Source organism: Kitasatospora sp. NPDC004615 (assembly GCF_042873545.1).
Taxonomy (GTDB): domain Bacteria; phylum Actinomycetota; class Actinomycetes; order Streptomycetales; family Streptomycetaceae; genus Kitasatospora.
Map to the genome: position 1 here is coordinate 112,070 of NZ_JBIALQ010000005.1, position 112,184 is coordinate 224,253.

Consider the following 112,184-nt stretch of genomic DNA (forward strand, 5'->3'; position numbering starts at 1 on the left):
GCGAGTGAGCATCCTGCATCCCCGGCCGCCAGTTCAAGACGGCCCCGCCGCAGATCGGGCCGGGACCTGGCATCCGTTCCCGGACGGCAACCTCCGCTTTCCGCGCAGGTAACCGGCGTGGAGTCTCAGGTCTCGACTCGGCCCGTACTCCGCGTGCGGGACAGGTGGTTGCCGCACAGCAACTGCGCGATCCGGTCGGTGACTTCGACCAGCCAGTCGGGGTCGCCGTGCTCCCTCCCCCAGTGGGCGGCGCTCACCGCGCGGGCCTGGGCCCAGCGGCGGACGCGCCGGTGGTCGAGTTCGGCGGCTTCGGCGTAGATCGCGAGTCGGCGCAGCACGGCCCGCCCCAGGTCGCCTGCGGCGAGCAGGTCGTCAAATCGGCTGCGGAGCAGGGTGATTGCGTCGTAGGCGGGGTCGCCGACGTAGCCCTTGGGGTCGATGGCCAGCCAGGGTTCGCGCTCGGCGGGCAGGATGTTGCCGAGGTGCAGGTCGCCGTGGACGAGGGTGTCGGGCTGGTCGGGCCCGAGTTCGCGGACGGTGGCGATCGCGGTGTCCACCACGTGGCGCGGCAGCGGCCGGGGCAGCCGGTCGGCGTCCCTGCGGAGGTCGGCCGCCCACTGCCGGGTCCGGTCGGCGAGGCGTGGCAGTCCGGGCGGCGCGGGCACCGCCAGCCGGTGGGTGAGGCGTCCGGCGATGGCGACGGCTTCGTCCACGGCGACGGCCGGGTGCTCGGCGAGGGTGCGCCGGCCGGCCCGCTCCAGCAGTATCGCGAACCGGGCGTCGTCGCGCCGGAGCAGCCGCACCGCACCGCGGCCGCCCCAGACGGCGAACGCGTCCCCCTCATGTGCGTTGCCCGGGTGCGGGAACGAGACCTTCAGCACGGCCGGCCCCCCGTCGGCCGTCCGCACCGGCACCACGACCCCGACCTGCCCGTGCCCCACCGCCCCGTCCGGCCGACACCCCCACCGCTCCAGCAGCCCCCCGACCAGCGCAGGCAACCCTGTCACCCACTCCCGCCCCGGTTCACCCTCCCGAGCCACGGTACTCCGCGCGAAGTCCTCCGGAATCCCGGTCACGGTTTCACCTTAACTCGCCACGAAGGACCGGCCGTTGGGAGGTCGAATACGCTGCCCGGATACGGGTCCTCGCCGACCTGGCCGAGGCCGAACCAGATCTCCGGCGGCGCGAGTTCCTGGAGAACTTCCCCTTCGCCGCCCTCCTGGTCGAGGAGCCCTGACGTCGATGGCCCTCCCTGGTCGGGCGCGCCGGGCGCGGTCAGCGCAGCTTCGTCCAGAGGAGCCGCTCGGCGCGGGCCGGGTCGTGGTGGACGCCGGACGCGGTGGCGTTCAGGCGCATGACGGCGCGGCCGGGGAGGTAGGGGGGCCAGGGTGGGAGCTGGTCGGCGGTGGGGTGGCCGTGGTGGGCGAAGGTGGTCCAGGCGCTGCGGAGGTGTTCGGAGAGCAGGGGGTTGTTCAGCAGCGGGTCGTTCAAGTGGCCGAAGACGGGGCCGAGTTCGGCCATGTGGCAGGCGCCGAGGGCGCCGTCGAGGGCCGGGGAGGGTTCGGTGAATTCGTAGAACCAGGTGTCCGCGCCGTGGGCGGCGCGGGCCTCGGCGATGCGGAGGGCGGGCACGCGGTAGCCGTGGTCGGTCATCACGGCCGAGAACAGGTCGGCGGCGGTGGCGTGCGGTCGGGTCTCGGTGTAGGTGGCGCGTGCGGCCACGGGGTCGAGGCCGAGGGCGGCGAGGAAGCCGTGCAGGAAGCCGTCGTTGATGCGGTCGGCCATGCCGAGCGGGACGAGGAACAGTCGGAATTCCTCGGCGGTGACGCCGGTGAGCAGGTCGAGGTGGCGGCCCGCGCCGGCGGCGATGGCGTCGACGGGGCGTTCGGGCAGCGTGGCGGTACCGGCGACCGGCAGGACGGTGGTGCCGCCGCCGGCGGACTCGCCCCACCGGGCGGGTTCGGCGCTGCGGGCGATCTCCTGGGCGAGTCGGCTGTTGGCCGCGGCCAACTCCGCGGGCGGGACGGCGGCGAGGCCTTCGACGGTGCACGCAACCCCGGCGAGTTCGGCCAGGCGTTCGGTGATGCGGCGCCCGGTCTCGGGGGTGTGGGCGTGGTGTCCGGCGCCGCTCTGGGTGATGGCGCGCCGGAACAGGCCGTCGGCCGAGGGCATCGTCATGAGCGCGGTGATGCCGATCGCTCCGGCGGACTGCCCGAAGACGGTGACGTTGCCGGGGTCGCCGCCGAACGCGGCGATGTTGTCGCGCACCCATTCCAGCGCGGCGATCTGGTCCAACAGGCCGAGGTTGGCGGTGCCGTCGGGCAGCAGCAGGAAGCCTTCGGCGCCGAGCCGGTAGTTCAGGGTGACGCAGACGACGCCGTCGCGGGCGAGGACGGTGCCGTCGTAGGTGGGCAGCGAACCGGAGCCGTTACGGAAAGCGCCGCCGTGGATCCACACCATGACGGGCAGTCCTTCGCCGGACGAATGCGGCGACGGCGTCCAGACGTTGAGGTTGAGGCAGTCCTCGCCCTGCGGGCCGGCCTCCACCAGCAGGCCGGCCATCGCGGGGGCGTAGCCGGGCTGCGGGGCGCTGGGGCCGGGGACGAGCGCGTCGCGCACGCCGCTCCACGGCTCGGGGGCCCGGGGCGGCCGCATCCGGTCGGCGCCGAACGGCGGTGCGGCGTAAGGGATTCCCAGGAAGGCCGCGGTGCCGTCGTGGAGGCGGCCGCGAACCTGGCCGTGGCGGGTGCTGACTATGACGCTGCTCATCGGATGTCCAGTTTCGAAGGGGCTCGGGGCAAATGGAGCCTTTCGCCCGATCAGCGCCTCCGCAACCGAATTCCCGCTGCCGGACGCCCAGTTCAGCCGCTGAACGCCAGCCGCAGCGCCAGCACCGCGACCAGCCCGTAGCCCGCCGCGTACGTCGAGCGCCGCACCCGGGGGCCGAGCTTCGCGCCGGCGAAAGCGCCCGCCGCGGCGAGGAGGTGCTGCCAGACCAGGGAGGCCAGGAAGACGCCGGTGACGAAGGCGGTGGCGCCGGCCCGGGCGTCCGCGCCCCGGGCGGTGATCAGGGCGGTGAAGTACAAGGCGGTCAGCGGGTTGACGAGCGTCAGCAGCGCGAAGCGGACGAACGCGCGGGCCGCGCTGCCGACCGACGGGGCCTCGGCGGGTTCGGCGGTACGGCGCAGGCCGAGCAGGCCGTGGACGGCGATCGCGCCGAGCAGCAGGGCGGAGACGGCGCGCACCGCACTCTCGTGGCCGGTGAGCAGGTGGGCGACCCGGGGGCCGGCCAGTACGGCGACCGTGGCGTACGCGCCATCGACCGCCGCGACCGCCGTCGCCCCGCCGGCGGCGGGGGCCCAGCCGCGGCGGCCCTCCTGCAGCAGCAGGACCCCGACCGCGCCGAGTGGCACCGCCACCCCGAGTCCCGCCACTACGCCTTCGATCGCCGCGCTTGTCGCCATCCCCTCACGATGGCGGCCGGACCCGCCCGCCCGCACCTCATTTTCGCCCCACCCGGCAGCCAACGCCCTTGCGAACAACGAGAGTTCATTCGACCTGCGGCGGGCAGCCCGCTCCCCCGCGCCGCTGGTGCGCGGCCTGCCGCGCGAGCACCGAGCGGTAGGAGAGCAGGGACAGCACCGACTCCGCGGACAGCACGGACGCGGCGCTCCGCCAGGAGCCCACCGACAGCACCGAGCACGACGAGCCGACGCTGCCGAGCGACAGCGCCGAGCCCACCGATCCGATCGACAGCACGGAGTACGCCGACCCGATCGACAGGAACGACCCCACCGATCCGATCGAGAATCCCGCTTCCAGCGCCCTGCGCCACGCGTCCCGGCAGTCCACCACGACCAGCCCTCCACACATCCGAAGCGATTAACCGAATGTCAGTCATATCCGACGGGCGGGCCACTCGGCGCCCGGGAGCGCCTGCTTGGATGGGGGCCGGTCGCCCGATGGGCGGAAAGTCGCAGGTCGGAGGAGGTCAGGGATGGGCGCGATGGGCGCCGAGGTGCTGTCGCTGGGGCTGCTGGGCGTCGTGCTGGTGAGTGCGGTGCGGCGGCCGTTCGGGTGGCCGGAGGCGGTGGTGGCGGTGCCGGCGGCGGGCCTGCTGGTGGCGGTCGGCGCGGTGTCCCCGGCCGCGGCATGGGGCGAGCTGGGGCGGCTCGGGCCGGTGGTGGGGTTCCTGGCAGCGGTCCTGGTACTGGCCCAGCTCTGCGACGACGAGGGGCTGTTCGAGGCGTGCGGCCGCTGGATGGCGAGCACCTCGGGCGGCCGTCCGGTGCGGCTGCTGGGCCAGGTGTTCGGGGTGGCGGCGGTGGTGACGGCGGTACTCAGCCTGGACGCGACGGTGGTGCTGCTGACGCCGGTGGTGGCCGCGACGGCGGGCGTCCTCGCCGTCCGGGCCCGGCCGCACGTGTACGCGTGCGGGCACCTGGCCAACACGGCGTCGCTGCTGCTGCCGGTGTCGAACCTGACCAACCTGCTCGCGTTCACCGCCAGCGGCCTGACCTTCGGCCGGTTCACCGCGCTGATGGCACTGCCGTGGCTCGGCGCCGTCGGCGTCGAGTACCTGCTGCTGCGCCGTTTCTTCGCCACCGAACTCGCCGTCCCGGCCGCCCGGCCCGCCCCCGCCGAACGCCCCCGGCTGCCCCGCTTCGCGCTGCTGACGGTGGCGGGCACGCTGGCCGGCTTCGTGGTCGCCTCGGCGTTCGGCGTCTCCCCGGCGTGGGCGGCGGCGCTCGGCGCGACGGTGCTGGCGGTCCGGGCGCTGGCGGCGGGACGAACGGACACCCGCCGGATCGTGCACGCGGCGGCGGTGCCGTTCCTGGCGTTCGTACTGGCGCTGGGCGTGGTGGTGAAGGCGGTGGTGGACAACGGCCTGGCCGGGTGGCTGGCCGCGCTGGTCCCGTCCGGCGATTCGCTGCCGACGCTGTTCGCACTGGCGGGCCTGGCCGCGCTGTTGGCCAACCTGGTCAACAACCTGCCCGCCACGCTGCTGCTCGTCCCGCTCGCCACACCGTCCGGCCCGGGCGCGGTGCTGGCCGTCCTGCTGGGCGTCAACATCGGCCCCAACCTGACGTACGCCGGCTCGCTCGCCACCCTGCTGTGGCGGCGCATCGTCCAGGACCGCTCGATCGACGACGGCGGCCTGCGCACCTTCACCCGCCTCGGCGCACTCACCACCCCGGCCACCCTCGCCACCGCCGTCCTGGCGCTCTGGGCGTCCCTCCGCCTGCTCGGCACCTGAGAGCGCCCACGCACTCGCGTGACGCCGCCGCCCGACGCGCCGGTCAGTGCCGCTTTCGGGCCGCCCGCGCCGCCACCTCGCCGGCGATCAGCAGCGGCAGGGCGTACAGCACCGTGCCCGCCACCGCCATGGCCCACCTCCAGGCCGTGAACTCGTCCGCGCTCCACGTGCCGAGCACGGCGGCGACCAGAGGCAGCACGACGATCCCGCCCCCGAACGCGATGTCCAGCGCCAGCCACTCGCCGTTCCGCCCGAGGTAGCGGCCCAGGCAGGCGGCCGGGACGGTGCCGAGGGCGACCGGCCCCAGCAGCAGCCCGACGAGCCCGGTCATCATCCCGAGAAGCATCCCGGCGAGAAGCCCGACGGGAGCCAGCGCCAACCAGCCGACCACCAGCCCCGACAGACGCGCCCTTCGCCGCCAGTCGTTCACCGCAGCCGGATTCGCCACCGTTCCCCCCTGATTCCGATGGTTCGCGGCCACATCATGGCACAGATCTGAACGCGTTCAATACCGCTCGCGCCGTTCCACCGGCCGGCCGAACGGCCACGCCGCCGACCGGCCGAACGGCCTGGCCGGGCGGGATGAATGTCCCGCCGCCCCCACCGGTCGCGCCTGGCAATGGCCGTACCGCAGGCCATAGGGTCGTTTTCTGCCCGGGCCGGGGAGATTCCCCCGCAGGTCCGGAGAAATCTCCCCGCACTTTTCCGTTATCCGCCGCCCGCCGGTGGATCTCCGATGGTGTGAGGGCACGACGCGAGAACACGAGGACGGGCCGGGCTGTGGACAGTGGGCAGGTGACGACGCTGGTCGGTCGGGCGCAGCACGGCGACCGGCAGGCGGTGGCGGAGCTGGTGGGTGACCACCTGCCGCTGGTGTACAACGTGGTGGGCCGGGCACTGTCGGGGCATCCGGACACCGACGACGTGGTCCAGGAGACCATGCTGCGGGCGGTGGACGGCCTGCCGGGGCTGCGGGATCCGGCCGGGTTCCGCAGCTGGCTGGTGGCGATCGCGCTGAACCAGGTGCGCCGCCGGTTCCGGGACGAGGGCGACGAGGGCGCGTTGCGCGAGGCGCCGGACGCGGCGGCGGTCGCGGATCCGTCCGCCGATTTCGTCGGGCTGACGATCGTCCGGCTGGGGCTGTCGGAGCAGCGGCGGGAGGTCGCGGAGGCGACGCGCTGGCTGGACGAGGGCGACCGGGACCTGTTGGCGCTGTGGTGGCTGGAGGCGGCGGGCGAGCTGTCCCGGGCGGAGCTGGCGGCGGCGCTGGAGGTGTCGCCGCAGCATGCGGCGGTGCGGGTGCAGCGGATGAAGGGTCAGCTGGAGGCGGCCCGGATGGCGGTGCGGGCGCTGGCCGCGGTGCCGGGGTGCGCGTGGCTGGCGGAGCTGACGGCGGGTTGGGACGGTGTGCCGAGCGCGTTGTGGCGCAAGCGGATCGGCCGTCATGTGCGCGAGTGCGCGGTGTGCGGCGAGCACCGGCGCGGGCTGATGCCGGCCGAGGGGCTGCTGGCGGGTCTGGCGATGGTGCCGCTGCCGGACGGCCTTTCGGCGCTGCCGACGGGTTTCGCGGGAGGCGCGTCCTCGCACCGTCGCGCGCCCCGGGACGAGTCGCAGCGCGGCGGTTCGCACCGGGCCGGGTCCCGGCACGGCCGGCGGGCGGCGGCGCGCCGGGGGCCGGGCCGGGTGGGGTTGCTGGTGGGCGGCGGGGTGGCGGCGGTCGCGGCGGGGCTGTTGGTGGCGGTCGTGCTGCCGGGCTCGTCGCCGACCTCGGGTCACCCGGAGGCGCTGCGGCAGCCGGTGGTGGCGGGTGCGGAGCAGGCGGAGGCGCTGGCCGCTCCGGCGGCCGCTTCGGCCCCCGCCTCGCGGTCGGCGTCCGCTTCACCGTCGTCCTCCCCGTCCGCATCGCCCTCGGCGTCGCCGTCCGGCAAGCCGACGGTCTCGGCCCGGCCCTCGTCGCGGGCGCTCGCGCCGTCCACCGGGAAGCGGGCCGGGGATCTCGGGCAGCAGGTGCTGGATCTGGTCAACGCCCAGCGCGCGCAGGCGGGTTGTCCGGCGCTCTCGGCGAACGGGCAGCTGGCGGAGGCGGCGCAGGAGCAGTCGGACGACATGGCGGACCGCGAGTTCTTCGACCACACCAACCCGGACGGCGAAGGCCCGCAGCAGCGGATCGACGCCGCCGGTTACGAGTGGAGCGGCTGGGGCGAGAACATCGCGCGCGGGCAGAAGGACCCGGCGGCGGTGATGGCCAGTTGGATGAACAGCCCGGGCCACCGGGCGAACATCCTGAACTGCGAGTTCACCGAGCTGGGCGTGGGGGTGCACCAGGGCGCGGGTGGGCCCTGGTGGACGCAGGATTTCGGTACTCCGAGCTGATGCCTCGCGGCCGTGGATGCCGCAGCCGTCGCCGTTGACGCTGCGGGCTTGTCCACTGCGGGCGGGTGCTGCCGTCGCCGTTGACGGCCCCCCGCGCCGGGCGGGTCAGTCGGCGGCGGGACCGGTCAGTCGGCGGCGGCGCGGCTGCTCTCGCGGGGGCGCGGCACGGCGTCGGCGGCGTCCGCGGTCAGGGTGCTCTCGGTCATTGCTGCCTCGCGCAGGTCGGCGAGGGCGTCGTCGACCGAGTCGTGGACGTCGAAGATCCGCTGGATGCCGAAGAGTTGGAGGATCTTGCGGGTGTGGGTCTCGGGGCCGGGGAGGACCAGCCGGAGCCGGCCGCCGCGGGAGGACAGCATGCGACGGGTCGCGACCAGGACGGCGAAGCCGGTGGAGTCGCAGAAGTCGACCCGGCTGATGTCCACCACCATGCGCAGACAGCCTTCGGTGACCAGTCGCTGGAGGCGCTCCCGAAGTGCGGAGACTCCACTGATGTCCACCTCGCCGGCGACCTGGACGACCGTCCAGCCGTACCGTTCCCCGTAGCTCACGCTCAGTGCCACTCTGGTGCCTTTCTCCTGGGATCGCTGGGGGTATGCGGCCTCTGCCCGATTCCTGCGGTCCGAACCCTGTTGCAGGTGACGATTTCGCGGTCAGCGGGAGGAATTTCCGCGAAATGTCATGGCGGGGATCCGTTCGACGGGCGAATTCCATGCTCCACCCGACGATCTGCACAGGATTTCCTCCGCTTGGCGGTACCGGGACCGCCGCCCGCCGGTCCGGGCCGGGACGCGCCGGGCGGGGGCCGGTGACACGCTGGGAACGGAGTGCCCGGCGAAGGGAGACCACCATGATCACCACCGATTTCGTGCCCGGTTCACCGTGCTGGCTCGACCTGGGCACGCCGGACGTGTCCACCGCCGGGGACTTCTACGGGGCGGTGCTGGGCTGGGAGTTCGAGCCGATGGAGGACAGCGGCGGCGCCTTCGGGCTGGCCAAATCGGGCGGTCGGACGGCCGCCGGGATCGGGCTGCTCACCGAGCGGGGCGCCCGCTCGGCGTGGATGGTGTACTTCTTCACCCCGGACGTCCACGAGACCGCCGCGTCCGTCATGCGGGCGGGCGGCACGGTGCGGCTGGAGCCGCAGGACGCGGACGGCTGGGCGTCGGTCGCGCAGTTCAGCGACCCGCTGGGCGGCCAGTTCGCGGCCTGGACACCGGGCCGGGCGCGCGGCCTGGAGGCGACGGACGACCCGGGCGCGCTGTGCTGGACGGAGCTGTACACCACGGACGCGTCGGCGGCGCTGGCGTTCTACGAGACGGTGTTCGGCTGGCAGCGCCAGGACATGCCGATGCCGGGCGGCGGGGGCGCGACCTACACCATCGTCACCCCGGCCGGGCAGCCCGCGGAGCGGATGCACGGCGGCGTGCTGCAGGTGCCGCCGGACCAGCTGGCGGTGTCCCAGGGCGTGCCATGCTGGCACCCGGTGTTCACGGTCACCGACTGCGACGCGGCCGCCGCCACCGTGCGCGCCAAGGGCGGCGAGGTGCTGACGGGCCCGGTGGACGCGCCCGGCATCGGACGGATGGCGATGTGCGTGGACGGCGCGAGCGCGGACTTCGTGCTGATGACGCCGGCGCCGCGCGAGTCCTGACGCCTCGTCAGATTCCCCGAGCCGCGCGCAGGCGGTCCCCAGTGCTGCCTGGGGCGATCAGCGGGGCGGGGTAGTCGGCGGGGCGGTGGCCGGCCTGCCAGGGGCGGTGGATCAACCGACCTGGCAGCTCGGCGAGTTCGGGGACCCAGCGGCGGACGTACGCGCCCTCCGGGTCGTAACGGTCGGCCTGGGCGATCGGGTTGAGGACCCGGTTGGGGCGGGTGTCGGTGCCGGTGCCGGCGACCCACTGCCAGTTCAGCTGGTTGTTGGCCACGTCGCCGTCGACCAGGTGGTCGAGGAAGTGCCGGGCACCGAGCCGCCAGTCCAGGTACAGCGACTTGGCCAGGAAGCTCGCGGTGAGCAGCCTGGCCCGGTTGTGCATCCAGCCGGTCTCGGCGAGCTGCCGCATCCCGGCGTCGATGATCGGGTATCCGGTGCGGCCCTGCCGCCAGGCGGCGAGTTCGGCCTCATCGGTGCGCCAACTGTCGTTCCGGGCACGGTAGTCGGCGTGCGCGGCGGCCGGCCGGGCGGCCAGCACCTGGTGGTGGAAGTCGCGCCACACCAGCTGCCGGACGAACGCCTCCGCGCCCGGTCCGCCGCGCCGCTCGGCGAGGTGGACGAGTTCGTTCGCGGACAGGCAGCCGAAGTGCAGGTACGGCGAGAGGTGCGAGGTGCCGTCGGCGGCGAGGTCGTCGTGCAGCTGCGCGTACTGCGCGGTGCGCCAGTGCTGCCAGGCGCGGCGGGCGGCGCTCTCGCCGGGCTCGGGGAGGCTGCGGGCGGTGGGCTTGACCACCTCAACTGCGTTACTTTTCAGCCCTGTTGGAGTGTTGAGGGTGTGCGGCGCGGGCAGCGGTGTGCGGCGGCGAACCTGTTGCCAGGCCCGGTGGTACGGGGTGAACACGGCGTAGTGGTCGCGTCCGGCGGGTGTCACGGCGCCGGGCGGCACGGCCGTCAGCGATCCGTCGTGCACCCGCAGGCGGTCGCCGAGCGCGTGGCGCAGCCGCTCTTCGCGCCGCCGGGCGTAGCCGCTGACCCCGGCGGCGACGTGCACGCTCGCCGCGTCGAGTTCGGTGGCCAGTCGGGCGGTCTGCTCGGCGCTGTCGCCCTCGCGCACCAGCAGCCGGCCGCCGGCGCGGCGCAGCGAGGCGTCCAGGTCGGTGAGGCAACCGGCAAGGAACGCGCGGCGATTGGGCACATCGAAGCCGGCGGCGGCGATCGCCGGATCGGTGACGAACAGCGGCACCACCTGGTCGGCGGCGGCGCGGGCGGCGTGCAGGGCGGGGTTGTCGTGCAGGCGCAGGTCCTGGGTGAACAGGACGACGGCGAGGGTCATTTCGGTGTGCGGCTTCCGTACTCGGGCCCGGTGGTTGGGCGTTGGGGTGCGCGGACCGGGGCGGGCCGCGGGGGACGGTCGTCCCGTCCGGTCATCGGCGCGCGCGCCGTTCCGGATGAGCGTTCCGGGGGCGCGGGAACAACTCGGCGGGCGGTCTCGTTCACCCGAGGTCCCCGCTGCCTCGCCGCCCTGGGAGCGTCGTGCCCGAAACCGCGTCCACCGTCCTTCCGTCCCTCACGATGCAGGCCGAACGCCTGATCGAGTTGGGGGTGCACGAGCTCGCCGGCCTGTCCGCCGCCGAGGTCCGCGCCTTCGCCGAGGCCGCCGAGACCGGCGACGGCGCCCTGCTCGCCGTCCACCCGGACCGCGCACCCGCGTCCGCGCTCACGCCGCTGCTGCGCCGCGACGACCGGCCGGGCTTCGTCGTCGTCGACATGCCGGACGTCGACGACTTCGCCCCGCTCGACACGGTGGCGCTGCCCGACTCTCCCCTCTATCTGCTCACCGGCGTCGACCGGGGCGACCGGATGGCCAACTGGAGCCCGGACGAGGCGCTGCCCGCCCTCACGGACGAGGCCCGTACGCCGCTGCTGCTCACCGAGGGCATCCACTGGGTGCTCCAGCAGCCCGACGCACTGGAACGCAGTCGCTGTTTCATGACCATCGGCTCCCGGCTGCGCAAACCGAACGGCACCCTCGACGCTCGCACCCCGGCGATCTGGATCAGCAACGGCACCGGGCGGGACGGCCGCGAGCGCCGCAACGCCCCGAAGGTCGGCTGGTGTTGGGCGGGCAACCGGCACACCTGGCTGGGCTTCGCCTCCGCCACCGGCCGGGGGCGCCAGGGCGGGTAACGTCGGGTCCGAACGGTTGCGGGCCCCGACCGGCCCGCGCACCCTCGACGCGGCAGGAGCGACAGCGTGCACCAGCTCACGTACGGCGACATCAAGGCCGCGGGCGACCGGATCGCCGGACGGGTCCGGCCCGTCGCGGTGGCCCCGCTCGACGTTCCCGGCGTGGGCGGTGAGGTCTGGGCGGCGCTCGAACTCCTGCAGCACACCGGGTCGTTCAAGGCCCGGGGCGCGCAGAACTTCCTGCAGGCGCACCGCGAGGCCGGCACGCTCCCCGACCCGGGCGTGACCATCGCCTCCGGTGGCAACGCGGGCCTGGCGTGCGCCTGGGCGGCGCAGCAACAGGGCGTCCGAGCCACGGTGTTCGTGCCGGAGAACGCCCCCGCAGTGAAGGTGGCCCGGCTGCGCGGCTACGGCGCCGAGGTGCGACAGGTGGGCCGCGAGTACGCGGAGGCGCTGGCGGCCTGCGAGGAGTACGCGGCGGCCTCCGGCGCGCTGGCCGCGCACGCCTACGACCACCCGCTGATCGCGGCTGGCGCGGGCACTCTGCTGGACGAGATCCGCCGTCAACTCCCTTCGCTGGAAACGGTGGTGGTCTCGGTCGGCGGTGGCGGCCTGTTCGCGGGCGTGGCCACGGCGGCCCGCGAGCACGGGGTGCGCACCGTCGCCGTCGAGCCGGAGGGTTCGCAGGCGCTGCACGCCGCGATGGCGGCGGGCCGTCCGGTGGACGTCCCCGTCGACTCGGTCGCCGCCGACGCGCTCGGCGCCCGGCGGGCCTCCGCGACCGCCCTGTGGGCCGCCGGGCAGGACGGCGCAAGCACCGCGCTCGTCCCCGACAGCGAGATCGTCCGCGCCCGCCAACTCCTGTGGGACGGACACCGGTTGGCCGTCGAGCATGCCGCCTCGACCGCGCTGGCCGCGCTCACCGGCGGCGCGTACCGGCCCGCCGAGGGCGAGCGGGTGTGCGTGGTGCTGTGCGGGGCGAACACCGATCCGAGCACGCTCGGCTGACCCCTTTGTCGTGCTGTCGGACGGCGGCACTACGGTGCCGCCCATGACCTCTCACCACACCCCGGCCGCGGACGACTGGGACCGTCAACTCGCCGACGCCTTCGGGATGATGCTCGGCCGGCCACTGCACGAGTACGACCCGAACGCGGTGTACGTGGCCGGCGTCAGCGGCAATCTGATCCACGAGGTCGAGTTCGACCGGGACGCCGCCTGGGTGCGGCCGCAGGCGCTGAGCGGCGCCGAACCGGTGCACTGGGACTGCTCGTTGTTCGACGACAGCCTCCGCACCCCGGTGTTCGACGCCGCCGGTTCGATCTTCGCGATACCCGCCGACCGCGACTCGCCCGCCCTGCCGGAGCCGTTCGCCTCCGCCGTCGCCGCCGCCTGCTTCGGCGACGGCCTGATCCGGGGCGCCGACCTCGCCCCATTGGTGGCACAGCACGGCGTCAACCTCGCTGAATTTCCCGGCAGTTGGGTGGTGTTCTTCGCCCGGCTGCGCTCCGACGGCACCCTGCTGGACGCGTTCCGCGCCGCGCTCGACACCGGCCGCACCCCCGAGGACCTGGTGCCGTTCGAGGCCGAGCCCGAGGAGAGCTGGGAGGAGGGCCTCGCCACCATCGAGCACCCCGGACTGCGCGCCCACCTCGCCTACTTCCTCACCGACGGTGAGGAGGGCCTGATGCCGATACTCGAGGACGCCTCCGCCCGGGGCCTCGACAAGTACGGCTGCGAGCCGGTGATGGGCTGGGAGGACGGCTTCGGCCAACTCGACCTGACCATCGTCCGCCTGAGCCCCCTGGCCGCCGGCGCCTGACCCCCGCTGTTTCAACCACTGCTTCGGTCACTGCTTCGGCCACTGCTTCGGTTACTGCTTCGGTTACTGCTTCGGTTACTGCTTCGGTCACTGCTTCAGCCGCTGTTTCAGTGCGCGTCCGCCACCTGGCCGTCCGGCGCCGGGTGACGGTCGCGGAAGGTGAACGCCTCCGGGCCGCTGCCGTGTTCGCGTATGTGGGCGATCCGCCCCATCGCCTCGGTGACGCTCGGGTGGTGGCCGGCCGGCACCCACCACAGCGCCTGAAGCGGGCGGTCGGCGGGCTCGAACCACTCCCGGCGGCGGCTCAGCACCCGCAGGTGGTCGCTGCGGAACACGTACTCCCACAGCGCCTCGACCGACTCCCACACCGAGCAGTTGATCAGGACCTGCTCGTCCCTGATCTCCGGGTACGCGGCCTGTGCCCTCGCGTCCGTGGCGTCCACCATCCGCCAGACGAAGCCCGGGCTGCGCTCGGCGAGCGCGTTCATCTCGTCGAGCTGTGCGATGAACTCGGCGACCCGCCGGGAGGTGGGCCGCGCGACGAGGCGGCCGACGTTGATCTGCGCGAGGTGATAGCCAGTCATGGGCCAAGCATGGCGCGGCCCACAATCTAACGTCAACGATTTTTGTTTTTAGACAGGGCGACGCAACATCCGCCCGCGCACGTCTCCATCGCGGGCGTCCACTCCTCCCCCGCCAGACCGTCCAGCAGCGCCAGGTTCATCCCGCACACCAACCCCGGGAACTCCTGCGCCAGCGCGTGGAACGGGCAGTTCCGCAACCGCAGCACCTCGCCGTCCCAGAACGGCGCGTACCCGCGCTCTCGCAGCACCTCCTCCAGGTCCGCCCCCGTCGCGGCTGCCACTCCTTCGGCCTTCGCCGCCGCCTGCAACTCCCGCTCCAGCCCCGCCCGTTCCACCGTCTCCGCGAGCAACCGCCCCGCCGTGTCGTACGAACGCGGCGGCACCGACACCGCGAACTCCCCCTCCACCCGCCGGTACAGCTTCGCCGGCCGCCCCGCACCCGGTCCCGTCCGCCCCGACAGCCGCCGGTACGACACCACCAACAGCCCCGCCTCGACCAGCTTGTCCAGATGGAACGCCGCCAACGACCGCGAGATCCCTGCCGCCTCCGCCGCCGCGTCCCGCCCCACCTCCTCCGGCGCCGCCGCCACCAGCCGGTACAGCCGGCGCCGCACCGGATCACCCAGCGCGCCCAGCGCCGCGTACGAGTCGCCCTCGTCCTCAGAAGCCATCCACCGAGTCTATGACCAACGGTCGTGTTCGAAAGAACCCTTCGTGGCGCGAATCCACTGCCCGCACCGACGACGTTGCGCCATGCTCCGGGATTCCCCGCCACCACTATCTACACCTCTGTAGAGTGATCTCCACCGATCGGACTCGAAGGAGGCCCACCGTGCTCCCTCCGCAGCTTCAGACCGACCCCACCTGGTCCCCGCCGGAACCCGAAGTCCGCCCCGCCTACCAACCCGTCGAAGTCCGCCTCGACGACACCGCCACCTGGACCCTCGGCCGCATCAACGCCTGGTGGCACGCCCCGGACGGCACCCCGTGGTGCCGCCTCCGGTTGATCGGCGCGGCGGCGTACTGGTGCCTGTACGACCCGGAGCGGATCCTCGTCCTGCCGACGAACGGGACCTGACGGGCTCACACGGTGTCGGTGGCCGGTTCCTCGTCGGCGAGCACCAGGTCCACCAGCAGCGGGACGAGTTCGGGGGCGACGGTCGCGAACTCCTCGACCAGCTCATCCCACGGCGCGAGCGCCAACGCTTCGGCGAGCAACAGCCGCCCCTCGGGGGACGGGCCACGGCGGGCCGCGATCATCGCCAACGCCCGTCCCCGGCTGGTGGGGTCCGTCAGCACGTCGGCGAGGGCCCTGGCGGCCGACCACTGGCCCTTGTCAGCCAGGCAAACCGCCAGATGCGGGGTGGTGCGCTCCCTCGACCACGCAGACTCCACCTCGGCCAGCCAGGTTTCCGCCTGCGCGAAGTCGCCTGCGGCTGCTGCACCCCGGGCCAGCTCGGCAACACCTCCTTCGTGTTCCAGCGGAAAAGGTACTACTGCCACCACCAACTCGGCAGCCTCCAGCTCTCCTCTGTCCACCAGCGCCTCGATCACGGAGGGGAGATGCAGAGCCAGGTCCACGTCCTCGGGCCCCTCGATCAGCTCGATGCACCGGTCCACCCGTTCCGCCGCCAAATAGGCGCGCGCCGCCGCGTCCATGAACCAGGACCGCCACACCGAGCTGCTCTCCGCGCTCCCCAGCGCAAACAACTCATCCGCGATCCGCTCCGCGGCCCCGCAGTTTCCGATCCCGGCAAAGGCCTCCGCCGCATTCGCCAGCGCGCTGGTTCGTTCTGCTGGGTGCGGCAGCGCACGAGCATGGTCCATCTCGGCAACGAGCAGACTTTCGGCCTCGTCCGGGCAACCCACCGCGTTCAGGCCCACTGCCAGGCCGAGCCAGCCCCGTTCTTCGGGGAACGGCTCGTTCAAATCGCCGTCATGCCGCTGGACGTACCGAATCAGACGTGCACCACTGCCATGGTGACCCAGCCGCCCCAACTGGGCCGCGATCCGCGCCACGGTCGGCCCACTCGGCGCTGTCCGGGCACCCGACCGGGAAAGGGCAGTTGCGGCCCGCACCATGTCCGAAGCCTCCGAGACGAGGTTGGCCTCCCCCAACACATCGGCCACACCGACCATGAGCATCACCCGTTCAGGCACAGTGGTCATCAACTCCCCGAGAGCAGAGCCGTGCTGTCGGACGACTTGGACGGCCTCCTCGACCCGCCCGTCCTTCACCAGCCTCCGGGCGATCGCCCGCCACACCGTCCACTGGTCCTCACCGGCCGCGATCTCGGACAGGGCAGCCATGGCACCGTCGATGTCACCCGCTTCGGCGCTCGCCTCTCCGATCCGGGCGACCGCATCGGCCCAACACTCCACGCTCACCTTCGCAGTCTCCAGCAGCGCCCACGCTTCCCGCCGGAACCCGCCTCTGGTCAGGTCCCCGACGATGGATGGCAGCGCCCACTCTGCCTGTGCGAGATCCATCGCCCCGGCGGCCGCCACCGCCGCCTGCTGAAGGCTCCGAAGGTGCGGCCGATGTCCGGCCGCGTCCGCCGCAGATCGGACTAGTGAGGCGTACCCCTCCGCCCGCTGTCGGGCGTCCCGGTCGACATCAACGACACGCTCAGCCCTGCGCAGTAACTCGGTCGCTTGCCTCCGGTCGCCGAGCAGGTCGAGCGGCGCAGCCAGCGCGGCCAGCACATCCACGCTCCGGATGTGGAAGTTCATGCCGGCAACCGCCGCCATCGCCTCTCGCACCACGGTTTCGACGAACGCACGACCCTGTGTCCTGGCAGCCTCGCTGTTGGTCGCCAGCGCCTCGAGCAACGCTGTCAAGACCTCCGCCCGTCCGGAAGCAAGAGTGCAAGCCAGCTGCCGGCCTTCCTCGAACCGCCCGGACTCGATGAGCGCCAGGGCGATCCCGGCCCGGCACTTGTCCCGGTCGGCCGCCGAACCCACTTCCTTCACGATCGCCATCGCTCGAGACAACGAGCCCTTGGCCGCCAGTGCTCGGGCCACGGCGATCAACGAGGCGACCCGGTGTCCCGGCGTCCGGTGTGAGCGTGCCAGGCCGAGAGCCCGATCCGCATGGCCCAGCCTCGCCCAGCAGGCGATCAGTCCGGCTGGCGCCGACGAGGTCATGCCACGCATCCCGTCCCGGCACACAGCGATCCGCAAGGCATCGGCCACCGCCAGGTCGCCTCGCGCCCGACCTCGCGTCACCACCGGGCCCATGGCAGTGTCCAGTTCACCGACCGCCTCCAGGTCGGACCCCGCCACCTCCCACATTCGCTCGCGCCTTCCCGCGTCGGTGACCAGGTCCACCAGCCTTTCGACGTCGCCGAGTTCGCTCAGTAGCCGCCCGTACCCCTGGAGCAGGTACTCCGGTGTCTCAGCCGGCCAGCCTGCCACGCGCCAGACATCCGCCCACCGATGGAGTCGCGTCCGGTGGGTCGCGATCTCCTCCTCCGTCATCATCTTCTCCGCGCTGCACCGGATCCCCTCGTGCGCAAAGAGGTAGACCCCCGGGCCGTCCTGGTCCCACTGCCCGGCCCGCCACTGGAAGCTCCGGCCGTTCACCGTCGAGAGCTGGTCCTCCACCAACAGCTTTGCGCTTGCCGACAGTTCAACAAAGTCGCGCTCGCTCAGACCACCACCGGTCGCAACAGTGAGCCCCACCAGCTCCCAGCCCAGTCCGCCCTCGCGCCGGAGCCGCCGCAGGTCAACCTCAGCCTGCTGACGGATCACCTGCGCTGCCGCCGACGGCTCCAGCAGGTGGTCGATGTCCGTCGTCCGCAACGGGTGGCCCGGGGGGACGTCACAGGGCACGGGAGGGTACGGACGGCCGGCGAGAACTACGCGGAGGCCGTGCGGCGGGTTTCGCGGGAGAAGGGCGGCGATGCTGTGGCTGTCGCCCTCTGGACGAACGCCCCGGTCCTCGTCGAGCCCGTCGATCACCAAAAGTAGGCGGCGGCCCTGTTCAGCGCAGTGCTGGGCGGCACGGTCGAGCGCGAGGCGGAACATTTCGTCGCGCGTGTGGGGGGTGGTGGGCGGTTCCGCCTCCCCCAACAGCGCGTAGAGCTGGCGCTGCACCACCGCGCAGAAAGCGGTGGCATCGGCCTGCCCGGCGTACCTGGACGTGATGAAGAACGCCACCACGTCGACCCCGTCCGGAGGATGCAGGACGAGTTCCGCGAGCAACGCCGACTTGCCGGCCCAAGGTTCAGCAAGCCAACGCCAGTACCCGCCAGGTCCCGAGGCCAGACAGAACGCGGCCAGCTGCGCCAACTCCCGCTCCCGGCCCACAAACTCCGCAGCCGCCAGCGCCCGCACCTGGTGCAAGTACCCCGAAACGGCAACCGGCCGTCCCGCGCCGACGTACACGTCGCCGACCTGCACGCCGCTGTTGGCGTAGCCGCCCGAATAGGCACTCGCCGCGCCGCTCCCGCGCACCGTCCCCGCCATTGGTGTGCGGGATCAGGCTTGGCGGTGGCCGGAGTTGGCGTCGCCGCCGCCCTCCGCGCGGGCCTCACCGGTGTCGGCGACCCGGACCTGACCGGCCACCGCAAAAGAACTCCCGCCCTGGTAGCCGGTGTTGACGACACTCCCGGCCCCGGAAGCGACGGCGGCCCCAGTCCCGCTGACCTCGACCACGCCGGCCCTCGACTTCGCCGCGGCGATGAGGCCGCCGACGGCCGCGCCGAGCGCGGCGACCGCGACCAGGGCCGAGACCACACCGGCGACCTTGTTGGCCTGGTCCCAGGTCAGGAACGACAGCACCCCGGCCAGCAGGGCCACCGCCCCTCCGGTCACCACGACCACAGTCTTCTGCATGACGTCCTCCCCCCGAATCCCCCCAATGGTGCCCACACTTCAGCAGATACCGGCCACCGAACGCAAAGGAGAAGTGTCGGCGCCGTCCGCTACGTTCCGGACGTCAAACCGGACCACCCTCGACGGACGGATCCATGAGCTACCACCTGCACCTTCGCGCCGTCCCACCGGCGGACGTCCGCCCGGACGGGGCCTGGCTGGAGGCCTTCATGTGGGCGTCCTGGGCCGACCACCACAACGAGTGCACCGCAGGGATCGCCGACTCGGTCGAGAAGGACTTCGCCGGCCTCAACCAGCTCTACACCGGCACCCCGGACGGCCCGGAGGACGCCGCGGATCCGAGCGGGCTGCCGATCTACGGCGGTGAACTCGTGTTCCACGGGGACGGTCCCCCGTTCGTGATCCTGCGGCCCGACCGGGTGAGGGAAGCCGCCCTGTTCCTGCGCACCGCCGACTTCGACGCGCTCTGGACTGCCTCCGGCACCGCGCTGCAAGACTGCGGCGACCCGGCCCTCGACCGGGAGAACTACCTGAGCCACCACCACGGGCTCGCCACCTTCTACCGAACGGCCGCCCGATCCGGGAACGCAGTCGTCAAGGCGTTCTGGTTCTGAGTGGCGGGGAGTCGTCCGAGCCCGGGCGCGGAAGCCTCGCATTGCCTCTGCCCCGAAGGCCACTCACGCACCTTCCCCGCCACCCCCACTCGATCGGGTGAAGCAAACCGGATCGGCCAGTTCCGGACGACTCTGACGCTCACTCATCTCCCTGTCAGCGCAAAGCGATTGACCATTTTCGAGACGGGGAGACCGAAATGACCACACCGCAGGGCGAACTCGCCGACCAGGCGCTCGCCGCCTTCTCGCTCGCCGCTCCGATCACCGACCAGCCGAGCCGGATCACCGACGTCCCCGAGCCCAACGAGAAGTGGCCGCTGCCCCACGGCGAGGCCTGGGTGTTCCGTGGCGAGGGCAACCAGGAGATCACCCGGCCCGTGCTGATGGCGGACGGCTTCAACGTCGGCAAGAGCGAGCTGCGCCGCCAGCAGCGCGACGTGATCCTGATCGGGTTCGACGAGCGCAGCGCCTCCATCACCGTCAACGCCGATACCGTGATCGCCGCGATTCAGCGCACGCTCGCCCAGCGCATCGGCGGCGCGCGGCTGACCGTCGGCGGCTTCAGTATGGGCGGCCTGGTGACGCGCTACGCGCTGGCCAAGCTCGAGAACGACATGCGCTTCAACCACGAGACGGGCCTGTACTTCTCCTTCGACAGCCCGCACCGCGGCGCCAGCGTCCCGGTGGGCATTCAGGCGTTCGCCCACCTCATCCCGTTCCCGAACAAGTTCGCCAAGCAGATGAACAGCCCGGCCGCCCGTCAGCTGCTCTGGCAGCACTACGACCCGGCGACGAAGACGGTCGGCGTCGCCCCGGAGCGCACCGCGTTCCTGGCGGAGCTGGAGCGGGTCGGCGGCTGGCCGCGCATGCCGCGCCTGGTCGGCGTCGCGAACGGGCGCGGCGACGGCATCGGCCTGCCCGAGGTCAAGCCGGGCGACGTCGGCCTGGAGCTGAAGAAGTCCTACAAGGGCAGCAGCTTCTTCATCACCGCCCAGGGCAACGGCGCCAAGGCCGCCGACCTCTACCGCGCCATCCCGCAGGCGGAGCAGCACGTCACCACGGACGGCTTCCCCGAGCTGGACGGCGCCCCCGGCGGCACCCTGCACACGTACAAGATCCTGGCCGACACGCTGAAGGACACCGAGGCGCTCAAGCACCCGAACATCTGCTTCGTGCCGACCGTCAGCGCCGTGGCCATCCGCGACATCGCCAAGCAGTCGGACCTCTACGCCAAGGTCGACGACATCGACCCGAACGAGAGCGAGCTGGACGACTTCCTGGTCTCCTCCCACACCACCGGGCACACCATCGTCACCGAGGAGCTGGCCACCTTCCTGATGGACCGCCTCACCGACTGATCGCCAACCCCGACCGTCAGGGCCCGGCCGCGCATTCAACGGCCGAGCCCTGACGGCGTGTTGAGGGTCTGCCGAGGCCGGCGAGCAGGCGCAGGGCGGCGGCCGGGGCGGTGCCCTCGTCGGCGGTGGGGAGCGCCAGCCGCCGGCCTGCGTCGTTGGTCAGGTCCGGGCGGCCGGTCAGCGACGCGTGCCGCAGCTCGGGCAGAAGGCCGAGTTGGCGGGCAGCTCCGCGTGGCACGAGGTGCACTGCGGGGGTTGGGCGAGGCGGAACCCGCAGGACGGGCAGAACGGGGTGCCGTGGGTGTCGGCGCTGCACTGCGGGCAGACGAGTTGGCGGGCGGCGGTGACGTCGAACTGCTGGGCCTGGGACTGGCCGTGCCGGTACGCGTTCTCGACCACGGCGTCGTTGAGGCCGCGCTGCTGGGCGGCGACGGCCTCGGCGGCGGTGTCGGGTGCGCAGTCGAGGCACAGGCCCTGGGCGGCGCTCCAGCAGCGTTCGCAGACGTAGTGGGTGCAGCGGGCACAGCGGTTGAAGTGCTGCTGCGCGTTGGTGACGGCGCGTTCGAAGGCGGCGTCGCGGCCGCTGCCCCAGCTGGCGCCGGCCAGGCCGTCGGCGGCGTTGGTGAGGCCGCTGGAGGCGCTACCGCCGAGCAGGCTCCAGGCGGCGCTGACGCCCTTGTTGATCCAGCTCGCGGCCTGCCCGGTGCGGAAGGGCTCGAACGGTGAGCGCCAGGTGTCGTAGCAGCGCGAGCAGGAGAACTCGAACTGGAATCCCGCGCCGGTTCCGTGCTGCTCGCTCAGGTCGCGGTAGTTGTTGCTGAAGTAGATCTCACTCATGGCCGCCGCCGTTCCCCCACACTTCTCACATGTTCGCCTCAGTCACACAGGCTCCCACACGGTTGCGCGGAGCCGGAACCGGTGCCCGGAAAGGACGTTGATGGTGCGTCAACGACCGAACAGGACTGGTCCCAGCACGGAGGGACGGAACAGCGCGCTCGGCGGTTCCACCATCGACACGACGCGGTGGAAGGTGGCGGAGACGGTGGCGTCGGTGGTGGCGCGGATGAGGACGCGGTCGAGGTAGCGGTGCTGGAGCCGGACGACGGGGCCGCGCTCGCCGCCGATGGTGCCGGCGAAGCGGACGTCCTCGTTGCCGGCGATCACCCAGGGGTGTTTGGTGACGGTGCCGATCGCCCGGCGGGCCTCGCGGACGGTGGCGGTGCCGAGTCCGCCGTGCCGGCGGGCGGCTTCGCGCAGCGCGCGGGCGCCGAGCGCGGCGACGCTGATGCCCTGCCCGTAGACCGGGTTGAAGGTGCAGGAGGCGTCGCCGAGGGCGAGGAAGCCGGACGGGTCGGTGCGCTCGTGGCGCCGCCACACGCTGGGGCCGGGCACGAACCCCCGGGCGGGGCCCACGGGTTCGGCGTCGGCGATGGCCTCGGCGATGGCGGGGTCGCGGAGTTCGCCGAGCTGCTTCTCGAACTCCTGGGGCTGGATGGACGGTTCGAAGCCGCGCATGCCTCCGAGGCTGACGATCCAGCGGTTGCCCTCGACGGGCAGCAGGACGGCGAACCGGCCGTGTTCGGGGGCCCGGGTCTGCACGTCGAGGGCGAGCTGGTCCTCGCGCCCGGGCGGGCGGTGGTAGAACCGGCTGGCGTAGGCGACACCGGCGTCGATCCGTTCGACGGGCGTGGTGGGGAATCCGAGGCCGATCAGCCACCGCCCCGACCGGGTGCCGCGCCCGGCGGCGTCGATCACCAGCTCGGCGGACAGGTCGGTGACGGGAGCGCCCTCGCGGCCGCGTTCGCGCACCTGCACGCCGGTGACGCCCCGCCGGCTGCCGAGCAGGCCGACCACCTCGGTGCCTTCCAGGATCTCGATCGACGGCTCGCCGCGGACCCGGTCCAGCACGGTACGGTCGAGCAGTGGCCGACTGCAGCTGAGGATCGTCACCTCGCTGTCGTAGGCGGCGAGGTGGCCCACCGAGGTGAGCACCCGCAGGCCGCTCGGAATGGACACCAACTGGGCTCCGGCGTCGAGCAGTTCGGCGAGCGCACCGGGCATCAGCTCGTCGATGGTGCGGTGCCCGGCCTCCAGCAGCAGGTGCCCGTGCCGGGCCTGCGGGACGCCGGCCCGGAAGGCCGCGCCGTCCGGGTAGCGGTCCCGTTCGACCACCACCACCCGCCGCGCGACGCCGCGCAGCGCCCACGCGGCCAGACACCCGGCCAGCCCCCCGCCGATCACCACCGCCGTGCCGCGGTCCCCGACCGCCCTGTCCGCAGGACTCATGACCCGTACATTAAGCGACCCGGCGCGCACCGTCACCGGGACGCGCACCCCACCGTCAGCACCCGCCCGAAGCGCACCGCCCGAACTTCGCGGTCAGCGCAGCAGGATCGGGTTGGTCAGCGCCGCCATCCGCCCGTCCGGGTGCCGGACTTCGACCCGCACGAAGGACGTCTCGGCCGCCGACGTACTCCGGCCCGCCGCCCAGTCCGCCTTGCCGCGCTCGGTGTGCACGCGCACCCGCGGGTCGGGGACGCCGGACAGCCGCAGGCGCAGCTCGACGGGGCGGCCGGCGGTGGCCAGGTGTTCGCCGATGCCCGCCCGGCGGCCGTCCGCCTCGGCGGTCAACTCTAGTGCCGCGTCAGGCAGCCTTTGCCCGTCAAGGAGCGGCGTCCGGTGCGTGCTATCGGCGTGCCGGACGGAAGCCCTCGTACTGGATGTACTTGGGTTTTCGACCGGTGCGGCGAGAGTGCGTGCCGGGCGTCGCGACGGGGCGAAGGCTGCCTGACGCGGCACTGGTTCCACGGTGGCGGATTCGGCGATCCAGCTGCGTCCGGCGCGGAGCGCGGCAAGGATCGCCGGGGCGCTGAGCTGCTCGGCGAACACCACGCTCTGCGGGGTGCCGAGTTGGCCCGCCAGGTGGGTGTCGCTGTTGCCCAGGGCGGGCTGCCAGTGCCCGGCGTGCACGCCGGCGGCCAGGCGGCGGCCCCATTCGGCGTGCGCGGCTTCGTTGTCCGCGTTCCATGGCCGGTCGGAGGTCCACTCGCCGTTCCACACCTCGACCGCGTCGAAGCTCTCCAGCGGGAACATCAAGTCCCCACCGGGGTACGGCGCGTGGGGGTGCGCGGCGACGCACAGCCCGCCTGCCGCCCGCACTTCGCGCAGCGCCCGGCGGAACGCCGGTTCGCCCACCCGGTGCTGCCAGTCGACGAGTTGGCCGGGGCGCAGTCCGAGCGCCAGCCAGTGGCCGGTGCGGGTGGTGACTTCCTGGCCGGGCAGGATCAGCAGGTCGTCGCCGTCGAGTCCGTCCCAAGTGCCGGGCGGGGCGGGGCAGTTGTGTTCGGTGACGATCAGGAAGTCCAGCCCGGCGGCGCGGGCCGCCGCGGCCAGTTCGGCGGGGGTGAGCTCCCCGTCCGAGTGCACCGTGTGCACGTGGCAGTCGCCCCGGTACCAGCCCGCGCCCCGCACCCGTCCACCTCCCCGTGGCCGTACCGTCAACGGCGCTGCGCGGCACGGGAGTTCCACCGACGGATCAGCCCAGGGCGAACCACGAAAAAGGGGCGTCGTCCAGCGCCTTGCCGAGCAGAAAGGCGTCGTTCGCGGACAGCGGCGGCAGCGCGTCCAGCGGGAACCACTCCACGGCGAGGGATTCGTCGTCGTTGACGTGCGCGATGCCGGTCAGGAACCGGCAACGGAAGGCAACGTTGAGGAACTGGACCTGGTCGCCGTTGGCGCAGACGGACGCGGGGAGGGTGTGGACGCTGGTGATCCGCTCGGGGCGGACGGTGACGCCGGTCTCCTCCAGGACCTCCCGCACCACCGCGTCGGCGGGCTGCTCGCCGGGTTCCATGATGCCGTGCAGCAGTGCCCAACGTCCGCTGTCAGAGCGGCGGTTGAGCAGGATCCGCCCGTCCTCCACCACCACCGCGGTCACGCCGGACAGCCACAGCGGAGCGTGCCCGATGTGCTCACGCAGGTCGAGGATGAACTTCGGGGTCGCCATGCCCCGCACCCTACGCGCGAGAGACAGAACGCGCAGACACGGCACGCCGCCGCCGGTCCCCGTGAGGGGGCCGACGGCGGCGCGACCGGTCAGCAACTGCCGTGGCGTCAGGCCAGCGTGGCGAGCGCGTCGTTGAAGGTCTTCGACGGGCGCATCACGGCGGCGGCCTTGGCCGGGTCGGGCTGGTAGTAGCCACCGAGCTCGACGGGCTGGCCCTGGACGGCGATCAGCTCGTCGACGATGGTCTGCTCCTGCTCGGCGAGGGACTGCGCGAGCGGGCCGAACGCGGCGGCGAGCGCGGCGTCCTCGGTCTGGGCGGCCAGCTCCTGGGCCCAGTACAGGGCCAGGTAGAAGTGGCTGCCGCGGTTGTCGATGCCGCCGAGGCGACGCGACGGCGACTTGTCCTCGTTGAGGAAGGTGCCGGTGGCGCGGTCCAGGGTGTCGGCGAGGACCTTGGCGCCGGCGTTGCCGGTGGTGGTGGCCAGGTGCTCGAAGGAGGCGGCCAGCGCGAAGAACTCGCCGAGCGAGTCCCAGCGCAGGTAGTTCTCCTTGACCAGCTGCTGGACGTGCTTCGGGGCGGAGCCGCCGGCGCCGGTCTCGAACAGGCCACCGCCCGCCATCAGCGGGACGACCGACAGCATCTTGGCGCTGGTGCCCAGCTCCAGGATCGGGAACAGGTCGGTCAGGTAGTCGCGCAGCACGTTGCCGGTGACCGAGATGGTGTTCTCGCCGCGGCGGATGCGCTCCAGGGAGTACTTGGTGGCCTCGACCGGAGACATGATCTCGATGGTCAGGCCCTCGGTGTCGTGCTCCGGCAGGTACTTCTTGACCTTCTCGATCAGCACGGCGTCGTGCGCACGGTTCGAGTCCAGCCAGAACACGGCCGGGTCGCCGGTGGCGCGGGCGCGGGTGACGGCCAGCTTGACCCAGTCCTGGATCGGCAGGTCCTTGGCCTGGCAGGCACGGAAGATGTCGCCGGGCTGGACGGCCTGCTCCAGGACGGTCTCGCCATCGGCGTCGACCAGGCGGACGGTGCCGGCGGCGCCGATCTCGAAGGTCTTGTCGTGGCTGCCGTACTCCTCGGCGGCCTGGGCCATCAGGCCGACGTTCGGCACCGAGCCCATGGTGGCCGGGTCGAACGCGCCGTGGGCGCGGCAGTCGTCGATGGTGGCCTGGTAGACGCCCGCGTAGCTGCTGTCGGGCAGAACGGCGAGGGTGTCGGCCTCCTTGCCGTCCGGGCCCCACATGTGGCCGGAGGTGCGGATCATGGCCGGCATCGAGGCGTCCACGATGACGTCGCTGGGGACGTGCAGGTTGGTGATGCCCTTGTCGGAGTCGACCATGGCGAGGGCCGGGCCGTCGGCGAGCTCGGCGTCGAAGGAGGCCTTGATCTCGGCGCCGTTGGCGAGCTTGTCCAGGCCGGCCAGGATGCCGCCGAGGCCGTTGTTCGGGTTCAGACCGGCGGCAACCAGCTCGGGGCCGAACGCGGCGAAGGTCTTCGGGAAGAAGGCGCGCACCACGTGGCCGAACAGGATCGGGTCGGAGACCTTCATCATGGTGGCCTTGAGGTGCACCGAGAACAGCACGCCCTCGGCCTTGGCGCGGGCGACCTGCGCGGCCAGGAACTCGTTCAGCGCGGCGGCGCGCATCACGGCCGCGTCGACGACCTCGCCGGCCAGCACCGGGACGTTCTCGCGCAGCACGGTGACGGCGCCGTCCTCGGTGACCAGCTCGATGCGCAGCGCGCCGTCCGCGGCGATCACGGCGGACTTCTCGGTGGACGCGAAGTCGTTGGCGCCCATGGTGGCGACGTTGGTCTTGGAGTCGGCCGACCAGGCACCCATGCGGTGCGGGTGGGTCTTGGCGTAGTTCTTCACCGACAGCGGGGCGCGGCGGTCGGAGTTGCCCTCGCGCAGCACTGGGTTGACGGCGGAGCCCTTGACCTTGTCGTACCGGGCGCGGATGTCGCGCTCCTCGTCGGTCTTCGGCTCGTCCGGGTAGTCCGGCAGGGCGTAGCCCTGGGCCTGCAGCTCGGCGATGGCGGCCTTCAGCTGCGGCATGGACGCCGACACGTTCGGCAGCTTGATGATGTTCGCGCCGGGGGTCTTGGCGAGCGCGCCCAGCTCGGCAAGGGCGTCCGCGATGCGCTGGTCCTCCTGGAGGAACTCCGGGAAGACGGCGATGATCCGACCGGCCAGCGAGATGTCACGGGTCTCCACGCTCACACCTGCGGTGGCGGCGTAGGCCTGGACAACCGGCAGGAAGGAGTACGTGGCGAGGGCGGGGGCCTCGTCCGTGTGGGTGTAGATGATGGTCGAGTCAGTCACCGTAGCTCCAGCTTCCACGTCTGCAACGTCTTGACGTCAAGATATCTCGACTCGGGGGCATCTCCGCAACCAACCCCCCACTCGGCGTCCGTCCACCGGTCTCAGTGCGCCTTCGCGCGGGCGGCGATACCGGTCTCAGTGCGCCTTCGCGCGGGCGGCGATGTTGCGTGCCATTCCACCGAACACCACCGCGTGGAACGGCGCGACCGACCACCAGTACGCCTGGCCGGCCAGGCCGTGCGGGTGGAACAGGGCGCGCTGCCGGTAGCGCGCGCCGTCGCCCTCGGGGGTGACGGTCAGCTCCAGCCAGGCCAGGCCGGGCAGCCGCATCTCGGCGCGCAGCCGCAGCAGCCGGCCGGGTTCGATCTCCTCGACCCGCCAGAAGTCCAGCGAATCGCCGACCCGCAGCCGCCCGGGCGAACGGCGTCCGCGCCGCAGCCCGACGCCGCCCGCCAGCCGGTCCAGCGCCCCGCGCACCCACCAGGCCAGCGGGAACGAGTACCAGCCGTGCTCGCCGCCGATCCCCTCCACCACCTGCCACAACGCCTGCGGCGACGCGTCCACGTGCCGCTCCCGGACGTCCTGGTACAGGCTGCCGCCCGCCCAGTCCGGGTCGGTGGGCAGCGGGTCGCTGGGCGCGCCCGGCAGCGAGGCCGAGGACCAGCGGGTGGTGACCTCGTCGTCGCGGATCCGGCGCAGCGCGAGGGTGACGGCCCGGTCGAAGCCGATCGCACCCCCGGGCGGGTCCGGGATCCACCGGGCGAGATCGTGCTCGCCGCACACCACCTCGTGCCGCAGCGATTCGACCAGCGGCCGGGCCAGCCCACCGGGGACGGGCGTCACCAGGCCGACCCAGAGCGCCGACAGTCCGGGCGTGAGCACCGGCACCGCGACGACGAGCCGGCGCCGCAGGCCCGCCAGCCGGGCGTAGCGCTGCATCATCGCGCGGTACGTGAGCACCTCCGGCCCGCCGATGTCGAACGCCCGGTCGGTGTCCGGCCCGTCCGGCAGCCCGGCCGCGCCGACCAGGTGTCGCAGCACGTCACGCACGGCGATCGGCTGGATCCGGGTGTCCACCCAGCGCGGCGCGACCATCACCGGCAGCCGCTCGGTCAGGTGCCGCAGCATCTCGAACGACGCCGACCCGGAGCCGATCACCACCGCCGCCCGCAGCTCCGTGACGGCCACCCCGCCCTCGCGCAGCGCCCGGCCGGTCGCCGCCCGGGAGCGCAGGTGCGGCGAGAGCTGTCCCTCCGGCACGTCCGGGGGCACCAGTCCGCCCAGGTAGACGATCCGCCGCACCCCGGCCCGCGCCGCCGCGCGCCCGAACGCGCGGGCGGCCGCCCGGTCCCTGGCCTCGAAGTCCGGCCCCGTGCCGAGCGAATGCACCAGGTAGTACGCGACCTCGATGCCGTCCAGCGGCCCGTCGAGCGTCTCGGGCCGGGTGACGTCCCCCGCGACGGCCTCCACCGCGCCGCGCCACGGGTGGTCCCGCAGCCGTGAGGGCTCCCGCACCAGGCAGCGCACCTGGTGGCCGTCCGCCAGCAGTTCGGGCACCAGCCGCCCACCGAGGTACCCCGTCGCCCCCGTCACCAGGCACCGCACCTGCCACCGCCTCCTCGCTCGACCGGGCCGATCCCGGCCCCGGCCCGGTCAGTTCAGCCGATCATCCTCGTCCCGGCCATCGCGGGTCGCCGCGATCCGGGCGCGGCGGTGCGCGGCGACGCGTTCGCGGGTGGCGCAGCGGCGGGAGCAGTAGCGGCGTTCGAGGCCGCTGCCCTGGGTGAGGTACACGTTCCGGCAGCGTGCCGCGGCGCAGCTCCCGCCGGGCGGGCGGCCGCGTTCCCACAGCAGGACGGCGAGGGCCAGGCAGGACGAGGCGATCAGCCAGTCGTCCCACGGGGCGTCGTCGTCGTGGTCGAGGTGGGGGTGCCAGCCGGTGGCGCCGCCGTGGGTGGTGAGCCGCAGCGGGCCGGTGCGTTCGCGCAGCAGGCGGTTGAGGGCGGCGGCCGCGCGGTCGGTGTCGGGCGCGTCGAACACCTCCCGCAGGCGGGCGGCGGCGGTGCGCAGCGCGTCGGCGTCCTCGGCGGTGAGGTGGACGGGCTCGGGTTCGCCGTGGGCGCGGAGGATCGCGGCGAGGGCGGCCGGTTCGGGGGCGTGGTCGGCGGCGAAGGCGTTGATGACGGCGGTGGCGCGGGCCGCCGAGGTGAGGACGGACGGTTTCGGCGGCGGTTCGGTGGCGGGGGTGGTCGGCACGTCGGCAATGTAACGCATCTTGTCGAGTTTTCCGTTACCGACGTAGCGTCCGGCGGGTGATCAGGAGTTCTTTCCCCGGACGGTGTCTGGCGGGGGCCGCGTTGGCCCGAACGGGTGACGAGATGTCGGGGCCCGCCCTGCTGCTGGCCGGTTTCGCCGCGGCGGGCTCGGCGGGCGAGGCCTCGGCCCTGCTGGCGGCCCTGACCGCCGCCTCGGCCATCGGCGGCCCCCTGCTCGGCGTCCACCTGGACCGGGCCCGCCACCCCGGCCGCCTGCTCGCCCGGGCCCTCGCGCTGTACGCCGCCGGCCTGCTCGCCGTCCTCGCCGCCCTGGGCCGGCTCCCGCTGCCCGCGATCCTTGCGCTGGCCGCCGCCACCGGCCTGCTCGGCCCGGCCCTCTCCGGCGGCTGGACGGCCCAACTCCCCCGGGTGACCCCGCCCGACCGGCTCCCCCGCGCCACCGCCCTGGACGCCATGACCTACGACGCGGCCGCCCTGGCCGGCCCCGCCCTGGCCGGGCTGCTCGCGGTCGCCCTCGACGCGAACGCGGCGGTCCTGCTCGCGGCGGCCCTGATCGCCGCAGCCCTGCCGGCGGCCTGGACGCTCCCCGCCCGCAACGCCGCCGCCCGGGCAACGGAATCGGTGCGCTCCGACCTCGCCTCCGGCCTACGGGTGTTGACGTCCCGTCCGACGCTGGCCCGGGCGACACTCGTCTCGGTCGGCGCCTGCGCGGGCCAGGGCATGCTGGCCGCCTGCCTGCCGCTGCTCGGCGAACGCGCGCTCGGCGGCGCGAGCCGCGGACCGCTGCTGCTGACCTGCACGGCGGTGGCCGCCCTGCTGGCGAACGCGGCACTCGCCCGACGCCCCCACCTGCTCCCGCCGGACACGGCCGTCCGCATCGGCGCGCTGCTGCAGGCAGCCGCACTGGCCCTGGCCGCGACCGGCGCGAACGGCCACCCATGGGTACTGCTCGCGGCAGCCACCCTGGCGGGCCTCGGCGACGGCCCACTGCTGACCGGCCTGTTCGCCGTCCGCCACCGCGAGTCCCCCGCCCACCTGCGCGGCCAGATCTTCACCACCGGCGCCAGCCTCAAAATCACCGCCTTCGCCCTCGGCACCGCCCTGGCCGGCCCGCTCGTCACCCACTCCGTACCCGCCGCCCTCACCCTCGCCGCCACCCTGACAGCCGCCCCGGCGCTGCGCCACCGTCCCAGCCGCAGCCCGGCCTGACACCCCCCGTCACGCTCGGTGCGGCGCCCGTCACCCCATGTACCTTTTGCGGCTATTGTGCGGTCTGCCATCCCCCGGTTCGCACTCAAACCAGAGGTGTCCACATGACGTCCGCACCCGACCGTTACCAGGACCTGGCGGCACTGCCGTTCGTCGGCGGCTATCCGACCGAGGAGTCTGCGCAGGCCCTGGAGGACGAACTGTTCTTCCAGCGCGCCGCCCAGGTCTACCTGTGGGCGCTGCCGACGGTGAGCGCGTGCGCGATGCGGGACGGGCTCGGTGCGGTGGTCGGGCGCGGGTACCAGGTGATGGCGGTGTTCGAGAAGCGGCTGAAGCCCCGGACGCTGATCACCACCCCGAACTGCGACGTCATCTACGGCATGGCCTTCGCGGACCTGGGCGTGACCGGCCCGCTCGTCGTCGAGGCCGCGCCCGGTGTTCAGGGGCTGGTGGACGACTTCTGGCACCGCCCGCTCACCGGGCCGGTCATCGACGGGCGGCAGTTCCTCGGCGACATCGGCCTGCCCGGCCCGGACCGGGGCGAGGGCGGCCGCTACCTGATCGTCCCGGACGGTGCCGAGCCGGAGAGCGCGGGCGAGTGGGACGACTTCTTCGTCTACCGCAGCCGCACCGACAACATCTACTTCCTGCTGCGCGGCTTCTTCAGCTCCGTCGACGACCTGTCACCGGGCATCGCGGCCATCGAGGGCATCCGCTTGCGCCCGCTGCACGGCGACGCGGAGCCGATGCACTTCGCCCATGCCTCCGACACCCCGGCCGACGCGCTCTTCCCCCGGGACGGCACGTTCTTCGACGTGCTCGACGCCTTCGTCCAGGCCGACCGGGTCGACCAGGTCGACCCCTACATGCACGGCGTCCTGGCCTCGCTGGGCATCCGCAAGGGCGGGCTGTTCGCCCCGACGCGGCGTCAGCGCGAACTGCTGGACCTGGCGGCGTGGACGGGCTGGAAGACGGCCAAGACCCTGGCCTCGCGCTACGACCGTGAGCCGGGCGCCCGGTGGTGGGCCGACCGCCAGTGGATCGCCCACGCCAAGACCGCCCAGGACGACTTCTTCCACACCCTGCTGGACGAGGAGTTCCGCGACCGCGCCACCGGGCACACCGACGTGAACGCCAAGGCGCACATGTTCGTCAACCACTACTCGATGAGCACCGGCATGATCACCTCGGTCGTCGGTCTCGGCGCCAAGTACGCGGGCACCTACCGCGACCACGACGGCGACCTGCTCACCGGCGAGCACACCTACCGCATCGACCTGCCCGCCGACCCGCCGGCCCGGCTCTTCTGGTCCCTCACCCTGTACGACGCGGAGACCGCCGCCCAGATCGACGTCCGCGGCCAGACCTTCTCGTCCCTCAACGGCATGGACGACATCGCCCCCAACCCGGACGGGTCGGTCACCCTCCGCATCGGCCCTGAACGCCACCCGGCGGGCGCCCCGAACTGGATCCGCACCGTCCCCGGCCGCGGCTGGTTCGCCGTCATCCGCTGGTACGGCCCGGAACAGGCCTTCTTCGACCGCCGGTACAAGCCCGGCGACTTCGTCAAAGACGCCGGCGACCACAGCAACGCCTGAGCCCCGTCAGCGAGTTACGCGCCCGAGGCGGTCCGGATCGTCCGCCCGGTGACGGTGTCGGGCGTCAGGCGGACCCAGCGGCCGTGCGCGGGGGGCTGGGGGAGCTCGGCGAGCAGGGCGGGGTCGGTGACGTACTCGAGGGGGCCGGTGAGCAGGACGCTCCAGCCCTCGTGGAGGTCGGCACCGGCGCGGTCCACCTCGAACGCGGCCTCGCCGCCCGTCGCGGCCTCGCCGCCCGTCGCGGCCCCGCCGACCGCGCCGGGGGCGAGGGCGCCGTCGGGGTTGGTGCGGTAGAGGATCGTCCGGTCGTGCACCAGGTAGCCGACCGGTCGGACCACGGGGCCGTCGGGGCCGGTGCGGGCGAGGCGGCCGAGGCCGCCGGTGCCGAGGCGGCTCCAGCATTCGGGGACGGTGAGTTCACCCAGGACGGGGGGTCCGACCAGCGGCGGGCCGTCCGGACGGGGCTCGGTGGCATGGACGCGTTCCGCGGGGCGGCCGGAGACGAGTTCCTGGTAGTCCAGGCCGAGGACCGCGGCCAGCCGGAGCAGTGCGGGCCGGTCGAAGTCGCATCCGAGTTCGAGCACCCGGCGCAGGTAGGCGATCGACATGCCGGCCCTGGTCGCGGCCTGCGCCTCGGTGAGTCCGAGGTCGGCGAGGCGGTCGGCGAAGCGCCGGGCGAGCGGTGCGGCAGGTACGTGTTCGTCGGTCACTTCGGTCACCTCCCTGATGGTGGTGGTACCTCCATGGTGCGCGCCCGCGCCCGGCTCCGTCAGAGGCCTTGGGCCCGTTTGGGCCCACCGCGGCACCCGCCTCCGCCGAAGGGACCAACGGCCCACCCGGGCGGGCCCGGCGACCCATGGCGGCCCCCGGGGGGTGGGGGAAGAGTGGTCAACGACTCCCGAGGCGGGCGGCAGGGCCCGCCGGGACTCAAACAGCGAAAGGCATCGCCATGACTCGTCCCGTTCTCGCCGCCGTAGACGCGTCCGTCCGCAGCCGGGCCGCCGCGCACTGGGCCGCCCAGGAGGCCGGCCGACGAGGGGCGCCGCTGCGCCTGCTGCACGCCTGGCCCTACATGGGCCGGAAGGTCAACGACCTGGTCAAGATGGACGAAGTGGAGATGGGCGCGCAGAACATGCTGGGCGACCTCGTCCAGGAGCTGGCCTCCGCCTACCCGGGGGTGGCGGTCTCCTCGGAGCTGGTGCCGGACTCGGCGATCGACGGCCTGACGGCCGCCGCCGAGCAGGGGCAGCTGCTGGTGATCGGCACCCGGGGCCTGGGCGGGTTCCGCGGCCTGCTGGTCGGCTCGGTGAGCCTGGGCGTGGCCGGCCGGTCGAAGACGCCGGTGGTGATGGTCCGCGAGGGCGGCCCGGCGCCGGAGTCGGACGAGCCGGAGGTGACGGTCGGCTTCGACGCGCTCGAACCGGCGGACGCCGTCCTGGAGTTCGCGTTCGAGGAGGCGCAGCTGCGCGGCGCCCGGGTGCGGGTGGTGCACGGCTGGGAGCTGCCGCCGACCTACGGTTACGCGGGCTGGGTCCCGGTGGAGAGCGAGCGCCAGGAGCTCGGTGCGCTGGCCGTCGGCATGGTCTCCGACGCGGTCGCGCCGTGGCGGGAGAAGTACCCGCGCACCCTGGTGCTGGAGGACGTCCGGACCGGTGGCGGCGCGGCCGCGCTGGTGGAGGCGTCGGCGCAGTCGGACCTGGTGGTGGTGGGCCGCCGCACCCGCGCCCTCAACATCGGCCCGAAGCTCGGTTCGGTCGCGCACGCGGTGATCCACCACGCGCAGGCCCCGGTGGCGGTCGTCCCGCACGACTGACACCTCCTCAAGCCCCCGGTCCCTCCCCCGGGCCGGGTCGCCAGGCCGCCCCGTCACCACCCACCGCCTCCGGGTGGCGACGGGGCGGCCGCATGGTTGCGGGCAGTGTCGTACCCGGCGGGCAGGCTGGCCGCCATGGACAACGACGAGTTCTGGCAGCTGATCGACTCCGCCCGGGCGGCGACCACACCGGCCGTGCCGTTCGAGCGGGCGCTGGTGGACGTGCTGGCCGCCCGCCCGGAGGCGGAGATCCTGCGCTTCAAGGTCTGCTTCGTCCGCCTGCGCGACGCCCTGTACCGGCGGGACATCTGGGCGGCGGCCTACCTGATCGGCGGCGGCTGCTCGGACGACTCCTTCATGGACTTCCGGGCCGGCGTGATCGCCGAGGGCCGCGCCTGGTACGAGAAGGTGCTCGCCGGGCCGGACGTGATCGCCGAGCACCCGGCGGCGGCCGGCGAGAACCGCTTCGACGCGGAGGACGTGTTCTTCAACGAGGACGTCAACTACGCGGCGTCGCACGCCTTCGAGCGCCGCACCGGCGACCGGGACGCCTTCCACCGGGCCTACGAACTCCACCTCGCCGAGCAGGGCATCGACCGCATCAAGGAATTCGCCGAGCGAAACGCGGGCATGGGCGAGTCCTTCGACTTCGACGACGACGCCGAGATGCACCGCCGCCTGCCCCGCCTGGCCGCGCTCTACCTCGTGGATTGACCGGCACTGCAATACAGTTGACGATGCGTCAGCGGTCGAAGCGGAACGCCAGCAGCGTCGCGTCGTCCTCCGAGAGCGGGCCGGACATGTCGCGGACCACGGCGTCCACCAGGTCCTGGAGCTCGGGTTCCGCGGCGTGCGCCTCGACGGCCGCGCAGAGGGCGGCGAGGCGGACGTCGATGTCCTGGTCGCGTCGTTCGATCAGGCCGTCGGTGTAGAGCAGCACGGTGTCGCCGGGCCGGACGAGCGTCTCGACGGCCCGGTAGCCGACGGCCGGCAGCACGCCGAACGGCGGGCCGACCTCGGCGGGCAGCAGGGTGGCGCGGCCGCCGCGCAGCAGGACCGGTGGCGGGTGGCCGGCGCAGATCCAGCGCAGCAGGTGCCGGTCGGGGTAGTAGCGGGAGACGATCGCCGTGGCGGTGGACTCGTCGCTGTCGTCGCTGGCGATCCGGTTGAGCCAGCCGCCGAGCGACTCCACCAGCGCGCCGGTGAACGCCAGCCCGGCCAGCGCGTGCCGCAGCATGGACATCAGCGCGACCGCGTCCAGCCCGTGACCCCGGGCGTCGCCGACGGCCAACAGGGCGCGGCCGTCCGGGAGTTGACGGACCTTGAACCAGTCGCCGCCGACCGGTCCCTCGGCCGGGCGGTAGGCGACGGCGGTGGTGACGCCGAGGCCGACCAGGGTCGCGGAGCGCGGCTGCAGCGCGTCCTGCAGGCGCTTGACGACGGTGTGCTCGGCGTCGGCGCGGCGGGCCTGGCGCTCGGTCTCCTCCTGCTGCTCGCGCAGCCGGCGCTGGCTCTCGTACAGCTCGGTGACGTCCTGCAGGACGGCCCGCAGGCCCTCGATCGGGCCGTCCTCGTCGCGGACCACCTCGGCCACCAGCCGGATCCGGCGGGGGCGGCCGATGCCGTACAGCTCGGTGAGCACGTCGATGTCCGCGCCGGTGGTGAGCAGCTTGTCCAAGGCGCGGTACAGCGCCGGGCGGGCGGTCTCGGTGACCCGGGCCAGCACCTCGGGGACGCTCAGCGTCGCGGTGTCCGGGGTGCGGCCGAGCAGCACGGCCAGGCCGGGCGAGATGTCGAGCCGCCCGTCGCGCAGGCTCCACTCGGCCCAGCCGACCCGGGCGATCCGCTGCGCGGCCCGGGCCGCCTGCTCGGTCCGGTCGTCGGTCCACAGCAGCAGCAGGCGGCGGCCGAGGCGGTGCACGGTGAGCCGCTCCCGGCGGCTGCGGGCGGTGCCGTCCGGGCCCGCGCCGTCCCAGCGCACCGGCAGGGCGCGGGCGGCGTGCCCGGTGCGCAGCACCTCCTCGACGGCGTCCGCGACCTGCTCCGTCCACAGCCCCGGGTACGCCTCCCGCAGCGACACGCCGTGCCCAGCGGCAAAGGGCCCTGACAGTTGCTCGGGGTGGTGCGGGTGCCGGACGACGGCCTCGTTGGCGATCACCACGGCCAGGTCCAGCACCGCGCCGTCGCCGTCCCGGACGGGTTCGGCGAGCACGGCCGCCTGCGGGACGGCGTCCAGCAGGCGGTACAGGTCCTGCTCCGGCGGGCGGGCCAGGTCCGGGTCGAGCGCGGCGTCGGGGACGAGCGGCGGCGGGCCGGGCGCGAGCTCCGGCGAGCGGCCCGGGTGCTCCTCGCGCAGCCGGCGGACGGTGCGGCGCAGCGCCTCGCCCCAGTCGGCCTGCCCGGCTCGCCCGTCCAACCCCCGCCCCTCTCCGCTCGGCGTTCCCTGTCACTGTTCCGGCCCGCCCCGCCGCCCGGCGACCGCACCGGCCCGGACGGGTGAGCCCCGCCGGCTGCCGGATCGACACTACGTCACCACCCTTCCGCGGGCCCGGGAACCCCCAGCTCAGGCGGGGCGTTGTCGGCACGGAACGATCTTCGGTTCGAGTGGAGGACCCGCATGTCAACGGCCTTGGCCAAGGGCGCAAACGTTCCCGTGCTCCGGGACGGCAAGGGCCCGACGACCGTCCTGGTCGGCCTCGGGTGGGAGGCCGCCGCCGCGTACGACCTGGACGCGAACGCGCTGCTGTGCGACGCCGACGGGAAGGCGCTCTCCGACCAGCACTTCGTCTTCTTCAACAATCTCACCAGCCCCGACGGCGCCGTCACGCACCTCGGCGACCCCGGCGACGGCACCGACCGCGAACGCCTGAGCATCGACCTGACCTCGGTCGAGGAACGGGTGCAGCGGATCGTCTTCACGGTGGCGATCTACGACGCCGACGAGCGCCGGCAGGCGTTCGGCTCGGTGCGCGGCGCGTACGTCCGCGTGGCGGACGCGGCGGGCACCGAACTGGCCCGCTACGAGCTCGGCCCCGAGGTGACCACCGAGACCGCCGTCGTCTTCGGCGAGCTCTACCGGAACGGCGGCGGCTGGAAGTTCCGCGCCATCGGCCAGGGTTACGCCTCCGGCCTGGCCGGCATCGCCACCGACTTCGGCGTCGCGGTCCTCGCCCCGGCGGCTCCGGCGGCTCCCGCGGTTCCCGCTGCTCCCGCGGCTCCGCCGATGCCTGCCGCCGCGCCCGCGCCGGTTCCGACGCCCACCGTGGCGGTGGCGGTTCCCGCGTTTCCCGAGACCTCCGGAGGCTCCCCGGTGACGTGCTTCTTCGACCCCGCGCACGGCCCCGGCAGCACGGCCGTCCTGTGGTCCCCGCAGTGGGGCGTCCCGCGTCAGATCCAGTCCTGCGGCGCCTGCGCCCAGCGCGTCCAGACCACCCCGCCGCCGTACTACACCGCCCCCGCCGCCGCCGGATACCCGCAGCAGGGCTACCCCGCCGCCACCCAGCCCGCGCTCCCCCAGCAGGGCGGCTACCCGCCCGAGCAGCCCCAGGGCCGCCGCTTCGGCACCGGCGCCCTGATCGGTGCGGGCGCGGCCGGCGTGGTCGGCGGCGTCCTGCTGGCCGAGGCGTTCGACGACGACGGCCCCGACGTCGTGGTGAACAACTACTACGAGGACTGACCCCGCCCTCTTCCCGCTGCGCCCCGGCCACCGTCCCCCGGCCGGGGCGCAGTCGCGTCTGCGCCACCCGGCGTCGACAAATCGCTTGCCGGACCGAACAGTTCAGGGTGTATGAATCGTGCGCCCAGGTAAATCGCGAGCCTACGAACAATGGGGGGTTCCGCACCCATGCGGAAGACCGTCTTCAAGCGCGCCACCGCGGCCCTGCTCGGCGCCACCGTCATCACCTTCGCGGCTCCCGCCGTCACCGCCACGGCGACAACACCACCGGCCACCCAGGCCACAAACCTGCCGAGCGGTCACACGCTCATGCCGGGGCAGAGCATCATCAGTGGCGAGACCGAGCTGCTGATGCAGTCGGACGGCAACCTGGTGCTCTGTCTGAACAACGACTCCGGCCACCACGGCCCGGCGCTGTGGGCCAGTGGCACCTACGGCAACCCCGGCGCGTACGCCTACATGCAGCCCGACGGCAACTTCGTGGTCTACCGCCAGGACGGCGGCCCGGACTCCGGCGGCGCCCTGTGGAGCACCGGGACGTGGGGGCACCCGGACGCGGTCATCTCCCTACTGAACGGCGAGCTGGGGCTCGGCGGTCCGGGCGGCTACTGGCAGACCCTCCTCAGATTCGGCCCGGAGGCCGGTGGCGCGAACGACAGGTTCGGCCCGCTGCCCTCGACTCTGGACGGCCACCGCTGGATCGAATCGAACTCGGTCTGGCTGGTCATGCAGGCCGACGGAAACCTGGTGCTCTACCGCAAGCGCGACGGCGCCGCGCTGTGGTCCACCGGAACCTACGGCCATTTGGGCAAGTACACATACGCGACCGCCAGCGGTTCGGCAGACGAGAATGCGCTGCAGGTCTTCGAACTCGACACCGGGTCCTCGCGGCTCTGGTCGATCCCGCTCAAGGGCCGGCCCGGCGACTACGCGAAGGTGCAGGACGACGGCAACTTCGTGCTCTACGGCAGCGACGGCACCGCCCGGTGGAGCACCGGCACCTGGGGCAACTGGTAGCCGGTCGACCTTCCCCGCATAAAATCGACAAATCGCTTGCCGGGACGCGCAGTTCAGGTTGTATGAATCGTGCGCCCACAGAATCGTGGGCCCACGGACAAGGGGGGTTCCGCACCTATGCGGAAGAACGTCTTCAAGCGCGCCACCGCGGCCCTGCTCGGCGCCGCTGTCATCGCCCTCGCGGCGCCCGCCGTCACCGCCACGGCGACGACGCCGCCGGCCACCCGGAGCACGGACCTGCTGAGCGGCCAGAAGCTCGCGACGGGTCAGAGCATGATCAGCGGCGCGTCCGAGCTGGTGATGCAGTCGGACGGCAACCTGGTGCTCTACCTGGACAGCGACACCGGCCACCGCGGCCCGGTGCTGTGGGCCAGCGGCACCTACGGCAACCCGGGCGCGTACGCCTACATGCAGCCCGACGGCAACTTCGTCGTCTACCGCCAGAACGGCGGCCCGGACACCGGCGGCGCCCTGTGGAGCACCGGGTCCTGGGGCCACCCGGACGCGACCGCCCATCTGCTGAACGGCTGGCTGGCGGTCTCCGGTCAGCAGGTGTACTGGCAGACCCACACCGGATACTCCCCGGCCCCCGGCACCGCGAACGACACGCTCGACGCACAGCGCCCTGCTCTGCCGTCCGGCACCTGGATCGAGTCGAACTCGGTCTGGCTGATCATGCAGCTCGACGGAAACGTGGTGCTCTACCGCAAGCGCGACGGCGCCGTGCTGTGGGCCTCCGGGACCAGCGGCCGTCCGGGCACGTTCCTGAGGCTCGCGGGCGCGCCGGACGCCGGTGCGCTGGGGATCATCGACCCCAGCGTCGGCACCATCTGGTCCCTCCCGATCGCGAACCGGCCCGGTGACCGCGCGAAGGTGCAGGACGACGGCAACTTCGTGCTCTACGGCAGCGACGGCACCGCCCGCTGGAGCACCGGCACCTGGGGCAACTGGTAGCCCGCCGTCCCGCCCCGGGGTGGCGCCGCGCAAGATCGATAAATTGCGTGGCGGGCCGCGGAGTTCACGGTGTATGAATCTTGCGCCCACGTGAATCGTGGGCGCAAGGAACAAGGGGGGTTCCGCACCCATGCGGAAGAACGTCTTCAAGCGCGCCACCGCGGCCCTGCTCGGCGCCACCGTCATCACCTTCGCGGCGCCCGCCGTCACCGCCACGGCGACGACGCCGCCGGCTTCGGAGAGCACGAGGCTCCTGAGCGGCCAGAAGCTCATGCCGGGGCAGAGCATGATCAATGGCCAGTCCGAGCTGGTCATGCAGTCGGACGGCAACCTGGTGCTCTACCTGGACAGCGACACCGGCCACCGCGGCCCGGTGCTGTGGGCCAGCGGCACCTACGGCAACCCGAACGCGTACGCCCACATGCAGCCCGACGGAAACTTCGTCGTCTACCGCCAGGGCGGCCCGGACGCCGGCGGTGGCCTGTGGAGCAGCGGGACCTGGGGCCACCCGGGCTCGGAGGCCTATCTGTGGAACGGCTGGCTGGCAGTCTCCGGTCAGGGGTTGCGGTGGGACACCCATACCGGACTCACCCAGACACCCGGCGGCGCCCCGGGCGACACGCTCGACTCAAGCCGCACCACGCTGTGGTCCGGCAGCTGGCTCGAGTCGAACTCGGTCTGGCTGATCATGCAGCTCGACGGGAACCTGGTGCTCTACCGCAAGCGCGACGGCGCCGTACTGTGGGCCAGCGGTTCCCAGGGCCACCCGGACAACTACGCGCACGTCTGGGGATCGACGAGCAACCCGGCCCTGTTCCTCTCCAGCGTCCAGGCCGGCAAGACGTGGGAGCTCCCGATCCAGGGCCGGTCCGGTGACCGCGCGAAGGTGCAGGACGACGGCAACTTCGTGCTCTACGGCAGCGACGGCACCGTCCGCTGGAGCACCGGCACCTGGGGCAACTGGTAGCCGGAGCCGTCCGGCCCGGCGTCCCCGGCCGCCCCGGCGTCACAGACCTCGCTCCGTGGCGCCGGGGCAGGCCATGGGCAATTGCCCCGAAGTGACGGGGAGGGAGTTGGCCTGCGCGAGCCGCACCGGGCCCGGGGTTCGGCCACCTCCTCCGCCGGCCCCGGCGTCGATGCTGCGCAGGCTCTTGACGGTGCACCGACCAGCACCTACGGTGCGGACACCGGCGGCCCCGGGCGGGTGGCCACGGCATACCCCGTTCCGTGCCAGGAAGGGCGGCCGCGTTGCCACTTCACCCGCTCCCCCACTCCGGCGGCATTGGACCGCTCCCGACTCCAGGTCGGCCTGATCCGTGCGGTCCGCCGCCCGGGCCGACGCTCGCTCAGGTCGCGGCGCACGCGGGGGTGTCCAGCGCCACCGCGTCCCGGGTGCTGAACCGGTCCGCGCCGGTCTCGGCGCAGGTCGCCGCCCGGGTCGAGTCCGCCGCCCTCGAGCTGCGGTACGTCCGCCACCGGGCGCCCACCGCGAGCGCGCGGGGCACGGGTGCGATCGCCGTGGTCGCGTTCGCGGACGTGCTGCGGTTCCATGCCGATCCGTTCCCGGTGCGGCTCCTCGCGGGGGCTCAACGCGTCGTGCCCGAGCGGGAGTTGGCCGTGCTCATGGCGGGCCCGGGGCCGGCCAGGCCGTCGCTGGTGCGGTACCTGTGCGGCGGGCATGTGGACGGGGTGCTGCTGGTCGGGCGGTGGGGCGATCCCGCGCTGCCGGGGCTGTTGCAGGCGGCGGGCGTGCCGGTGGTCGCGCTGGGGCGGCCGCCGCAGTCGCAGCGCCTGGCGCACGTGGACGCCGACAACCTGCGCGGCGCCCGCGCCGCCGTCCGCCTGCTGCACCGGGCCGGTCGCCGCCGGATCGCCACCATCGCCGGGCCACCCGACACCGCGGCGGGCGCGGACCGCCTGGCCGGCTACCGCCGCGCCCTGCTCGACCACGACGACCAGGCCCGCTGCGCCGTCGCGTACGGCGACTTCGGATCCCGGTCCGGCGAGCACGCGATGCTCCGGCTGCTCGGTCAATTCCCGGACGTGGACGCCGTGTTCGCCGCCTCCGACGCGATGGCCGTGGGCGCCCTGCGCGCACTGCGCCGGCTGGGCCGCCGCGTCCCGGACGACGTCGCCGTGGTCGGCTTCGACGACTCCCCCGCCGCCGCCACCGCCCGCCCCGGACTCACCACCGTCCGCCAGCCCGTCGAGGACCTCGGCGCCCGGGCCGTCGAACTCCTCCGCGACCCGTCCCCGTCCCGCTCCGTCGTCCTGCCCACCCACCTGGTGGTCCGCCAGTCCTGCTGAGCCCGCCGCGAACCTGCGATCATGGGCGGCCGAGGCCAATACGCGTGCGGAGGTGGGACGGTGACGAGCGAGACGTGGCGGGGGTTGCAGCCGTTGCGGGTGGCGCCCGGCTGGGTGATCGACATGAACAGCCTCTACGCCGTGGACCCTTCACCGGAGACCATGGAGTGGCTCTACGGGTCGGTGCTGGTGAGTGGTCACCTGGTTCGCGGCGGGCTGTGCTTCGACGCACGCTGGGAGCCGGAGGGGGATCCGGAGGGGCGCTACGAGGTCGACTTCCTCGTCCTGGCCGGGTTCAAGCAGAAGGGCGTTCCGGCCGGTGTGCACACCTACCTCGGCAGCTGGAGCACCCGGAGTCGGCGCGAACTCGTGGCGGTCCTGGAGGAGTTCATGTTCACCAGGAAGCCGCCGGCCGACCTCACGCCGCCCCCTCCGGACACCGCAGGCAACAACTGACCGGCCCGCGACGGAATGGGCAGCTGCTGGAAGGCGGATCCGCCAGCAGCACCACCCGGTCCGCCGCCGGGTCGAAGCCCAACACCGGGTGCCCGTAGTCGCCTTCGGCGGCCAGCTGCACCGGTTTGCCGAGTCGGCGGCCGATCGTGCGCAGCAGGTGGCACAGGTGGTCGACTCCGGTCTGGCCCTGCAACTCGCGCAGGTCGACGTCGAAGTCGATCTCCTCGTCGGACAGCAGCCGGAAGATCGCCAGCACGCCGGGGACCGGCCGCACCCGCAGCTCGACCGCCTCCGCATCGGCGGGCCGCGCCAATACCTCGGCGGCGCGCGGCAGTTGCTCGGCGACGCCGCCCACCATGTACTCCCACGTCCATCCCGCCGTTCCGACCAGGTCGAACAGCGCCTGCCAGTCCGCCACCGAGGCGCCCGGCACGGACACGTCGGGCAGCGCACCCATCAGGTCGGCGTCGAAGAACTCCCTGACGTCGTCCCACAGCAGATCCGGCATCCCGCCATGCTGCCCGACGGCGGCGGATGTGACGAACTCCCTTCCACTCATACTGTCCTGACTGTCTATAGTGTCCATGAACAGTATGAGACGAGGCGAAGGGGGCGCCACCGTGCGCGTGGTGTTGTCGAACAGTTCCGGGGTCCCGCTGTATCAGCAGATCAAGGACCAGATCGGGCTCGCCATCCTCTCGGGGGAACTCACCGAGGGCACCGCACTGCCGTCCGTCCGGGCGCTGGCACGCGACTTGCGGATAAGCATCATCACCACCGGCCGGGCCTACGCGGAGCTGTCGGCGGACGGGTTCATCACCACCGTCCCCGGCAAGGGCGCGTTCGTGCTGCCGCTGGATTCGGCGCTGGTACGGGAGCAGTTGCTGCGGCAGGTGGAGGACGGGTTGCAGGCGGCGCTGGACGCGGCGGGGCGGGCGGGGCTCGAACGGGAGGACGTGATCCGGATGCTCGACGGACTGATCGAGGCCGAGCCGGAGCACGCGCACGAAGGGTCGAGGCACGTGCACGAAGGGTCGAGGCACGTGCACGAAGGGTCGAGGGACGCGCACGAAGGGTCGAGGGAGGTGGCCGATGCCAAGTGACCTCGCTTTCGCCCTGCGCGGAGTGCACGCCACCGCTGGCCCCGAATTCGCGCTGCGCGACGTGAGTTTCGAGCTGCCGACCGGGTACGTGATGGGGCTGATCGGCGCGAACGGCGCCGGCAAGACCACCACCATCCGCTGCCTGCTGGGCATGCGCGGGATCGACGGCGGCGAGATCGAGCTGCTCGGCCACCGGGCGCCGGGGCCGGTCGAGTTGCGGCAGGACGTCGGGGTGGTGCTCGACCACTCCTACCTGGTGGGCGAGTGGCGGCTCGCCGAGGTCGAGCGCACGCTGCGCCCGTTCTACCAGCGCTGGGACGGCGACCGCTGGCGGCACTTACTGGACGAGTTCGGCCTCGACCCGCGGGCGAAGGTCAAGGACCTGTCGCGCGGCATGTCGATGAAGCTGATGATCGCCGTCGCGCTGTCGCACCGGGCGCGGCTGTTGGTGCTGGACGAGCCGACCAGCGGGCTGGACCCGGTCGCCCGGGACGAACTCGTCGGCATCATCGGAGAGTTTCTGCTCGACGAAGGACACAGTGTGCTCTTCTCCACGCACATCACGACCGATCTTGACCGGATCGGCGATCATTTGACGATCATTCACGGCGGCCAGATCATCCGTGCAGGGACTAAAGACGAGATCCTGGACGCGTACCGGGTGGTACGCGGCGGGCCGGACGACCTGACCGGCCTGATCGGCGTCGAACTGATCGGCCCCCGCCGGACGGCGACCGGCGCCGAGGCGCTGGTGCACACCGAGGAGGCCGACCTGCTCGGCCGCGACGTGCTGGTGGAGGCGCCCACCCTGGAGCAGATCGCCGTCCACATCGGCGCCCCGGCGCGGACCGGCGGGGTGACGCGATGACCGCCCTGGCCCGGGTGACCGTGCTGCACCTGCGCACGGTCGCGCCGTACCGCACCCAGGGGCTGCTGGTGTTCGGCGTGATGGTCCTGGTGCTGGCCCACCAGCCGGCCCGGCTGCTGCCGGTGCTGGCCGTCCTGCTGGCCCCGCTGATCGCCGTCCACCCGTTCGTGGTGGCCGACCGGTCGGGGCTGGCGACGCTGTACGCGGTGCTGCCGGTGCCGCGCCGCACCGTGCTGCTGGGGCACTACGTCTGGGCGCTGGCCGGGTTCGTCGCCACCGTCGGCGCGGGCACGGCGGCGGCCGTCCTGATCGCCCGCGCCGGGGGCACGCCGCTCGGCACGCACGACGTGCTGATGGTGCTGACGCTGTGCTGGGCGCTGTTCGCCGTCAACATCGCGATCCAGTTCCCGCTGCTGATCCGCTTCGGCTACGCGCGGGTGAGCGTGCTGGCCACCACCCTCCCGCTGGTGCTGGTGATGACGGCCGTGGTCCGGCTGCACCTGACGCTCGAATCCGTCCGCCCCTGGCTGCCCCTGCTCTGGCCGGCCGGCCTCGCCACCGTGGCGCTCTCCGCGCTACTGGCCATCCGCCTGCCCGAACCCCGGCCCCGGACTCGGCCCCGGCGCCTGTCGCCGCAGCCGCAGCTATAGCCGTGTGGAACGGACTGGCGGGCGGCCGACGCGCCGTTCTGCGCGTCGGGTTCGCTAGCGTGCGGGCGTGATCTCGATCCTGGCGACCAGTCCGCCGGGGTCGAGGTGCAGGCGGATCAGCGCGTAGGGCCGGCCACCGGGGGCGATCACCGCGCCCGGGCGGCCGGCCAGCAGCAGCGGGGTGGCCAACGCGATGCGGGCCGCGAAGGCGCGGGTCTCGGTGGCGATGGCCTCCGCGCCGCGCACCTCGGTGGGGGCGCCGGGCGGCAGCAGGCGGGGGTCGGCGAGCCGGACGGCGTCGGGGGCCAGCAGGGTGACCAGCTGGGCCAGGTCGCCGCCCCGGGCGGCAGCCAGGAAGGCGTCCACGACCCGGAGCTGGGAAGCGGCGGGGGTGCCGGGTTCGGGGTGGCCGGCGCGCAGCGCGGCGCGGGCCCGGCTGGCGAGTTTCTTCGCCGCGTCGGTGCGGATCTCCAGCACCTCGGCCACCCGGTCGAACGGGACGGCGAACAGGTCGTGCAGGACGTACGCCACGCGCTGCCGGGGCGGGAGCGCGTCGAGCAGCACCAGCAGCGCCCGGGAGACCTCCTCACGGCGCAGGAACGCCTCCTCGGCGGCGAGCTCCTCGGACTGGAAGTCCTGTCCCAGCAGCGGAATTTCGGGGCGCCGGACGCGGGCTCGCAGTTGGTCGACGCAGAGCCGGGCGGTGACGGTGGTGAACCAGGCACCAGGGTTGTCGAGGGCGGCGGGGTCGACGGTGTGCGCCCTGGTCCAGACGGTCTGCACGGCGTCCTCGGCGTCCTGGCGGGAACCGAGGATGCGGTGGGCCAACGAGAGCAGCCTGGGCCGGGCCGCCTGGAATTCGTCGATCAGTTCCACGGGGAGGGTCACCTTTCGGGTGCGGGGGTCGTCGGGAGGGGCGAGAGAGAACGACCGACCGCAGTTCGGGCCTGCTTCCCGAACGAAAATCGTGGAGACGTGATGAGTCTACTGTTCGCCGATCGAGGGCTCTGGCAACCGGGTCCGGTTGATGCTTCGGTTGATGCGAGGTGGCGGTGATGGGCGAGGTAGCGCTGGTGGCCGTCACGGTGTGCTGCGCGCTGGCGAACGCCGTCGAGGTGGGGGCGAAGGCGGTGCGGGCCGGGTTCGTGGTGCGGAACGCGACGGCGGTGGGTCTCGCGCCGCGCTGGATCCCGCACTTGGCCTGGCTGGAGGGCGCGGGCGTGGTGGGTCTGCTGGCCGGGCTGTGCGGCCTGCGGCCGCTGGGGTTGGCGGCATCCGTCGGGCTGGTGCTGTTCTTCGTCGGCGCGGTGCTGGCGCACCTGCGGGCGCGGGTGCTGCACAACCTGGCGTTCCCGCTGGTGTTCCTGTTCCTGGCGATCGGATCGACGGCCTACTTCCTGTGAACTCGCTGGCCCGGCCGGTCAGTTGGCGGTGGGCTTCCAGCCGAGCAGCGGGCCGAGGCGGGTGGCGAGGTCGGTGAGGATCTGCGTGTAGTCCTCGGGCTCGAAGGTGAACGGCAGCGCGAACGCCACCTCGTCCACCTCGCGGAACGCGGCGTGCGCGTACAGCAGTTCGGCGAGCTGTTCGGAGCCGCCGACCAGGTCGGGGGCGAACAGCAGCCCGCCGGGACCCTGCGGAGCGAGGGTGCGGGCGTGCCGGGAGGCCGCGTACGCGCGGTACTTGGCGCGCTGGGCGGGCGTGGCGCTGTCGGTGGGGATCACCACCAGGCCCTGCGAGACCCGGGCCCGTTCGCCGTCGGGGTGTTCGGCCCGAAAGGCGCGGATCTGGGCGAGCTGGTTGGCGGTGAAATCCGCGCTCTCCTCGGCCTTCACCACGCTGCTGGTGAGCAGGTTCAGTCCCTGCTGCCCGGCCCAGCGGGCGGAGCGCAGGCTGCCGCCGCCGTACCAGACCCGCCCGGCCAGTCCGGGGACGTGCGGCTGGACGCGTTCCGAGTACGACTCGATGCCCTCGGTGCCGCGGAAAGCGCTTGCCGCGTCGCCGCGCAGCAGGCCGAGCAGCCGTTCGACCCGGCCGTAGCCGAAGTCCTCCCGCTCGGCGGAGTCGGGGTACAGCGCGTCCTTCACGTCCTCGTAGTGCGCGGGGATGCCGACGCTGACACCGGGGTTGAGCCGTCCCCCGGACAGCACGTCGACGGTCGCCAGGTCCTCGGCGTACCGCAGCGGGTTCTCCCAGCCGAGCGGGGTGACGGCGGTGCCGAGGGCGATCCGGCGGGTGCGCTGGGTGGCGGCGGCGAGCACGGTGAGCGGCGAGGAGATGCCGTACTGGAGGTGCCGGTGGCGCAACCAGGCGCTGTCGAAGCCGAGTTGTTCGCCGAGTTCGATCAGCCGCAGGGTGGCTTCGTGGCCCTCGGCGGGCCGGTGTTCGTCGAACAGTCCGATGGTCAGGAAACCCAGCGAACGCAGTGGCCGGTCGGGGGTGGGCACCGGGTTCCTCCTGGGGTTCCTCCGCGCGCGGCGACGGCCCCGCACGGCCGCCCGTCCCGCTCCCGCCACCACGCTCACACACCAAGGGCGGCGCGATCAACGGGGCGGCGGGCGATTGTGACGGGACGTCGCGCCACCGCAATGGCGCGAAATCCTCCCGTCACCTCGCCCGCCGCGTCCGACCGTTCCGGCCTCAGCCTCGGTACGTCCCGCCCCTGAGGCCCAGCCCCGGTTCGTTCCGCCCCTGAGGCTCAGCCCCGGTACGTCTCCAGCAGGCGCAGCCACACCTCGCTGATCGTCGGGTAGGCGGGGACGGCGTGCCAGAGCCGGGCGAGCGGGACTTCGCCGGCGATGGCGATGGTCGCGGAGTGCAGGAGTTCGGCGACGCCGGGGCCGACGAAGGTGATGCCGACCAGGGTTTCCTTGTCGAGGTCGACGACGGCGCGGGCGCGGCCCCGGTAGCCGTCGGCGTACAGCGAGGCGCCGGCCACGTTGCCGAGTTCGTAGTCGACGGCGCGTACCCGCAGGCCCGCGTCCTCGGCCTGGCGCCAGGACAGTCCGACGGCGGCGACCTCGGGGTCGGTGAAGACGACCTGCGGGACGGCGGTGTGGTCGGCGGTGGCGACGCTGCGGCCCCAGGGCGCGAGGTCGAGGGGGCGGTCGGCAGCGCGGTCGGCGATCACCTGGCCGAAGATCCGGCCCTGGTACTTGCCCTGGTGGGTGAGCAGGGCGCGGTGGTTGACGTCGCCGGCGGCGTACAGCCAGCCGCCGGGGACGTCGGTGGCCAGGCCGGTGTCGTCGGTGGTGATCCAGTGGCCGGGGGTGAGGCCGACGGTGTCCAGGCCGAGGTCGCCGGTGTTGGGGACGCGTCCGGTGGCGAACAGGGCTTCGTCGGCGGAGAGTCGGGTGCCGTCGGAGAGGTCGAGGGTGAGCGTGCCGTCCTCGGCGCGGTGCACGGCGGTGGTGGAGACGCCGAGCCGGACGTCCACCCCGGCCTCCCGCAGCCCGTCGGAGACCAGCTGTCCGGCGAAGTCCTCGGTCCGGTCGAGCAGCCTGCTGCCGCGCACCAGCAGCGTGACCTCGCTGCCCAACGCCCGCCAGGCGGTGGCCATTTCGACCGCGACGACACCGCCGCCGACCACCGCGAGCCGTCCGGGCACGCTGCTCGCGGAGGTGGCCTCCCGGCTGGTCCACACCTTGGCCTCGGCCAGCCCGGGAAGCTTCGGCAGCGCGGCCCTCGTCCCGGTGCAGACGGCGACGGCATGGCGCGCGGTGAGGGTGCGCGAACCGCCCTCGGGGGTCTCGACGGTGACGCGCCGCTCGCCGTCCAGCCGGCCGTGTCCGCGGACCAGGTCGATGCCGACGGAGGTCAACCAGGCGACCTGCCCGTCGTCGTGCCAGTGCGAGGCGAAGTCGTCGCGCCGCTTCAGCACCGCCCCCGCGTCGAGCTCCCCGCCGACGGCCTCCCGCGTCCCGGCCAGCCGTCGGGCGTCCGCGAGCGCGGCGGCCGGGCGCAGCAGCGCCTTGCTGGGCATGCACGCCCAGTACGAGCATTCCCCGCCGACGAGTTCACTCTCGACGATCGCCACGCTCAGCCCACCGGCCCGCGCCCGATCCGCCAGGTTCTCGCCCGTCGGCCCCGCTCCGAGCACCACCAGGTCGTAGCTGTCGCCGTCCGTACCCATCAGCAGCCGCCCTCCCGCCTTCGTCGTCCGTGTCTCATGGTCCGGGGCGTCCGACGACGCACCGTAAGCCCATTCGTACACCACGAGCTTTGCGCGACGGCGCCAACGTGGCCAACGTGGCCAACGTGGCCAAGTGAACTACCGCTTCGTTGTTACCGGCTCGCCCGGCCGACCGCTGACGGGGTCCAGGGTGAAGACCGCGATCTCCTTCTCCGACGTCACCGTGATCCGGTTCGGCCCGGACCACTCGGCGCCCTTGAACCAGCCGCGCCCGTCGCGTTCGTCCCACACCCCGAGATCCCAGTGGCGGGCGGACCAGCCGCTGCCGGTCAGCACCTGCACCTTGTAGATCGGGTCGATCGAGGCAGCGATGTTGGTGACCGCCAGCACCTGGTCCGGGTGCTCCGGGCCGGTCTCCCGGGTGACGTCCAGCCCGTCCCCGCCGAAGATGAACACCAGCCAGGCGAACGGCAGTCCGACGAAGAGGAGCGCCACCAACCCGACCGCGCAGCCGACTTGCGACACCCAGGTGCGGAACTCCAGCTCGACCACCAGCGAGACCACGAACAGCGCGACCGCGATCCCACCCAGCAGCATCGGGTGGTTGAGCCAGCGCTCGACCTCCACCAGCCCACCCGAGTACGAGGCGTGGAGTCCCGGCAGGTACACCAGGCCCGACACCAGCGCCAAGCCCCTCAGCCACCACGCGATCCGCCTGCGCCGCGCCTTTGCCATAAGTCCCCCCATGGTGATCGTTTCGGCGGACTGTACTACGGGTCGCCCCACGGCTTCAGGTCACGCCGGTACGGCTACCTGGCCCGGCGGGAGTTGGCACGCAGACCCACTGGACCGGGGCGCCGGGTGATCAAGTCCGGAAGTGCCAGCCGTTGAGCAGGGCGCTGCCGAGCGGGGTGAGAGCGTGCAGGACGGCGCTGCCGCGTCTGGTGGTGGTGATCAGGTCCGCCTTGCGGAGGACGGAGGCATGCTCGCTCGCGGTGGGCAGCGACGCGCGGATGCGCTCGGCTAGCTTGCCGGTGGTGCACGGGCCGTCGCCGATGGCGTGCAGGACCTGGGCCCGGGTGCGGCCCAGGAGTGCGGACAAGGCGCTGTCGATCCCGTGCCGGGCCGTCGTCAGCAGCGCGGCAGCATCGGAGACACCGCGCATGATCGGGAGGAACAGCAGGACAGGCGCCTGTTCGTCACGCACGTCCGCGTAGCTGATCGGCCTGGTCTGGCAGAACGCGGACGGGACCAGCAGCAGGCCCCGCCCCTTCAGGTCGACGGTGCCCGTGACCGCTCCTCTGCCGATCTCCAGCGTCGGCGGCTTCCAGCGGAACTCCGGCGGCAGGCCGGCGAACATCGCCTCGGGCCCGTCCTGCGCGAGCCTGAGCGCGTGGGTGGTCTGCTCGGCCCGCAGGCGGGACAGGATTCGCTGCCAGTGGGGGGCCACGGCGATGCGGTGCACGTCACGGAGGAACACCAGTAGCTCCTCACGGTCCCCCCGGTCGTACGCGATGTCGCCCCACGTCACACCCGCCCAGGGGCCCTTGCAGCGCGAGAAACGGGCCCGGGCCTCGTCGGCCCCTTCGAGTTCGTCACGCAGGAGCTCCGCCGGAGCCGCCCGCAGCGCCTCGATCCCCTCCTCGACGGACGATGCGGCGCCGGTGACGGTGAACAGGTCCAGGACGGTTTCCCGGAAGAGGGACGAGGCCGGATGGACGAGGGAGGGGGAACGGGCGTGGACCTCCTGTCGCCATGCGCCGAACATCGCCGTGCCGTGCGGCTGGTGCAAAGTCGTCAGCGCGAGGAACGTCTCGCCGAGCGGGCCCCATGTCGTCGCTATCCGGGTCCGGGCGAGGTCCTGCGGGGTGAAGTGGATGCGCAGCACGTGAGGCCCTCCCAGGTTTCTGTTCGGACGCCCACCTTCCCGGCTTCCATCGTCTCCGGTCACCCGCGAATGCTTCAAGTAGGCCTCCCCCAGGGCATTTCGGCGAGGACCGAAAGGGGTGGGCCCGCACTCACCGAGACCGCCAGGATGGATCCCGAGGGCGGCGGGCCGGGGGGCGCGAGAAACCGGCGGGTCCCCCGGGCCGAAGGGCCGCCTGACTCGAGAAACCACCTATGGAGGCAATCATGCGTATTCGTCGTGCTCTCGCTGCCACCGCTGTCGGCGCCGCGCTCGCCCTGGGTGCCGCGGCCGGGCCGGCCATGGCAGCCACGCCCGCCCCCGCCTCGTCGGGGTCCGCCGTCCAGGCCGTGTACACCTGGCAGCACACCGGCGAGTACTACTCGGCCTGGTCGACCTGCGACAACCGCCGCGCGTTCTTCATGAAGGCGTCCAACGTGAAGGCCTACAAGTGCGTCCCCGAGGGCGGCCTTTGGGCCGGCATGGTCTACGCCAGCTGATCGAACGCAGGACGCGCCCGAGGCCGGCACGGGGCGGCCTCGGGCGTGCGTGACGTAGAGACGTCGGCGATCCGCGACGCCTCTACGTCGAGCACGACAGTTTGTCAATTTCGCTCGGCTGCACGGCAGTTCGGCCCTCCGACCTGCCAGGTCGGCGCCGGTTCCGGGCCCGCCGGGGCTCGGCCGAGGCGGCCGGTGCGGGCGAGGTGGTGGACGGCGAGGCCGCAGAGCAGGCCGGTGGCGGTGAGGGTGAGCCAGGGGACGAAGAGGGTGCCGTGCTGGGCGGAGTGGTCCCAGAGGGCGCCGGTGGCGAGGTTGCCGAGGGTGATGCCGAGCCCCGACACGGTGTTGTAGAGGCCGTAGTGGGTGGCGACGAGGCGGTTGCCGGAGAGCGTGACGACCGTGTCCATTTCGAAGGGGTAGACGACGGCGCCGGCCGCCGCGAGCACCGCCACCGCGGCGGTGAGCGTGGCGAGTTGAAGGGCCGTGCCCGCCCAGCCGGCGTGCCGGGGCAGCAGGGCGAGCGGGACGAACGCCAGCCCCATCGCGGCGAGTCCGCGGACCAGGGCCTGCGACGGCGTCCAGGTGCGTTTGGCCCAGCCGGTCAGGCGCAGTTGTCCGGCGACCGCGACGGCGGCGGAGACGATGAACAGTCCGGTGGTGGCCTTGGTGCCGTCGCTGCCGAGCATCAGGTCGGCGGCGAGGGGCAGGGCGAGGTAGACCTGGAAGGTCAGCACGTACGAGCCGATCATCGCGGCGGAGAACAGCAGGAAGGGCCGGTTGGAGACGACGGTTCGCCACTGCGCCAACACGCCATCCGCCGGGGCGACTTCAGCCGGTGAGCGGCGACGGGGCGGCAGGGCGCGCCACTGGAGCAGCGACAGGGCGGCGAAGATCGCGGCCGCGGCGGTGCAGACGGCGGCGAAGTCGGCGGTGAGCAGAGCGAGTCCGACGAGTGGGCCGAGCAGCATGCCGGCCTGGTAGTAGACGTTGAAGGTGGCGAAGGCGTCGACCCGGTGCTCGCCGGCCTCGGCGGCCAGGTAGGCGCGGACGGCCGGGTTGAACAGGGCACCGGCGAAGCCGGTGGCGGCGGAGGCGGCGAGCAGGGCGGGCACCGAGTCGGCCCAGCCGAGCAGCGCGAATCCGGCGGTGCGCAGCAGGCATCCGGCGACGATGGGGGCGCGGTAGCCGTAGCGGTCGGCGATGGTGCCGCCGATCAGGAACATGCCCTGCTGGGAGAGGTTGCGGACGCCGAGGATCAACCCGACGGTCCAGGCGGCGAGTTGGAGGTCGTCGGCGAGGTGGGTGGCCAGGTAGGGCATCAGCATGTAGAAGGCGAGGTTGATGGCGAACTGGTTGGCCATCAGCAGCCGGGCGGTGGGGCTGAAGCGGCGGGTCTGCTGCCAGAGCGTCTTCATCGGGCGGCCTCCGAACCGGGCTGCGCGGCAAGGGGGTTGAGGACGGTCCGGCAGCGGGTCCAGCGGGTGACGGCGCGTTCGCGGGGGTGGCCGATCTCGTCGGGACGCTCGGGCGGCCGGTGGCCGAGCAGGCCGTGGGTGCGGCAGTAGTCGTCGTTGAAGACGGTGCCGATGTAGCGCTGGGGGCCGTCGGGGAAGATCGCGGCGATCCGGGTCTCGGGTGCGCTGGTGGCGGCGAGCCAGCGGGCCACGAGGGCGACCGCGCCGACGCTCCAACCGCCGCTGGCGTAACGGGAGATGGCGAGGGCGCGGGCGGCCCAGACGGCTTCGGGGGCGGCGACCCAGTGGACCTCGTCGAAGAGCCGGTGGTCGACGTTGCGGGGGTGGATGCTGCTGCCGAGGCCGCGCATCAGGCGGGTGGTGGCGGGCTGGCCGAAGATGGTGGAGCCGGTGGCGTCCACGCCGACCACGCGCAGCCGGGGGAAGTAGGTCCGCAGGACGCCCGCGACGCCGGCCGAGTGGCCGCCGGTGCCGACGCTGACCACCAGGGCATCGATGCGGCCGAGTTGGGCGATGAGCTCGTGGGCGAGCGGCCGGTAGGCGGTGACGTTGTCGGGGTTGTTGTACTGGTCGGGGCACCAGGAGCCGGGGTGGGCGGCGAGCAGTTCGCGGACCTCGTCGCGCCGGGCCTGCTGCCAACCGCCTTGCGGGTGCGGGGTGTTCACGACGACGACCTCGGCGCCGTGGGCGGCGAGCATTCCGGTCATCAGGGGTTCGATGTCGGGGTCGGTGACGACGGTGACGGGGTGGCCGTAGGTGACTCCGGCCAGCGCGAGGCCCAGGCCGAGAGTGCCGGAGGTCGACTCCACGATCCGGGCTCCGGGCCGCAGTTCGCCGCGTTCGCGGGCGGCGCGGACCATGTGCAGGGCCGGGCGGTCCTTGATGCCGCCGGGGTTGCGGCCTTCGAGTTTCGCCCAGAAGCCGCGGCCCGGGGAGGTGAAGGGCTCGCCGATCCACAGCATCGGCGTGTCACCGACCAGGCCGGCGGGTGTGTGGGCGGGCCGGGCCGCGGCGGCGATCAACTGGACGGGGGTGGCGGGGACTTCGGGGCGTGCGACGGCGTGGGTCATGGCAGGGCTCTCCTGCGGTCCGCCGATCCGAAAGGAGGCAGACCGCTGTGGTGACGGGCGGACGGGGCGCGTGCGGCCGGCGCGGCGCCGGGTGCCCAGCAGGGGCACGGGGGCATGCCGCGACGGCGGGCCCGGTCAGGTCCGCCAGCTGCCCAGTGCCGCTCTCGTGGTGCCGCCGCGGTCCACCGCGGCGCGTACGTACGGCGGTTGAGTCGCCGCGATGCGCGGCGCCGGGGCGGGCAGCGCGACCGAGGCGGCATGGGGACCCGTCTCGTGCTGGTCCGCCGTCGCCGGCTGGTCGGCCCCCTGGCACTCCTCCTGGTGCGACGGACCGTCGGGCCGATCCGACGGCGACGGGCAGTGCGCCGCCGCGCTCGGCACCGAGTCCGCGCTGGGCGAGATGCCGGTGAACGGGCCATGCGCGCAGGCCAGCAGGTGGAGCAGCGCGGACAGCACGGCGACGACGTACAGGAGCCTCCACTCGCGTCGCCCACCGAACCGTTCCGTCACGTCACCGAACGTACCCGACCGGACACGTAAGGCCCCCGTGAGGACGTGTGCGATTCGACGCCCGCGCCGTCCCGCTCTCGCCCGCAGCCGCACGGGCCCGGGGTTCGAACAGCGTTGACGTCGGGCCCCATTGCGGCATCACCCGCACGGGGGACGAAGGCCGCTCCGGACCGCCGCCCGCGCTACCGTCACCACCCGGACCTCGGCGCGGACTTCGTCGCCGTCAGCCTGCACAAGTGGATCGGCGCGCCGCTCGGCCTCGGCTTCCTCCACGTCCGCCGCGAACGCCTCGACGACATCGACCGCGCATTCGCCGACGAGACCTACCCACCCGACGACCTCCGCTCCCGCGTCCACAACGGCACCCTGGACGCCGCCACCGTCCTCGCCCTGCCCGCGGCCCTCGACCTCCATCACGCCCTCGGCGCGGCCCCCGCCAAACAAGCCCGCCTGCGCCACCTCCGCGACCGCTGGGTCGCACCTGCCGGACCCTGGGCAACGTCCAGATCCTCACCCCCGACGACCCCACGATGTACGGGGCCATCACCTCCTTCCGCATCGCCGGCCGCACCTCCCAGGCCGACAACGAGGCCATCGCCCGCTACCTGATGGACCGCCACCGCATCTTCACCGTCCGCCGCGGCGGCCCCACGGCGGCAACTGCGTCCGGGTCACGCCCGCGCTCTTCACCCGCGCCGCCGGCATCGACCGCTTCACGGCGGCCCTCCAGGACGCGGCCCGAGTCTTCAACCTCCGCCCCTGAATTGGGCGTTCCCCTCGGCAACCACCCATCGAGGCTGGTCAACGGCCGACTGCTATCCTCGTCCACCAACGCTCCCGCCAGGGCACCCGAACGCCCGCCGGGACACCACCCCGGAGCCGTCGCCCGCGCGGGGCCGCCCTTCCCCAACGCCCCCGAAAGCGAACCCCCATGACCAAGCAGCCCATGCTCACCCCGCTCAACGACTCCAGCGCCAGTGGCGGCCGCTTCGGCCACCTCAACGGCTGGCAACTCGCCCTCACCCTCATCCCCCTCGCCCTGCTCTTCGCCGGCGGCGCGATCGGCGGAGCCATCGGCGCCATCGGCGCACTCAGCAACGCCGCGATCGCCAAGACGAACCTGTCCACGCCGGTCAAGGCCCTCAGCATGATCGGCGTCGTCCTCGCCAGCGGAGTCGTCTTCCTGGTGGCGGCCGCACTGATAGCCGCCGCGATCGGCAACTGACGTGACGCCCCCGCGCAGGCCGCGGAAGAAGCGCGGTCGCCGAGCCGGACGGCGGTGAGCTGGTGGGGTGCGGGCGCTGATTCGGATGTCACCGCCGCACGCGAGGCCCTGTAGTCGGCGCTCGCGGAGGCGACTGCGCCCGGGTGGCCCGGCGCCGGCGACCCGAGCCGCGGACGTCGGCCGTTTCACGCCGGCCCTCCAGGACACGGCCCGCGTCTTCAACCACCGCCCCTGACCGGCTGGTTGCGCGCCGTCCGACCTTCTCGACAACGCCCTCCGACTACCCGTCAGGCCCGGTCACCGGCCGACCGCCCCCCTCAGCCACCAACGCTCCAGCCAGGGCACCCGAAAGTGAGTCCCATGACCGATCAGCCCACCTTCCCCCCACCCAACAACCGCACCGCCAAGGTCGGCCTCTTCACCTACATGAAGGGCTGGCAGGTCGCCCTCATCCTGCTCCCCTTCGCCACGATCTTCATCGCCGGCCCGGTCGGCGCGGCCGTCGCCGCGGTCGGCGCCTTCGGCAACGCCGCGATCGTCAAGCAGAACCTGTCCACGCGGGCCACGGCACTCGGCATGATCGGTGTCGTCCTCGCCTGCTTCGCCGTCTCCGTGGGGGCGATCGTGCTTCTGCTCGTCGTAATCGCCCCGGTTGGCAAATAGCGTGACGCGTCGCCGTGCGGGGTCGGGGGTGGGTGCGCAGGCACTGTTGGCCAGCATCAACTGGGTTCCGCTGGACCACTGCTGACCCGACGAGCCTGAGGCGCCGCGCACCCCTGGACGACCCCGATCCGGGAGTCCGGCTGGCAGCCCTGGACGCCGCCGCAGAGGTGTTGCTCCAGGCTCGACTTGCCCACCACCGCCCGCTGATCGCGGACCGGGTCAGGACCGAGCTCGCAACCTCCGCCACGGCCTACCACCGCGAGAACGCGCTTCACGCACTGGAAGCTTGGGGCGAAGACATCACTGCGCTGCGCGGACGCCACGAAGCCCTACTCAGGGCCGAGCGTGCCCCACGACCGAGCACCGATCCGCTCTGGGCCAACGGCTGGAGCGACGAGCCCTGCTCCTGACACCCCGCCCGAGGCAACTCGTCACGGGTGGTCCGTCGTCAGCGGCGGGTGCGGGCCCGGGAAGAGGGGGGCGGCGTTGTCGGGGGCCGGCTGGTGGGTGGGTTCGGTGCCCGGGGGGACGAGGGTGTGGGTGGCGGTGAGGAATTCGGTGAGGGGGGCGGTGGGGGCGAGGACGGTGGCGCGGGTGCCGTCGGTGCCGCGGAAGGCCAGGCGGAGGCGGCCGTTGGGCCAGGGGCGGATGCGGACGGCGCCGTTGCCGGCGGGGCCGGCCAGGCCGGCGGCGAGGAGGTCGCGGGCGATGAGCCAGGTGACGCCGCCGTCGGGGGCGCCGTCGGGGAAGGTGAGCCGGACGGCGTACGGGTCGCGGGGGTGGTAGCCGCAGATCATGGTGCGGCGTCCCCCGGTCGGGCCGAACACGTGGACGGGCAGGTGGCGTTCGACGCACGTGCGCATCAGGCGGGTCTCCTCGTTCCGATGTCCGCAACCGCCTTCCCCGGGTGGGGTGTTGTATGCGTCCGATGGACGGGCGGGTCCACATGGTACGGCGCGGGCAGGTCGTCCGAGGGTTGGGGCCGGGTCACCGGCCGCAGCGGGAAAGCGGTTTCCCGCTGCGGCGGGTCAACGGAGGTTGACGAGTCGCTACTTCTGCTTGATGGCGGAGACGTCGAACTCGAGCACCACCTTGTCGCCGACCAGTACGCCGCCGCCCTCCAGGGCGGCGTTCCAGGTGACGCCGTAGTCCTTGCGGCTGATGGTCACCGAGCCCTCCAGGCCGACCCGCAGGTTGCCGTACGGGTCGACCGCGTTGCCGGTGTACTCGAAGTCGATGGTGACCGGGCGGGTGGTGTCCTTGATGGTGAGGTTGCCGGTGACCCGGTAGTCGGTGTCGGACTTCTTCTCGACGGAGGTGGTGCGGAAGGTGATGTCGGGGAAGTTCGGCGCGTCCAGGAAGTCGTTGGTGCGCAGGTGCTGGTCGCGCTGCTCGACGCCGGTGTCGATGCTGGCGGCCTTGATGACCAACTCGCCGGTGGAGCGCGAGGGGTCGGCGCCGTCCAGGTGCGCGGTGCCCTCGAACTGGTGGAAGGCGCCGCGCACTTTGGTGACCATGGCGTGTCGGGCGACGAAGCCGATCCGGGTGTGGGCGGGGTCGAGGACGTAGTCCCCGGTGAGCTCGGGCAGGCTGACAGTCATGGTCTGCGCTCTCCTCAGTGACGGTGAAGGCGTGGTGACGCGGCGACTTGACGAGGTGACTCCGGCAGGTTGCACCGCGGTCCACATCAACGGTCGCCCCGTCCACGCTAGGCGTTCGCGCCGCCCGGCCCGGATGTGACACACCGTCATTCGGGCCGGAGCGGCGCAAGCGGTAAGGGCTCAGCCGAAGCGGCCGTTGACGTAGTCCGCGGTGCGCGGGTCTGCGGGGTCGGTGAACAGGCGCTCGGTGGGGCCCGCTTCGACGATCCGGCCGGGGGTGTCGTGGGAGGCGAGGAAGAACGCACAGGACTGCGAAACCCGCTGCGCCTGCTGCATGTTGTGGGTGACGATGACGATGGTCAGGCGGTGGCGCAGCTCGGCGATGGTCTCCTCGATGCGGCGGGTGGAGGTCGGGTCGAGGGCGGAGCAGGGTTCGTCCATCAGCAGGATGTCCGGGGAGACGGCCAGCGAGCGGGCGATGCACAGGCGTTGCTGCTGGCCGCCGGAGAGTGCGCCGCCGGGGGTGCCGAGGCGGTTGCTGACCTCGGTCCAGAGGCCGGCCTGGCGCAGGCTGGACTCCACCAGGTGGTCGCGTTCGTCGCGGCTCGCCTTGATGCCGGCCAGCTTCAGCCCGCTGATCACGTTGTCGTACAACGACATTGCGGGGAACGGGTTGGGCCGCTGGAACACCATGCCGATCCGGCGCCGGACCTCGGCGGGGCGGCGGCCGGTGGCGTACACGTCCTCGCCGTCGAGCAGCACCTCGCCGGCCAGTGCCGCGCCGCGCACCATCTCGTGCATCCGGTTGAGGATTCGCAGGTAGGTGGACTTGCCGCAGCCGGACGGTCCGATCAGCGCGGTGATCTCGCCGGCCCGCATCTGCAACGAGACCCGCTCCAGCACCTTGCGCTGCCCGAACCAGGCGGTCAGGTCGCGGGTCTCGAGTCCGGAGAGCGTCCCCGAGGGAGCGACGGCGGGCAGCGGAACGGTCGGCGGATCGGTCGGGTCCTTCACCAACTCGGCTGCGGTGTACGACGGTTGTGCGGTCTCGGTCATGGGCGGACGGGTCCTCTCCGGCAAGCGGAAGTACAAGCGGCAGTACAGACGGCAGTACAAGCGGCAGTACGAGCGGCAGTACGAGCGGCAGAACGGGGAAAGCAGCGGGGTCAGTAGACGTTGGGCAGCAGCGCGGCGGCGTTCTCGTACACCGCCCACAGCAGCGCGGCGGCGACCGGCGCGAAGCACAGGTAGGTCGCGCTGCGCCGCCAGTGCCGGGCCGTCACTCCGGCGCCGACGACGGACAGCAGCAGGGCCAGCGACCAGAGTTGGAGCGCTGACAGGGCGCCCTTGTCGGCGGCCAGCGCCTTGTCCGTAGGTGCGGCGGCGGGGCGGCGGGCGCCGAGCGCCTCGGGCTCGCCGTCGAGGCGGGCGCCGATCAGCACGGTGCTGGTGGGGATCCAGTCGGAGTCCCCGGTGACGAGGACCAGCCGGTTGGGCGCGGTGTCCCGGATCGGGTGGTCGCCGTCGCCGGACGTGTTGACGGTGTAGTGGAAGGTGCCCTGGCCGGTGGTGATGTCGATGCCGTCGCCGACGTGCAGTCCGGCGAGTCCGGCGAACGGGGCGCCGAACGCGGTGGAGCGGCCGAACAGTACGGCCACGCCGGGCTGTCCGGGCAGTACGGTGTCGCGGCGGTGGCCGGGGCCGCGCATCAGGTCGCGGCCGCCGGTGCCCTCGACCACGACGGCCTGGTGCAGGCCGAGCGCCGGGATGTCAAGCACGGCCACCGGCGCACCGTCGGTGGTCGGCCCGGTGGGCGCGGTGGCCTTGCCGAGCTGGTCGCGCAGGGTGGCGTAGGCGGTGGTCTGGTGGCGCGCCTCCTGCAGTCCGGAGAGCGCGAACAGGTAGCCGACGAAGCCGAGCAGCAGCACGGCGGCGAGTGTCACCGACCAGGCGACGGCCAGCAGTCGCCGCCGCCCGCGGCCGGGCGCAGTAGAACTACCGGTCTTGGAGGGCGACACGGGGGGCCGCTCCACGGCGGTCGCGGTCATCCCGTTCTCCTCGGGTGCGGTGCCAACAGGACGGGGTGCCAGGTCTGTTGCGGCGGTCACGAAGCTCACCGGGGCCCCGCCGTGGAGTTGCGGCGACGCCACCACGCGGCCAGCAGCGGCGGGACGGTCACCACGCCGAGCAGTTCGAGCGCGGTGAGGGTGGACAGCAGCCAGTCCTGCGGGCGCCCGCCGAGCGCGACCACCGTCCCGGGTGCGTTGCCGCTCGAACCGCCGCCACCGGAGCCGGAGTTGTCGACGAGCTCGCCGGTCTGCGGATCGACGGCCTGCGTTCCGGTCCCACCGCCGGACCCGGCATCACCGGAGCCGGCGCCGGCGCCGCCGCCGTTGTCCCCCGTGCCCGAACCGCCGTTGCCGCCACCGGACTTCTTGCCGCCACCGGTGTTCACGGCCTGGCCGTTCTGCACGGTGCAGTCCAGCGGGCTGCCCTTCTTGTCGCAGGGGCTGGGCTGCGCGGCGTTCTTCAGCACGATCAGCTGGCCGCCCGAATCGAAGGTCGGGTTGGGGCAGTTGGAGAGGGTGTTCGGATCGACGGGGCTGGCGTTGCCGGGAATGTGCTGGGTCTGGAGCAGCCCGCCGCGCACCAGGTTGCGCGGGATCGGCGAGTAGCCGAGGTCGTCGGCCTCGTGCTGGCCGCCGCACAGCACGTACGCCAGGTAGCGGCTGAGCGCGCTGCCCTTCGCGTCGTTGAACTTCGGCGTCACCGGCATCGAGGTGCCGGCCCGCGGCACGATCAGGTAGCTGTAGGAGGAGATCGGGTAGGAGCGCGGGTCGTTGTTGGTGTAGACGCCGTCGAGGTTCTGCTGCAGGTAGTCGGGGTCGCTGGTGGAGGTGTTGTCGTCCACGCCGCGGATCTTCGCGGCGGTCAGCGCGACGGCGACGTTCGACGCGGTCGGCAGGGTGTAGTACCCGGCCGGGTTGAGCACCTTGACGACGGGCCAGCCGCTGCGCTTGGCGAACGCGTACTCGTCGTAGCCGATCGCGCCGATGCCGGTCGGCGACTGGACGTAGTTCGCCACCACGTCGGAGCCGTTCTGCGCGGTCATCCGGCCGGCGGCGGGGAAGAACTCGGTGTAGTCGCCGCAGCTGACGCCGTTGACCTGGGTGCAGTAGGCGTCCCACTGGCCCTTGTGGGTGTGTTCCATCCAGCGGGTGAACTGGGCGCTGGCACCGGAGCCGTCGGAGCGCACCACCGGGGTGATCGGGATCTTCGGCAGCGCGCGGCCGTAGTCGGCGGTGATCTTCGGGTCGTCCCAGGAGGTGATCTTGTTGGTGAAGATGTCGACGATGGTGTCCGGGGACAGCCGCAGGTCGTTGACCCGCTTGCCGCCGACCTCCAGGTGGTACATCAGCGCGGTGCCACCGGCGGTGATCGGCACGTACGAGTAGGCGTACACCGGGTTCTCCGCCTGCCCCTGGCCGTTGCTGGCCCCGCCGCCGTTGACGCCGCTGTCGGGCTTGGATCGGAACGGCACGTCGGAGGCGGTGAAGTCGTCCTGGCCGATCGACCACTGGACGCGGCCGGCGGCCGAGCCGTTGCCGGTGAAGTCGATCTCGATGCCCATCGGTTGGACGTCGCGCCGCCACTGGTCGATGGCCGGCCCGGCCCAGCTGGAGCCGTCCGCCTTGAGCGAGGTGGAGGCGTACGCGGGTGTCGCGCCGAGCAGTGCGGCGGGCAGGGCGAGCGCGGCGGCGAGCAGCGCCGACGTCAAGTGACGGAGTCGCACGGGACGGATCTTCCTTATCGGCTGAGTGGTCATCAGTTCGCCTCCTGCACAAGCGCGTTGGAAGCGTCAGCGCGAGCCCGGCGCAGCGGACGGCGGGTGCGCCGGTCGGTCGGGGTGCGGTGCCGGCCGAGGATGCGGGCGGTGACGAACAGGATCAGCACCACGGCCATCAGGGTGAGTCCGGCGGCGAACGCCCGGGCCACCATGTCGGGGTAGGGCTGCTTGATGTAGTTCCAGACGAACAGCGGCAGGCTGGTCTGGTTGCCGTGGAAGGCGTCCAGGTTGAGCCGGGTGGTGAAGCCGGCGGTGAGCAGCACCGGGCTGGTCTCGCCGACGCCGCGGGCCATGCCGAGCACGACGGCGGTGGTCAGTCCGGGCCGGGCGGTGGGCAGCACCACGTGCCACACGGTGCGCCACTGGCTGGCGCCGAGCGCGTAGGACGCCTCCTTGAGGGTGCCGGGGACGAGCCTGACGACGACCTCGGCAGCGCGGGTGATGATCGGCATCATCATCACGGTGAGCGCGAGGGACGCCGCGAAGCCGCTCTTCTCCACGCCGAGGGTGAGGACGACCACGCCGAGGACGAACAGTCCGGCGACGATCGACGGCAGCGCGGTCATCGCCTCGACCAGCACCCGGACGGGCTTGACCAGGCGGGCGCCGCGCCGGGTCTGGCCGGCCTCGACCAGGAAGACCGCGGTGAGGACGCCGAGCGGCACCGAGAACAGGGTGGCCATGCCGAGCTGTTCGAGCGAGCCGACCACGGCGTGCAGGCAGCCGCCGGAGGTGATCGGGTCGAGTGCGGCGGTGCTCCGCATGGTCTCGGTGAAGAAGTTGAGGTGCCGGGCGGCGTCCACTCCCCGGTACGCCACATAGCCGATCTGGTCGCCGATGAGGGCGAGCACCAGCAGGCCGGAGCTCCAGGCGAGCGCGGTGGCGAGGCGTTCGCGGACCGTCAGGGCGTCCCATTGGAGGCGTCCGGCGATCGCGTAGAGGGCGAGGAACAGCAGGTACCAGCAGAGCAGGAAGCCGAACGCGCCACTGAACGGCAGGATGCGCTCGTACAGCAGCCAGTCCAGGGCGAGCGAGCCGGCGCCGGCGCCCACCATGGTGAGGACTTCCTCGCGGGTGACGCCGCCGAGGCGGATCCGCTGCTGCTCTCCCGAATCTGATGGACCGTCAATTACGTTCTGTGCATCGATTGTTGTCATTGTCGGCCCTCCGGTCAGTCCGAGGTCGAGGCGCCGGACCGGGACCGGCTGATGATGAACCCGGCGGCCACGTTGACCAGCAGGGTGAGGGCGAAGAGCACCAGTCCGGCGGCCATCAGCGCGGACAGCGAGAGGGTGTCGGACTCGCTGAAGCGCAGTGCGATCAGTGAGGAGATCGAGTTGCCGCCGTTCTCCAGGACGTGCCAGGAGAGCCGGAACACCGGCGAGATGATCAGCGCGACGGCGATGGTCTCGCCCATCGCGCGGCCGAAGCCGAGCATCACGGCGCCGATCATGCCGCCGCGTCCGAATGGCAGCACCACGGTGCGGACCATGCCCCAGCGGGTGGAGCCGAGCGCGTACGCGCCCTCGCGTTCACCGGCAGGGGCCTGTGAGAACACCTCGCGGCTGAGCGAGGTGATGATCGGGATGATCATCAGGGAGACCACGGTGCCGGCGATGAACGTGGACGAGGTGTAGGAGGTGGCGATGTCGCCGGTGCGCACCTCCAGGAACGGCAGCGCCCCGCCGAGGTGGACGGCCAGCCAGCGGCACAGGCCGACGATCCGCGGCTGGAGGAAGAACAGGCCCCACAGGCCGTAGACGATGCTGGGGACGGCGGCCATCAGGTCGACCAGCGAGATCAGCGTCGGCCGCAGCCGGACGGGCGCGTACTCGGAGATGAACAGCGCGGCGGTGAGCGCGACCGGTACCGCGATGCACAGCGCGATCACGGCGATCAGGATTCCGTCGGGCAGTACCGCGGCGATGCCGAAGGAGTGTGCGGCGGTGCGCCAGCGCTGCTCGGTGAGGAAGGACCAGCCGACGGCGTCCAGCGCCTCCGTGCCGCGCAGCAGCAGGAAGAACGCGATCAGGCCCATCAGCGCGAACACGGACAGGCCGGCGGCGCGCAGCAGGCCGCGGAAGGCCCGGTCGGCGGGCGAGGCGGGGGCGCTGATCGGCCGGGGCCGGTCGGCGTCGGGTGGTGGGACGCGGGTTTCCGTCGGCTGGACGGCGGCGGTCATGGTGTCAACTCTCCGCGCAGTGAGGGTTCGTGGGGCGGGACGTCGGTCTGCCGCGGGTCGGGCGGGCGCGCGGGGCGCCCGCCCGACGGGGCGGATCAGCGGCCGAACAGGCGGGCGCCGATCCGGCCTGCCCGGCGGCGCAGCTCGGCGCCGGCGGGGGTGCCGCCGAGGAGCAGCGCGGCGGGTCCGCCGACCAGCAGGACGGCGCCGGTGGCGAGGATCACGGGCAGCAGCAGGCGGGCGAGGCCGGCCCGGTCGGCGGCGGACTGGCCGACGGCCTTGGCGCCGAGCGTGGGCGAGGCGCTGCCGCTGGGCTTGGCGCTGCCTCCGGGGGCGGCGTTGTCGCTCGGGGTGCCGCCGCCGGGGGCGCCGTCGGCAGTACCGGCACCGCCGCCACCGCCGCCGGGGTTTCCGCCGCCGCCTTCCGAACCTCCGCCGTTTCCACCGGAGTTGCCGCCCTCGCCGGATCCGGGCGCGGTCTGGTTGCCGGGCAGGGCGCTGTCCTGGGCGGCGACGTGTCCGGCCGCGGCCTTCGCCGCCTTGAGCTGATTGTCTGTCAGACCGGTGAATCCGGCGGCGAGTTGGCCGGGCTGGCGGCCGTAGATCTGCCCCTGGCCGGGGTCGGTGACGGTGCGCAGGAAGCGGGTGACCGCGCCGGCCTTGTCCTCGGGCAGGCCGCGGGTGGGCACCATGGCGTACTGGACCATGGTCAGCGGGTAGGCCTTGCTGTCCTTGGCGTACGCCGAGTCGCCGTCGCCGTACGGCAGTTGCTGGGTGCCGGTGGCGGCGTCGAGCGGCATGTCGGCGGCGGCGGCCTGCATGGCGCCGATCGTCGGAGTGGTGAAGCCGCCTGCGGGGTTGGGGAGTTGGGCTTCGGGCAGGCTCATCGCCTGGGCCTGTCCGGAGTCCATGATGGCGAACAGGGCGCGCTTGCCGTTGTCCTGGCTGATGCACTTGGCGTGCTGGCCCTGGACTTCATCGGGGTTCAGGCAGGACGGCCGGACCTCCAGGGTCATCCGCAGCACCTGGCCGAGGCCGCCGAGCACCGGGTTCCACTCGTACTGCTTCCAGTTGTTCTTGCCGGAGTAGTCCTGCGGCTGGAACGCGTCGACCGGGAAGCCGGGGTAACTGGAGCGCAGGTACTTGGTGTTGACGTGCGCGTCCCACGGGTCGGCGGCGCCCTGGAGGAACTCGGCGGCGTCCGGGTCGGCGGCGATCCAGGTGGTCAGCCGGGTGACCAGGTCGGTGGTGCCGCCGACCACGATCGGGGCGGTGGCGGCGAAGGTGCCGCCGGCCAGGCAGCCGGGCCAGGTGGGGCCGTTGGCGCCGGACGGGTTGAGCTTCAGGAACTCGGGGTCGGCGAACACGCACATCGGGTTGCCCTTGACGCTGTCGGTCCCGTCGTCGGTGCCGAGCCGGTAGCTCTGGGTCAGCATCTTGGCCAGCAGCCGCTGGTTGAGTTTCAGGCTGCGGATCTGCCGGTGGCTGTCTCCGTCGTCGACCAGGAAGACCACCGAGATCGCGCTGTTGGCCAGCGGCGCGTACACGTACGGGCGGCCCGCCGGGTTGCGGTCGGGGATCGAGGTGAGCGCGATGTCGGCGCCGGAGCCGCCGAGGAACGCCGACCGGGCCTGCGGCTCGCCGCCGCCCGAGGTGTACTGGACGGTCAGCGGGTTGCTGCCCTGGCACAGGCCGGTCCGCCACTGCTGGACGGCGCGGTCGGCCATCTCCAGGCCGATCGCGGTGAAGTCGGCGTTCTTGGCGACGCACGCCGCCGGGGTGGGGCCGAAGTCCAGCGGCACCACGACGTGGTTGGCCCAGGAGCAGGCCTCGCCGCTGGCCCAGCGCTTGCCGCCGGTGTTCTCCACGGCCACCACGTTGTCGCTCGCGGTGTTGAACACGCCGTCGGAGTCGACCGAGTGGTCGTCGCAGTTGATCTCGCCGATCGGATACTGGTTCGCGCCGATCGAGTCGCCGCCGTAGTTGGCCTCGATCACCAGCGAGCACTTGTGCTTGGGGTCGCAGCCCAGGGTCTGGCTCTGCTGCGCGGTCCACACCTCGATGTCCGCCTCGCCGCTGCCGTCCGGACGGGTGGCCGCTATCGCCATGTTGGACGGGAACTCGGGCGTGTTGGTGCCGGGCGCGGGCCGCTCCTGGAGGAAGCCCTTGGCGGGGTCGGCGTTGTACAGGCTGGAGCCGTAGCAGTCGGTGACCTTCGGGTCCTCGCCGCGGCACTGGTAGATCCGCACCGGGTAGCGGGCGACCTTGTCGAAGCCGGAGTTCCCGTGCGGGTTCTGCACCACCGGAACGGGCTGGAAGTCGGCGTCCACGGTCGGCGTGAATCCGGTCCAACTGACGTGCAGCACCTGGTTCCCGAGGCCGCTGGTCGGCGTGACGGTGACGGAGCCGCGCGGCCCGCTCGTCCAGGTGAACGGGTCCCAGCGGGGCGGCCCGGGCACGGTCGTACCGGCGGCGGCCTGCGCCTGCTGGACGGCCGTCCCGCCGAGCGGCAGCAGGACGGCCGCGGCGCCCAGCGTCCACGTCAGCACGGCCGCCAGCCAGGCCTGCAACGGGCGTGATCGGGTTCTGGCCCCTGACGGGCGGACTCTCATCGGCACAGCACCTCCGGCGACGGCGCACCGGAGCAGGCACGCACGGATGACAGGGAGCGGAGCGGCGACGTTCGGCGGCTCCGACGATATTCGGCCATTCACGTCTGACCGGATGCTGTCCACCAGGTGTACGAGGCCCCAATTGGTGCTCGAATCAAGAGAACTGACGTGTCATCAGGTCACGAAGGCGCGTACCGCCCGACCCTGCTGGGTCGGGCGGTGCGGGAGTTGCGTGTGTGACGATGCGTCAGGAGGCGGGCGTGTAGGCGACCGTGAAGGAGCCGACGCTCTGGCCCGCGGTGAAGAACGAGGTGCGCAGCTTGCCGTCCAGGTACTGCGCGCCGACCGGGTCGAGCGTCAGCGAGGAGGCCGACAGGTTCTGGGTGGTGCCGCTCTTGGTGACCACGGTGTCGCCGGCCGGGTCGAACAGCGCGACGGGGGTGGTGGAGCCGTCCGGGACGCCGGTGACCTGCCAGTTGTCGACGGAGAACGCCAACTGGCGGAAGGCGACCGCGCTGCCGGTCCGCGCGTCGACGAACAGCAGGCCGCCGCCGAACTGGATGTTCCCGTAGAACTGGGCGAGGTTGCCGGAGCCGTCGGTGACGGGGAAGCTCGCCGACAGGCCGGTGTTCGCGTCGTACCCGGCGGTCGCGGTGGGCAGCGGCACGGCCACGATGCCCGCCTGCGCGGCCTGCTGGAAGAACGCGTTGCTCTCGCGGATCACCGCGTTGCCGGCCGCGGGCGCGGCCGAGGCGGTGGTCGCGGAGGCGGCGGTGACGGCGATCGCGAGGCCGGCGGCAGCGGCGGCGATCCGGGCGAACGTGCGGGACATCGTGGCTCCTTCGAACTGGGTGCGGGGTACGTCGTGCACGGCGCGTGGGCCGCCGCCCGTCCCCGGTGAACTGCGGGACGGGCGGCGGTGGTTGAGCAGGGCGGAAGGTCAGTGGATGATCGCGCCGCAGCCGGCGCCCGGCAGCGGCAGGAAGCCGTAGCTGATGATGTCGGCGCGGCCGGTCGGGCCGCAGATCCAGCCGGTGGGGCCGAAGATGGCGCGCAGCGCGGTGCCCTGGGTGGTGGTGGCGGTGTAGTCGCCGTCCCGCAGCACGTTGAACAGCACGCGGCCGTAGCTGCCGCCGGCGAAGGCGGGGCTCAGGGTGTTGGTCGGGGTCAGCGGCGCGACGCCGTTGACGTTGCGCAGGGTCAGCAGGCCGCGGTTGTCGGTGCTGGTGGTGTGGCCGTTCAGCTGGCCCACGTAGTGGCCGACGGAGTACGGGAAGACGGCGCCGGGGTCGGTCAGGCGGGAGTCGGTGCCCTCGTTCTCCTCCGGGCCGCTGGTGACGCAGGCACCCGGGGTGACGTTGCCGATGGCCTGCAGGAAGAAGGAGCGGGTGCCGGAGCCGCTCTGCGGCAGGTACGCCTTGATGGCGCCGTTGCCGCCGCCGAGCTGCGACCAGTCGGTCTTGACGCAGGTGTAGATGTCGACCAGGTTCGCGGTGGTCAGGTTCGCCGGGGCGAGGCCGCCGCTCGGGGCGGACCAGGTGACCGCGTCCTTCGCGAAGGCGACGAAGTCGTCGCTCGCCGGGTCGGTGGACTGGGCGGCGCGGGAGGAACGGGCGAAGTCCAGGGTGAGGTTGTTGGTGGCGTTCAGCGCGCTGATGCCGGCGCCCGAGCCGTTCGGGCGGGCGATCGTGGAGCCGCCCGACTTCGGGGTGATCGGGCTGGTGCCGGTGGCGTCCCAGCTGTACAGGCGCGGCGTGGTGGTGTCGGTGGCCGGCAGGGTCGCGTTGTAGTCGGTGGAGAACTGGGTGAACAGCGCCTGCGTGGTGTCCGAGCCCACGCCGACGATGTCCTTCGCGGCGGGGAGAGCGGCGGGGTCCGCCATGGCGGGAACGGTGGCAACAGTCGACAGGGCGGCGGTGAACGCAACGGCCGCGAGCGCCTTGGCAGCGGTGTGACGCATGGTCCTCTTCCTCCGAGGGGGATCGTGCCTCGCTGGACCGGACCTGGCGGGGTCCGGTACCGGGCAGCTCCGCGGCTTCCCGGCGGAGTGATCCTCGCCGCTGCCGACCGCCGCCCGGAAGACTCTCCCGACTCCCCCGCCCCGCCGTCCGCCCTTGCCGCGCTCTCGCAACCTTCCTGGCCAGAGGGCTGATTGGGGCACCTTCACCCTTCCTCCCCGCCATGGACACGTTCTTCTCCAGGTGTGCTCACGGGGGCACCTCGGCCATCTCCGCTTCACCCCCGCACCACCGACACCGCCCGGACAAACACGAACCCCCCTCGTGAGCATCCGGGAGCCCGTTTCGCACACCTCGACTCACCAGGGATTCCCGGACGTTCGCCACATCCGCCGCACGTGCTCGACGCCCTGCAGGAACCCGGTCACGCTCTGCCGGCACTGGTCGCGCCGCAGGTAGCCCCGGGCGCTGCGGGCCACCGCCTCCCCGCCGCCCGCCCCGGCCCGGGTACTGCGGGCGGGCAGGTACGCGGTCCAGGTCCACTGCCGGTCCTCGCTCTGACTGAGCACGAACCGCAGGGCCGCCCGCTCGGCGAGCAACTCGGCCACACCGGACGCCAGTTCCGGCTCCGAACGGTAGCCCCGGACGGCCGTGGCCAGCCGCCGCCCGTTCGCGGCGACCAGCGACCATCCGGCCCGTCCGTCCGCACCGCGCACCGGCACCAGCCGCGGGCCGCTCACCGCCCGGCCCCGGGCGCGGCGGTCTCCGCCATCCGGGCCAGCAACGCCATGAACCGGCGGAACGCGTTCTGGCACGTCGCGTAACGCTCGTACGCCCGACTGGACTTGACCAGCGGATTACCCCGCACCCCCGGCACCACCCAGGTCCAGCCCAGCCCACCCCGCACATGGGTGATCCGCGCCACCAACGCCGGCCCCAGCGCCACCAGTTCGGCGAACGCCCGCTCGGCGTCCCCGGGGGAGTCGTAGACGGACGAGGACACCGCCACCACCCGCCCGTTCAACGCCTTCAACTGCCACTGGAACCGCCCGTTCGCCGCCCGCTCCGTACCCAGGCCCTCCCCGCGCACTGCCCGCCACCCCCCGGGTCTCCACCGGCCCGAGACCGCCCTCGGCCACGGCGCCGCACGCCCGCCCGCCCCGCACACACGCACGAACCGGACGCACATCGTCACGCCGCGAACGCTATGTGTGCACAGACGACGTCCGGAAGCGGAATCCCTCCTGAGCTGCCTCTGTTCGCCCCGAAGTTCTCCCTTGTTAATGCACCCACCGCCCTGGGATCCGCCAACTGGCGGACGCCCAGGGCGAGTCGGTGGCTGCATTGGCAAGGGAGTCTCAGACCCGGACCGCGACCACCCTGGACGCGTTGTGGGCGCGGCGGGCGTGGTCCACCGTGACCGCCGCCAGGAGCGGGCCCCAGGCCACCAGGGGCAGGTAGCACAGGGTCATGATCACGCCCGCGAGGCCGTGCGGCGAGTCCGGGTTGCTCATGTTGTGCTGCCACGGGCCCATTGCCGCGGACCAGGTCACCGCCGTCACCGCCAGTGCCCCCAGGGTGGCCGGGAACAGGGCCACCCAGGCGGGGAAGATCCGGCCGCCGAAAGCAGGGGCCCAACGGGGCACCCGCCGCCCCCAGGGGCGGACCAGGCCGATCGTCAAGAACGCCAGTGCCTCCGCCAGCGCGCTCAGAGCCAGCACGTAGACCGTGCCCCAGCCGGGCATCCAGCGGCCGAACATCCGCTCCAGGTCTCCGTGGAAGCCCACCGGGAGACCCGCACCCAGCGCAACCCGCCACAGGCCCGACGGCACCACCGACCAGGCCGCCGCCCGCGCCGCCCGTACGGCCCACCGCGGTGCTGGTTCCATGTTCTCACTCACTGCTCGTCCTCTTCTCGTGCCTGGCCGGCCGACCGCCGGCCACACCGAAGACTCTGCTGCCCGCCCCCACCCCGCCGGCAGATGCCGAACGGCCAAGCCCCGGGCCGGAGATGTGCCGATCGGCACACCCGCACCCGGCCCGGTCGCCCCTAGGGTGATCACATGAACGGGGACCAAGGGGCAGCCGCGTACACGCGAGAGCGGCCCACCACAACAGCAGCACCCGCCGGAGTGCGCTTATGAGCAGCGAACTCGTTTGGGACGCAGCGGGGTTCGCGGTGTCCGGAGCGGTGATCACGTGGGCGCTGTACCGGCCCCGACGGACCGAACCGGCGGCGGCGCTCTCCGTCGCGCTCAGTCTCGCCGCCGGGTGGGCCGGTCCGTACCGTGCCGGGGCGCCCGCCGTGGGGCTGGCCGGGGTGGTCGAACTCGCCGCGCTGCTGGGCCTGGTGGCGCTCGCGGTCCGGCACGGGCGGCACCGCTCGGCGCTGTGGCCGGCGCTGGCCACGCTCGGCTGGCCGATGCGCTTCGTCGGCTTCGAGCCGCCACTGTTCGCGTTCGGCGCCCTCGCGGTGGCCGTCGCCTGCACGGTCGGCCGCTACCTGCACTCGCTCGACCGTCAGCGCGAGCGGGCCGTGGCCGCCGCCCGGCACGCCCAGCGGCTCGAACTCGCCCACGACCTGCACGACTTCGTCGCCCACGACGTCAGCGGGATGGTCGCGCTGGCGCAGGCCGGGGCGCTGCTCGCCGAGCAGTCACCGGACCGGGCGGCCGCGCTGTTCGCCCGGATCGAGCAGGCCGGGCAGCAGGCCCTCTCCTCGCTGGACCGCACGGTCGACCTGCTGCGCACCCCCGACCGGCCCGAGGACGGTTCCGACCGCACGACACACCGCAGCCTGGACGAACTCCCGGAGCTGGCCGCCCGGTTCACGGCCACCGGCGGCCCGACCGTCCAACTCGCCATCGACGCAGGCCCGGTGGGACGTGAGTGCGCCGCCACCGTCCACCGGATCGCCGTCGAGGCACTCACCAACGTCCGCCGCCACGCCCCGACCGCCCGCACCGTCCGGATCGAACTCGCCCGCACCGGCGACAAGTTGGAGCTGCTCGTGCACAACGACGGCCCGTCCGCCGCCCGGCGTTCGCGTTCGCGCGGCGGTCACGGCCTGGCGGGTCTGGCCGCCCGGGTCGAGGCCCTCGGCGGCACGTTCCACGCCGGCTCCGTCCCGGACGGCTGGCAGATCATCGCCGCCTTCCCGCAAACCCCACATGCCCCGACCCCTCACCCGGAGACCCCGTGACCATCCGGATCCTGCTCGCCGACGACCACGAGGACATCCGCACCGCGTACCGAATCATCCTCGACGCCCAGCCGGACATGCAGGTCGTCGCCGACGCCCCCGACGGCCGCACCGCCCTCCAACTCGCCCGCCGGATACGGCCGGACGTCGTTCTCGCGGACATCCGCATGCCCCACCTGGACGGCCTGGACCTCACCTGCCAGCTGGCCGGCCCGGACGTCGCCGACCCGCTCCGGGTGGTCGTCGTCACCACCTTCGACCTCGACGAGTACGTCCACACGGCGCTCCGCCACGGGGCCAGCGGGTTCCTGCTCAAGCGCTCCAGCCCCGCCCTGCTGGCAGAGGCGATCCGCGCCGCGATGGCCGGAGACACCCTGATCAGCCCGCAGTTGACCCTCCGACTGCTACGCCACTACGCCCCGCCGGAGCCGTCCCAGCAGGCCCCGCGCGAGGCCCTCAGCCCGCGCGAGCGGCAGATCGCCGAGCTGGTCTCGGACGGCGCGACCAACGCCGAGATCGCGGCCGACCTGTTCCTCTCCCCCGGCACCGTCAAGAACCACCTGGCCAACATCCAGCGCAAACTCGCCACCCGCAACCGCGTCGGCATCGCCGCCTGGGCGCTGTCCCACCGCGCGCGCCACTGACTCCCGCGCTCAGTGGAACAGCTTCAGGCCCGCCGGGGTGAGCGCCCAGTCACCGAGCGGGTTCTCGCCGATCCGCACCGCGTACAGCACGCCCTGCGCCCCGAAGTGGAACACGGCGACCGGGGCGTCCCGGTCCTCGCTCGCATAGCCGAGGGTCTTCGGGGCGTCCGGCGCCGGATCGCCGTACACCACCGAGGGCTCACCGAACTCGGCGATGACATCGGCCAGTTGACGGCGGTCCTCGGCCCAGTCCAGCACCCGGTCCAACAGCTGCCGCAACTCCTCACCGCCCAGCGCCCGGTCCAGCCGCAGCCAGCCCCGCCGGTGGGCGTCCTCGCCGTACTGGGAGGCGACCAGCGGCGGGTCGGCCTCGCCGAAGCTGCCGCGCAACAGGGTGGAGATGGTGCGGGAGTTGGTGTCGGCGATCCAGCACGTACCACGCTCGCCGTCCGGGTCGGCGGCGGCCAGCGTGTTGAGCAGTTCGACCACGGCCGCCGTACCGCCGAAGAGTTCGGGGTGCCGGACGGCCTCGTTGAGCGAGTCGAGCAACTCGGCCCGCCGGGCCTCGGTCAGCGGCGGCCGGACGGCGTCCCCATCGGTGATCGAGTCGGCGATCGGGGCGGGGGGAAGGTGGCTGGTGGGGGAACTCATGAGGTCCAGTGTGCCGGGTTGCCGGCCATTCGGCGGCAAATGGGGCAGCACGTCCGCCGCCCGTGTTCCAGCACCCATGCGAGGACGGTGAGTTCGAGCACGACGGCGTGGCGGACGCCACCACACGCAAAGAGCGCCACCCGGGCAGGAATGGCGCTCTTCGGCGTCGTGCGCGGGGAGTTACTGCCCCCAGGTCCCGGTGGACCAGATCGCGCCGCCGCCGCGCTTGTAGATGACGAAGTTGCCGTCGTCCTGGAGCAGGGCGTACGCGCCGGGGCTCCACGAGGTGCCGGTGGACCAGATCGCGTCCGTCAGTTGGGCGGCGGGCTTGTAGAGCACCAGGTTGCCGTCCTCCTGCATCTGCAGCATGGCTCCGGGGTTGCCCCAGGTGCCGGAGGACCACAGCACCTTGTCGTCGCGCTTGCGGTACATCACGATGTTCCCGTCCGGCTGGACGACCAGCCAGACCGAGGCGGACTGGGTCCACGAACCCGAGGTGATCAGCCCCCGCGACCCCGGGATCCCGGGGCAGAAGGCGGACGGCGTCTCGAAGGTGTAGGTCGACCAGCCTCGGCCGTCGGTCGCGACCGAGAGGGTGCCGCCCGGGTAGAGCCGCACGACGCCGCTGCGCTGCCCCTGGGTGCCGGAGGACCAGAGCGCGCCGCCGGTCTCCGCGCTGCCGCCGGCCTGGTACACCACGAAGTTGCTGTCGGCCTGCAGGACGGCGTAGGCGCCGGGGTGGCCCGAGGTGCCGCTGCTCCAGATCACGTGCTTCGGGCCGCCCGTGGAGTTGAGCAGGTAGAGCACCAGGTTGCCGTCGGCCTCCATCACCAGGCTGGAGACCTTGTCCATGGCGACCAGGCTGTCACCCGCCCGCAGTTCGCGCCCCCGGTAGAGCTCGACCGAGCCCGGCCACGGGTCCTGCGACAGCGTGCACTTGGGCGACGGCGGCACCGGATCGGCGGCCTGGGCGGTCGGCACCAGGCCGACCATGGCGGCGGCGGCCAGCAGGCCGGCCGCCGCAGTACGGATCACGCGTCGACGCATGATCTCCCCCCTCGGGATCTTGCTCCGATGTTTCGATCGCGAAGATAACACGCACCAAGCTGATGCAATGTCACCACCCTGTGTGGGTAAAGTCCTTCGCCGGACCCGCGGCCGCCGACCCCGGCCCCTCACGCATCGCCCGCAAACCGGTACTATCTTCGACAGCTGCGCGAGTTTCTCCACACCGCGCACCTCCACCCGCACCTGCCGAGCAAGCCCGGCCACCGGCCGTTCTGGTGCTCCTCCGCAGCGGGCCAGCCACCGCAGGAACAGGTCCAACTCCCGTTCCCTCACGGCTATTTCCGACCATCGAAACCAGCAAAAGCCCGTCGCCGCAGAAGGAATATCATGCGCCCCACCCTGTTCACCGTCGAACGACCCGCCCCCGGCCGCCTGAGCACCATGGCCCGCCCACGCGGCGGCGAGTGGCTGGCCGACGAGTTGGCGGCCCTCGCCGCCGCCGGGGTCACCGACCTGGTCAGCGCCCTGACCGCGCCGGAGTGCGCCGAACTCGGCCTCACCGCCGAACCGGAGCTCGCCGTCGCGGCCGGCCTCCGCTTCCACAGCCTGCCGATCCCGGACTTCACCACCCCCGACCACGCCCAAATACGGCCCACACTCGACGAGTTGACCGCCCTCCTCCGGTCCGGCGCCCACCTGGTGTTCCACTGCCGCGCGGGCATCGGCCGGTCCTCCCTGCTCGCGGCATCCGTGCAGATCCTCGACGGCCTGGACGCCGACACCGCCTGGGCACGCATCGCCCGCGCCCGCGGCCTCGCCGTCCCGGACACCGCCGAACAGCGCGCCTGGACCGACTCCCTCACGCCCTCCCCCTGACCTGGCGTTCAGATGATTTGCCCGTGTCGCGGCACACGCGCACTCGCGAGCGAAGCGGGCCCGCCTACCGTCTGAAGCTCCGGTCACTGTGCGTGGTGACGGTGGACCCAGACAGTGGACTCATGGGAGGGCCGAATGCCCACGTCGGAGAACCGGTCCGAGCGCCGATCGGCGGCTCCGCGCAGGGGGCTGCTGTGGCGGGTGGGCGAGTGGTGTGCCCGGCATTCGGTGGTGGTGATCGTCGGCTGGCTGCTGGTGCTGGCGGGCGCGCAGATCGCCAACCGGACCGTAGGTGGTACGTATTCGGACGATTTCTCGTTGTCCGGTACGCAGTCGCAGAACGGCCGTGAGGTGCTTCAGGCCCACGAGCCGTCCGCGGGCGGGACGAGCGCGCAGGTGGTGCTGCACGACGACCAGCCGCTGACGGACTTCCAGGCCCAGGTGAACCAGGCGGTGACGTCCCTCCAGCACCTGCCGCACGTGCTGTCCGCGCAGGATCCGTTGCCGCCGCAGGGGCAGAGCGCGCCGCCCGGCGGCCCACTCTCCTCCGACGGGCGTACGGCGTACATCACGGTGCGGTTCGACGCCAATCCGACCACGTTCGGCGACGACTACCTGTCGCAGGTGGACACCGCGGTGGCGCCGCTGCGGCAGGCGGGGGTGCAGGTCGAGTACGGCGGTCCGCTGGGCGAGTTGGCGCGGCCGGCGCCGGACGACCGGGTGAGCGAGCTGATCGGGTTCGCGGTGGCGGTGCTGGTGCTGCTGATCGGTTTCGGCAGCGTGATCGCGGCCGGTCTGCCGCTGGTCAGCGCGCTGGTCGCGGTGGTGCTGGGCCTCGGGCTGCTGGGTCTGCTGGCGGCGCTGACCACGTTCGCGACGGTCGCGCCGACACTTGCCACGATGATCGGACTGGGCGTCGGCATCGACTACGCGCTGTTTCTGCTGACCCGTCACCGGCAGAACCTGATGGACGGTTCGGACCCGCCGACGGCGGCGGGCCACGCGGTGGCGACCAGTGGCCGGGCGGTGCTGATCTCCGGCTGCACGGTGGTGATCGCGCTGGCGGGCCTGTCGGTGTCGGGCATCGCCTTCATGGCGAAGCTGGGCCTGGCCGCGGGTGTCACGGTGGTGACGGCGGTGTGCGGCGCGCTGACGCTGCTCCCCGCGATGATGGGCCTGATCGGCCGCCGGATGGATCGTTTCACCGTGCGCACACCGGTCGCCGAGGGCACCGGACCGGACGGCGCGTCGCCGACCGGCATGTGGCACCGCTACGCGCGCCGGGTCGAGCACCGTCCGTGGTGGTACCTGGCAGCGGGCCTGGTGACGGTGCTGGTGCTGGCGATTCCGCTGCCGTCGATCCAGCTCGGGCACATCGACGACGGGGCGGACCCGACGTCCTTCACCGACCGGCGGGCGTTCGACCTGATGTCCGCCGCGTTCGGGCCCGGCTCCAACGGGCCGCTCACCGTGGTGGTCGACCAGACCGCCGTCCCGGCCGCGGACCGTCCCGCGCTCGCGTCCTCCGTGCAGCAGGCGCTGACGAACGTCCCCGACGCGGCGAGCACCGCGCCGTTGCAGACCAGCGGCGACGGTGACGTGCTGTTCACCACCGTCACCCCGGCGCAGGCCCCGCAGGACGAGGACACCACCGACCTGGTGGGCCACCTCGCGGACACCGTGCTGCCGAACGCCGTCAAGGGAACGGCCGCCGCCACGTACGTCACCGGCACCACGGCGGCGCAGGTGGACTTCCTGGATCTGGTGGCGAGCCGGCTGCTGCCGATCATCGCCGTGGTCGTCGCCCTCGCTTTTCTGATCATCCTGCTGGTGTTCCGGGCGCCGCTGGTCGCGTTGAAGGCGGCGATCCTCAACCTGGTGTCGATCGCCGCCTCGTACGGCGTGCTGGTCGCGGTGTTCCAGTGGGGCTGGGGCGGGCCGGCGCTCGGGGTGGCGGGCAAGGTCCCGATCGAGAGCTACGTGCCGATGATGATGTTCGCGATCATCTTCGGCCTCAGCATGGACTACGAGGTGTTCCTGCTGTCCCGGGTGCACGAACGCTGGCTGGTGACGGGCGACAGCCGCGGCGCGGTGGCGCACGCGCTGGAGACCACGGCGCGGGTGATCACCTGCGCGGCGCTGATCATGGTCAGCGTGTTCGCCGCGTTCATCGTCAGCGACAACGTGGTGATCAAGATGATGGGCCTCGGCCTCGCCGTCAGCGTGCTGATCGACGCGACCGTGGTGCGGCTGCTGATGGTCCCGGCAGCCATGACACTGCTCGGCAACGCCGCCTGGTGGACGCCCCGGTGGATGGACCGGGTGCTCCCGCACATCGACACCGAAGGCTCCGAAACGGCACCTCCCCCGCGGAGTTGATCTCTCCTCCGAATCCGATTGCACACGTCCCGCTTGTGCGCGAACTGTGAAGTCGGAGCGACCCGCCCCCTTGTCAGCTCCACCGATCCTCCCTACCTTCGTGATCCAGGACGTCGGCCCCACCGGGCCGGGCGGTCCTCGGCGTCCGCCGACCCGCGGCGGCGGCCGGAGACACCACACGACCTGGAGGCGTCACATGCCCGTTGCCACCCTCACCGAGATCCGCGATGCCGGCCCGCTGCTGGTCGACGACGACAGCCTCCTCTTCGAGGACGACGACCGCGCCGACCACGACCCCACCGCCTGCCTGGTCGACCCGTGGGTGACCGCCACCACCCGCATCGCCTGCGACCGCTGACGGTGACCGGGCCCATCGCCGGCCGCCGCGCCTGGTCCGACGACATCTGGTCGTACCTGCTCGATCCGCGGATGCCGGCGATGGAGCACGGTTGGAAGCTCCACATCTCCGCTCGCCCCAGCACGCTTCACACCGTCCTCGCCCTCGTCCTGCCGGTGCTGCAGCAGCACGTCTGCCACGCCAAGTGGGCCCGCGACCCGGACACCCTGCGCACCCTCAACTCCGGTACTGAGACCGCCGCTTCGGTCGGCAAGGCGCTCACCATCTACCCCGCGCCGGACGAACTCCGGCCGCTGGCCCACGCGTTGACCGCCGCACTGCACGGACACCTCGGACCGCAGATCATCAGCGATCGCCGCCTCGACCCCGACGCCCCGGTGTACTACCGGTACGGCCCGTTCACCGGCGACTACCGCACCGGCCGCGGCGGCCGCCTCGAATCCGTGATGACCGGCCCCGACGGCCGGGTCTTCGACGGCCTGGCCGGCACCACCTACCGCTGCCCGCCCTGGGCCGAGGACCCGTTCGCCCCGCCCGCACCCGCCACCAACTCGGGCTTCGGCGGCGGCCGTTACCGCGTCACCGGCGGCATCACCCGCAAGCCGCAGGGCAACGTGTACCGCGCGCTCGACCAGGTCACCGGCACCACCGTGGTGGTCAAGCAGGCCCGGGCGTACGTCGCCGAGGACGCCCACGGCACCGACACCCGCGACCGCCTGCGCCACGAACGCGCAATACTCGACCTGCTCGTCACCACCCCCGGCCTGCCCCGCGCGCTCGACTACTTCCGGCACCGCGACGACGAGTACCTGGTGATGACCAGCTGCGGCGACCGCGACCTGCGCCGCGAGGTCCAGACCCACGGCCCGTACCGAGACGCCGAGTCGGGCCCACGCCGGCTGCTCCCGCTGGCCCGCGAACTGCTCCGCATCCTGGACGGCATCCACCGCCGGGGCGTGGTCGTCCGCGACCTCAAGCCCAACAACGTGGTCCTCACCCCCGACGGCCGCTGCCACCTGATCGACTTCGGCACCAGCGCCGTCCACGGCACCGGCCCCGCCGGCTCCACCCCCGGCTACAGCGACCCCGTGGTCCGGCCCGACACGGCTGCTCAACCCGCCGACGACTACTACGGCTTGGGCATGACGCTGCACTTCGCCGCCACCGGGATGGACCCGGTGATCGTCGACCCCGACCCGGCCGTCAACCGCGAACGCACCCTGGCCGCCCTGGAGTTCGCCCTCCCGGGCACTGTGCACCAGCAAGTCCGCGCCCTGATCGCCGAGTTGACCGACCTCGACGCGACCGCCCGCACGGCGGGCGCGGCCCGCCTCCGCAACGCCAGACCGGCCGCCACCGCCCAGAAGTTTTCAGGCCCGCGCCTCTCCCCCGACCTCCTCGCCGAAATCCTCGACCACAGCACCGCGTACTGCGTCGCCGAGGCCCGGCGGATCGCCGACCCCGAACTCTCCGCCCGCGCCGCCGTCCCGACCCCGATCGACCTCTACAGCGGCAGCGCGGGCCTCGGCCTGGAGCTCCTCCACCACCTCGACCGCCCGGGCGTCCGCGACGCCGTCACCGCGCTCGCCGACTGGACCGCACACCAAACCCGCACCCTGCCACCGGGGTTGTACTCCGGCCGCACCGGCGTCGATCTCTTCCTCACCGCCGCCGGACTCCCGCCCGGGCCCGCCATCGCCCTCCCCGCGCACGGCCCCGACGGCAGCGGCCCGCCCGAGGCCGACCTGATCGACGGCATCGCGGGCATCGGCCTCGGCCACCTCCACCTCCACCTCGCCCGCGACGAAACCCGCCACGACGCCCCCCACGACGCCCGCCACCTCGCCGTCGCCGCCGCCTGCCACGACCTCCTCACCACCGGCCGTGCCCGCCTCGCCCCCACCGCCTCACCGCGCCCGGGCGACGCCGCACTCACCCAGGGCCTCGCCCACGGCGACGCCGGAGTCGCGTACTTCCTCCTCGAGTACGCCCACACCACCGCCGACCCGACCGCCCTGGAGCACGCAGACCGCGCCTGCGCGCAGCTCGCCGCCGCCACCCCCGCGATCATCGGCGCCGCCAACCACCCTGCGGCCACCCGCCGTTACGGCTCCTGGTGCCGCGGCCTGGCGGGCATCGGCACCGTCCTGGCCCACGCCGCGGACCGGCTCGCCGACCCCACGTACCGCACCCTCGCCGAACAGTCCGCCCGCACCTGCCTGGCGATCGCCCCGCGGATGCCCCTGGTCACCCAGTGCTGCGGCCTGGCCGGGGTCGGCAACCTGATGCTCCAACTCTCCCCCGCCGCCGAAGAGTTCCACGCCGCCGCCACCACCGTCGCCACCCTCCTCCTCACCCGCACCGCCGGCCCCCCGCCCCACCCCGTCTTCCCCGACCCCGGCCTCACCCGCCCCGCGTTCCCCTACGCCACCGGCACCGCGGGCGTCCTCACCTTCCTCCGCCGCCTCGCCGACCCCACCGAGCCCGCGCCACTCCCCTGACGATGACGGCCGGCCGCTTCAGGCCCGCGCAGCCGCGTCCGCCATCATCCGCAGCAGGCCGGAGAGGTCCCGCTCGAAGGTGAACTCCCGCAGCAGCGTGGTCCATTGACCATTCTCCCGGCGCCACACATAGCTGTACCGGGCCGGGGCGCCGCCACCCTCGGTGCGGTACATGATGACCGTTCCCTGGTCGCCGTGCCGGCTGGTCGCCACGAACCGGACGTCGTCGATGCTGTCGCCCACCCGCATGCCCTGTTCCCGCAGGCTGCGGAAGCGGGCCATGAAGTCGGCCTTGGTCAGCACCACCGAACGCCCCGCCTCGTCGACCCGCACGTTCTCGAACTCCGAGTCGTAGAGCGCGTCGAGCGCATCGACGTCCATGGCCAGCCCTGCGGCCAGGTACGCCCGCATCCGCTCCACCAATACCTCGTCCATGTCCCGTTCCCCTGCCGATCGTCGCCCTGAGCGCCTCGGCCCACGTGCCGCAGCGCCTCCTGTTGACGACCACGATGGCGCGCACCGCCGTCAGGTCACCGGCATCTCACCGTCAACCCGCTGTCAGCGGTGGCGTATCCTGTCCGGTTCGCCACTGGGGCGCACGCCGACCGCGCGGTCGGCCGAGTGGCGGGAGACCGACATGGTCACGAAACTGTGGGACCGGGTGCTGCACCAGCGCGGCGCGTATTCGAAGCCGGCGATAGCGAACGGCTCGGTGCTGGTGCACGAGCGGCACACCCGCCTGGTCTGCCTCGACCTGGCCGACGGAGCCCTCAAGTGGGATGTCCCGGTGGGAGATTGGCCCGATCGTCCGGTGGTCGTCGGCCCGCGCGTCCTGGTGCTCTCGCAGGGGTTGCGCTGTCTCTCCCTCGCCACGGGCGAGGTCCTCTGGCGTGACGAGGTGGAGCGGTACACCAGATATCTCGCCGTGGCCAACAACGTGGTGCTGACCGGCGGTTGGCGCGGCTACTCACCCCTACAGGCCTTCGACCTGACGGACGGCCGGCTCCGCTGGCAGACGCCCGAACCCGTCCGCACCCAGCGGCCGATGGTGTGGGGCGACGGGCTGCTGCTCGGCAACGAAACCCGGGCCTGGCTGATCGACCCGCGCACCGGCCGGGAGCAGCAGTCCTGGCAGCTCCCCGAGCCCCTCCGGGACGCCGAGCTGCGGGGGCTGTTCACCGTCCTCGACGCCGACCGCTGCGCGGTCCGCTGCGGCACCTCGTCCGTCGCCGTCCTCCAACGCAACAGCGCCGAAGCGGAGTTGCTGCACACCCACGACGGCCCCCTGCTGCCCGAGGCCCCCGTGCTCGCCAACGGCCTGCTGTGGCTGCGCCGCCAACGCGGCATCGGCGCCCTCGCCGTGGACCCGTCCGACGGCACGGTCGTCCACCGGATCGACGCTCAACTCCACCTCGCCCACGGCGTCTTCCCCCCGGCCGCCGCCGTCACCGAGGCGGGCACCGTCCTCCACCCCGACGGCACCACCACCCGCCTCGGCACGCGCATCTCCGCAGTCCAGGACCTCGGCGATGGCCGCCTGCTCGCCCTGACCCGCAACAGCCTTCGGGTGTACCGAGTCTGACGCTCAATCAGCGCCAGTCAACGGAAGGGTCCGGGAACCACACATACCCGTCCCGCCGCCAGCCCGGCGCCTGCGCACCCAGCCGGACCCGCAGATCGCCCCAACTCCGCGCCGGACCCGCCGTCCAGGCGCGTTCGGCGAGGCCGGGGAGGCGTGGCAGCAGCAGGAACGACAGGTCATCGGCGTCGTTCACGCTCTCGCACCAGATCGCCGCCTCGAACCCGGCGACCTCGAACCCGGCCTCCGTGTCGATGCCCACGATGGGCCCGGTACAGGACAGTTCGACGGTCGCCGGCGGATAGCCCCGGTGCCCGAGTCGGCTGCGCCGCTCCTCGTCCTCGCCCTCGACCGTCTCCGCGTAGGGGCGGTCGAGGTGGGTGCGGCCCGAGGGGGAGACGATGACGCGGGCGCGCACGCGTTCCCGGACACGAGTCACGAACTCGCGGCGGTCGGCGGTCGGCGGTCGGCATCCCGGACGGCTCGTCGCCGCCGATGTGCACGAAGCGTCCGGGGGTGAGGGCCGCGAGCTCGGCGAGGACGTCGTCGACGAACTGCCACACCTGCTCGCGCCCGGGCTCCAGCCACACCGGCCGGAACTCGCCGGCCATCAGCTTCGCCATCAGCTCCTGGGGCGTGCTCGGCACGGCCGTCGGCACCGCCGAGCACAGGTCCGGGTGGGCGAGGATCGCGGCGGTGCCGTGACCGGGCATGTCGATCTCGGGCACGACGGTGACGTGGCGCGCCGCCGCCAACGCCCGCCTCGCCGACCGCGTCGTCGTGGTCGACCGGGGCCGCATCGTCCAGACCGGAACCTGGACCGAACTCGCCCACCACGAAGGCCCGTTCCGCGAACTCCCCACCCTCCAGGCCGACCGCACCATCCCCGCCCGGCGCCCCGCGTAGCCGCCGCCCCACCCCGTTCGCCGTCCTCCCCGGGACGACGAACGGGTGATTGGCAATCAAGGCGGCCCGAGCGTCCGGAGTGTTGGCCTATGCCCGGATTGTCCGGGTTCTAGCCTGCCGGGGGAGGTTGTCACATGATGATTATCAGAGCGTCACAATTCGGCACGAATGCCGCGTCCTCACACCCGCACCCACAAGGACGGCGGTCCGGCCGGCGCCGCTGTTTAAGCGCAGCTGCCATCGGCTGCGTCGTGGCGGCGGGATCGCTGGTGTGGATTCCCTCTCCCGCTTCGGCGGCGACGGTGGACATCCGCACGGTCTGCACCGCCTCGTCCACCTCGGGCACGACCATCACACTGACCGGCGACTGCACCACCACGGACAACCTCACCATCCCGGACGGGTACACCCTGGACGGCGCCGGCCACACCATCACCGCGACCGACACTTCCCTGGCCGACCCGCTGATGGGCGCGGTGCTGAGCAACGCCACCGGCGCCACCACAATGAACATCAAGAACCTGACGGTGCAGGGCAATTACCTGCCCCGGGATCCGGACGACTCCCGCACCAACGCGGCCTACTTCGGCATCAGGTTCCTGTCCGCGTCCGGGTCGCTGACGAACGTGACGGTCATCGGCATCACCCGGCACCAGACCTACAACTTCGGTCAGGGCATCATGGTCGACGCCACCAGCGGCGGCCCGCAGACCGTGACGGTCACCGACGTCAACGTGGCGGATTTCCAGAAGAACGGGCTGACCGCCAACGGCGCCGCGACCATGAACGTCACCGGCTCCACCCTCGGCCCGCCGGACACCACCATCCCGCTGCCCCCGCCGCCGATCACCGGCAACATCGCGCAGAACTCGGTCCAGTACTTCAACTCCGGCGGCACCTTCACCAACAACACCGTGCTGACGTACACGGCCAACAACTCGGTGAGCAGCTCCACCGGAATGCTGCTGTTCACCGCGAACAACCTGACGGTCGACCACAACACGATCGCCGGCCCGGACGGCGCGGACATCGGGATCAACGTCACCGGCGGCACGAACATCACCATCTCCTACAACGACATCAGCCGCTCGCCCATCCAGCCGCCGCTGCGCGACTTCTGGGGGTACGGCATCGCGGGCTACTCCGGCGCCGCCGCGACCACCACGCTGATCTGCAACACCTTCTCCGGCTGGAACGAGAACCTGTTCGGCGGCCTGACCCAACCGCCGTGCATCACCACCCCGTTCCTGCATGACGGCACCGTCGGCGTCCCCTACTCGGACGTGGTCGAGGCGACCACCGAGAACCCGAACCCGCAGCTCACCTGGACACTCGTCGCCGGTGAACTCCCCCCGGGGCTGACGCTGAACCCGGACGGCACGATCACCGGCACCCCCACCGCGGCGGGCAGCTACACGTTCACCGTCCAGGTCTCGGACCCCGTCGACGGCACCTCGACGCGCGAGTACACCATCGTCATCAACCCGGCGGCTCCGGGACTGTCGCTCGCCAAGACCGCGACCGCCACGGACGCGGAAGGCCGGCCGATCACCGAACTCACCGCGGCCGGTGACGTCGTGACGTACTCCTTCGACGTCCTCAACAACGGCAACGTGCCGCTGACCGAGCTGGCGATCAACGAGATCGAGTTCTCCGGCACTGGCCCGCTCGGCCCGGTCACCTGCGCCCCCACCCCGCTGGGCGGCACCCTCGACGCGGGAGCCTCCACCCACTGCACCGCCACGTACACCACCACCGAGGCCGACATCACCGCCGGCGGCACCCTGCACAACAACGCCACCGCGTCCGGCCTGCAGCCCGACGGTGTCACCCTCACCTCCGGGTCCGCCGGCACCGCCCTTCCGATCATCCCGCCCGGCCCCACCCCTTCCCCCACCCCCAAGCCCACTCACACCCACAAGCCCACCCACGAGCCCTCGCGCGGCCCCCACCCCGAGGGCCCGTCCGTGGACACCGGCGGCTCGCTGGCCCTCACCGGCGCATCGCCCCTGGCCTGGGCGGTCACCGGCGCGGCAACGCTGCTGGCGACCGCCACCGGACTGGCCACCCTCACCCTGCGACGCAGAAAGCGCCGCCACTGACCCACCTCGTCCCATCCGATCCCGCACCGCCCGCCGACCCCCCAGGGCCGGCGGGCGGTCGTGTCGAGGAGCAGCAACGCCCATGACCTTGACCCGCCGCGCCGAATGGCTGGTGCTGCTCCTGGCCGCGACCTCCCTGACCGGCGCCGCCCTCCTCGGCCACTACGCCCTCACCCACCACGACCACGCCACCACCGAAGTGGGCGTCGACATGAACGGCAGGCCCGTCCAGCTCGACCCCGGTGCCGAACTCCCCCCGGAGCAGCACCGACAACAGGACGCGAAGCCCGACGGCGCAGGCCGCTTCATCGTCCCCTCGGTCGGCCTCGACGTCCCCCTCGGCACCATGAACGAGGTCGCCGGCTCGGTCGTCCCCCCTGGCTTCACCGCCGCCTACCGCATCACCAACCTCGGCACCCCCACCGCCCCCGACGAGGGCACCGTCTACGTGGCCATGCACTCCCTCCGCCGGGGCGCCGTCGGCCCCGGCAACTACCTCTTCGCCACCGAAACCGGCACCTCCAACGTCGCCCCCGGCGCCATCATCGACGTCAGCAACACCCCCTACGTCGTCGACCGGGCCACCACCATCCCCAAATCCGACCTCCCGAACGACACCACCATCTGGTCCGACATCCCCGGCCGCCTGGTCGTCCTCACCTGCCTCGAAAAACCCGACAACACCCCCGCCGTCGACAACTTCGTCATCACGGCCCACCTCGCCCCACCCGACAACAGCGCCCATTGAGGCGGCAGCCCCCCGGCCGAACTCCCGGCTCTCGGCCGCCGCCCAGTGTCGCTGCGCGCTTCAAGTCCGCTGCCGGGGGTCAGTCGATCCGGCGGAGAGCCTGCTGGAACGCCCGCGCGTGACCGGCTTCGTCGCGGGCGTTGTCGCGGAAGAGATCTGCCGCTTCGAGGTCACCTGCGGCTCTGGCACGCTTCGCGAAGGTCGGGTACATGAAAGTCGCCTCGTAGTTCTCGCCGGCGATGGTCCCGTGCAGGTTGGTCCGGGTGTCCTTGACGAATCCGAACAGGACGGCTTCGCCGGCGAAGTGCTCGTGCAGCTCGACCGAAGCGGTGCCGGTGAACAGTGCGGCCACCCGCGCGTCTCCGGACTGCGCGGCCTGCTCGGCAAAGGCCGTGTAGCGGGCGAAGGCGAGCGCCTCGCCGTGCAGGGCGGCGTCGAGGTTCGCCAGGGTCCGGGCCGCGTGCACCTGCGGCGGGCCTGCGGGCACCGGGACCTGGTCGGCCTGGGGCGGGGCGGGAACCTGTCCCTCTCCGGTCTGCAGGACGTGGAGCGCGGCCTTGAACGCCTCGTTGTGGCCGGCCTCGTCCTTCGCGATCTCCGCGAACAGCGCCGCCGCGTTCAGGTCGCCGTCCTGCTCGGCCTCCCGGGCGAACTGCGGATACATCGTGGTCGATTCGTACGTCTCTCCTTCGATGGCAGCAGCGAGGTTGGCCGCCTCATCGCCGATCAGGCCGTCGAGCAGTGCCTCCTCGTGGAAGTGCTCGTGGAGTTCCACCTCGGCGGTGCGGCGGTAGAGGTCCGCGACAGCGGGCAGATGCTCCCGGTCCGCCTGGTCGGCGTAGAAGGTGTAGGAGGCGTTCGCGAAGGCTTCGCCCCGCATCGAGGTCTGCAGATCGGTGAGGGTCTGCGGGTTGAGCCGGTGGACGGACTGCGGGGCGGCGACGGCGGTGGCCGGGGCGCCGACGGCCAGCAGGCAGGTCCCGATCGCGAGCAGGTGACGGACGGAAGGCAGCACGTTCTTCTCCCAATGAGAAACGGGGTGGGGGCTGCTCGCATCGAAGCAGACGGATCGTCCACGATCGAGATTTCTGCTCCGTTCGCCGTACGTCGGGGCCCGGCGGTCCGGCGGCGTGTCCATGACGGACCGGCGCCCTCGCCTTTCGCGCCGGGGCGGCCCGTCGACCAGCTCTACTCCTTCGACAGCGCGGAGCTGATCGGCGCGCCCGAGCGGCCGTCCGGCAGCGGGCACCGCGAGCTGACGGCCGCCCTGGACCACGCGGCGGCGCACGACGTACTCACCGTCGTCGCGGCCGGCAACCAGGGCCGGCTGGGCAGCTCCGTCCTGACCCGCCACCACTGGACCATCCCGGTCGTCGCCTACGACACCCGGAACCGCCCGATGGACCTCTCCGACCTCGGCAGCTCGATCGGCACCCACGGCCTCGGCGCACCGGGCCGGGCCGTGGTGCACCTGAACCCCGGCGAGCGCCCACTCGCCCTCGCGGGCACCAGCGTGGCCGTCCCCTTCGTCACCGGAACCCTCGCCCTCCTGCTCTCCTGCTTCCCCCGGGCCACCCCGTCCGAAGTCCGCGCAGCCGCCCTCCACGGCGTACGGCGCTCGGTGGTACCGCCGCTACTGAACGCCTGGACCGCGTACGAGCGCCTGCGGCGGGCGTCGACATGAACGGCCCAGCCGGTAGTTGAGCGTGCCGCAGACGACGCCGTCCCGGGCGAGCACCTCGCCGTCGTAGGCCGCCCGGCACCTCCGCCACCGATTTGTCACGGAGTTGACGCCCCGTCAGGCCATGCTCGGCAACGCCCGGGGCCGGGCGGGACCGGCATGGTGCACCAGGTGGCCGCGGTGACCTCCAGGGTCAGCAGGCGCATGGTGGTGTCGGCTTCGGGGAAGTAGCGTTCGGTCTCGCCGGTGGGGGTGAAGCCGAAGCGGGTGATCGCGCGGATCGCGTCGGTGTTCTCCAGGGACGTCATGCTCCACACCCGGGTGAGGCCGAGTTCGGCGAAGGCGAGCTTGAGCATGAGCCAGCCGATGTCGGGGGCGCAGCCCGAGCCGCGGAGGTGCCGGGCCATGGTGAAGACGCCGCAGTACCCGGTGGTGTCGTCCTCGACGGAGAGCCGGATGCCGCCGACGGGGCGGTCGTCGCCCTGGCGGCAGGCGGCCAACTGGTAGTGCCGGCGCGGTGTCTCGGCTGCGGTCGCCACGGCCTCGGCCAGCCTGCGCCGGATCCGGGTGTCGTCCATGACGCCGGTCGACAGGTGGCGCATCCCGGTGGCGTCGCCCCAGACCGGGCGCAGGGCGTCGAGGTCGTCGGCGCGGTGGTCGCGCAGCCGGACGCGGGCGGTCTCCAGGGCCGGCAGCGTCGCGGGCGGGGGCACGGGCGGGCGATTCATCGTCGGGCCCTCACGGAGTGGTGGGTAGGGCGGGAAGTCGGGCCGCCCGCCGGCGCGGGGCCGCGCGCGAGTACCGCCCGCCGCGTCCGTACCGACTGCCGTTCGCTCGAGCACTGTTGGTCCTCCCGGGGCCTCGAAGGGGTCGGTGCTCGCAGTGAACCAGCGGTGAGTGGACATCCGATCAACACCGCCTGGTCGTGGACTTGTCGGCCCGCGCGGGCGGGGCCGCGGTTCGGGACCACGGGGGTGCGGGGGGCGGGACCGGTGGCGGGGGAAGCAGGACCCCTGGCCCTGGGGCGGCGCCCGGCCGGGGGCCGAGGATCTCCACTGTAGGCACCCGGCACGGTCGGGTCCCCGTCCTCCGGTGTCCCGGCAGAGGAGCCCCTGATGTCCGTATCCGATCGCAGAGAGCCCGCGGCCGACGCACCGCCGCAGCGCAACGGCACCTTCGGGCTCCCGGCCGCCACCGCGCTCGTCGTCGGCAGCGTCATCGGGACCGGAGTCTTCGCCCTGCCGTCGGCCCTCGCGCCCTACGGGCCGATCGCGCTGGTCGCGTTCGTGCTGGTGACCGTCGGCGCGCTGGCGCTGGCCGTCACCTTCGGGCGATTGTCCGAGCGGGTGCCGGGCAGTGGCGGTCCGTATGTCTACGCCCGGGAGGCGTTCGGCGAGTTCGCCGGCTTCCTGACCGCCTGGTCCTACTGGATCACCGCCTGGGCCGGCAATGCGGCCATCGCGGTGGCCTGGGTCGGCTACGTCGAGGTGTTCGTCAACAAGGGCCACCACACCGGCGCTTCGGTCGCCATCGCGTTGGCGGGGCTGTGGGTGCCGGCGCTCGTCAACCTGGCCGGCGTGCGCAGCATCGGGGCCTTCCAGGTGGTCACCACGGTGCTGAAGTTCCTGCCGCTGGCGTTCATGGCCACGGTCGGCCTGGTGTTCGTGAAGTCCGGCAACTTCGGGGCGTTCAACGCGAGCGGCGGCTCGGCGCTGGGCGCGGTCTCGGCGGCCGGGGCGATCGCGCTGTTCAGCTACATCGGCCTGGAGACCGCCTCGGTGGCGGCCGGGCGGGTGCGCGACCCGCGGCGCAACGTGCCCAAGGCCACCGTGTACGGCACCCTCGCCTGCGCGGCGATCTACCTGCTCGGCACGCTCGCCGTGTTCGGCACCGTCCCGCACGCCCAACTCGGTTCGTCCGCCGCTCCGTTCACCGACGCCGTGAACAACATCGCGGGCGGCCACTGGGCCGGCAACCTGGTCGCCGCCGCGGCGATCATCTCCGGGGTCGGCGCGCTCAACGGCTGGACGATGATCTGCGCCGAGATGCCGATGGCCGCCGCCCGCGACGGACTGTTCCCGGCCGCCTTCGCCGGCACCCGCGGCCGCGGCGAGGTGCCCGCCTTCGGCATCCTCTCGGCGACCGTCCTCGCCTCGGTGCTCACCGTGATCAGCTACACCAGTTTCACCCGCGTGTTCACCGAGATCGTGCTGCTGAGCGTGCTCACCGCCGTCGTCCCGTACCTGGTCTCGGCCGCCGCCCAGCTGTTCTGGCTGGTCCGCCGCGGGCGGGAGGAGCTGGACCGCCGCCGCCTGGTGCGGGACACCGCCGTCACCGTCCTGGCGCTCGCCTTCTCGTACTGGTCGATCCAGGGCAGCGGCTACCAGACCGTCTACTACGGCCTGTTCACGATCCTGCTCGGCATCCCGGTCTACGTCTGGCTGAAGCGGCCGAACGCCCGGACCGTCGCCGAGGCGCCCGCGGACACCGCGACCCCGCCCACCGTCACCGCGCCGGAGCGCCCCGGACCGCCCCGCAAGGCCGCCCGCACCCGCCCCGCCGGCCTGCCGGCCGTCCTGCGCCGCGCGCCGACCCCGCGTCACCCGCACTGAACGGCCGACCCCGCGTCACCCGCACTGAACGGCCGACCCCGCGTCACCCGCACCGAACCCCCGGGAGAACCCTCATGTCCACCCTTCGTGTCGATTCCGAGGCCGGCCGCCTGCGCCAGGTGATCCTGCACCGACCGGGTCTGGAGCTGGCCCGGCTGACCCCGGGCAACGTCGACGACCTGCTGTTCGACGACATCCTGTGGGCCAAGCGCGCCCGGGAGGAACACGACGCCTTCGCGCAGGTGCTGCGCGACCACGGCGTGCGCGTGCACCACTACACCGACCTGCTCGCCGAGACCCTCGAACTGGCCCCGGCCCGCGTCTGGCTCCTCGACCGGGTGGCCGCCCCCGCGGTCGTCGGCCCGGCCCTGGTCGAACCGGTCCGGGACCTGTGCGAACAGCTCGACGGCGCCACGCTCGCCGAGTACCTGATCGGCGGCGTCCTCAAGAACGACCTCCCCCTGCACAGCCCCCACAGCCTGCACTGGCACACCCTCGGCGACCAGGACTTCGCCCTCCCCCCGCTGCCCAACCACCTCTTCCCGCGCGACAACTCCTGCTGGATCGGCGCCCGTTACAGCCTCAACCCGATGGCGAAGCCGGCCCGCCGGCGCGAGACCCTGCACACCGCCGCGATCTACCGCTTCCACCCGCTGTTCGCCGAGACCGCGCCCCCGCTGCTCGACGGCACCACCGCGCCCGCGGGCCTCACCGTGGAGGGCGGCGACGTCCACGTCCTCGCCCCGGGCGTCGTCATGATCGGCATGGGCGAGCGCACCACCGCCACCGCCGTCGAAACCCTCACCCAGCAACTGTTCCTGACCGGCACCGCGCACCGGGTGATAGCCGTGCGCCTGCCGCAGAGCCGGGCGTTCATGCACCTGGACACCGTCATGACGATGATCGACCGCGACACCTTCACCCTCTACCCGGGCCTCGCCGACCAGCTGCGCTCGTGGACCCTCACCCCCGCCCCCGAACGCCCGTCCGGCTTCGACGTGCGGCCCGACACCGACCTCGCCGCCTCCCTCGCCGAGGCCCTCGACCTGGACAAGGTCCGCTTCCTGTCCGCCGACCAGGACACCCGCGCCGCCGAACGCGAACAGTGGGACGACGGCAGCAACTTCCTCGCCCTCGAACCCGGCGTCGTCGTCGGCTACGAACGCAACACCACCACCAACACCTACCTGCGCAAGCAGGGCATCGAGATCGCCACCATCGCGGGCTCCGAACTCGGCCGCGGCCGCGGCGGCCCGCGCTGCATGAGCTGCCCCATCCAGCGCGACCCCGCCAACTGACCATCCGCGACCGACGCCAACCGACCGGCAAGGAGAACCCGCCATGACCGTCGACCTCAACGGCCGCCACTACCTGCGCGAACTCGACTTCACCGCCGCCGAGATCCACCACCTCCTCGACCTCGCCGCCGACCTGAAGGCCGCCCGACGCGCGGGCACCGAAACACCCCGGCTGACCGGCCACCGGATCGCCCTGATCTTCGAGAAGGCCTCCACCCGCACCCGCTGCGCCTTCGAGGTCGCGGCGGCCGACCAGGGCGCCATGACCACCTACCTGGGCCCGGACGGGTCGCACATCGGCCACAAGGAGACCATCGCCGACACCGCCCGCGTCCTGGGCCGGATGTACGACGCCATCGAGTACCGCGGCTTCGACCAGGACACCGTCACCGAACTCGCCGCCCACGCCGGCGTCCCCGTCTACAACGGCCTCACCGACCGGTGGCACCCGACCCAGAGCCTGTGCGACGTGTTCACGATGCGCGAGCACAGCCGCAAGCCGCTGGAGGAGATCTCCTTCTGCTACCTCGGCGACGCCCGCAACAACACCGCCCACTCCCTGATGGCCATGGGCGCCCTCCTCGGGATGGACGTCCGCATCGCCGCCCCGCGCGAGCTGTGGCCCGACCCGGAGCTGGTGTCCGAGTGCCTGCTGCTCGGCCAGGACAGCGGCGCCCGGTTCCTGCTGACCGACGAGGTGGAGGAAGCCGTGCGCGGCGCCGACTTCCTCTACACGGACGTGTGGGTGTCCATGGGAGAGGACCACGCCCGGTGGGCCGAGCGGATCGCCCTGCTCCTGCCGTACCAGGTCAACGCGAAGACGATGACGGCGACCGGCAACCCCGACACCGCGTTCCTGCACTGCCTGCCCGCCCTGCACGACCGCCGCACCGACCTCGGCGCCGAACTCGCCGCCGAGCACGGCCTCGACGGCCTCGAAGTCACCGACGAGGTCTTCGAATCGCCCGCCTCGCTGGTCTTCGACCAGGCCGAGAACCGGCTGCACACCATCAAGGCCGTCCTCGTCGCCACCCTCGGGAAGAAGTGACCATGCGCATCGTCGCCGCCATCGGCGGAAACGCCCTCCTCCAGCGGGGCGAACACCCCGACGCCGCCGTCCAGCAGCGCCACGTCCACGACGCCGCTCGCTCGCTCGCCGCACTCGTCACCGCCGGGCACCAGGTCGTCGTCACCCACGGCAACGGCCCGCAGATCGGCCTGCTCGCCCAGGAGAGCGAGGCCGACCCGGCGCTCACCGCGCCCTACCCGCTGGACGTCCTCGGAGCCCAGACCCAGGGCATGATCGGCACCCTGCTCGCCCGCGAACTGACGACCCTGCTGCCCGGCCGCGCCGTCACCGCGCTGGTCACCCACACCGAAGTCGACCCCCACGACCCCGCCTTCCACCGGCCGACCAAGTTCATCGGCGGCCAACTCACCGACCGCCAGGCCCGGTTGATGGAGACCGAACGCGGCTGGACCACCGCCCGGGACGGTGCGCGGATGCGCCGGGTCGTCCCCTCGCCCCGACCCACGGCGATCGTCGAGCTGGCGGCCGTCCGCACCCTGCTGGACGCCGACGACGTGGTCGTCGCGGCCGGCGGCGGAGGCATCCCCGTCACCCGCGATCCTGGCACCGGCCGGGTCCGCGGCGTCGAAGCGGTCGTCGACAAGGACCTCACCGCCGCCCTGCTCGCCCAACTGCTCGACGCCGACGCCCTGTTGATCCTCACCGACGTCACCCACGTATTCGCCGGCTGGGGCTCGGCGCATCCCGAGCCACTGCTCACCACGACCCCCGAGCGCCTGCGCGCACTCGACCTGCCCGAGGGCTCGATGGGCCCCAAGGCCGACGCCGCCGCCACCTTCGCCGAACGGACCGGTGGCCTCGCGGCCATCGGCCCCCTCGACGACGCCCTCGGCACCCTGCTCGGCACCACCGGCACCACCGTCCGGGTCGCCGCCCGCAGCGGAGGAACAGACCGGGACGGTCACCGCGGCCTCGCCGCACCGCCGCAGTGACCCGCAACGGACCGAGCCCCGGTACCGCGACCCGCACGAAGCGGGTGGCGGCACCGGGGCTCTCGCGTCCGGGCCGCCGACCGCAGCGGAAGAACGGACCAGGACGGTCACCCACAGCCTCGTCGCAGTGACCCGCAACGGACCGAGCCCCGGTACCGCGACCCGCACGAAGCGGGTGGCGACACCGGGGCTCTCGCGTCCGGGCCGGGATCAGTTGTGCGGGACGACCGCGACCGGCGCCTGGGCGTGGTGGATCACCGCGTGGGCGACCGGGCCGAGGTGGGCGCCGAGGCGGTGGCGGCGCCGGCGGCCGACCACCACGAGCGCGGCATCGCCGGAGGCGTCCACCACCGCGCCGGCGCCGCTGCCGATCCGGCTGTCCTCGACCACCTCGACGTCCGGGTACTTGGCGCGCCACGCGCCGAGCGCCTCGCGGAGCAGCCCGGCTTCCAGGGCGCGGAACTGCTCGGTCTCGAACTGCGGCGTCACCCAGCCCGCGTAGCCCCACACCGGCGGCGGGGTCCAGCCGTGGACGGCGCGCAGCACGGCGCCGCGGGCGGCGGCCTGCTGGAAGGCGAAGTCGACGACCTCGGCCGCCGGCTCCCGGGTGTCGACGGCGAGGACCACCTCGGCCCTGCGGCCGGCGCCGTCCGCCCGCTCGGCCCGGACCAGGACCACGGGCACCTCGCACCGGGCCGCGACCCCGAGGCCGATCGAGCCCACCAGCAGGCCCTCGAAGCCGCCGAGGCCCAGCGAGCCGAGCACGAGCAGCTCGGACTCGGCGGCGGCGGCGACCAGCGACGCGACGGGTGCGTCGTCCGTCAGGAGACCGGTGTGCACCTCCAGCCCGGGGTGCGTCGCGCGCACCTGCTCGGCGGCGTCGGCGAGCATCCGTTCGGTCAGGGCCCGTACTTCCGCCGGCTGGTCGGGGGCGGCGTGGATGTCGTCCTCGAAGGTCCAGGCGTGGACGATGCGCAGCGCGTGGCCTTGGCGCACCGCTTCGTCGGCCGCCCACCGCGCCGCCGCGATGCTCTCGGCCGAGCCGTCGGTGCCGGCGAGGATGTACCTGCTCATGGAAGTGCCCTGCTCTCCGTCGTTCGGCAAGCCCCGGCGTCACCGCTCGGGATCGGGCACCAGCCTCGCCGAGCACGGCCCGGGGTTCCAGGGCCTGCCGGGCGCCGCGGGCGGGGCCCAAGGTCCCGGGACGCGCGGAGGCGTACGCCCGGACGTCCCGGTGTCGGCGCGGCGGTGGCCCCGCCGTCCGCAGGACCTTCGGCTTCGCTTGTCTGCCCCGGCAGGCCCCAGCGCACGCCGGTCCGGGCCGGTGGAATGGTGGCAGCACGAGTCCCGGACGGCAAGGTCGGTGCCCGTCTCGTGTTCGACCTGCGCGGCCTGCCCGCGCTCCAGGCACCACCCACCGAGGAGAAGGACGTGGACAGGATGAACGGCACAGGGAGGCCGCGCCTCGTGGCCGCGGCGAATGACCGGGATCCGTCCCGGGCCGCCCTGTGGCAGGCCGCACCCGCCGACGGCCCGTCCGGCGCGGCCTCGTGACCGGGACCGGAACTCGGCCGGAGCTCCGCCCGTCCGCGGCGCGGCCCGGCCCCGCCGCCGACCGGTCCGCGGGGCCGGCCGGGGTGCCCGTCGGCGAGGCCGCCGCCCAGGACGTCGAGCAGGTGCTGAGCCGGCTGGCCGCCACCCCGGCCGGCCTGACCGGGGTCGAGGCCGAACGCCGGCTCGCGGCGGGCGGCCCCAACGCGGTACGCACGCACCAGGTCAAGGCCCTGGCGGTGCTCGGCCGCCAGCTGCGCAGCGCCCTGCTGCTCCTGCTGCTGGCCGCCGCACTGGTGTCCTTCTTCTTCGGTGAGCGCACCGATGCGGTGGTCATCGGCGTCATCCTGCTGCTGAGCGTCGTGCTGGGCTTCACCAACGAGTACCGGGCCGAGCGGGCCGCCCAGGCGCTGCACTCCCGGGTGCGGCACACCGCGGTCGTCCTGCGCGACGGCCACGAGCAGGAGGTGGACGTCACCGCTCTGGTACCCGGCGACGTGGTCCGGCTGGCGCTCGGCCAGATCGTCCCGGCCGATGTCCGGTTGCTGGAGTGCACCGGGCTGCAGTGCGACGAGGGCGTTCTCACGGGCGAGTCCGCGCCAGTGGCCAAGGGCCTGGCGCGGGTGGAGGAGGGGGCCGAGCTGGCGGAGCTGTCGTCGTGCGCGCTGATGGGCACGGTGGTGCACGCGGGCAGCGGCACCGGGGCGGTCGTCGCCACCGGCGGCCGCGCCGCGTTCGGGCGGATCGCGCTCGGCCTCGGCGAACGGCAGCCGGAGACGGCGTTCCAGGTGGGCCTGCGCCGTTTCTCGATGCTCCTGCTGAGGGTCGCCGCGGTCCTCACCACCGGCATCTTCGTGGTCAACACGGTGCTGCACCGGCCGCTGCTGGAAGCGCTGCTGTTCTCGCTGGCGATCGCCGTCGGGATCACCCCTCAGCTGCTGCCGGCCGTGGTCAGCACCAGCCTGGCGGCCGGCTCCCGCCGCCTCGCGGCCCGGGACGTCCTGGTCAAGCGCCTGGTGTGCATCGAGGACCTCGGCGACCTGGACGTCCTGGTGACCGACAAGACCGGCACCCTCACCGAGGGCCGGATCACCTTCGAGAGCGCCCTCGATCCGGCCGGGACCGCCCGCGACGAGGTGCTGCTGCTCGGCCTGCTCGCCACCGAGGGGGACCTCGACGGCGACCACCTGGGGGACAACCCGCTGGACACCGCGCTCTGGCAGGCCCCCCGAGCCGCCCGGCTGGCAGCCGGGCACCGGCGGCTCGCCGCCCTCCCCTTCGACCACGAGCGCCAGCTCTCCTCCGCCCTCGTCCGGCGGCCCGACGGCAGCCCGGTGCTCGTCACCAAGGGCGCGCCGGAGCAGGTGCTGGCCAGGTGCGTGGACGTCCCCGCGACGGCCGCGCCCGTCCTGGACGGGCTGTTCGCCGCCGGTGACCGGGTCGTGGCGGTGGCCGCCAGGCCGGCCGGGGAGCTGCTCACGATCACGGGGGCCGACGAGACCGGGCTGCGGCTGGCCGGGTTCCTGGTCTTCCGCGACCCGCCCAAGCAGGATGCCGCGGAGTCGCTGCGCCGCCTCGCCGGCCTCGGCATCACCGTCAAGATCTGCACCGGCGACAACCCGGTCGTGGCCGAGAAGGTCTGCGCCGACCTGGGCCTGCCCGCCGGCGCCACGCTCACCGGCCGGGACATCGGCGCCCTGGACGACGAGCGGCTGGCCGCGGCCGCCGCGGACGCCACCGTGTTCGCCCGGGTGTCCCCGGAGGACAAGGCCCGGGTGGTGCGCGCGCTGCGCGGCAGCGGCCGGTCGGTGGGCTTCCTCGGCGACGGCGTCAACGACGCGCTGGCGCTGCACGCCGCCGACATCGGCATCTCGGTGGACAGCGCCACGGACGTGGCCAAGGACGCCGCCGACGCCGTCCTGCTGAAGAAGGACCTCGGCGTGCTCGCCGAGGGGGTCGCCGAGGGCAGGCGGATCTTCGCCAACACCATCAAGTACGTGCTGATGGGGACGTCCAGCAACTTCGGCAACATGTTCAGCGCGGCCGGGGCCTCGCTGGCGCTGTCGTTCCTGCCGATGCTGCCCTCGCAGATCCTGCTCAACAACCTGCTCTACGACACCGGCCAGCTCACCATCCCCACCGACCGGGTCGACGAGGAGCAGCTGCGCGCGCCCGCGCACTGGGACATCTCGTTCATCCGCCGCTTCATGCTGTGGTTCGGTCCGGCCAGCTCGCTCTTCGACTTCCTGACGTTCTGGGTGATGCTCGGTGTGTTCCACGCGGACGCGGCGCTGTTCCGCTCCGGCTGGTTCGTGGAGTCCCTCGCCACCCAGACCCTGGTGATCTTCGCCATCCGCACCCGGCGGATCCCGTTCCTGCGGAGCCGCCCGAGCATTCCGCTGCTGGTGGCGTCGCTGGGGGTGGTGGCGGTGGGCGTGGCGCTGCCGTTCTCGCCGGCCGCCGCGACGCTCGGCTTCACTCCCCTCCCGCCAGCCTTCTTCCTGGCCCTGGCCGGGATGGTGGTCACCTATCTGGTGCTGATCGAAGGCGTCAAGCGGTGGTTCTTCTCCCGCCCCGTCACCCCTGTGGCCGCGCTGCCCGCACCCCGCCGGCGGCAGCGCGAGCACCGCATCCACCGCCGGGCCGGGCGCTTCAGCCACCCCGGTCCGCTGCACTGAACCCGGCGCGGCGCGCCGCCCGGCAGGGGCTGTACGGCCCCGCCGGGCGGCGTGTGCGTCGCGGACGGGCGGGGTCAGCCGGCCGCGGCGAGGCCGTACTGCCAGAGGCTGTTGACGCGGCTGCGCTCGGTGGCGTTCGGGTACGGGTTGGTGCACGAGGTGCCGGGGCCGCCGCCGGACATCAGCTCGCTGCACGGGCCGGAGTAGTGGTCGGGCAGGCCGAGCACGTGGCCGGTCTCGTGGGCGGTGACGCGCACCGAGCTGTACTGCCGGTTCTGCGCGTAGTCGAGGAAGATGTAGCCGCTGCCGTGGCCGTCGGTGGAGGCGTAGGAGCCGCGGGAGTCGTTGCCCTCGTAGTAGCGGAAGTCGGCGTTGCTGCCGGAGCGGAGTTGGACGTTGCTGACCGAGGAGTTCCAGATCTGCGCGGCCTGGGATATGACGGTGCGGAAGGTCGGGGCCGAGCTGGCGTCGTAGGTGACGGTGACGGCCATCAGGTAGGGGTTGGCGGCCTGCTTGGCCCGGGCCGACTTCATCACTGCCTCGTAGAACGCCTTGTTGTTGGCGTCCTCGGAGGACTTGGCGGCGATGCCCGCGGACGGGGTGTAGCCCTGGGTGGTGGTGGCCGCGGCGGCGGGCACGGCGGCGGTGCCTGCCGCGAGGACCAGTCCGAGGGCAGCGGCGAGCACGGTCATGGAGCGGTTCATGTGGGGACTCCATTTCGCGGGTCCCGGGGCCGTGGGGAGGGCCGTGTCCGGGACGCGGTGACGGGTTGTTGCACCGAGCTTGGGGCAGGGCGGGCGGGGCGCGGAGATGGCAACCGGCGATAGGCGGGGGCAATACCCTTGCGGGGCCCTTGATTTGACGCTCCATGAGCGACGCTTGACATGCCCTTGGCAGGCCGTGGACGCCTGGCTATGCTCCCGTGATGGAGCTCGACGTCCGACACCTGCGGGTGCTGTGCGCGATCGCGGACACCGGCAGCGTCCGAAAGGCCGCCCGTCGACTCGGCATGGCCCAGCCGTCGCTGACCACCCAACTGCACCGCATCGAACGGGCCATCGGCGGACGGCTGTTCACCCGCGAACAGACCGGCAGCCGCCCCACCGCCCTCGGCCACTCGGTGCTCTCCCGCGCCCGACCCGTGATCACCGGGATGGACGCCCTGGTCGCCGCCGCCCGCGCCGAAGCCGCCGGACCGGGCCGCCGCCGACTGCGGATCGGCAGCGTCGGCAGCCGCGCGGTCGCCGCCTGGCTGCGCCGCATCCACGACCGGCTCCCCGAGACCGACACCACCATCCACATCGACATCTCGGCGATCGCCCTGATCCACCTGGTCGCCGTCGAACAGCTCGACATCGCCTTCGTCCACGAGAGCGAGGGCTTTCCGCTACAGGTGCCGCCCGGCACCGAGCAGCGGGTGCTGGTCGCCCGCGAGCCCCAGTTCGTCGCCCTCGCCGAGACCCACCCCGCCGCCGGCCGGCCGGTCGTCACCCTCGCCGACCTCGCCCACGACACCTGGATGGTCGACCCGACCGCCGACCACGAATACGCCGCCCTGCGCCGGGTCTTCGCCGAGGCCGGACTCGACCCGCGCGTCGTCCAGGTCCGCGACAACGCCACCGCCGCCGAACTCGTCGCCTCCGGCGAAGCCGTCCGCCCCTGCCAGCCCACCTCACCGCCCGGCCCCGGCACCGTCCTGCGCCCCGTCCACGGCGACCCCCTCGCCGTCCGTCTCCTCCTCACCTGGCGCCCCGACACCGTCGGCGGGCCCGCACTCGACGGCCTCTGGATCGACCTCTGCCACGCCTACCTCGACCTGGCCAGCATCAACCCCGCCTACCGCGCCTGGCTCCGCCACCACAACCGCTCCCTGCACACCCTCCTCGCCCCGACAGCCTGATATCCGCGCCCGACCGGGCCGGGGACCGAAGTACAGGTCGGCGTGCGTCAGGCGAGGGTGCAGTCGAGCAGGCGGCCGCACTCGGTGCCGACCAGCAGTCGGCCGGGCGCGGTGACGGTGAGGGCTGTCGGCACCAGCGGGGCCCCGCGCAGGGTGAGGCGGACCCACTCGCGCAGGGTGCCGTCGGCCAGCGAGAGCGCCAGCAGATCGCCGTTCTCGTAGCCGGCGTACGCGGCCGTGTCGTCGGTGTCGAGGACGACGGCCGGTCGATCGGTGCGGAACACCCAGCGCGTGGCACCGTCGGCCGGGTCGCGGCGTGCCACGTAGCAGTCGCCGGGGCGGCGTCCTTCCCGGCGCCACCGCGCGCCGGCCTGCAGCAGATCGCCGCCGGGGAGTTCCACGCCCGGGCCGCCGTCGTGGTCCTCGCCGGGTGCGAGGGCGAGCGGGAACAGCGGGTGCGGCGGGGCCCAGACCGGCTCGAGCAACCTCCCCGGTTCACCGACCGGAGGTGACCCCGGGACGAACGGTTCCTCCGCGCCGGGCAGCGGGACAGGGGCCGTCGCGCCCACCCACCGCTCGCTCTCCCGGCCGGGGCCCTCAGGTGCGCGGAAAGTGGTGGTGAGCGTCCCGCCACCGCGCCGGACCCGGAGGCCGCCGCGCGGAACGAGGACCGGGAGCCCGTCGGGGCCGAGGTGCAGGCCGGCCGGGGCGGACAGCCGCACCCGGGCGGTCCGGGTGCCGTTCGACAGGTCGATTCGGCTGACCGAATCAGGAACACCCGACACGTGCCACGGACCGGCATGCACCCACGCCGACCGCTGGTCGGGCGCCACCGCGAGCTGCATGCCGCCGCAGGCGATCACCGGGACCGACCAGGACAGCTCGCCGGACGGCAGCCGGCACTCCAGCAACACGCCGTCCAAGGAGGCCAACAGCCGTCCGTCGTCCAGCAGTTCGACCTCATGGACAAGGCTCCTGAGGTCGCGCCCGGGGCCGTACCGATCGAGCAGCGCCGCCGGGTCCGGTGGCCGGTGCGCCGCCAACGGGCGGGTCCTCGAATTGCCCAGTTCCGCACCGCGCACCGAACGCGGCTCCAAGGCGCGCCAATCGGTCCGGTGGAGGTCCACCAGGTGCTCCACCTGCGGTACCCACGAATCCTTCATGACCGGCTCCAGGTACAGGCGCAACGACTGCCCGTCCAACCACTCCACCTCGCGCACGGTGCGCCCGTTCGGATCGCGGAACGCCGACACGGCCGACCCGGATTCGAGGTCCAGCAACAGGAGTTCACCCCTGTTGAGAAGCCCGCCGTCGTACTCGCCGGTGCCGACCGCGAGCAGCGGCAGCTCCGGATGGAACGCCAGCGCGTTGACGGGAAACCGCGAGCGCAGCACCGCGACGCACGTCAGATCGGAGGTGCGGTACACAGCCATGGGCGCGGGCCGACCACGCCGGACGTAGCCGGCCACCGCGAGCAGGCCGCGCCGCTCGTCCACCACCGCCACCCGAGGCGTGCCGACCTCGGCGAACGGACGGTCGGCGAGAACACGGTCGATGCGCAGGGCCACGGGGCTGATCGTCGCAGACGCCGGACGGTTCGTCAGCCCATTATCAACTCGCCTGTCACCGCGGGTCCCGCCGCCCACGACCGCTTCCAGCCGGCCGCCTGCCTGTCAGCGGGCCGGGGTGACGTCGGGGGCGCGTCGGGCACTCGGCGGCCGGTTGACGGCCGTCGGACAGAACCTCGTCTTTCGTCCTGTGCAGCGCCATGCCCGGTGTCGTGGGGGGGGGCCCGCGGGGGGGGGGCCCCCCCCGGCGCCCCCCCCGGGGGCCCCCCGGGGGGGCCGCCCCCGGCCGGGGACACCGACAGACATGTGGGGGGGGGGGGGGGGGGGGGCGCCCGGCCCCCCCGGGGGGGCCGGCGCCCCCCCCCCCGCCCCCCCCCGCGGGGGGGGCGGCGGGCCCCCCGCGGCGGGGGGGGGGGCCCCCCGCGGGGGGGCCCCCCCCACGACGAGGATTACGGCAGGTTCCAGCGCTGGTTGGCGCCACCGTTGCAGGTCCAGACGATCAGTTGGGTGCCGTCGGTGGTGCTGGCGGCGGGGTCGTCCAGGCACAGGGCGGACTGGACGCCCTTGAGGCTGCCGTCGGGCTGCGGGGTCCACTGCTGATTGGTGCCGCCGTGGCAGGTCCACAGGTCGACCGGGGTGCCGGGCGCGGTGCCCTGGCCGACCACGTCCAGGCACTTGCCGCCGAACAGGAGCCGGCCGTTGTCCCAGGTCCAGGTCTGGGCCGGGTCGGCGGTGTCGCAGGTCCGGATCACGGCCTTGGTGCCGTCGGTCGTGGAGCCGTCGGCGGCGTCGAGGCACTTGCCGGTGACGCCGGAGGTGACCGGGCCGGTGAAGGAGCCGCCGCCGGTGCCGGGGGTGAGGGCGAAGGAGTCGAACTGCTGGGTCTGGTAGCCGGTCACGGCCAGGCCGGCCATACCGGAGGTGAACGCGTGGTCGGTGGCGGTGCCGACGGTCTGCCCGTCGATCGCGGCGGTCAGCGTCGAGCCCTGCATGGTGAGGGCGAGGTGGTGCCAGGTGTTCAGGCCGGGTGCGGGGACGGTGCCGGAGGCCAGGGTGGTGAGGTTCCACGACAGGTCGCTGCGCAGGATCGCCCAGTCGCCGGTGTCGCCGAGCCGCAGGTGGTAGGCGTTCAGCCCGCCGTTGTTGCGGCCCTGCTGGTTGACCCGGCCGAGTACCTCGGTCGAGCCCGGCTGCTCGAACAGGGTGTCGGCACCGACCGTGTAGTTCACCCAGCTGCTGTCGCCCGCGATGGTGTAAGGCATGTTGTTCGACTCGTCGGTCCAGCGGATCGGCGAGACGGGGGCCATCTGGCGCAGGCACGCCCCGGTGCGGCCGCCGCCGCAGGGGCCGGTCCGGAAGGCGCCGTTCATGTCGGAGAAGTACTTCGGCGAGGTGGTCGCGGCCGGCCGGTCGAAGTCGTCCGTGTAGGGCAGGTTCAGTGGTGCGGCCGCCGGCGCGGTGGCGGTGCCCTTGCCCTGGCCGGTGGTGGTGGTCACGGTGTAGATGTGGCCGGGCTGCAGGGTGAGGGTGTACGTCCCGTGGGAGGGGAGGACGTCCTTCTGCTGGACGAAGTCGTCGGAGGTGTCGGTGGTCGACAGGTCGGTCGACCACACGTGCACCCGGCCGGTGGACAGGCCGCCGGTGACCGTGAGGGCGACGGTCTGCGCGGCGGTGGCGTCCATGGTCTCGAGCACGGTGGAGTAGTCGGCGCCGTTCGGTGACTTCAGGGTGACGTAGCTGCCGTTGGCCCGGTTGCCGCCGAGGTAGCCGCTGGCCGGATCGAGGTACGTCCATCCCGGCTTGGCGAACTGGGTGGTGTGTGCGGTGGCCCAAGTGGTCTGGCCGACCGAGTAGTTGCCGGACCAGGGCTGCGCCGCCAGTGACAGGCCGTCGGTGGAGAAGAACAGGTTCTGGTAGAGCGCGGCGACGACCGGCCAGTTCATGAAGGAGGTCATCCGGCCGTCGATGTAGTCGCGGTTGATCGCGCGCGCCACCGCCGGGGCTCCGGCGTTGTAGTCCTGCGAGCCGCTCTCGCTGGCCCAGATCGGCTTGCCCAGGGACTGTGCGGCCGCCGTGCTGTTGCAGGTGGACATCGAACCCAGATAGCCGCACGGGTAGTGCATGCCGATGACGTCGATCGCGGAGTTCAGCGCCGGGTCGGCGGCCATCGCGGTGGCGAGGTTCCAGTCGTAGCTGTCCGCGCCGACCACCTTGGTGCCGGCGTGGCCGTTGGCGAGCAGCGCGGCCTTGAGCTTCTTGTACCAGGCGGCGTCGTACTCGCGCTCGTTCCAGCCGCCGAGGTAGTCGATCGGCAGGTGGTGCTGCGCGGCGCAGCCGAACCAGCCCATCAGGTAGTCGACCATGTCCTGGGACCAGAAGTACGGCTTGCCGGGCGCGGGGTTGGCGGGGTCGTCGACGCCGATCCAGCCGGGCGCGCCCCAGGCCAGGCCGTAGAGCTTGATGTCGGGGTTGCGGGCCTTGGCCTGCTCGGCCAGCCACCACTCGTAGCCCTGGTTGCAGTCGACCGCGCCCCGGGTGTGCTGGTAGCTGGGCTCCGCGCCGTCGGTGGAGTTGGTGTCGCCGCCGATCTCGATCTTCAGCGACTGGAGGGAGGCGCCGTACCCGGGCTTGAAGAGGTAGTCGAGGAGCTGGCTGCGCTGCGGCTCGGGGTAGTCGATCAGCAGGCGGGAGTTGCCGCCGCCGCCGGAGGCGGCGCCGATGCCGTCGAAGACCCGGCCGGACTTGCCGCCGTCCACGGTGATCGACGTTCCGGGGGCGGGGGCCGGGGCGGCGAGGGCGGGGGCGGTTGCCTGGGCCGCGACGAGCGCGCCGGACAGCAGGAGGGAGGCGGCGACGGCCGCCCTTCTGAGTGCGCGTCGGGAGACGGCCAGGACGTGGGGGGATCCGCGCATGGGTGGGTGCCCTTCGTGAGTACTCACAAACAAACGGAGTCGAGCAGAACCGAACAGTAGGGCGGTGGTCGGCGTCGGTCAACGAGGTGCTCTGCGGATATTTCCGGACAACTCCCGGGCTCGGCCGGATCGGCATCCGGTGGAATCGTCCTGAGCCTGGAGGCGGCACCCCGCGGAGCGGAGCGGATTACTCCGGGCGCGCCCGTGCGCGCGGGCGCGCGATGCGGTTCCTTCTACCCTAGATGGGCGCTGAGCTGCGCATCCACCCTTCGAGGAAAGGATCCGGGTACTCAGTAAAAAGATCCTTATTTCGTAGGTAGTGAATTGTCCGGAGACTTCTGCGAGGCCACTCTGTAACGGATGGATATCGCCCGCGATTCGAACGATTGCGGCCTCTTGACGGGCGGGTGAACCGATGGTTTTCCTGTGATTCACCACGTTTGAAAGTGGTGAACTCTGATCGGTTGTGTTGCATCCGGTCGGCCTCCCTCAGCCACCCAGGAGCCGCTCCATGTCCCCCGCCCGTTCCCGCCTGCTCGCCTTCACCTCGCTCGGCATCACCGCCGCCCTCGGCCTCACCGCCTGCTCCACCGGCCAGGAGTCGACCTCCGGAGCCGCCCCGATCGCCCCGGTCAGCGGGAAGGTCTCGATCACCTACCTGCAGAAGCAGGGCGACCAGGAGTACTTCGTCGGTGAGGCGGGCGGCGCGAAGGCGAAGGCCGCCGAGCTCGGGGTCGACCTGAAGGTGGTCAACCTCGGCAACGACGCCAACAAGACCGTCAGCGAGGTGCAGGCCGCGATCGCGCAGAAGAGCAACGGCCTGATCGTCGTCGTCCCGGACCCGGCGGTCGGCCCGCAGGTCGTGCAGACCGCCAAGGACGGCAAGGTCGCGCTGCTCACCTCCGACGACCAGATCTGCACCACCGGCCCCGCCCCGGCCTCCTGCGGCAAGGACCAGCTGGTGCCGCGGATCGGCTTCTCCGGCGAGCAGATGGGCGGCGAGGTCGGCAAGCGCGCCGCCGAGGAGTACCGGAAGGCCGGCTGGAACCCGGCCGACACCCGGATCATCTCCGCCTGGAAGCAGGACGTCACCGTCTGCGGCGACCGGGTCAAGGCCGCCAAGGCCGCCTTCAACTCGACCGTCCAGGGCGTCCAGAACATCGACGTCGCCACCGACAACACTCCTACCGGCGCCCAGGACAAGGTCGCCGCCACCGTCACCGCCAACCCCGGCGTCAAGCACTGGGTGGTCTGGGGCTGCAACGACGAGAACGTCCAGGGCGCCGTCACCGCCCTGCAGAACGCCAACGTCAGCCCCGACGACATCGACGGCGTCGGCCTCGGCGCCTACCTCGCCTGCAAGGACTGGAAGTCCGGCAAGCCGTCCGGCATGAAGGCCGCGCTCTTCATCAATGGCAAGGACGTCGGCGCCCTCGCCGTCCAGACCATGTACGACAAGCTCAAGAACGGCAAGGACTTCCCCGCCGAGGCGTTCGCCCCGACCAAGATGGTCGACGCCGCCACCTGGCAGACCGCCGGCGTCTCCTGCGGCTGACCCCCCGGCCCGGGCCGGCGCGGCCGACCTCCGCACCCGGCGCCGCACCGGCCCGTACCACGCTGCCCGCAGGGGCGCCCCGCACTTGGAACTGCCCGCTCCGCAACGCCAGTTGAGGCCACGATGACCACACCCAGCCGCTCGCCCGCCGCACCCGCCGGCCTGACCGCCGAGAACATCGGCAAGAACTTCGGCGCCGTCCAGGCGCTGAACGGCATCGACCTGGACTTCCCGCCCGGCCGGGTCACCGCCCTGATGGGCGAGAACGGCGCCGGAAAGTCCACCCTGCTGCGCATCCTGACGGGCGATCACCGGCCCAGCGAGGGCCCCTCTTTGAAAACCGACGGTTCAGCGGTGCTCGGGGTTCTCGAAGTCGAAGCGGCAGCCGGCGTCCCACTCGGAGCGCTGGTTGCCGTGCGCCGGATGCCGCCCGCGTCCTTGAGCATCCTCGCCAGGTGCAGCTGGTTCCACGTCATGAACGTGGTGTTGCGGCCCACGTCGGTCGGGAAGAACACCTCGCCGTCGATGGGGGTGCGCACCTCAATGCGGTGGCCACGGAAGGTGTAGGTGCCGGTCTGTCGGCCGTCGACGGGCGGCGACATGTCGCACAGGGTGTCGCCCTGGCCGAACGCCGGCGTCACGGTGGGCGGCATCGGCGGGAGGACGCCAGTGAGTCGTGCCGAGCGGCGGCGGGAATGCGTGCTGGCCGTATGCATCCGTCCGCTGGCAGCAGCCCGGATCACGAGCCGCGGCACCGCTGTGCGAATCGGGAACCGTTGGGGCGACATGTCCGTCTCAAGGTCCGGTCGGTTATGGTCAGCGGAAGTTCTACCGACATTGGGGGTGTCGATGGGCGTCGTACTGCCCGACGAACTGGCGTGGGTCCTCGATCTGATCGGGATCGACTGGCCGAACGTCGATGAGGACGACTACCGCGAAATGGCCGATGCTGTACGGCAGTTCGCGAGCGAGATTGACGATCACCGGACGGACCTGCAGCAGGCCGTCGAGCAGATGGCCGGGGAGAACGCGGGCGCTGCCGTGGACGCCTTCCAGGCGCACTGGGGGAAGGTCAACGGCACGCACATTCACCAACTCGCCGAGGGCTGCCGGTTGGTGGGCACGGTGCTGGACGGTGTCGCGGTGGTGATCACCGGGGCGAAGGTCGCGGCCATCGTCCAACTGGTCGTCCTGGCTACCGAAGTGATTGCCGCTCAGGCCGCCGCGCCGTTCACCTTCGGACTCTCCGAGGCGGGCGCGATCGGTGCCACACAGGCCACCCGGGTGATCGTCCGCCGGCTGCTCAAGGAGGCCGAGAAGCAGATCATCGACCAGTTGATGTCCGTGGCCACCGGGCCGATCGTCAGCGCGCTCGGCAGCATGGCGGGCGAACTGGTGCTGCAGCTCGGCGAGGAGGCTCTCGGCATCGGCGACGGCGTCGACCTCGGCCGGGTCGGCCAGGCGGGTCAGCAGGGCTTCAAGGACGGCGTGGACGACTCGCTGGGACAGGTCGGGATCAACCGCGGTACGGGGGCGACGGCATGAGCGACGGTTTCCAGCACAACCACGAGGAGACGGAGAAACTCGCCGAGCACTTCAAGGCCGGGTCCTCCAAGCTCCTCTCCTCCGGCGACACCCATCTCGGGCGGGCCCGGCACCACTTCGGCCGCACCAAGGGCCGCGGCGGCTTGGCGCGCGCCGCGGAAACGGGCGTCGAGCAGCTGATCGAGAGCATCACCAAGGGACAGCGGACGCTCGGCAAGCACCTGAACGACGTCGGCACCGGTCTGAAGAAGACGAGCGCCAACCACCGGGCCCACGAGCAGGAACTGACCCGGACTCTGAGCAGCATCGCGGGCGGGAAGACCACCCCGAAGGGCCCGGGCGGCGGCAAGCCGAGCTACGCCTCCGTGCTGGGCGGCGGCAACGGTACCAACGCACCCAAGCCGGGCCCGCCCAAGCCGGGCCCGCCCAAGCCTGGTCCGCCCAAGCCCGGGCCGAGGCCCGGGCCTCCGCCCATGCGGCTCAACAACACCAAGCCCAAGGTGCAGGGCAAGCCCCTGACGACCCGTCCGGCCAAGAGCGACCCGGTGGACATCGCTACGGGCGACGTGCTGTTCCCGCAGACCGACGTCGGCCTCGACGCCGCGCTGCCGCTCGTACTTTCCCGCACCCACCTGTCCAGCTACCGGCTCGGCGGCTGGTACGGCCCGAGTTGGGCGTCCACGCTGGACCAGCGGATCGAACTCGACGGAGAGGGCGTACTGTTCGCCGCCGAGGACGGCATGCTGCTGAGCTACCCGGTGCCCGAGCCGGGCGGCGCCGTCCTGCCGGTCGAGGGGCCGCGCTGGCCGCTGCACTGGGACAGCACCCCAGGTGGCGAGATACGGATCACCGACCCGCACAGCGGACTGACCCGACACTTCGCCGAGCCCGCGGGCGGCCCGGGCCCGCACGCCCGGGCGGCCGGCACCCTGCAACTGCCGCTGCGCGCCCTCACCGACCGCAACGGGCACCGGGTGGAAGTGGTGTACGGCAGCGGCGGTGTCCCGGTCGAGGTGCGGCACAGCGGCGGCTACCGGATCGGCGTGACCACCGAGGGCCCTCGGATCACCGCGCTTTCCCTGCTGCCCCGCGAAGGGGTCGCGGGCGAGCCGGTCGAACTGGTCCGGTACGGCTACGACGGCAACGGCCGGCTGGCGACCGTCACCGACTCCTCCCGGCTCGCCACGAGCCTCACCTACGACGGCTCCGGCCGGCTCACCGGCTGGACCGACCGGGTCGGCTACCACTACCGGTACGTCTACGACCGGGCCGGGCGCTGCGTCCAGACCCGCGGCGACGGCGGCTACCTGGACGCGGTGTTCAGCTACGACGACGAGCAGCGCGTCACCACGATGACCGACGCGGTCGGCAACCGGACCGTCTACCAGTTCGACGAGGCGGGCCGGCTCGAACGCGAGACCTCCCCGCACGGCGCGGTCGCCACGTTCCAGTGGGACCGGTACGGCAGCCTGCTGTCGCGCACCGACCCGCTCGGCCGCACCACCAGCTTCAGCTACGACGAGGCCGGCAACCTCGAAGTCTCCACCCTGCCCGACGGCACCACCAGTAGCGCGCGCTACAACGAGCGGCACCAGGTCACCGAGCTGACCGCGATGGACGGCGCCCGGTGGCGCTACGAGTACGACGAGCACGGCAACACCGTCGCCACCGTCGACCCGATGGGCGCCCGGACCGCGTACTCCTTCGACGAGCGCGGCCGGCCCGTCGCGGTGACCGACGCGCTCGGCAACACCAGCCGGGTGACCTTCGACGCGGCGGGCCTGACCACCTCGCTGACCGACTCCACCGGGGCTGCCAGCCACAGCACCCGCGACGCGTTCGGGCGGCTCAACACCGTCACCGACGCGCTCGGGAACACCACCTCCTTCGGCTGGACCCTGGAGGGCCGCCCGGCCTGGCGGCAGGACCCGGACGGCGGCCGGCACGAATGGACCCACGACGCACAGGGCCGGGTGATCGCGTACCGCGACCCGGCCGGCGGCGTCACCCGCGCCGAGTACGGCCCGTTCGGCAAGCTCACCGCCCGCACCGGCCCCGGCGGCGAGCGCTACAGCTTCGAGTACGACGGCCAGTTGCGGCTCACCGCCGTCACCAACCCGGTCGGCGACCGCTGGACGTACCGGCACGACCCCACCGGCGGCGTGATCGAGGAGACTGACTTCGCCGGCCGCACCGTCCGCTACGAGCGGGACCTGACCGGCGTCCTGACCGCCCGCACCAACGCCGCCGGGCAGCGCGTCGAGTACGTCCGCGACGCCCAGGACCGCACCGTCGAAATGCACGCCGACGACCGGGTCACCCGGTACACCTACGACGGCGCGGGCCGGGTGCTGACCGTCGGCGACGGGACCACCGGGCTGAGCCGCCGCTACGACCCGACCGGGCGGCTGATCGCCGAGGAGTGCGAGGGCCGGGTCAGCACCTTCTCGTACGACCTGCTCGGCCGCCGCACCGGCCTGCGCACCCCCGCCGGCGCCGAGTCGCACTGGACGTACACACCGATCGGCCTGCCCGAGACACTGACCGGGACGGGCGGCGCACTGCGCTTCCACTACGACCGGGCCGGGCGGGAAATACGGCGCGAGTTCGGCAGAGTGGTGTTCGACCGCAGCTACGACACCATGGACCGGCTCACCGGCCAACAGGTCGGCGCGGATGGCCGGTTGGTGAGCGGTCAGAGCTACGCCTTCCGCCCCGGCGGCGCGCTCGCCGAGACCACCGACCACCTGCTCGGCGCCCGGACCACCGGCTTCGACGGCCAGCACCGGGTCACCGAGCTGACCGGCGCGAACTGGCGCGAGGGCTACCTCTACGACCCGGCCGGCGAGCTGATCGGCCTCCAACTGCCGGGCGCAGGCGACGAGTCCGGCGATCTCACGGTGAGCGGCGGCCGGCCGAGGCAGGCCGGGCGCACCTCGTACGAGTACGACGCCCAGGGCCGGCTGGTGCGCCGCACGCGGCGGCTGCTCTCCGGTGGCGAACTCACCTGGCAGTACACCTGGGACTCGCACGACCAGCTCATCTCGGTCGCCCTCCCCGACGGCTCGCTCGCCCGGTACCGCTACGACGCCTTCGGTCGGCGGCGGGCGAAACAGTTGCTGGCCGCCGACCGGGCTACCGTGCTCGACGAGACGCTGTTCACCTGGGCCAACGAACGGCTGGTCGAACAGGTCCGGACCCGCGCCGACCGGCCCGGGCAGCAGGTCACCGCCTGGGAGTGGACCCTCACGGGGCAGCGCCCGCTCACCCAGGCCGACTGGCTGCTGCCCGCCGCGGACGCCCCGCAGCACGAGATCGACCGCCGCTTCCACGCCATCGTCACCGACCTGGTCGGCTCCCCGACCGAACTGGTCGACGAGCACGGCGCCGTGGCCTGGCAGCAGCGCACCACGCTGTGGGGCCGCCCGCTACCCGGCGCGATCGAGAACGTCGACTGCCCGCTGCGCTTCCCCGGGCAGTACCACGACGCCGAGACCGGCCTGCACTACAACGTCTTCCGGTACTACGACCCGGCGACCGCCCACTACCTCAGCTCCGACCCGCTCGGCCTCGCCGGCGGCCCGAACCCGTACGGCTACGTTTCCGACCCGCGCCGGATCTCCGACCCGCTGGGCCTCGACCCGGACCTGATCGACCTGTACCACGGCACCACCCACAAGGGTGCCACCGGCGTCGAGCAGAACGGCATCAACCCTCAGCACAGTCCCCGCCCGATGGACTTCGGCCACGGCGGCTTCTACGTGACCGACGACCCCAAACAGGCCCACGACTGGGCCCGCAAGCAGCACATGCGGTACCCGGACCAGGGCGGCCCGGCCGTCATGCACTTCCAGGTCTCCCGCTCGGAGTTGGAGACGCTGAACGGGAAGCGCTTCAACAACGATCAGGAGCTGGCCGACTTCATCGCCCACCACCGCAACGACCGCTACGGCAACCGGATGCACAACCACGACAACGTCGAGGGCAAGATGCTGCTCAACCTCGTCCCGTGGCAGCGGGACAACAACACCCCGATGCGGCTGAGCGGCCATCAGATAGCGTTCTACCAGCAGCCGGGCGTCGACCTGCTGTCCAACGGCTACGCAGGAAGGCACCGACGATGAGCGAGTTCCTCATGGAGGCGGACGAGGGGATGATGGAGTTCTTCTCCCAGATCGCCGACGTGCTCCAGAGCTTCGGCATCTCCCGGGCCGAGGCCGTGGCCCGGGTGAACCGCGCCTGGGGAAACGAGAAGTTCGATCCCTACCCCGACCTGATGTGCCACGAGGACGCCGACTACTGGGCCTACGGCCTCTACTACGACAACGGCAAGAACGACGGCACGTCGGTGCCGTACTGGGAGGACAACCCCGACCGCAGCACCTGGCAGATCGTCCCGCCGCCGCCCGCCGACTCCCCGGCCTGGACACTGCCCCGGGAACCGTAGCCGCAAATCCCTTCGCCGGGGCGGCTGCTACCACAGGAGCCGCCCCGTGAGGCCGGCCGGCAGGTGCCGGCCTCGCACAGGAGCCGATTTAGACGTCGTAGAACGTCTCGATCTGCGCGCCCAGGGAGTTCAGACGCATTGCCAGGTCCTCGTACCCCCGGTTGATCACGTACACGTTCCGCAGCACCGAGGTGCCCTCGGCCGCGAGCACCGTCGCAGCGCCGCCATGTGCGGCTCCACCGTCCGGGTGCCGAGGTCGCAGCCGCCGGCGTAGGGCAGCTTGAACCGGTCGAAGCGGTGCATCAGCGGGCGGAGGAACATGATGATGCTGCGCGTGCGGCGCGCGGCTTCCAAGTCCATCGCGTCGAGGTCCAGCTCGGCCGGCGGTTCCAGTTCGAGGTCGCTGCCGTCGTTGATCCAGCGGGCGCGGACCCCGATGCTGGTGAGCACCTCGACGATCCGGTCGATGTGTGTCAGCCGCACCTGCCCCGACTCCAGCCGGGACACGTAGCCCTGCGTCAACCCGGTGATGTCCGCAAGCTCGTCCTGGTGAAGCTGGAGAAGGTCACGCAGGCGTTTGCTCAGCCCGCCGAAGTCCAGTTCGGCGAGGCTGACGCGCACCAGCGCGTCGCGCCACTCATCGCACCATGCGTCCGCGCGCCGGCCCGGGACCGTCCGCCGTTCGACGGACGGTCCGGCGTGCCGTAGCGACAAGAGGACAATCCGTCAGGCGGCGCTCAGTGAGAAGTAGTTCTCCTCCTCCTGCGCGAAGTGCAGTTGCAGGACGGAGTGCAGGCCGTAGAGGCAGGCGCGCAGGTCGTCGTGCTGTTCGGGG

General features: G+C 72.6%; 102 protein-coding genes and 4 pseudogenes (1 of these 106 cut by a window edge). 50 read left to right on the forward strand and 56 right to left on the reverse strand.

Features of this window, described 5'->3' with window-relative positions; translation table 11 throughout:
- Positions 1-125: 125 nt before the first annotated feature.
- The 4 genes from ACFYS8_RS18380 to ACFYS8_RS18395 form a co-directional block, all read right to left on the reverse strand.
- On the reverse strand, positions 126-1,076 hold the full coding sequence (locus ACFYS8_RS18380; RefSeq protein WP_387642469.1) for an aminoglycoside phosphotransferase family protein: 951 nt from the start codon (positions 1,074-1,076) through the stop codon (positions 126-128).
- 199 nt (positions 1,077-1,275) lie between these two features.
- Positions 1,276-2,769 (reverse strand): carboxylesterase/lipase family protein, encoded by a 1,494-nt coding sequence (locus ACFYS8_RS18385; protein WP_387642471.1) that lies wholly within the window; start codon positions 2,767-2,769, stop codon positions 1,276-1,278.
- A 92-nt stretch (positions 2,770-2,861) separates the two neighbouring features.
- Entirely contained in the window at positions 2,862-3,464 is a 603-nt protein-coding gene (locus ACFYS8_RS18390) for a LysE family transporter (RefSeq protein WP_387642473.1), read from the reverse strand.
- Between the two features lie 85 nt (positions 3,465-3,549).
- On the reverse strand, positions 3,550-3,855 hold the full coding sequence (locus tag ACFYS8_RS18395; RefSeq protein ID WP_387642475.1) for a hypothetical protein: 306 nt from the start codon (positions 3,853-3,855) through the stop codon (positions 3,550-3,552).
- Positions 3,856-3,997: 142 nt separating this feature from the next.
- Between ACFYS8_RS18395 and ACFYS8_RS18400 the strand changes: the two genes are divergently transcribed.
- Entirely contained in the window at positions 3,998-5,257 is a 1,260-nt protein-coding gene (locus ACFYS8_RS18400) for an SLC13 family permease (protein WP_387642477.1), read from the forward strand.
- A gap of 43 nt (positions 5,258-5,300) precedes the next feature.
- Here the strand turns inward: ACFYS8_RS18400 and ACFYS8_RS18405 are convergent, their stop codons facing one another.
- The gene (locus tag ACFYS8_RS18405; protein WP_387642479.1) at positions 5,301-5,591 is read right to left on the reverse strand and encodes a hypothetical protein; all 291 of its coding nucleotides are present in this window, start codon (positions 5,589-5,591) and stop codon (positions 5,301-5,303) included.
- Positions 5,592-6,052: 461 nt separating this feature from the next.
- Here ACFYS8_RS18405 and ACFYS8_RS18410 point away from each other — a divergent pair, with 461 nt between their 5' ends.
- Positions 6,053-7,630, forward strand: a complete 1,578-nt coding sequence (locus ACFYS8_RS18410; protein WP_387642481.1) for a sigma-70 family RNA polymerase sigma factor — start codon at positions 6,053-6,055, stop codon at positions 7,628-7,630.
- A 125-nt stretch (positions 7,631-7,755) separates the two neighbouring features.
- Here the strand turns inward: ACFYS8_RS18410 and ACFYS8_RS18415 are convergent, their stop codons facing one another.
- Positions 7,756-8,190, reverse strand: a complete 435-nt coding sequence (locus ACFYS8_RS18415; RefSeq protein ID WP_387642483.1) for an STAS domain-containing protein — start codon at positions 8,188-8,190, stop codon at positions 7,756-7,758.
- Positions 8,191-8,477: 287 nt separating this feature from the next.
- Here ACFYS8_RS18415 and ACFYS8_RS18420 point away from each other — a divergent pair, with 287 nt between their 5' ends.
- Positions 8,478-9,281, forward strand: a complete 804-nt coding sequence (locus ACFYS8_RS18420) for a VOC family protein (RefSeq protein WP_387642485.1) — start codon at positions 8,478-8,480, stop codon at positions 9,279-9,281.
- Between the two features lie 7 nt (positions 9,282-9,288).
- On the opposite strand, the gene ACFYS8_RS18425 is transcribed toward ACFYS8_RS18420, so the two are convergent.
- Complete coding sequence (locus tag ACFYS8_RS18425; RefSeq protein ID WP_387642487.1) at positions 9,289-10,614, reverse strand: cryptochrome/photolyase family protein; 1,326 nt, start codon at positions 10,612-10,614, stop codon at positions 9,289-9,291.
- A 200-nt stretch (positions 10,615-10,814) separates the two neighbouring features.
- Between ACFYS8_RS18425 and ACFYS8_RS18430 the strand changes: the two genes are divergently transcribed.
- The 3 genes from ACFYS8_RS18430 to ACFYS8_RS18440 all read left to right on the forward strand — a co-directional run bounded on the left by ACFYS8_RS18430 (position 10,815) and on the right by ACFYS8_RS18440 (position 13,290).
- On the forward strand, positions 10,815-11,468 hold the full coding sequence (locus tag ACFYS8_RS18430) for a DUF5701 family protein (RefSeq protein WP_387642489.1): 654 nt from the start codon (positions 10,815-10,817) through the stop codon (positions 11,466-11,468).
- Positions 11,469-11,534: 66 nt separating this feature from the next.
- Complete coding sequence (locus ACFYS8_RS18435; RefSeq protein ID WP_387642491.1) at positions 11,535-12,476, forward strand: serine/threonine dehydratase; 942 nt, start codon at positions 11,535-11,537, stop codon at positions 12,474-12,476.
- Positions 12,477-12,519: 43 nt separating this feature from the next.
- Positions 12,520-13,290 (forward strand): hypothetical protein, encoded by a 771-nt coding sequence (locus tag ACFYS8_RS18440; RefSeq protein WP_387642493.1) that lies wholly within the window; start codon positions 12,520-12,522, stop codon positions 13,288-13,290.
- Positions 13,291-13,397: 107 nt separating this feature from the next.
- Here ACFYS8_RS18440 and ACFYS8_RS18445 read toward each other — a convergent pair whose 3' ends face one another.
- Together ACFYS8_RS18445 and ACFYS8_RS18450 are read right to left on the reverse strand one after the other, a co-directional pair.
- Positions 13,398-13,874, reverse strand: coding sequence for a DUF3291 domain-containing protein (locus ACFYS8_RS18445; RefSeq protein ID WP_387642495.1), 477 nt, complete (start codon positions 13,872-13,874; stop codon positions 13,398-13,400).
- A gap of 32 nt (positions 13,875-13,906) precedes the next feature.
- Positions 13,907-14,545: a helix-turn-helix transcriptional regulator gene (locus tag ACFYS8_RS18450; RefSeq protein WP_387642496.1), complete on the reverse strand. Its 639-nt coding sequence runs from the start codon at positions 14,543-14,545 to the stop codon at positions 13,907-13,909.
- A gap of 161 nt (positions 14,546-14,706) precedes the next feature.
- Here ACFYS8_RS18450 and ACFYS8_RS18455 point away from each other — a divergent pair, with 161 nt between their 5' ends.
- Complete coding sequence (locus ACFYS8_RS18455; RefSeq protein ID WP_387642498.1) at positions 14,707-14,952, forward strand: hypothetical protein; 246 nt, start codon at positions 14,707-14,709, stop codon at positions 14,950-14,952.
- Positions 14,953-14,957: 5 nt separating this feature from the next.
- On the opposite strand, the gene ACFYS8_RS18460 is transcribed toward ACFYS8_RS18455, so the two are convergent.
- A complete protein-coding gene (locus tag ACFYS8_RS18460; protein ID WP_387642500.1) occupies positions 14,958-18,344 on the reverse strand; it encodes a hypothetical protein in 3,387 nt (1,128 codons plus the stop codon).
- A 12-nt stretch (positions 18,345-18,356) separates the two neighbouring features.
- Positions 18,357-18,713: a hypothetical protein gene (locus tag ACFYS8_RS18465; RefSeq protein WP_387642502.1), complete on the reverse strand. Its 357-nt coding sequence runs from the start codon at positions 18,711-18,713 to the stop codon at positions 18,357-18,359.
- A gap of 134 nt (positions 18,714-18,847) precedes the next feature.
- Here ACFYS8_RS18465 and ACFYS8_RS18470 point away from each other — a divergent pair, with 134 nt between their 5' ends.
- The gene (locus ACFYS8_RS18470; RefSeq protein WP_387642504.1) at positions 18,848-19,327 is read left to right on the forward strand and encodes a DUF1877 family protein; all 480 of its coding nucleotides are present in this window, start codon (positions 18,848-18,850) and stop codon (positions 19,325-19,327) included.
- 197 nt (positions 19,328-19,524) lie between these two features.
- Positions 19,525-20,685, forward strand: coding sequence for an esterase/lipase family protein (locus ACFYS8_RS18475; RefSeq protein WP_387642506.1), 1,161 nt, complete (start codon positions 19,525-19,527; stop codon positions 20,683-20,685).
- A gap of 177 nt (positions 20,686-20,862) precedes the next feature.
- Here ACFYS8_RS18475 and ACFYS8_RS18480 read toward each other — a convergent pair whose 3' ends face one another.
- From ACFYS8_RS18480 to ACFYS8_RS18510, 7 genes are all read right to left on the reverse strand, one after another.
- Entirely contained in the window at positions 20,863-21,522 is a 660-nt protein-coding gene (locus tag ACFYS8_RS18480) for a zinc ribbon domain-containing protein (RefSeq protein ID WP_387642508.1), read from the reverse strand.
- Positions 21,523-21,630: 108 nt separating this feature from the next.
- Positions 21,631-22,971: an NAD(P)/FAD-dependent oxidoreductase gene (locus ACFYS8_RS18485; protein WP_387642510.1), complete on the reverse strand. Its 1,341-nt coding sequence runs from the start codon at positions 22,969-22,971 to the stop codon at positions 21,631-21,633.
- Between the two features lie 93 nt (positions 22,972-23,064).
- Positions 23,065-24,156 carry a CehA/McbA family metallohydrolase gene (locus ACFYS8_RS18490; RefSeq protein WP_387642512.1) on the reverse strand — a complete coding sequence of 364 codons (1,092 nt, stop codon included), beginning with the start codon at positions 24,154-24,156 and terminating at the stop codon, positions 23,065-23,067.
- A gap of 64 nt (positions 24,157-24,220) precedes the next feature.
- Positions 24,221-24,691, reverse strand: a complete 471-nt coding sequence (locus ACFYS8_RS18495; protein ID WP_387642514.1) for an NUDIX domain-containing protein — start codon at positions 24,689-24,691, stop codon at positions 24,221-24,223.
- Positions 24,692-24,798: 107 nt separating this feature from the next.
- Positions 24,799-27,018 (reverse strand): NADP-dependent isocitrate dehydrogenase, encoded by a 2,220-nt coding sequence (locus ACFYS8_RS18500; RefSeq protein WP_387642515.1) that lies wholly within the window; start codon positions 27,016-27,018, stop codon positions 24,799-24,801.
- A gap of 135 nt (positions 27,019-27,153) precedes the next feature.
- On the reverse strand, positions 27,154-28,623 hold the full coding sequence (locus ACFYS8_RS18505; protein ID WP_387642517.1) for an SDR family oxidoreductase: 1,470 nt from the start codon (positions 28,621-28,623) through the stop codon (positions 27,154-27,156).
- 48 nt (positions 28,624-28,671) lie between these two features.
- Positions 28,672-29,292: a CGNR zinc finger domain-containing protein gene (locus tag ACFYS8_RS18510; RefSeq protein ID WP_387642519.1), complete on the reverse strand. Its 621-nt coding sequence runs from the start codon at positions 29,290-29,292 to the stop codon at positions 28,672-28,674.
- Between the two features lie 38 nt (positions 29,293-29,330).
- Between ACFYS8_RS18510 and ACFYS8_RS18515 the strand changes: the two genes are divergently transcribed.
- Together ACFYS8_RS18515 and ACFYS8_RS18520 are read left to right on the forward strand one after the other, a co-directional pair.
- Positions 29,331-30,503, forward strand: a complete 1,173-nt coding sequence (locus ACFYS8_RS18515) for an MFS transporter (protein WP_387642521.1) — start codon at positions 29,331-29,333, stop codon at positions 30,501-30,503.
- Between the two features lie 104 nt (positions 30,504-30,607).
- On the forward strand, positions 30,608-32,101 hold the full coding sequence (locus ACFYS8_RS18520; protein ID WP_387642523.1) for a DUF1214 domain-containing protein: 1,494 nt from the start codon (positions 30,608-30,610) through the stop codon (positions 32,099-32,101).
- A 14-nt stretch (positions 32,102-32,115) separates the two neighbouring features.
- Here ACFYS8_RS18520 and ACFYS8_RS18525 read toward each other — a convergent pair whose 3' ends face one another.
- Positions 32,116-32,820 (reverse strand): pyridoxamine 5'-phosphate oxidase family protein, encoded by a 705-nt coding sequence (locus ACFYS8_RS18525; protein WP_387642525.1) that lies wholly within the window; start codon positions 32,818-32,820, stop codon positions 32,116-32,118.
- 230 nt (positions 32,821-33,050) lie between these two features.
- Between ACFYS8_RS18525 and ACFYS8_RS18530 the strand changes: the two genes are divergently transcribed.
- Positions 33,051-33,914: a universal stress protein gene (locus ACFYS8_RS18530; protein ID WP_387642527.1), complete on the forward strand. Its 864-nt coding sequence runs from the start codon at positions 33,051-33,053 to the stop codon at positions 33,912-33,914.
- A 135-nt stretch (positions 33,915-34,049) separates the two neighbouring features.
- Entirely contained in the window at positions 34,050-34,628 is a 579-nt protein-coding gene (locus tag ACFYS8_RS18535) for a DUF4240 domain-containing protein (protein ID WP_387642529.1), read from the forward strand.
- Between the two features lie 28 nt (positions 34,629-34,656).
- Here ACFYS8_RS18535 and ACFYS8_RS18540 read toward each other — a convergent pair whose 3' ends face one another.
- Positions 34,657-36,330: a PP2C family protein-serine/threonine phosphatase gene (locus tag ACFYS8_RS18540; protein WP_387642531.1), complete on the reverse strand. Its 1,674-nt coding sequence runs from the start codon at positions 36,328-36,330 to the stop codon at positions 34,657-34,659.
- A 201-nt stretch (positions 36,331-36,531) separates the two neighbouring features.
- Between ACFYS8_RS18540 and ACFYS8_RS18545 the strand changes: the two genes are divergently transcribed.
- From ACFYS8_RS18545 to ACFYS8_RS18570, 6 genes are all read left to right on the forward strand, one after another.
- Complete coding sequence (locus tag ACFYS8_RS18545) at positions 36,532-37,590, forward strand: TerD family protein (protein ID WP_387642533.1); 1,059 nt, start codon at positions 36,532-36,534, stop codon at positions 37,588-37,590.
- Positions 37,591-37,758: 168 nt separating this feature from the next.
- Positions 37,759-38,607: a hypothetical protein gene (locus tag ACFYS8_RS18550; protein ID WP_387642535.1), complete on the forward strand. Its 849-nt coding sequence runs from the start codon at positions 37,759-37,761 to the stop codon at positions 38,605-38,607.
- Positions 38,608-38,724: 117 nt separating this feature from the next.
- Positions 38,725-39,561, forward strand: coding sequence for a hypothetical protein (locus ACFYS8_RS18555; RefSeq protein WP_387642537.1), 837 nt, complete (start codon positions 38,725-38,727; stop codon positions 39,559-39,561).
- Positions 39,562-39,691: 130 nt separating this feature from the next.
- Positions 39,692-40,528: a hypothetical protein gene (locus tag ACFYS8_RS18560; RefSeq protein ID WP_387642539.1), complete on the forward strand. Its 837-nt coding sequence runs from the start codon at positions 39,692-39,694 to the stop codon at positions 40,526-40,528.
- A gap of 260 nt (positions 40,529-40,788) precedes the next feature.
- The gene (locus tag ACFYS8_RS18565; RefSeq protein ID WP_387642541.1) at positions 40,789-41,868 is read left to right on the forward strand and encodes a LacI family DNA-binding transcriptional regulator; all 1,080 of its coding nucleotides are present in this window, start codon (positions 40,789-40,791) and stop codon (positions 41,866-41,868) included.
- 60 nt (positions 41,869-41,928) lie between these two features.
- A complete protein-coding gene (locus ACFYS8_RS18570) occupies positions 41,929-42,324 on the forward strand; it encodes a hypothetical protein (RefSeq protein WP_387642543.1) in 396 nt (131 codons plus the stop codon).
- On the opposite strand, the gene ACFYS8_RS18575 is transcribed toward ACFYS8_RS18570, so the two are convergent.
- A complete protein-coding gene (locus ACFYS8_RS18575) occupies positions 42,287-42,832 on the reverse strand; it encodes a hypothetical protein (RefSeq protein WP_387642545.1) in 546 nt (181 codons plus the stop codon). The two genes, ACFYS8_RS18570 and ACFYS8_RS18575, sit on opposite strands and share 38 nt — an antisense overlap.
- A gap of 121 nt (positions 42,833-42,953) precedes the next feature.
- On the opposite strand from ACFYS8_RS18575, the gene ACFYS8_RS18580 reads away from it, so the two are divergent.
- Genes ACFYS8_RS18580 through ACFYS8_RS18590 form a run of 3 tightly spaced genes read left to right on the forward strand, consistent with a single transcriptional unit; the run spans position 42,954 to position 44,945 of the window.
- The gene (locus ACFYS8_RS18580) at positions 42,954-43,427 is read left to right on the forward strand and encodes a GntR family transcriptional regulator (RefSeq protein ID WP_387642547.1); all 474 of its coding nucleotides are present in this window, start codon (positions 42,954-42,956) and stop codon (positions 43,425-43,427) included.
- Positions 43,417-44,295: an ABC transporter ATP-binding protein gene (locus tag ACFYS8_RS18585; protein WP_387642549.1), complete on the forward strand. Its 879-nt coding sequence runs from the start codon at positions 43,417-43,419 to the stop codon at positions 44,293-44,295. The genes ACFYS8_RS18580 and ACFYS8_RS18585 overlap by 11 nt, the downstream gene beginning before the upstream one ends.
- The gene (locus ACFYS8_RS18590) at positions 44,292-44,945 is read left to right on the forward strand and encodes an ABC-2 transporter permease (RefSeq protein WP_387642551.1); all 654 of its coding nucleotides are present in this window, start codon (positions 44,292-44,294) and stop codon (positions 44,943-44,945) included. Before ACFYS8_RS18585 ends, ACFYS8_RS18590 begins: the two co-directional genes overlap by 4 nt.
- 54 nt (positions 44,946-44,999) lie before the next feature.
- On the opposite strand, the gene ACFYS8_RS18595 is transcribed toward ACFYS8_RS18590, so the two are convergent.
- Positions 45,000-45,821 (reverse strand): sigma-70 family RNA polymerase sigma factor, encoded by an 822-nt coding sequence (locus tag ACFYS8_RS18595; protein WP_387642553.1) that lies wholly within the window; start codon positions 45,819-45,821, stop codon positions 45,000-45,002.
- A 179-nt stretch (positions 45,822-46,000) separates the two neighbouring features.
- Here ACFYS8_RS18595 and ACFYS8_RS18600 point away from each other — a divergent pair, with 179 nt between their 5' ends.
- Positions 46,001-46,348: a DoxX family protein gene (locus ACFYS8_RS18600; protein ID WP_387642555.1), complete on the forward strand. Its 348-nt coding sequence runs from the start codon at positions 46,001-46,003 to the stop codon at positions 46,346-46,348.
- An 18-nt stretch (positions 46,349-46,366) separates the two neighbouring features.
- Here the strand turns inward: ACFYS8_RS18600 and ACFYS8_RS18605 are convergent, their stop codons facing one another.
- From ACFYS8_RS18605 to ACFYS8_RS18620, 4 genes are all read right to left on the reverse strand, one after another.
- Positions 46,367-47,389, reverse strand: coding sequence for an LLM class flavin-dependent oxidoreductase (locus ACFYS8_RS18605; protein WP_387642557.1), 1,023 nt, complete (start codon positions 47,387-47,389; stop codon positions 46,367-46,369).
- Positions 47,390-47,640: 251 nt separating this feature from the next.
- Complete coding sequence (locus tag ACFYS8_RS18610; protein ID WP_387642559.1) at positions 47,641-49,074, reverse strand: dihydrolipoyl dehydrogenase family protein; 1,434 nt, start codon at positions 49,072-49,074, stop codon at positions 47,641-47,643.
- A 138-nt stretch (positions 49,075-49,212) separates the two neighbouring features.
- Complete coding sequence (locus tag ACFYS8_RS18615; protein WP_387642561.1) at positions 49,213-49,764, reverse strand: hypothetical protein; 552 nt, start codon at positions 49,762-49,764, stop codon at positions 49,213-49,215.
- Positions 49,765-49,939: 175 nt separating this feature from the next.
- Positions 49,940-50,962: an ArsR/SmtB family transcription factor gene (locus tag ACFYS8_RS18620; RefSeq protein ID WP_387642563.1), complete on the reverse strand. Its 1,023-nt coding sequence runs from the start codon at positions 50,960-50,962 to the stop codon at positions 49,940-49,942.
- A 245-nt stretch (positions 50,963-51,207) separates the two neighbouring features.
- On the opposite strand from ACFYS8_RS18620, the gene ACFYS8_RS18625 reads away from it, so the two are divergent.
- Complete coding sequence (locus ACFYS8_RS18625) at positions 51,208-51,480, forward strand: hypothetical protein (protein WP_387642565.1); 273 nt, start codon at positions 51,208-51,210, stop codon at positions 51,478-51,480.
- A gap of 104 nt (positions 51,481-51,584) precedes the next feature.
- Here ACFYS8_RS18625 and ACFYS8_RS18630 read toward each other — a convergent pair whose 3' ends face one another.
- The 3 genes from ACFYS8_RS18630 to ACFYS8_RS18640 all read right to left on the reverse strand — a co-directional run bounded on the left by ACFYS8_RS18630 (position 51,585) and on the right by ACFYS8_RS18640 (position 54,538).
- Entirely contained in the window at positions 51,585-52,898 is a 1,314-nt protein-coding gene (locus ACFYS8_RS18630) for an MFS transporter (RefSeq protein ID WP_387642567.1), read from the reverse strand.
- Complete coding sequence (locus ACFYS8_RS18635) at positions 52,895-54,028, reverse strand: PLP-dependent cysteine synthase family protein (RefSeq protein ID WP_387642569.1); 1,134 nt, start codon at positions 54,026-54,028, stop codon at positions 52,895-52,897. Before ACFYS8_RS18635 ends, ACFYS8_RS18630 begins: the two co-directional genes overlap by 4 nt.
- Positions 54,029-54,163: 135 nt before the next feature.
- Positions 54,164-54,538 (reverse strand): hypothetical protein, encoded by a 375-nt coding sequence (locus tag ACFYS8_RS18640; RefSeq protein ID WP_387642570.1) that lies wholly within the window; start codon positions 54,536-54,538, stop codon positions 54,164-54,166.
- Between the two features lie 45 nt (positions 54,539-54,583).
- Here ACFYS8_RS18640 and ACFYS8_RS18645 point away from each other — a divergent pair, with 45 nt between their 5' ends.
- From ACFYS8_RS18645 to ACFYS8_RS18655, 3 genes are all read left to right on the forward strand, one after another.
- Positions 54,584-55,147 (forward strand): aminotransferase class V-fold PLP-dependent enzyme, encoded by a 564-nt coding sequence (locus ACFYS8_RS18645; protein ID WP_387642572.1) that lies wholly within the window; start codon positions 54,584-54,586, stop codon positions 55,145-55,147.
- Positions 55,148-55,469: 322 nt separating this feature from the next.
- Complete coding sequence (locus ACFYS8_RS18650; protein ID WP_387642574.1) at positions 55,470-55,763, forward strand: hypothetical protein; 294 nt, start codon at positions 55,470-55,472, stop codon at positions 55,761-55,763.
- 360 nt (positions 55,764-56,123) lie between these two features.
- Positions 56,124-56,426, forward strand: coding sequence for a hypothetical protein (locus ACFYS8_RS18655; protein ID WP_387642575.1), 303 nt, complete (start codon positions 56,124-56,126; stop codon positions 56,424-56,426).
- Between the two features lie 431 nt (positions 56,427-56,857).
- On the opposite strand, the gene ACFYS8_RS18660 is transcribed toward ACFYS8_RS18655, so the two are convergent.
- The 13 genes from ACFYS8_RS18660 to ACFYS8_RS18720 form a co-directional block, all read right to left on the reverse strand.
- Entirely contained in the window at positions 56,858-57,289 is a 432-nt protein-coding gene (locus ACFYS8_RS18660) for an SsgA family sporulation/cell division regulator (RefSeq protein ID WP_387642577.1), read from the reverse strand.
- 186 nt (positions 57,290-57,475) lie between these two features.
- Positions 57,476-58,027 carry a YceI family protein gene (locus ACFYS8_RS18665; RefSeq protein WP_387642579.1) on the reverse strand — a complete coding sequence of 184 codons (552 nt, stop codon included), beginning with the start codon at positions 58,025-58,027 and terminating at the stop codon, positions 57,476-57,478.
- Between the two features lie 180 nt (positions 58,028-58,207).
- On the reverse strand, positions 58,208-59,083 hold the full coding sequence (locus ACFYS8_RS18670; protein ID WP_387642581.1) for a phosphate ABC transporter ATP-binding protein: 876 nt from the start codon (positions 59,081-59,083) through the stop codon (positions 58,208-58,210).
- A gap of 110 nt (positions 59,084-59,193) precedes the next feature.
- Positions 59,194-60,075 (reverse strand): sortase domain-bontaining protein, encoded by an 882-nt coding sequence (locus ACFYS8_RS18675; protein WP_387642583.1) that lies wholly within the window; start codon positions 60,073-60,075, stop codon positions 59,194-59,196.
- A gap of 65 nt (positions 60,076-60,140) precedes the next feature.
- The gene (locus ACFYS8_RS18680; RefSeq protein WP_387642585.1) at positions 60,141-61,820 is read right to left on the reverse strand and encodes a substrate-binding domain-containing protein; all 1,680 of its coding nucleotides are present in this window, start codon (positions 61,818-61,820) and stop codon (positions 60,141-60,143) included.
- Positions 61,821-61,852: 32 nt separating this feature from the next.
- Complete coding sequence (pstA, locus tag ACFYS8_RS18685) at positions 61,853-63,031, reverse strand: phosphate ABC transporter permease PstA (RefSeq protein WP_387642587.1); 1,179 nt, start codon at positions 63,029-63,031, stop codon at positions 61,853-61,855.
- A 14-nt stretch (positions 63,032-63,045) separates the two neighbouring features.
- On the reverse strand, positions 63,046-64,056 hold the full coding sequence (pstC, locus tag ACFYS8_RS18690) for a phosphate ABC transporter permease subunit PstC (RefSeq protein WP_387642589.1): 1,011 nt from the start codon (positions 64,054-64,056) through the stop codon (positions 63,046-63,048).
- 95 nt (positions 64,057-64,151) lie between these two features.
- On the reverse strand, positions 64,152-66,626 hold the full coding sequence (locus ACFYS8_RS18695; RefSeq protein ID WP_387642591.1) for a hypothetical protein: 2,475 nt from the start codon (positions 66,624-66,626) through the stop codon (positions 64,152-64,154).
- 289 nt (positions 66,627-66,915) lie between these two features.
- Complete coding sequence (locus ACFYS8_RS18700) at positions 66,916-67,500, reverse strand: hypothetical protein (protein ID WP_387642593.1); 585 nt, start codon at positions 67,498-67,500, stop codon at positions 66,916-66,918.
- Between the two features lie 108 nt (positions 67,501-67,608).
- Positions 67,609-68,628, reverse strand: a complete 1,020-nt coding sequence (locus tag ACFYS8_RS18705) for a PstS family phosphate ABC transporter substrate-binding protein (protein ID WP_387642595.1) — start codon at positions 68,626-68,628, stop codon at positions 67,609-67,611.
- A 357-nt stretch (positions 68,629-68,985) separates the two neighbouring features.
- A complete protein-coding gene (locus ACFYS8_RS18710; RefSeq protein ID WP_387642597.1) occupies positions 68,986-69,366 on the reverse strand; it encodes a hypothetical protein in 381 nt (126 codons plus the stop codon).
- Positions 69,363-69,716, reverse strand: a complete 354-nt coding sequence (locus tag ACFYS8_RS18715; RefSeq protein WP_387642598.1) for a DUF1508 domain-containing protein — start codon at positions 69,714-69,716, stop codon at positions 69,363-69,365. The genes ACFYS8_RS18710 and ACFYS8_RS18715 overlap by 4 nt, the downstream gene beginning before the upstream one ends.
- Positions 69,717-69,984: 268 nt before the next feature.
- Complete coding sequence (locus tag ACFYS8_RS18720) at positions 69,985-70,515, reverse strand: hypothetical protein (RefSeq protein ID WP_387642599.1); 531 nt, start codon at positions 70,513-70,515, stop codon at positions 69,985-69,987.
- A 251-nt stretch (positions 70,516-70,766) separates the two neighbouring features.
- Here ACFYS8_RS18720 and ACFYS8_RS18725 point away from each other — a divergent pair, with 251 nt between their 5' ends.
- Complete coding sequence (locus ACFYS8_RS18725; protein ID WP_387642600.1) at positions 70,767-71,828, forward strand: sensor histidine kinase; 1,062 nt, start codon at positions 70,767-70,769, stop codon at positions 71,826-71,828.
- A complete protein-coding gene (locus ACFYS8_RS18730) occupies positions 71,825-72,472 on the forward strand; it encodes a response regulator (RefSeq protein ID WP_387642601.1) in 648 nt (215 codons plus the stop codon). Before ACFYS8_RS18725 ends, ACFYS8_RS18730 begins: the two co-directional genes overlap by 4 nt.
- A 9-nt stretch (positions 72,473-72,481) precedes the next feature.
- Here the strand turns inward: ACFYS8_RS18730 and ACFYS8_RS18735 are convergent, their stop codons facing one another.
- Positions 72,482-73,123 carry a hypothetical protein gene (locus tag ACFYS8_RS18735; protein WP_387642602.1) on the reverse strand — a complete coding sequence of 214 codons (642 nt, stop codon included), beginning with the start codon at positions 73,121-73,123 and terminating at the stop codon, positions 72,482-72,484.
- A gap of 180 nt (positions 73,124-73,303) precedes the next feature.
- Complete coding sequence (locus ACFYS8_RS18740; protein WP_387642603.1) at positions 73,304-74,170, reverse strand: hypothetical protein; 867 nt, start codon at positions 74,168-74,170, stop codon at positions 73,304-73,306.
- A 348-nt stretch (positions 74,171-74,518) separates the two neighbouring features.
- Here ACFYS8_RS18740 and ACFYS8_RS18745 point away from each other — a divergent pair, with 348 nt between their 5' ends.
- From ACFYS8_RS18745 to lanL, 4 genes are all read left to right on the forward strand, one after another.
- Positions 74,519-75,007, forward strand: coding sequence for a tyrosine protein phosphatase (locus tag ACFYS8_RS18745; RefSeq protein WP_387642604.1), 489 nt, complete (start codon positions 74,519-74,521; stop codon positions 75,005-75,007).
- A 135-nt stretch (positions 75,008-75,142) separates the two neighbouring features.
- Positions 75,143-77,386, forward strand: coding sequence for an MMPL family transporter (locus ACFYS8_RS18750; RefSeq protein ID WP_387642605.1), 2,244 nt, complete (start codon positions 75,143-75,145; stop codon positions 77,384-77,386).
- Positions 77,387-77,582: 196 nt separating this feature from the next.
- The gene (locus ACFYS8_RS18755; protein WP_387642606.1) at positions 77,583-77,744 is read left to right on the forward strand and encodes an SflA family class IV lanthipeptide; all 162 of its coding nucleotides are present in this window, start codon (positions 77,583-77,585) and stop codon (positions 77,742-77,744) included.
- Between the two features lie 2 nt (positions 77,745-77,746).
- A complete protein-coding gene (lanL, locus tag ACFYS8_RS18760) occupies positions 77,747-80,245 on the forward strand; it encodes a class IV lanthionine synthetase LanL (RefSeq protein WP_387642607.1) in 2,499 nt (832 codons plus the stop codon).
- 18 nt (positions 80,246-80,263) lie between these two features.
- Here the strand turns inward: lanL and ACFYS8_RS18765 are convergent, their stop codons facing one another.
- Positions 80,264-80,680, reverse strand: coding sequence for a nuclear transport factor 2 family protein (locus tag ACFYS8_RS18765; RefSeq protein WP_387642608.1), 417 nt, complete (start codon positions 80,678-80,680; stop codon positions 80,264-80,266).
- A 202-nt stretch (positions 80,681-80,882) separates the two neighbouring features.
- On the opposite strand from ACFYS8_RS18765, the gene ACFYS8_RS18770 reads away from it, so the two are divergent.
- Entirely contained in the window at positions 80,883-81,827 is a 945-nt protein-coding gene (locus ACFYS8_RS18770; protein ID WP_387642609.1) for a PQQ-binding-like beta-propeller repeat protein, read from the forward strand.
- A 7-nt stretch (positions 81,828-81,834) separates the two neighbouring features.
- Here ACFYS8_RS18770 and ACFYS8_RS18775 read toward each other — a convergent pair whose 3' ends face one another.
- Positions 81,835-82,242, reverse strand: coding sequence for a family 20 glycosylhydrolase (locus ACFYS8_RS18775; protein WP_387642610.1), 408 nt, complete (start codon positions 82,240-82,242; stop codon positions 81,835-81,837).
- A 121-nt stretch (positions 82,243-82,363) separates the two neighbouring features.
- Positions 82,364-82,624 (reverse strand): annotated as a pseudogene (locus ACFYS8_RS18780) (family 20 glycosylhydrolase); the annotation flags it as partial.
- Here ACFYS8_RS18780 and ACFYS8_RS18785 point away from each other — a divergent pair.
- From ACFYS8_RS18785 to ACFYS8_RS18795, 3 genes are all read left to right on the forward strand, one after another.
- Positions 82,536-82,730, forward strand: a complete 195-nt coding sequence (locus ACFYS8_RS18785; protein ID WP_387642611.1) for a hypothetical protein — start codon at positions 82,536-82,538, stop codon at positions 82,728-82,730. The pseudogene ACFYS8_RS18780 and the gene ACFYS8_RS18785 overlap by 89 nt on opposite strands.
- 269 nt (positions 82,731-82,999) lie before the next feature.
- Positions 83,000-84,832: a putative Ig domain-containing protein gene (locus ACFYS8_RS18790; RefSeq protein WP_387642612.1), complete on the forward strand. Its 1,833-nt coding sequence runs from the start codon at positions 83,000-83,002 to the stop codon at positions 84,830-84,832.
- Positions 84,833-84,914: 82 nt separating this feature from the next.
- Entirely contained in the window at positions 84,915-85,580 is a 666-nt protein-coding gene (locus ACFYS8_RS18795; protein WP_387642613.1) for a class F sortase, read from the forward strand.
- Between the two features lie 79 nt (positions 85,581-85,659).
- Here the strand turns inward: ACFYS8_RS18795 and ACFYS8_RS18800 are convergent, their stop codons facing one another.
- Complete coding sequence (locus tag ACFYS8_RS18800) at positions 85,660-86,595, reverse strand: rubrerythrin family protein (RefSeq protein WP_387642614.1); 936 nt, start codon at positions 86,593-86,595, stop codon at positions 85,660-85,662.
- 24 nt (positions 86,596-86,619) lie between these two features.
- Between ACFYS8_RS18800 and ACFYS8_RS18805 the strand changes: the two genes are divergently transcribed.
- Positions 86,620-87,264 (forward strand): S8 family serine peptidase, encoded by a 645-nt coding sequence (locus ACFYS8_RS18805; RefSeq protein WP_387642615.1) that lies wholly within the window; start codon positions 86,620-86,622, stop codon positions 87,262-87,264.
- 95 nt (positions 87,265-87,359) lie between these two features.
- Here the strand turns inward: ACFYS8_RS18805 and ACFYS8_RS18810 are convergent, their stop codons facing one another.
- Positions 87,360-87,989 carry a GNAT family N-acetyltransferase gene (locus ACFYS8_RS18810; protein ID WP_387642616.1) on the reverse strand — a complete coding sequence of 210 codons (630 nt, stop codon included), beginning with the start codon at positions 87,987-87,989 and terminating at the stop codon, positions 87,360-87,362.
- Between the two features lie 387 nt (positions 87,990-88,376).
- Between ACFYS8_RS18810 and ACFYS8_RS18815 the strand changes: the two genes are divergently transcribed.
- The 4 genes from ACFYS8_RS18815 to ACFYS8_RS18830 all read left to right on the forward strand — a co-directional run bounded on the left by ACFYS8_RS18815 (position 88,377) and on the right by ACFYS8_RS18830 (position 93,193).
- On the forward strand, positions 88,377-89,873 hold the full coding sequence (locus ACFYS8_RS18815) for an APC family permease (RefSeq protein WP_387642617.1): 1,497 nt from the start codon (positions 88,377-88,379) through the stop codon (positions 89,871-89,873).
- 74 nt (positions 89,874-89,947) lie between these two features.
- On the forward strand, positions 89,948-91,171 hold the full coding sequence (locus ACFYS8_RS18820) for an arginine deiminase (protein WP_387642618.1): 1,224 nt from the start codon (positions 89,948-89,950) through the stop codon (positions 91,169-91,171).
- 43 nt (positions 91,172-91,214) lie between these two features.
- Positions 91,215-92,219, forward strand: coding sequence for an ornithine carbamoyltransferase (gene argF / locus ACFYS8_RS18825; protein WP_387642619.1), 1,005 nt, complete (start codon positions 91,215-91,217; stop codon positions 92,217-92,219).
- A 2-nt stretch (positions 92,220-92,221) separates the two neighbouring features.
- Positions 92,222-93,193 carry a carbamate kinase gene (locus ACFYS8_RS18830; RefSeq protein WP_387642620.1) on the forward strand — a complete coding sequence of 324 codons (972 nt, stop codon included), beginning with the start codon at positions 92,222-92,224 and terminating at the stop codon, positions 93,191-93,193.
- Between the two features lie 210 nt (positions 93,194-93,403).
- Here ACFYS8_RS18830 and ACFYS8_RS18835 read toward each other — a convergent pair whose 3' ends face one another.
- A complete protein-coding gene (locus ACFYS8_RS18835) occupies positions 93,404-94,267 on the reverse strand; it encodes a universal stress protein (RefSeq protein WP_387642621.1) in 864 nt (287 codons plus the stop codon).
- Between the two features lie 255 nt (positions 94,268-94,522).
- Between ACFYS8_RS18835 and ACFYS8_RS18840 the strand changes: the two genes are divergently transcribed.
- Positions 94,523-94,747 carry a hypothetical protein gene (locus ACFYS8_RS18840; RefSeq protein ID WP_387642622.1) on the forward strand — a complete coding sequence of 75 codons (225 nt, stop codon included), beginning with the start codon at positions 94,523-94,525 and terminating at the stop codon, positions 94,745-94,747.
- Positions 94,744-97,422 (forward strand): magnesium-translocating P-type ATPase, encoded by a 2,679-nt coding sequence (gene mgtA, locus ACFYS8_RS18845; protein ID WP_387642623.1) that lies wholly within the window; start codon positions 94,744-94,746, stop codon positions 97,420-97,422. The genes ACFYS8_RS18840 and mgtA overlap by 4 nt, the downstream gene beginning before the upstream one ends.
- 74 nt (positions 97,423-97,496) lie before the next feature.
- Here mgtA and snpA read toward each other — a convergent pair whose 3' ends face one another.
- Positions 97,497-98,126, reverse strand: a complete 630-nt coding sequence (snpA, locus tag ACFYS8_RS18850) for a snapalysin (RefSeq protein WP_387642624.1) — start codon at positions 98,124-98,126, stop codon at positions 97,497-97,499.
- A gap of 221 nt (positions 98,127-98,347) precedes the next feature.
- Between snpA and ACFYS8_RS18855 the strand changes: the two genes are divergently transcribed.
- Positions 98,348-99,322: a LysR family transcriptional regulator gene (locus ACFYS8_RS18855; RefSeq protein WP_387642625.1), complete on the forward strand. Its 975-nt coding sequence runs from the start codon at positions 98,348-98,350 to the stop codon at positions 99,320-99,322.
- 47 nt (positions 99,323-99,369) lie between these two features.
- Here ACFYS8_RS18855 and ACFYS8_RS18860 read toward each other — a convergent pair whose 3' ends face one another.
- On the reverse strand, positions 99,370-100,890 hold the full coding sequence (locus ACFYS8_RS18860) for a hypothetical protein (protein ID WP_387642626.1): 1,521 nt from the start codon (positions 100,888-100,890) through the stop codon (positions 99,370-99,372).
- A 449-nt stretch (positions 100,891-101,339) separates the two neighbouring features.
- A complete protein-coding gene (locus ACFYS8_RS18865) occupies positions 101,340-103,802 on the reverse strand; it encodes a ricin-type beta-trefoil lectin domain protein (protein ID WP_387642627.1) in 2,463 nt (820 codons plus the stop codon).
- Positions 103,803-104,313: 511 nt separating this feature from the next.
- Here ACFYS8_RS18865 and ACFYS8_RS18870 point away from each other — a divergent pair.
- On the forward strand, positions 104,314-105,357 hold the full coding sequence (locus tag ACFYS8_RS18870) for a substrate-binding domain-containing protein (protein WP_387642628.1): 1,044 nt from the start codon (positions 104,314-104,316) through the stop codon (positions 105,355-105,357).
- A 123-nt stretch (positions 105,358-105,480) separates the two neighbouring features.
- Positions 105,481-105,675, forward strand: a pseudogene (locus ACFYS8_RS18875) (ATP-binding cassette domain-containing protein); the annotation flags it as partial.
- A 30-nt stretch (positions 105,676-105,705) separates the two neighbouring features.
- Here the strand turns inward: ACFYS8_RS18875 and ACFYS8_RS18880 are convergent.
- Positions 105,706-105,848, reverse strand: a pseudogene (locus ACFYS8_RS18880) (flavodoxin family protein); the annotation flags it as partial.
- 178 nt (positions 105,849-106,026) lie between these two features.
- On the opposite strand from ACFYS8_RS18880, the gene ACFYS8_RS18885 reads away from it, so the two are divergent.
- The 3 genes from ACFYS8_RS18885 to ACFYS8_RS18895 are packed head-to-tail and all read left to right on the forward strand — an operon-like array spanning position 106,027 to position 111,349.
- Entirely contained in the window at positions 106,027-106,902 is an 876-nt protein-coding gene (locus tag ACFYS8_RS18885) for a WXG100 family type VII secretion target (protein ID WP_387642629.1), read from the forward strand.
- On the forward strand, positions 106,899-111,026 hold the full coding sequence (locus ACFYS8_RS18890) for an RHS repeat-associated core domain-containing protein (protein WP_387642630.1): 4,128 nt from the start codon (positions 106,899-106,901) through the stop codon (positions 111,024-111,026). Before ACFYS8_RS18885 ends, ACFYS8_RS18890 begins: the two co-directional genes overlap by 4 nt.
- A complete protein-coding gene (locus tag ACFYS8_RS18895) occupies positions 111,023-111,349 on the forward strand; it encodes a hypothetical protein (RefSeq protein WP_387642631.1) in 327 nt (108 codons plus the stop codon). Before ACFYS8_RS18890 ends, ACFYS8_RS18895 begins: the two co-directional genes overlap by 4 nt.
- Positions 111,350-111,559: 210 nt before the next feature.
- Here the strand turns inward: ACFYS8_RS18895 and ACFYS8_RS18900 are convergent.
- A pseudogene (locus ACFYS8_RS18900) lies at positions 111,560-111,970 on the reverse strand (helix-turn-helix domain-containing protein); the annotation flags it as partial.
- Between the two features lie 105 nt (positions 111,971-112,075).
- Positions 112,076-112,184: the 3' portion of a heavy metal translocating P-type ATPase gene (locus ACFYS8_RS18905; RefSeq protein WP_387642632.1), read on the reverse strand. 2,231 nt of this gene lie beyond the right edge of the window; 109 of the gene's 2,340 nt are visible here — the last part of the coding sequence; its start codon lies off the right edge, out of view; it ends in the stop codon at positions 112,076-112,078.

Bases quoted from the DNA above. Each gene is read 5' to 3' on its own strand.
- ACFYS8_RS18385 (WP_387642471.1), bottom strand. From the start codon at position 2,769: ATGAGCAGCGTCATAGTCAGCACCCGCCACGGCCAGGTTCGCGGCCGC.
- ACFYS8_RS18390 (WP_387642473.1), bottom strand. From the start codon at position 3,464: ATGGCGACAAGCGCGGCGATCGAAGGCGTAGTGGCGGGACTCGGGGTG.
- ACFYS8_RS18400 (WP_387642477.1), top strand. From the start codon at position 3,998: ATGGGCGCGATGGGCGCCGAGGTGCTGTCGCTGGGGCTGCTGGGCGTC.
- ACFYS8_RS18405 (WP_387642479.1), bottom strand. From the start codon at position 5,591: ATGATGACCGGGCTCGTCGGGCTGCTGCTGGGGCCGGTCGCCCTCGGC.
- ACFYS8_RS18420 (WP_387642485.1), top strand. From the start codon at position 8,478: ATGATCACCACCGATTTCGTGCCCGGTTCACCGTGCTGGCTCGACCTG.
- ACFYS8_RS18425 (WP_387642487.1), bottom strand. From the start codon at position 10,614: ATGACCCTCGCCGTCGTCCTGTTCACCCAGGACCTGCGCCTGCACGAC.
- ACFYS8_RS18440 (WP_387642493.1), top strand. From the start codon at position 12,520: ATGACCTCTCACCACACCCCGGCCGCGGACGACTGGGACCGTCAACTC.
- ACFYS8_RS18445 (WP_387642495.1), bottom strand. From the start codon at position 13,874: ATGACTGGCTATCACCTCGCGCAGATCAACGTCGGCCGCCTCGTCGCG.
- ACFYS8_RS18450 (WP_387642496.1), bottom strand. From the start codon at position 14,545: ATGGCTTCTGAGGACGAGGGCGACTCGTACGCGGCGCTGGGCGCGCTG.
- ACFYS8_RS18460 (WP_387642500.1), bottom strand. From the start codon at position 18,344: ATGGCGGGGACGGTGCGCGGGAGCGGCGCGGCGAGTGCCTATTCGGGC.
- ACFYS8_RS18465 (WP_387642502.1), bottom strand. From the start codon at position 18,713: ATGCAGAAGACTGTGGTCGTGGTGACCGGAGGGGCGGTGGCCCTGCTG.
- ACFYS8_RS18470 (WP_387642504.1), top strand. From the start codon at position 18,848: ATGAGCTACCACCTGCACCTTCGCGCCGTCCCACCGGCGGACGTCCGC.
- ACFYS8_RS18475 (WP_387642506.1), top strand. From the start codon at position 19,525: ATGACCACACCGCAGGGCGAACTCGCCGACCAGGCGCTCGCCGCCTTC.
- ACFYS8_RS18480 (WP_387642508.1), bottom strand. From the start codon at position 21,522: ATGAGTGAGATCTACTTCAGCAACAACTACCGCGACCTGAGCGAGCAG.
- ACFYS8_RS18485 (WP_387642510.1), bottom strand. From the start codon at position 22,971: ATGAGTCCTGCGGACAGGGCGGTCGGGGACCGCGGCACGGCGGTGGTG.
- ACFYS8_RS18495 (WP_387642514.1), bottom strand. From the start codon at position 24,691: ATGGCGACCCCGAAGTTCATCCTCGACCTGCGTGAGCACATCGGGCAC.
- ACFYS8_RS18510 (WP_387642519.1), bottom strand. From the start codon at position 29,292: ATGCGTTACATTGCCGACGTGCCGACCACCCCCGCCACCGAACCGCCG.
- ACFYS8_RS18520 (WP_387642523.1), top strand. From the start codon at position 30,608: ATGACGTCCGCACCCGACCGTTACCAGGACCTGGCGGCACTGCCGTTC.
- ACFYS8_RS18530 (WP_387642527.1), top strand. From the start codon at position 33,051: ATGACTCGTCCCGTTCTCGCCGCCGTAGACGCGTCCGTCCGCAGCCGG.
- ACFYS8_RS18535 (WP_387642529.1), top strand. From the start codon at position 34,050: ATGGACAACGACGAGTTCTGGCAGCTGATCGACTCCGCCCGGGCGGCG.
- ACFYS8_RS18545 (WP_387642533.1), top strand. From the start codon at position 36,532: ATGTCAACGGCCTTGGCCAAGGGCGCAAACGTTCCCGTGCTCCGGGAC.
- ACFYS8_RS18550 (WP_387642535.1), top strand. From the start codon at position 37,759: ATGCGGAAGACCGTCTTCAAGCGCGCCACCGCGGCCCTGCTCGGCGCC.
- ACFYS8_RS18555 (WP_387642537.1), top strand. From the start codon at position 38,725: ATGCGGAAGAACGTCTTCAAGCGCGCCACCGCGGCCCTGCTCGGCGCC.
- ACFYS8_RS18560 (WP_387642539.1), top strand. From the start codon at position 39,692: ATGCGGAAGAACGTCTTCAAGCGCGCCACCGCGGCCCTGCTCGGCGCC.
- ACFYS8_RS18575 (WP_387642545.1), bottom strand. From the start codon at position 42,832: ATGCCGGATCTGCTGTGGGACGACGTCAGGGAGTTCTTCGACGCCGAC.
- ACFYS8_RS18585 (WP_387642549.1), top strand. From the start codon at position 43,417: ATGCCAAGTGACCTCGCTTTCGCCCTGCGCGGAGTGCACGCCACCGCT.
- ACFYS8_RS18590 (WP_387642551.1), top strand. From the start codon at position 44,292: ATGACCGCCCTGGCCCGGGTGACCGTGCTGCACCTGCGCACGGTCGCG.
- ACFYS8_RS18600 (WP_387642555.1), top strand. From the start codon at position 46,001: ATGGGCGAGGTAGCGCTGGTGGCCGTCACGGTGTGCTGCGCGCTGGCG.
- ACFYS8_RS18610 (WP_387642559.1), bottom strand. From the start codon at position 49,074: ATGGGTACGGACGGCGACAGCTACGACCTGGTGGTGCTCGGAGCGGGG.
- ACFYS8_RS18625 (WP_387642565.1), top strand. From the start codon at position 51,208: ATGCGTATTCGTCGTGCTCTCGCTGCCACCGCTGTCGGCGCCGCGCTC.
- ACFYS8_RS18630 (WP_387642567.1), bottom strand. From the start codon at position 52,898: ATGAAGACGCTCTGGCAGCAGACCCGCCGCTTCAGCCCCACCGCCCGG.
- ACFYS8_RS18635 (WP_387642569.1), bottom strand. From the start codon at position 54,028: ATGACCCACGCCGTCGCACGCCCCGAAGTCCCCGCCACCCCCGTCCAG.
- ACFYS8_RS18650 (WP_387642574.1), top strand. From the start codon at position 55,470: ATGACCAAGCAGCCCATGCTCACCCCGCTCAACGACTCCAGCGCCAGT.
- ACFYS8_RS18655 (WP_387642575.1), top strand. From the start codon at position 56,124: ATGACCGATCAGCCCACCTTCCCCCCACCCAACAACCGCACCGCCAAG.
- ACFYS8_RS18660 (WP_387642577.1), bottom strand. From the start codon at position 57,289: ATGCGCACGTGCGTCGAACGCCACCTGCCCGTCCACGTGTTCGGCCCG.
- ACFYS8_RS18665 (WP_387642579.1), bottom strand. From the start codon at position 58,027: ATGACTGTCAGCCTGCCCGAGCTCACCGGGGACTACGTCCTCGACCCC.
- ACFYS8_RS18670 (WP_387642581.1), bottom strand. From the start codon at position 59,083: ATGACCGAGACCGCACAACCGTCGTACACCGCAGCCGAGTTGGTGAAG.
- ACFYS8_RS18675 (WP_387642583.1), bottom strand. From the start codon at position 60,075: ATGACCGCGACCGCCGTGGAGCGGCCCCCCGTGTCGCCCTCCAAGACC.
- pstA (WP_387642587.1), bottom strand. From the start codon at position 63,031: ATGACAACAATCGATGCACAGAACGTAATTGACGGTCCATCAGATTCG.
- pstC (WP_387642589.1), bottom strand. From the start codon at position 64,056: ATGACCGCCGCCGTCCAGCCGACGGAAACCCGCGTCCCACCACCCGAC.
- ACFYS8_RS18700 (WP_387642593.1), bottom strand. From the start codon at position 67,500: ATGTCCCGCACGTTCGCCCGGATCGCCGCCGCTGCCGCCGGCCTCGCG.
- ACFYS8_RS18705 (WP_387642595.1), bottom strand. From the start codon at position 68,628: ATGCGTCACACCGCTGCCAAGGCGCTCGCGGCCGTTGCGTTCACCGCC.
- ACFYS8_RS18720 (WP_387642599.1), bottom strand. From the start codon at position 70,515: ATGGAACCAGCACCGCGGTGGGCCGTACGGGCGGCGCGGGCGGCGGCC.
- ACFYS8_RS18725 (WP_387642600.1), top strand. From the start codon at position 70,767: ATGAGCAGCGAACTCGTTTGGGACGCAGCGGGGTTCGCGGTGTCCGGA.
- ACFYS8_RS18735 (WP_387642602.1), bottom strand. From the start codon at position 73,123: ATGAGTTCCCCCACCAGCCACCTTCCCCCCGCCCCGATCGCCGACTCG.
- ACFYS8_RS18740 (WP_387642603.1), bottom strand. From the start codon at position 74,170: ATGCGTCGACGCGTGATCCGTACTGCGGCGGCCGGCCTGCTGGCCGCC.
- ACFYS8_RS18745 (WP_387642604.1), top strand. From the start codon at position 74,519: ATGCGCCCCACCCTGTTCACCGTCGAACGACCCGCCCCCGGCCGCCTG.
- ACFYS8_RS18750 (WP_387642605.1), top strand. From the start codon at position 75,143: ATGCCCACGTCGGAGAACCGGTCCGAGCGCCGATCGGCGGCTCCGCGC.
- ACFYS8_RS18755 (WP_387642606.1), top strand. From the start codon at position 77,583: ATGCCCGTTGCCACCCTCACCGAGATCCGCGATGCCGGCCCGCTGCTG.
- ACFYS8_RS18765 (WP_387642608.1), bottom strand. From the start codon at position 80,680: ATGGACGAGGTATTGGTGGAGCGGATGCGGGCGTACCTGGCCGCAGGG.
- ACFYS8_RS18770 (WP_387642609.1), top strand. From the start codon at position 80,883: ATGGTCACGAAACTGTGGGACCGGGTGCTGCACCAGCGCGGCGCGTAT.
- ACFYS8_RS18785 (WP_387642611.1), top strand. From the start codon at position 82,536: ATGTCGATCTCGGGCACGACGGTGACGTGGCGCGCCGCCGCCAACGCC.
- ACFYS8_RS18795 (WP_387642613.1), top strand. From the start codon at position 84,915: ATGACCTTGACCCGCCGCGCCGAATGGCTGGTGCTGCTCCTGGCCGCG.
- ACFYS8_RS18810 (WP_387642616.1), bottom strand. From the start codon at position 87,989: ATGAATCGCCCGCCCGTGCCCCCGCCCGCGACGCTGCCGGCCCTGGAG.
- ACFYS8_RS18815 (WP_387642617.1), top strand. From the start codon at position 88,377: ATGTCCGTATCCGATCGCAGAGAGCCCGCGGCCGACGCACCGCCGCAG.
- ACFYS8_RS18820 (WP_387642618.1), top strand. From the start codon at position 89,948: ATGTCCACCCTTCGTGTCGATTCCGAGGCCGGCCGCCTGCGCCAGGTG.
- argF (WP_387642619.1), top strand. From the start codon at position 91,215: ATGACCGTCGACCTCAACGGCCGCCACTACCTGCGCGAACTCGACTTC.
- ACFYS8_RS18830 (WP_387642620.1), top strand. From the start codon at position 92,222: ATGCGCATCGTCGCCGCCATCGGCGGAAACGCCCTCCTCCAGCGGGGC.
- ACFYS8_RS18835 (WP_387642621.1), bottom strand. From the start codon at position 94,267: ATGAGCAGGTACATCCTCGCCGGCACCGACGGCTCGGCCGAGAGCATC.
- ACFYS8_RS18840 (WP_387642622.1), top strand. From the start codon at position 94,523: ATGGTGGCAGCACGAGTCCCGGACGGCAAGGTCGGTGCCCGTCTCGTG.
- snpA (WP_387642624.1), bottom strand. From the start codon at position 98,126: ATGAACCGCTCCATGACCGTGCTCGCCGCTGCCCTCGGACTGGTCCTC.
- ACFYS8_RS18855 (WP_387642625.1), top strand. From the start codon at position 98,348: ATGGAGCTCGACGTCCGACACCTGCGGGTGCTGTGCGCGATCGCGGAC.
- ACFYS8_RS18865 (WP_387642627.1), bottom strand. From the start codon at position 103,802: ATGCGCGGATCCCCCCACGTCCTGGCCGTCTCCCGACGCGCACTCAGA.
- ACFYS8_RS18870 (WP_387642628.1), top strand. From the start codon at position 104,314: ATGTCCCCCGCCCGTTCCCGCCTGCTCGCCTTCACCTCGCTCGGCATC.
- ACFYS8_RS18890 (WP_387642630.1), top strand. From the start codon at position 106,899: ATGAGCGACGGTTTCCAGCACAACCACGAGGAGACGGAGAAACTCGCC.
- ACFYS8_RS18895 (WP_387642631.1), top strand. From the start codon at position 111,023: ATGAGCGAGTTCCTCATGGAGGCGGACGAGGGGATGATGGAGTTCTTC.